Here is a 112,660-nt window from a genome sequence, read left to right as displayed (position 1 = left end):
GGCGGACGTGCAGTTCACCGCCATGGAGATGTGGAAGAAGATCCTGAACTACGGCACGGCCGTGCAGCTCTTCCTTGAGGCCGTCGAGACGCCGGACGCGCACACCGCCGTCTTCAAGTACTCCAGGCCCATGCCGCTCGGCCTGCTGCTGCGCGCCCTGCCGGACCTCGGCTACGTCTCGCCCCGGCACATCTACGAGGGCACCGACATCCGGCAGAACCCCGCCAATACCGCGCCGATCGGGACCGGGCCCTTCAAGTTCCTGCAATACGAGCGCGGGCAGTTCATCATCGCCGAGCGCAACCCGAACTACTGGCGCAACAACCTGCCCTATCTCGACCGCGTGGTGTGGCGCGTCGTCAGCGACCGATCGGCCGCCGCGGCGCAGATGGAGGCGGGGCAGATCCTCTACAGCCCCTTCTCCTCGCTGGCACTGTCCGACCTGGCGCGCCTCGGCCGCGATCCGCGCTTCGAGGTGACGACGCGCGGGAACGAGGGCAATCCGCGCACCAACACGCTGGAGTTCAACTTCCGCAATCCGCTCCTGGCCGACATCCGCGTCCGCCGCGCGCTGGCGCATGCCATCAACATCCCCTTCTTCATCGAGAACTTCCTCAATTCTGACTACGCGAAGCCGGGGACGGGGCCGATCCCGACGGTCTCGACCGATTTCTATCCGACCGGCGCGATGCCGCAGTATCCCTACGACCGCGCGGTCGCGAACCGGCTGCTGGACGAGGCGGGGCATCGCCGCGGCGCGGGCGGGGTGCGCTTCAATCTGCGGCTGACGCCGGCGCCCTGGGGCGAGGACATCGCGCTCTTCTCGACCTTCATCCAGCAGTCGCTGCAGGAGGTGGGCATCCGGGTCGAGATCGTGCGGCTCGATGCGGCGGGCTTCCTGCGCACCGTCTACAACGACTGGAACTTCGATCTGGCCACCGGCTGGCACCAGTATCGCAACGACCCGGCGGTCTCGACGACGGTCTGGTACCGCACCGGCTCGCCGCGCGGGGCCCCCTGGACGAACCAGTTCGGCTTCTCCGACACGTCGATCGACGGGATCATCGATGCGGCCGCGACGGAGCTCGATCCGGCGAAGCGCAAGGCGCTCTATGCCGACTTCGTGCGGCGCGGCAATGGCGAGCAGCTGATGTGGAACCCGATCGAGCAGCTGTTCCTCAGCTGCTACAGCAAGCGGCTGCGGAACCACGCGAACATGCCCCGCTGGGGCTCGTCCTCGTGGCATGACCTGTGGATCGCCCCGTGACCCCGCTTCCCGCCTGATGCTGGCGCTGGCCGGCCGCCGCCTGGCGGCGTCGATCCCCTCCCTGCTGATCATCCTGGTCGGCATGTTTCTCCTGTTGCAGCTCGCCCCCGGCGACACGGTGGATGCGCTGATGGCGCAGATGGGCGGCGGCGGCGACGCGGCGCTCATGGCCGAGCTGCGCGCCTTCTACGGGCTCGACCTCTCCGTGCCGGCGCGGCTGCTGAACTATCTCTGGCGGCTCGTGCAGCTCGACCTCGGCTTCTCCTCCATCTACGGCAAGCCCGTCGCGACCGTGATCCTGGAGCGCCTGCCGGCGACGCTGCTGCTCATGACGGCCTCGCTCTCCTTCGCCTTCTTCTTCGGCCTGCTCTTCGGGGTGATCGCGGCCCGGCGGGTGAACCGCTGGCCGGACACCGTCATCTCCACGCTGGGGCTGGTCTTCTACGCCACGCCCTCCTTCTGGTTCGGGCTGATGGCGATCGTGCTCTTCTCGGTGCATCTGCAATGGCTGCCCGCGGGCGGCATGGAGAGCATCGGCGAGGGCCTCACCGGAATCCGCCGCGCGCTCGACATCGCCTTGCATTTCGTGCTGCCGACGCTGACGCTCGGCCTCATCTTCCTGGCCATCTACCTCCGCATCATGCGCGCCTCGATGCTGGAGGTGCTGACGCTCGACTTCGTGCGCACCGCCCGGGCCAAGGGGCTGGACGAGACGCGCGTCATCACCCGCCACGTGCTGCGCAACGCCATGCTGCCCATGGTGACGCTGATCGGCCTGCAGGCGGGCACCATGCTGGGCGGCTCGGTGGTGGTGGAATCGGTCTTCTCGCTGCCCGGCCTAGGGCGGCTGGCCTATGAGGCGGTGGTGCAGCGTGACCTGAACACGCTGCTCGGCATCGTCTTCATCTCGGCGCTGCTGGTGATCCTGGTGAATTTCTGCGTGGACCTGCTCTACGCGAAGCTCGACCCGCGCATCGCCAAGGAGACCGGCGGGTGAGGTTCCTGCGCGCCTATGCCCGCAGCCCCGCCGCCGTGGTCGGGCTGCTGCTGCTGCTGCTCGTGATCGGCATGGCCATCTCGGCCGACTGGCTCTTCCCGCGCGACCCGCTGGCCCTGGCCGGCCGGCCGCTGCAATGGCCGGGCGCCAATCCGCGCTTCTGGCTCGGCACGGACAATTCCGGCCGCGACATCGCCGCGCAGATCTTCCACGGCGCGCGGGTCGCCCTGCTGATCGGGCTGGTGGCGACCTCCATCGCCGTCGTGATCGGGATCGTCATCGGCGCGGTCGCCGGCTTCTACGGCGGCTGGGTGGACGACGTGCTGATGCGCGTTACCGAGGCCTTCCAGACGCTGCCGAATTTCCTATTGCTGCTCGTCCTCGTCGCGGTCTTCGGCTCGGAGATCTCCACGGTCGTCGTCGCCATCGGCATCGTCTCCTGGCCGGCGCCGGCGCGGCTGACGCGGGCGGAGTTCCTGACGCTGCGCTCGCGCGAATTCGTCGAGGCCTGCCGGACCCTGGGCATGCGCGACGCCCAGATCATCTTCCGCGAGATCCTGCCCAATGCGCTGCCGCCGGTGATCGTCTATGCGAGCGTGGTGATGGCCGTTGCGATCCTGCTGGAATCCGCCCTGGCCTTCCTGCGCCTCTCCGACCCGAACGTCTCCTCCTGGGGCAACCTGATCGGTCTCGGCCGCGACGTGCTGCGGGTGCAGTGGTACGTCTCGGCCATCCCCGGCCTGGCCATCCTGGTCACGGTGCTGGCGGTCTCGCTGGTGGGGCAGGGGCTGAACGATGCCCTCAACCCGCGGCTGCGCGGACGTTGAGCGCGATCCTCTCCATCGAGGGCCTGACCGTGGCTCTCCCCCGGGGCGCGGACCGGCCGCATGCGCTGGACGATGTGACGCTGGAATTGCGGGCGGGCGAGATCCTCTGCGTGGTGGGCGAGTCCGGCTCCGGCAAGTCGATGACGGCCAGCGCGGTCATGCGGCTGCTGCCTGACAACGTGGCCCTGACCCGAGGCCGCATCCTCTTCGGAGGCCGGGACCTCGCCGCCGCCGAGGAGGAGGAGATGCGCGCCATCCGCGGCGCGGGCATCGCCATGATCTTCCAGGAGCCGATGACGGCGCTGAACCCGCTGCGCCCCGTCGGCGACCAGATCGGCGAGATGTTCCGCATCCATACCGACCTGTCTGCCGAGCAGATCCGCGCGCGCACCCTGGCACTGCTGGAGGATGTCCGCATTCCCGATCCCGCGCTCGCGATGCGCGCCTATCCGCATGAGCTCTCGGGCGGCCAGCGGCAACGCGCCATGATCGCCATGGCGCTCGCGCTCAGCCCGCGCGTGCTCATCGCCGACGAGCCGACCACGGCGCTCGATGTCACGACCCAGGCGCAGATTCTCTCCCTGATCCGCGACCTGCAGCGGCGGCTGGGCACAGCCGTGCTCTTCATCACCCACGACTTCGGCGTCGTCGCCGAGATCGCCGACCGCGTGGCCGTGATGCAGCATGGCGTCGTCGTGGAGCAGGGCGAAGCCGCCGCCGTGCTGAACAGCCCGCAGCACCCTTATACGAAGGCGCTGATCGCCGCCGTCCCGCCGCTCGCCGCCCCGCCGCCGCGGGCCTTCTCGGACGAGGCGATCCTCAAGCTCGAGGGCGTGTCCAAAACCTACCGCACCGGCGGCTTCCTCGGCCGCAACAGGCGCGTGACCCGCGCGGTGCGCGACGTCTCGCTGGAGCTGCCGCGCGGCGGCACGCTCGGCATCGTGGGCGAATCGGGCTCCGGAAAGTCGACGCTCGCCCGCTGCGTCATGCGGCTCATCAGGCCGGACACGGGCGCCATCCGGCTCGACGGGACCGACCTCGCCACCCAGTCGCCGGCGCAGCACCGCGCCAGCGCGAGGCGCATGCAGATGGTGTTCCAGGACCCCTATGCCTCGCTCAACCCGCGCCGCCGCGTGGGCGAGCTGGTGGCGCAGGGCCCGATCATCCACGGCACCCCGCGCGAGGCGGCGCTGGCGCGCGCCAAAAGCCTCTTCGCCCTGGTCGGCCTCGATCCCGCCTCGACCGACCGCTACCCGCATGAATTCTCCGGCGGCCAGCGCCAGCGCATCGGCATCGCCCGCGCGCTCGCTTTGGAGCCGGAGGTGCTGGTGGCGGACGAGCCGGTCTCGGCCCTCGACGTCTCCGTCCAGGCGCAGGTGCTGAAGCTGCTCGCGGAGCTGCGGCAGCGCCTCGGCCTCTCCATCCTCCTCATCACCCACGATCTGCGCGTGGCGGTGCAGGTCTGCGACCTCGTCGCGGTGATGAAGGATGGCGAGGTGGTGGAGAGCGGCCCGATCGGCCGGGTCTTCGAGGCGCCGGAGCATCCCTATACGCAGTCCCTGCTGGCCGCCGTGCCAGGCCGGGAGTTTCAGGCCGCGCGCCGATCGCGCCTATAAGGCGCGCCATGAAGCAGATCGCCGTCCTCGGCGCCGGGCCCGCCGGGCTCATGGCCGCCGAGATTCTCGCCCAGGCCGGGCAGCGCGTCACCGTCTTCGACCGGATGGCCTCGCCGGCGCGGAAGCTGCTCATCGCGGGGCGGGGCGGGCTGAACCTCACCCATTCCGAGCCGCTGGAGCGCTTTCTCGACCGCTACGGCGCCGCCCGCGCTGCGCTGGAGCCGGCGATCCGCGCCTTCCCGCCCTCCGCGCTCGTGGAATGGTGCCAGGGACTGGGGCAGGAGACCTTCACCGGCAGCAGCGGGCGCGTCTTCCCGCGCGCCATGAAGGCTTCGCCCTTGCTGCGCGCCTGGCTGGCGCGGCTGGACGGGCTCGGCGTCGCGCTTCGCCCCCGCCATCGCTGGACGGGCTGGGACGGCGATGCGCTCCGCTTCGAGACGCCGGAGGGCACGCTTCGCTGCGAGGCCGACGCCACGCTGCTGGCCCTCGGCGGCGCCTCCTGGCCGCGCCTCGGCTCCGATGGCGGCTGGGCCTCCTGGCTGGATGAGGTGGCGCCCCTGCGCCCGGCGAATATGGGCTTCCGGGTCGAGTGGTCGCCTCGTTTCCGCGAGCGCTTCGCAGGGCAGCCGCTCAAGCGCATCGCCCTGTCCTTCGCGGGAGCAACGGTCCGCGGCGAGGCCATGGTGACCGCCGGGGGCATCGAGGGCGGCGCCGTCTATGCGCTCGCCGCGCCCCTGCGGGAGGCCATCATGCGCGACGGCACGGCGACCCTGCGTCTCGATCTCCGCCCCGACCTCGACGCCCCCGCTTTGGCCGCGAAGCTGGCCGGCCGCGGCCTTTCCCTCTCCAACCAGCTGCGCAAGGCCGGGCTGGCCCCGGCCGCCATCGGCCTCGTCCAGGAGGCGCGGCATGGGGGCGACGCGACGCCGCCGGAACGCCTGGTCAAATCCCTGCCGCTCCGACTGACCGGGGCCCAGGGGTTGGAGCGCGCCATTTCCTCCGCGGGCGGCCTCCGCTTCGAGGCCCTCGATCCGCGCTTCATGCTGCGGGCCCGCCCCGGCACCTTCGCAGCCGGCGAGATGCTGGACTGGGAGGCGCCCACGGGCGGCTATCTCCTCCAGGCCTGCTTCGCCACGGGTGTCGCCGCCGCGCAAGGCGCGCTCGGCTGGCTCGGCGCCTGACCGGCCCGGAAGGCGGCGCTACCGGCGGATAAGGCCGCTCGGGACCAGGGCGAATTGGCGCCCGGTCACCGGGACCGGCGCCGCGCGATAGGCGTCGAGCCCGCGGCCCCGCCCGGCGCTGGCCGAGGGCAGCACCGCCGCCCGCTCGGCCCGGTTGGAGAGCGACAGCCCAGCGGGCGGCCGCGTTCCGGCCAGGGCGAGATCCTGGGCCGCGCGCGCCTGCTCGGCCGGCCAGGCCGCCTGGACGCGCGCGCGATAGGCCTGGGCCAGATCGGGCGTCTGGGAGTGGTAATGGCCGGCGGCCACCATCCAGTCCGCGCGGGTCGACTGCAGCTCGGCGAGGAAGCGCGCCGCGTAGCGGGCGTTGGCCGGCGGATCGAAGGCCTCCTCGAGGTTTGCGAAGGCGCGGGGGTGGTGGTGCAGGTTCACCTGCATGCAGCCCACGTCGATGATCCGGACGCCACGGCCCTGCAATTCCCGCACGGCGGCAATCGCTGCCTCCCTGGTGGGGAAGAACCGACCGCGTCCCTCGGCGTTCAGGGTCCAAGGCCAGGGGCCGGCGATGCCCGTCTCCGGGTTGCGGCGGCCCGATTCCACACGGCCGATCGCCTGCAGCAGCCCGGCCGGAATGCCGGCCCCGCGCTCGGCCTGGGCGATGGCGGCCCGGCATTGAAGGGCGGGATCGGCTCCGGGACCGGAATGCGGCCAGCCCTGTCCGGGGCGCAGCACGGCGAAGAGCACAAACAGGGGAAGGAGCATCCGCATGCGGCCCTAGGCGCAAGCCGCGTGCCAAGGGATTCACCGCCCGGGAGCCTTGCATCCTCGGAATGCTGCAATGCAAAATATCGCTTGCATGCGAGCGATCTCTCGCCTATATCTGTCTTCGGCGGCAGGGACTTCGGTCCTTGCCTGCTTTCTTGGACGTTTCCTCCCTAAACTTGGCGGCCCAGCAATGGGTCGCCATTTTTTTTGCCCGCAGCCGCCGAGCCGGGGCGAAACGTATGGGGACTGATGCCAGCCATGTCCAAGGCCCGTTGCCGTTGCGGCGAGGGCCGCGAAGCGGGACAAGGAGACATGCACGGCTCTCTCCTGGTCCTGGCGCTTTCGCTGGCCGCCCCGCTCTTCGCCAAGGGCTCGGAGGGCTGGTTCAGCCTGGCCCCCTGCGAGCTCTGCCTGTGGCAACGCTGGCCCTACTGGGCCGCTGCCGGCCTCGCGGCGCTCTCGCTGTTCGTGGCACGGCGAAGCCTGCTGTGCCTGGCCGGGCTCGCGGCCGCGGCCTCTGCCGCCGTGGCGGCCTTCCACCTGGGCGTGGAATGGGGCTGGTGGCCATCGCCGCTGGCCGGCTGCCAGGTGCCGACGGCCGGCGCCTCCCTGTCCGTGGAGGACATGCTGCGCTCGCTCGCGCCCGCGCCCTCGAAGCCCTGCGACCTGCCGGCCTTCCTGATCCCGGGCCTGCCCCTTTCCATGGCCGGGATGAACCTCTTCTATGGCCTCTTCGTCGCCATTCTCGCCTGGCGCATCGCCCGGAAGGAGCCCCGCGCATGACCACGCCCCGCCGCTACCTGGAAGAGGTCATCCGCGTGGACCATGCCGGCGAATACGGCGCCAAGCGCATCTACCAGGGCCAGCTCGCCGTGCTGCGCGGAACCCGGCACGGCCCCATCATCGAGCACATGCAGGCGCAGGAGCAGGTGCACCTCGACACCTTCTCCCGCCTGATCGCCGAGCGCCGGGTGCGGCCGACGGCGCTGCTGCCCTTCTGGCATGTCGCCGGATTCGCCCTCGGCGCGGCCACGGCGGCCCTGGGCTACCGCGCTGCCATGGCCTGCACCGTGGCGGTCGAGGAGGCGATCGACGAGCACTACCAGGAGCAGGAAGCCGCCCTCGGCGAGGACGAATCGGCCCTGAAGGCCGACATCGCCCGATTCCGGGCCGAGGAGCTGGAGCACCGCGACATCGGACTCGAGAACGAGGCCGAGCTGACGCCGGCCTATCGCCTGCTCTCGACAGCCATCAAGCTCGGCTGCAAGGCGGCGATCAAGGTGGCCGGGAAGGTCTGATTTTCCACGGAAAACCGCTGTTTTGTCGCGTCTGTCACGCTTTGGCACGATCCTTGCCTTGACCCCTCCTGGTCCGGCCCCCATAGAAGCCGGGTGGATCAATCTCTCTCGCCCTCCAGCCTCGACACCGCCCGCCGCGTCCTGAACCTCGAAGCGCAGGCCCTGGCCGCCATGGCGGCCGGCCTCGACGAGGGATTCGACCGCGCCGTGCTGGTGCTCGCGGGCGCGACGGGCCGCGTCGTGGTTTCCGGCATGGGCAAGTCAGGGCATGTGGGGCGCAAGATCGCCGCCACCCTGGCCTCCACCGGCACGCCGGCGCAGTTCGTCCATCCGGGCGAAGCGAGCCATGGCGATCTCGGCATGATCGTCCGCGGCGACGCCGTGCTGGCCCTGTCCAATTCCGGCGAGACGGCCGAGCTCGGCGACCTCGTGGCCCATGCGCGGCGCTTCGGCATCCCGCTGGTCGCGATCGTCGGGCGCCCCGGCAGCACCATCGGCCGCGACGCCGACATTGCGCTGGTCCTGCCGCCCGTCGAGGAGGGCTGCCCCAACGGCCTGGCGCCCACCACCTCCACCACCATGCAGATGGCCATGGGCGACGCCCTGGCCGTGGCCCTGCTGGAGCGGCGCGGCTTCGGGCCCGAGGATTTCCGCGTCTTCCACCCGGGCGGCAAGCTCGGGGCGCGCCTCCAGCGCGTCTCCGATGTCATGCACGGGCCCGAAGAGGTGCCGCTGGCGCCGCCCGGCCTGTCCATGGCCGAGGGGCTGGTGGCCATGACGGCGAAGCATTTCGGCTGCCTTGGCATCGCGGGTTCGGACGGGAAGCTGGTCGGCGTGATCACCGACGGCGACCTCCGGCGCGCGCTGCGCTCGGGGCTCGGCGATGGGCTGCTGGCACGGCCGGTGGCCGAGGTCATGACGACACAGCCGCGCTCCATCCGGCCCGAGGTGCTGGCCGTCGAGGCGCTGCGGATCATGAACGAGGGCGCAATCACCGCGCTCTTCGTGGTCGACGAGGCGCGCCGGCCGGTCGGCATGCTGCATGTCCACGACCTGCTGCGCCTGGGGGTCGCCTAGATGGCGCCGCGGCGATGAGCGAGAAGGTGCACCGCGCCGATTTCGGCGCGCCGCTGCCTGAGCGCCGGCGCGTGTTGGCGCCGTCCCGCGCGCGCGACGTGCCGAGCGCGGGCGCCATCCACCGCCGCCACCGCCTCGTGCAGGCCGTGAAGCTCCTGCTGCCGCTGGCGGCCGCCGGCCTGCTGGCGCTGCTGCTGCTCTGGCCGGAGTTCGAGGGGCGGGACGGGCGGCTCTCCTTCCGCCGCGGCCCGGCGCTGGTGCCGGAGGCGCTGCAACTCGTGGCGCCGCGCTTCCAGGGCGTCGACGAGCTGGGGCGCCCCTATACCATCACCGCGCGCGTCGGCCGCCAGGTCGGCCAGGAGGAGGTCATGCTCCTCGACCAGCCGCGCGCCGACATCCTGCTGAACGACGGGGCCTGGGTCTATGTCGAGGCCGACAACGGCCGCTACGACAAGCCGGCCCATCACCTCAACCTCGAGGGGAACGTGCGCATCTTCCACGACAACGGCATGCTGTTCCGCACCGAGCAGGCCGCGGTGCAGATCGACCAGGGCAGCGCGGACGGCGACCGGCCGACCCAGGCGCAGGGCTCCTTCGGCACCATCGAATCCGAGGGCTTCCGGCTGCGGGAGCGGGGGGCCGTCATGGTCTTCACAGGCAAGGCGCATGCCGTCCTGGAAGGGCGCCAGCGATGAGAAGATTAGCCGCCGCGCTGCTGCTGCTGCCCGGGCTCGCCGCGGCCCAGGGCATCGACATGTCCCAGGGCGGGCCCACGGACATCACCGCCGATGACGGCATCGAGTGGCGGCAGAACGATCAGGTGGTGATCGCCCGCGGCAATGCGAAGGCCGTGCGCGACGGCACGACCGTGGATGCGGCCCGGCTGCTCGCGCGCTACCGGCCCCAAGGGGGGACGGCGGGGGGCGCGGCGGCCGGGCAGCAGGCGCCGCCGCAAGCGCCGGCCCAGCCCGGCGAAAGCCCGCTCTCCGGCGGCAACGAGATCTGGCGCATGGAGGCGGAGCAGAATGTCCGAATCTCCACCGCGACCGACGTCGCCCTTGGCGACCGCGCCGTCTACGACATGGACCAGGCGGTGCTGGTGCTGACCGGGCGCAACATCAGCTACACCACGCCGCAGCACGTCATCACCGCCCGCGACAGCCTGGAATACTGGAGCCAGCGCCGCATGGCCGTGGGCCGCGGCAGCGCGCTCGTCGTGACGCAGGACGGGCGGCGCATCACCGCCGACACGCTGGTGGCCTATATGCTGGAGGATCCCCCGCCCGGTGCCCCGCCCACTGCGGCCGGCGCGCCCGCGGGGCAGCCCGTCGCCGTCCGCGTGCCCACGCAGGCGCGGCCGGGCACCGAAGGCACGCAGGGCCCGCCGCCCGGCCAGGGCCGCATCGACCGCGTCGAGCTCTTCGGCAATGTGGAGATCCGCACCGAGACCGAGGTGGTGCGCGGCGACCGCGGCGTCTATTCCGCCGCCACCGGCCTCGCCCGCGTGCTCGGCAATGTCCGCATCACCCGTGGCGAGAACCACGTGAACGGCCGCGAGGCGCTGGTGAACCTCAACACCGGCGTGTCGCGCATCATCTCGCAGCCCGGCCAGCGCGTGCAGGGGCTCATCGTGCCCGGATCGCAGGCGCAGCCGGGTGCCGATCCCGGCGCGAGCCTCGCCGCGCCGCCCCGCGGCCAGGCTCCGCGCGGCAACCGGCCCGCGGGGCAGGCGCCCAGTCAGACGCCCAGTCAGACGCCCGGCCAAACTCAGGGAACTCCGCGTTGAACAAGGCCGGCCCCACCGTCGTCGCCGTCAGGCCGGAACTCACGGCCCTGGAGGGGACGGGCGGGCTGGTCGCGACCGGCCTCGGCAAGCGCTACAAGAAGCGGCCCGTGGTGCGGAACGTCTCGCTCTCGCTGAAGCGGGGCGAGGCGGTCGGGCTGCTCGGGCCCAACGGCGCCGGCAAGACGACGACCTTCTACATGATCACCGGCCTCGTGCAGCCCGACGAGGGGCAGGTGATGATGGACGGCTCCGACGTCACGCGCCTGCCCATGTACCGGCGCGCGCGGCTCGGCCTCGGCTACCTGCCGCAGGAGGCCTCGATCTTCCGGGGCCTGACGGTGGAGGACAATATCCGCGCGGCGCTCGAGGTCGTGGAGCCCAAGCGCGACCGGCGCGAGCAGATGCTGGACAGCCTGCTGGCCGAGTTCGGCATCGCCCATCTGCGCCGCGCCCCTGCTCTGGCGCTCTCGGGCGGCGAGCGGCGGCGCTGCGAGATCGCGCGCGCCCTGGCGACGCACCCCTCCTACATCCTGCTCGACGAGCCGCTGGCCGGCATCGACCCCATCGCCGTCTCCGAGATCCGCGACCTGGTGAAGCACCTGAAGGACCGCGGCATCGGCGTGCTCATCACCGACCACAACGTCCGCGAGACGCTGGAGATCATCGACCGCGCCTACATCATGCATGACGGTCAGGTGCTGATGGAGGGGCTGCCGCACGAGATCGTGGCGCATGAGGGCGTGCGCCGCGTCTATCTCGGCGAGAAGTTCAGCCTTTGACGGCAGCGATGTGCGAAGCGGCGAAACCCTTCGTTCATCCCTTCCCATGAAGATGGCCGCCTAGCATGGCCATGGGTCCTCGCCTCGACCTGCGGCAGTCGCAATCGCTGGTGATGACGCCGCAGCTGCGGCAGGCGATCAAGCTGCTGCAGTCCTCCAACATGGAGGTGCTCGCCTTCGTGGAGGAGGAGCTGGAGCGCAACCCGCTGCTGGAGCGCGACGAGACCCGCACGGTCGCCGCCGAGCCCGTCGCGCCAGCCCAGGATGCCGCCACGGCGGCGACGGCGGAGACGCTGGCGATCGGCGAGGCCTCTGCGCTGGACGCCGACTATTCCAACGTCATGGACGAGGGCGAGGCCTATACGCCCAGCATGGGCGCCGGCGGCCGCGCCGATTTCAGCGACGACCTCGGCGGCATCGACGAGATGGCGGGGCAGGGGCCCACACTGCGCGAGCGGCTGGCCGAGCAGATCCGGCTGAACTTCGACGACGGGCGCGACCGGCTGATCGGCTCGGCGCTGCTGGCCATGCTGGAGCCCTCGGGGCGGCTCACGCTCGACGCCGCGGCGCTGGCGGGGCGGCTGGGCTGCGAGGTCGCCGTGGTGGAGCGGGTCCGCCGCGCCATGCAGCGCTTCGAGCCGACGGGCATGTTCTGCGCCGACCTGCGCGAATGCCTGGCCGTCCAGCTCCAGGAGGCCGGGCGATGCGACCCCTATATGGAGCGGCTGCTCGACAACCTGCCGATGCTGGCGCGGCGCGACCATCGAGGTCTGCTGGAGGTCTGCGGGGTCGACATGGACGACCTCATCGAGATGATCGCCGAGCTGAAGCGCCTCGATCCCAAGCCAGGCGCGGGCGGGGACGACCCGCCGCTCACCGCCGTGCAGCCCGACGTGCTCATGCGCGCCGCGCCGGACGGCAACTGGGTGCTGGAGCTGAACCCGGACACGCTGCCGCGCGTGCTGGTCAATCGCGGCTTCGCGGCGCGCGCCGTCGTCAGCCTGCGCGACCGCGAGCAGAAGAGCTTCCTCGCCGAGCAGCTGCAGAGCGCCAACTGGCTCGTGAAGAGCCTGGAGCAGCGGGCCAACACCATCCTGAAGGTCGCCTCCGAGATCGTGCGCCGGCAGGACGGCTTCTTCCGCCACGGCGTGGCGTTCCTCCGGCCCCTCATCCTGCGCGACGTGGCCGAGACCGTGGAGATGCACGAGAGCACGGTGAGCCGCGTGACCGCGAACAAGTACATGGCGACGCCGCGGGGCATGCTCGAGCTGAAATATTTCTTCACCACCGCCATCCAGGGCACTGCCGGCGGCGAGAGCGTCAGCGCCGAGGCCGTGCGCCACCGCATCCGCGGCATGGTCCATGCCGAGACGGCGGAGACCGTGCTCTCGGACGATGCGATCGTGTCGCGGCTGCGCGAAGAAGGAGTGGACATCGCCCGGCGGACGGTGGCCAAATACCGGGAAGCGATGCGCATCCCAAGCTCGGTGCAGCGCAAGCGCGACAAGGCCGTCACGGCCTGAAGGGCATCTCCCCTGCGGCCGGATGGCGGCTGGACAGAGGGAAGCCATTTCCGGATGTCGGGGCTTTCAGGTTTTTTCGGACAGGGCAGGAAGCCGATCGCGTTGGTTCAGGTTGAACCGACGGGTCGGCCGATTCCGCTCTCGCGGGACCTCCCTGCCGCCTCGGCCCTCCGTCAGGAAGGCGGCTTCTCGAAAGGGAAAGACCAGATGCAAATCACTGTCGCCGGCAAGCAACTCGCCACCAGCGATGCCCTGCGCTCCCATGTCGAAACCGGCCTCGGCACCATCACCGGGAAGTATTTCGACCATGCGCTCGAGGCGCGGGTCACCTTCCGGAAGGACGCCAAGGGCAGCAACGGGGGACATTTTGCCTGCGACATCAACCTCCACGCCGGGCGCGGCCTGATGATGCGCGGCGAGGGGCATGGGCCGGACGCGATGCGGGCCTTCGACATCGCGGCAGAGCATGTGGGCAAGCGGCTCAGGCGCTACCGCCGAAGGGTGAACGAGCACGCCCGCAGCCAGGCGGGCGTGCGCGACGGCGCCGAGGTTCTGCGCGAATACGTGCTGCCGATGGAGGACAGCGCGGAGGAGGAGGCGCCCGAGATGGACGGCGCCGAGCATCCGGCCGTGGTGGCGGAGCCGCTGGGCGAGCTGCACCAGCTGACCGTGAGCGAGGCGACCATGCGGCTGGACCTGGCGGGAAGCCCGGTGATCGTGTTCCGCAACAGCGCGAGCGGCGTGATCAACGTGGTGTATCGCCGGCAGGACGGCCATATCGGCTGGATCGATCCGGCCTCGGCGTGACCTGAGGGGGCGATACCTCCCCGGATTTCGGCCCTTGCAGGGCCCGCCGAAGGGGACGGACAGGGAGGGGCGGCGACCCCCCCCGCTAATGGGCGAAGATGTCCGGATCCTCGTAGCCGAGCAGGTCCAGCTCGCCCCGCGCGGGGAGGAAGCGGAAGCAGGCCTCCGCCAGCTCCAGCCGCCCTTCGCGCTTCAGCAGGGCCTCCAGCCGCGCCCAGAGCGCGTGCAGGTGCAGCACGTCGCTGGCGGCATAGGCGCATTGTTCCGGCGTGAGGTCCGGCGCGCCCCAGTCGCTGGTCTGCTGCTGCTTGCTGATCTCGACGCCGAGCAGGTCGCGGCAGAGATCCTTCAGCCCATGCCGGTCGGTGTAGGTCCGCACCAGCTTCGAGGCGATCTTCGTGCAGCGGACGGGTGCCACCGTCGCGCCGATTCCCTGGTGGAGCGCCGCCACGTCGAATCGGGCGAAGTGAAAGAGCTTCGCCACCCCCGGATCCTCCATCAGCGCCTTGAGGTTCGGCGAGGGTCCGCTGCCCGGCACGATCTGCACGAGATGCGCCACGCCGTCGCCCGAGGAGATCTGGACCAGGCAGAGCCGGTCGCGCCGCGGATCGAGGCCCATGGTCTCGGTGTCGACGGCGATGACGGGGCCGAAGCTCAGCTCCGGCGGCAGGTCCTGGACATGCAGATGGATCGCACCGGCGGGGGTGAAGAGCGTCTTCGCCATGTCGGGCGCCTCGGTGCGGGAAAGAGTGGTGCCCAGGAGAGGACTCGAACCTCCACGACCTTGCGGTCACTGGCACCTGAAGCCAGCGCGTCTACCATTCCACCACCTGGGCAATTCGTAGGGGCGAAGTGAGCGGCGGAATAGACGCGGCGGCGCGGGCCGTCAACAGGGGGGACGCCAGCTTTCGCACGGGCGCTTGGCGCGGCCGGGCCGCCCTCGTATGTCACTTCACGGACGGAGGGTCTTTTCGATGCGCAAGGTGGCGACGGTGTTCGGCGGCGACGGCTTCATCGGCCGCCAGGTGGTGCAGCGCCTGGCGCGCGAGGACTACGTCGTGCGCGTCGCGACGCGCGACCCGATGGGCGCGCAGGGCATGCACACCATGGGCCGGGTCGGGCAGATCGCGGGCCTCGTCGCCGACGTGACCGACGAGGCGGCCGTCGTCCGCGCGGTCGAGGGCGCCGCGGTGGTGGTGAACTGCGTGGGCATCCTGCACGGCAACTTCACCGTGGTGCAGGCCGAGGGGCCCGGACGAATCGGGCGGATCGCCGCCGCGGCGGGCGTGGAGCGGGTGGTGCATATCTCCGCGATCGGCGCCGATGCCTCGAGTCCCAGCGCCTATGCGCGCAGCAAGGCGGAGGGCGAGGCGGCGCTGCTGGCCGCCTTCCCGAAGGCCACGATCCTGCGCCCCTCCATCGTCTTCGGCGAGAACGACCGCTTCTTCAACCGCTTCGCCCAGATGGCGATGGTGCTGCCCTTTATGCCGGTCATCCATGGCGGGACGAAGTTCCAGCCGGTCCATGTCGGCGACGTGGCGCAGGCCGTGATGGCCGCGCTGGCGGAGCCTGCGACGGAGGGGCGGATCTACGAGCTCGGCGGCCCCAGGGTCTGGACCTTCCGGGAGCTCATGGCCTTCGTCGTGAAGGAGACGGGGCGCAACCGGCGGCTGGTCAATATTCCCGCGGGGCTGGCGGCCTTCCAGGCGCGCCTCGGCGAGCTGCTGCCCGACCCGCCGCTCACGCGCGACCAGCTTATGCTGCTGCAGAAGGACAATGTGGTGGCCTCCGGCGCGCTGACGCTGGGGGACCTCGGCGTCACGCCCTCCGCGGTCGAGGCGCTGGTGCCTCCCTACCTGTCGCGCTTCCAGGTCGGCGGGGCGCGCCGCGTGCGTCCCGCAATGTGAAAGTCCTAAATCGGACCTTTCTGCCTGAGACCTTTGGCCGCGAGCTAGGGATAGTCAGCCGACCGAAGGGTAATAGGACAGAAAAGCTGCCATTGTTTTCGTTTTCCCTCTGGCGCGCGGGGAAAACGTCCTGTAATTGCACCGCAGCGGCGCCTCGCGGAGGCGATCGACCTGTCGAGGTGCCCCCATGGCTGAGCGCATGTTGCAATTCGTCCGACTCCAGCAGCAGACGCCGGACAAGCGCGCCGCCTCGATGCGCCGCGAGGATTTCAACGAAATCTACGAGAAGTTCGATCCAGGCCGGGCCTCGGCGCAGGCCAGCCGCTGCAGCCAGTGCGGGGTTCCCTTCTGCCAGGTGCACTGCCCGCTCAACAACAACATCCCCGACTGGCTGAAGCTCACCGCCGAGGGCCGGCTGGAGGAGGCCTACGAGGTCGCGGCGGCCACCAACACCTTCCCCGAGATCTGCGGCCGCGTCTGCCCGCAGGACCGGCTCTGCGAGGGCAACTGCGTCATCGAGAAGGGCTTCGAGAGCGTCACCATCGGCTCCGTGGAGCGCTACATCGTCGACACCGCCTGGGAGCAGGGCTGGGTGAAGCCGCCGACCCCGACGCGCGAGCGCCCCGAGAGCGTCGGCATCATCGGCGCCGGCCCGGCCGGCCTTGCGGCGGCGGAGCGGCTGCGGCTCCGCGGATTCCAGGTCCATGTCTACGACCGTTACGACCGCGTCGGCGGGCTGATGATCTACGGCATCCCCAACTTTAAGCTGGAGAAGGAGATCGTCCTTCGCCGCTGGGAGCAATATGCGGCGGGCGGCATCCAGTTCCACCTGAACGTGGCCGTCGGCCGCGACGTGACGCTGGCCGAGCTGCGCGCGCGGCACGACGCCGTCTTCGTGGCCACGGGAGTCTACAAGGCCCGCGACATCGACCTGCCGGGCGCCGGCCTCGGCGGCGTGGTGCCCGCACTGGACTACCTGACGGCCTCCAACCGCACGAATCTGGGCGACGCCGTGCCGGAGTTCGAATCCGGCACGCTCAATGCCGCGGATCGCGACGTGGTGGTGATCGGCGGGGGCGACACGGCCATGGACTGCGTGCGCACCGCCGTCCGCCAGGGCGCCAGGTCCGTCACCTGCATGTACCGGCGCGACCGGGCGAATATGCCCGGCTCCATGCGCGAGGTGTACAATGCCGAGGAGGAGGGGGTGCGCTTCCTCTGGCTCTCCGCGCCCGAGGCCTTCCTGGGCGGCCAGGACGTCACCGGCGTGCGCGCGGTGAAGATGCATCTCGGCCTGCCGGACGCCACCGGCCGCCAGCAGGTCGCGCCCATCGAGGGCAGCCATTTCGTCGAGCCCGCGAGCCTCGTCATCAAGGCGCTGGGCTTCGACCCCGAGGACCTGCCGCTGGCCTTCGACGAGCCGGCGCTGCCGGTCTCGCGCTGGGGGACGCTGAAGGTGCACCACCGCACCTTCATGACGGACCTGCCCGGCGTCTTCGCCGGCGGCGACATCGTGCGCGGCGCCTCGCTCGTCGTCTGGGGCATCCGGGACGGGCGCGACGCGGCGGAGCAGATCGAGGCCTATATCAAGGCCAAGGCCGAAATTCCCCAGGCGGCGGAGTGACGAAGATGACCGAGACCGGAACCCAGTTCGTCGAAGCCTACGAAGCCAACAAGGCCCTGCTGGACGGCGCCGGCATCGACACGACCGAGCACGACGCCTGCGGCGTCGGCCTCGTCGCGGCGCTCGACGGCAAGCCCTCGCGCGCCGTGGTCGAAGCGGGCATCGACGCGCTCAAGGCGGTCTGGCACCGCGGCGCCGTGGATGCCGACGGCAAGACCGGCGACGGCGCGGGCATCAACCTCGAGATCCCGCAGGAGTTCTTCGCCCAGGCCGTGCGCGACGGCGGCGACAAGCTGCGGCCCGGCCGCATCGCGGTCGGCCAGGTCTTCCTGCCCAAGACGGATTTCGGCGCGCAGGAGCGTTGCCGCCAGATCGTCGAGACCGAGATCCTGGCCAGCGGCTACGGCATCTACGGCTGGCGCCAGGTGCCGATCGACGTGTCGGTCATCGGCGAGAAGGCCAATGCCACGCGCCCCGAGATCGAGCAGATCCTCATCTACGATCCCGAGCAGCGCGACGCCGCGACCATGGAGCGCGACCTCTACGTCATCCGCCGGCGGATCGAGAAGGAAGCCATCGCCGCGCAGATTCCCGAGCTGTACCTCTGCTCGCTGTCCTCGCGGAACATCGTCTACAAGGGCATGTTCCTCGCCGAGGCGCTGACCGAGTTCTATCCCGACCTGCTGGACGAGCGCTTCGTCTCGCGCTTCGCCATCTTCCACCAGCGCTACAGCACCAACACCTTCCCGACCTGGCGCCTGGCGCAGCCCTTCCGCATGATCGCGCATAACGGCGAGATCAACACGCTCTCGGGCAACATCAACTGGATGAAGGCGCACGAGACGCGCCTGTCGCATCCGCTGCTCGATGCGCAGCTGGACGACATCAAGCCCGTCATCCAGGCCGGCGGCAGCGACACGGCGAGCCTCGACAACGTCTTCGAGCTGCTGGTCCGCGGCGGGCGCGACGCGCCCATGGCCAAGGCCATGCTCATCCCCGAATCGCTGGGCAGCAACGCGACGATGCCCGCGGCCCATCACGACCTCTTCCTCTATTGCAACGCGGTGATGGAGCCCTGGGACGGTCCGGCGGGGCTTTGCGCCACCGACGGCCGCTGGGTGGTCGCGGGCCTGGACCGCAACGGCCTGCGCCCGCTGCGTTACACCGTGACGCGGGCAGGCCTGCTCTTCGTGGGTTCCGAGACCGGCATGGTGAAAATCGCGGAGGACGCGATCTCCGCTAAGGGCCGAGTGGGCCCCGGCCAGTGCATCGGCGTGGACCTCGACGAGGGCCGCCTCTACCTCGACGACGAGCTCAAGGACATGCTGTCCGCCCGCAAGCCTTTCGACGACTGGGTGCGCCGCACGACGCGCATCGACGACATCGTGAAGTCGCGCGCCGTCGCGCAGGAGCCGCTGACGGGCGAGAGGTTGCGCCGCGCGCAGCTCGCCATGGGCTACACGCTGGAGGAGCTGGAGACCATCCTTCACCCGATGGTGGAGGAGGCCCAGGAGGCGGTCGGCAGCATGGGGGACGACACGCCGCTCGCCGTGCTCTCCACCCAGTACCGCGCCCTTCACCACTATTTCCGCCAGAGCTTCAGCCAGGTGACGAACCCGCCGATCGACAGCCTGCGCGAGACGCGGGTGATGTCGCTCAAGACGCGGCTCGGCAACCTCGGGAACATCCTCGACGAGGATCCGACCCAGTGCGACATGCTGATGCTGGACAGCCCCGTGCTCTCCAGCGCGGAATTCGCGGCGATGCGCGACTACATGGGCGCTAGCGTCTGCGAGGTGGATTGCACCTTCGACGCGGCCGAGGGCGAGGCAGGCCTTCGCACGGCCCTGGCCCGCATCCGCCGCGAGGCCGAGGACGGCGTGCGCAGCGGCTGCCAGCACGTCATCCTGACGGATGAATCGCTGGATCGCGACCGCTGCGACATTCCCATGATCCTGGCCGTCGCCGCGGTGCACACGCATCTGGTGAAGACCTCGCTGCGCACCTTCACCAGCCTGAACGTGCGCTGCGCCGAATGCCTCGACGTGCACTACTTCGCCGTGCTGATCGGCGCGGGAGCGACCTCGATCAACGCCTATCTGGCGGAGGACTCCATCGCCGACCGCCATCGCCGTGGCCTGTTCGGCCAGATGACGCTCGCCGAGGCCATCGGCCGCTACAAGAAGGCCGTCGACAAGGGCCTTCTGAAGGTAATGTCCAAGATGGGCATCTCGGTGATCTCCTCCTATCGCGGCGGCATGAACTTCGAGGCGATCGGGCTTTCCCGCGCGCTCGTGGCCGAGTTCTTCCCCGGCGTGGCCTCGCGCATCTCGGGCATCGGCCTTGCGGGCCTCTCGCGGCGCGTGCTGGCGCTGCATTCGCGCGCCTTCAACACCGATGTCATGACGCTGCCCATCGGCGGCCTCTACAAGCTGCGCCAGCGGGGCGAGGCGCATGCCTTCGGCGGCACGCTGATCCACACGCTGCAGAAGGCGGTGGACACCGACAGCTACCAGACCTTCAAGCGCTACAGCGAGGCCGTGCGCAAGCAGCCGCCCGTCGCGCTGCGCGACCTGCTCGACTTTCGCATGGACCATGTGAAGCCGGTGGCGCTCGAGGAGGTCGAGAGCATCACCGAGATCCGCAAGCGCCTGCTGGCGCCCGGCATCTCGCTCGGCGCCCTCAGCCCGGAGGCGCATGAGACGCTCTCCATCGCGATGAACCGCATCGGCGCGCGCAGCGACAGCGGCGAGGGCGGCGAGGATCCCGCGCGCGCCAAGCCGCGGCTGAACGGCGACAACGCCAATTCGGCCATCAAGCAGATCGCCTCGGGCCGCTTCGGCGTTACCGCCGAGTATCTGAACAACTGCCGCGAGATCGAGATCAAGGTGGCCCAGGGCGCCAAGCCCGGCGAGGGCGGGCAGCTGCCCGGCTTCAAGGTCACGGGGCTGATCGCGAAGCTGCGGCACTCCACGCCCGGCGTGATGCTGATCTCGCCGCCGCCGCACCACGACATCTACTCGATCGAGGACCTGGCGCAGCTCATCTACGACCTGAAGCAGATCAACCCGGACGCCTCGGTCTGCGTGAAGCTGGTCGCGCGCTCGGGCATCGGCACGATCGCCGCCGGCGTCGCCAAGGCCAAGGCCGATGCGATCCTGGTCTCGGGCCATTCGGGCGGGACGGGCGCCTCGCCGGTGAGCTCGATCAAGTATGTCGGCCTGCCCTGGGAAATGGGGCTGACCGAGACGCACCAGGTCCTGCTGCTCAACCGCCTGCGGCACCGCGTGAAGCTGCGCACCGATGGCGGCCTCAAGACCGGGCGCGACATCGTGATCGCGGCCATGCTCGGCGCCGAGGAATTCGGCATCGGCACCACCTCGCTGGTGGCCATGGGCTGCATCATGGTCCGCCAATGCCACAGCAACACCTGCCCCGTGGGCGTCTGCACGCAGGACGAGGCACTCCGGGAAAAATTCACCGGCTCGCCGGAGAAGGTCATCACCCTCTTCAGCTTCGTGGCCGAGGAAGTGCGTGAGATCCTGGCCTCGCTGGGCTTCCGCAAGATCGAGGAGATCATCGGCCGGACCGACCTGCTGAAGCAGGTCAGCCGCGGCGCGGACGACCTCGACGACCTCGACCTCAACCCGCTGCTGGTGAAGGCCGATGCCGGCCCGCACAAGCCCTATTGCACCATCGAGGGCCGCAACGAGGTGCCGGAGACGCTGGATGCGGACATGATCCGCGATGCGGCGCCGCTTTTCGACCGGGGCGAGAAGATCCAGCTCGCCTACAACATCCGCAACACCCACCGCGCGATCGGCACCAAGGTCTCGTCGAAGATCGTGCGGCAGTACGGGATGAGCGGGCTGCAGGACGGGCACCTGACCGTCCGGCTGCGCGGCAGCGCGGGCCAGTCGCTCGGCGCCTTCGGGGTGAAGGGGCTGAAGCTCGAGGTCTATGGCGACAGCAACGACTATGTGGGGAAGGGGCTCTCGGGCGCCACCATCGTGGTGCGGCCGGCACCGTCCTCGGGGCTGGTCTGGAACGAGAACTCCATCATCGGCAACACCTGCCTCTACGGCGCGACGGCCGGCGCGCTCTTCGCGGCGGGCCGGGCAGGGGAGCGCTTCGCGGTGCGCAACTCGGGCGCCATCACGGTCGTCGAGGGTGTGGGCACCAATGCCTGCGAGTACATGACCGGCGGCACGGTGGTGATCCTGGGCGAGGTCGGCGACAATTTCGGTGCCGGCTTCACGGGCGGCGCGGCCTTCGTCCACGACCCGAACAAGACATTCGAATGCCGGATCAATCCCGAATCGCTGCAGTGGCAGCGGCTGGGCTCGGCCTTCTGGGAGGGCGAGTTGAAGCGGCTGCTGGAGCGGCATGTCGCGGAGACGGCGAGCCGCCATGCCGCGCGCATCCTGAACGACTGGGACACGGAGCGGGACGCCTTCTGGCACGTGGTGCCGAAGGAATACGCGAGATACCTGGAGCGGCCGATGACGGAGATCGCGGTGGCCGCGGAGTAGTCGGCGGGGGGCGGGCCTTCGCGCCGGCGCCGCGCCGGGGCACCATGACACCCTCATCGCGGAGCGGGTCATGGAGCACCTCCCTGGCGTCTACCTCTACACGCCTCCGGAGGGCCAGGCCGCGCCCTCCGTCTTCGACGTGCCGCGCAGCGGGCGCGAGTATCCCCCGGGCTTCCACAGCATTGCGCCCTTCGCCGACGTGCATTTCCTCGTCTCGCATTATGTCGAGGAGCTCTGGGCGCTGGCGCCGAGATCCGGCAGCGGGCTGCTCTACGCGACCTTCGTGAACAACTGGATCGACGCCAACCGCAGCGAGCACGACATCGATCCCGAGCTGCTGCGCGAGCCCTGGCCCGGCGCCGATCCCTCGGAGAAGACGCGGAGCATCGGCATGGGGCTGATCCATAGCCGGGCGCGCGGCCACCGCCTCTATCCCGAGGGCCTGACGGTGACTGAGGTGCGCCACCGCATCGAGCATTACTGGCGGCCCTATCACAACAGGCTCGCGGCCCTGATCGCCGAGCGGCGCGCCGCGGCGGGCGTCGCCTTCCATCTGAGCTGTCATTGCATGACCTCGATCGGGCCGGCCCATGCGCAGGACGAGGGCCGGCGGCGTAAGGACTTCTGCCTGAGCGACCGGCACGGGACCACGAGCTCGCGCGAGTTCATCGCGATGATCGCGGAATGCCTGAGGAAGCGCGGCTACAGCGTGACCTTCAACGATCCCTTCGTCGGCGCCGAATCGGTGCGGCTGCACGGCGATCCGGCGAAGGGTGTCCACAGCGTCCAGATCGAGACGATCAAGGACATCTTCATGGACGACCACACTTTCGTGAAGCGGCCGGATTTCGACCGTATCCAGCAGGATCTTGGCGGCGTCGCGGCGGAGATCGCCGCCTATGCGCGGAGCCAAGCGGCGGCCTGACGGCCCTTCGTCACGCGGCCGGCTTCGCCGTCAGGCAGACCAGGCCGAAGCCCACGAGCTGCGCCGCCATGACGCAGAAGGCCACCTCATATCCGCCGCCCCAGCTCACCAGCATCATGAAGACCAGGGGACCGCAGACCGAGGCCGCGAAGCCGAAGAGGCTGGAGGCCGATGTCACGCTGCTGACGAGCGGCGTGGGCGCGACCCGGGCCAGCTCGGCCATATGCACCCCGTTCCATCCGATGGCCGTGAAGCCCACCACGGCGGCGCAGCCGTAGAGCATCCAGGGGGCCTCGGCCGTCACCAGCAGGCAGACGGCGGCCGCCGAGACAATGGCCTGCACGCCCAGGTGGCGCAGGGCGCGGCCCATGCGGTCCGACACCCAGCCGATGACGACCCGGCCCAGCATGCTGGCGCCCTGCATCAGGGCGACGACCTGGCCGGCCTCCGCCAGGGAGGCGCCGTGGCGGGTATAGACATAGGTCGCGGTGAAGGCGTTCAGGCAGGCCTGCATCAGCGAGAACGACGCCCCCACCGCGGTGAGCATGGGCAGGGAGGGATGGGCGCGCAGCGAGCTGACGCAGCGGATCATGGCCGCGGGCTGGACCAGGGCGCGCGCCCAGCCCGGCTCGCCCGGCCCTCGGGCTCCGTCGAGCGTGCGGCGGAAGGGCTGGACGGCCAGGCAGCATGCCAGGAGAACCAAGACGATCACGCCCAGCGTCGCGGCGAGGCCGCAGGCGAGGATCAGGAACGGGACGGCCAGCCCGGCCAGGGCGCCGCCGAGCGGCACGCCGGCCTGCTTGATCGAGAAGATGAGCGTCCGATGCGCCGGCGGGGCCGAGCGGATGAGGATCTGGCTGCCGGCGGGGGTATTCGGCCCGTTCCCGAAGCCGATGGCCAGGGCGCCCAGAAGGCCGAGCAGGCCCAGCGGCTGGGATAGCACGAAGAGGCCGAGGGCCATGCAGGCCATCCCCAGCTGGAGCGTGCGGATCGGTCCATGATGGTTGAGCATCGGGCCGCCGCAGGCCAGGAACCAGCAGATGCCGGCCGAGGAGATGGCGGAGACCAGGCCGATCTTCTCCGGTGCGAGGCCCGCCTGGGCCATCAGGAGCGGGCCCATGAGCGGCACGGCGATGCTGGCGAAGGCGCAGACGGTCTGAACGAGCAGGGTTCCAGCGAGCGCGCTGGCCCAGAGAGGCACCTTCAATTCGCTTCCGCCCTATCTGCCCGGCATGATCGGATCGCGGGCGTCAGCGACCCATGCACCGGACAGGCCCTGGCGGCAAGCCGGGCCGCAGCGCCGCGCGGCGGTCAGGCCCCGTCCTGGCCCGAGAGCAGATCGGCCACCCAGCGGCTGCCCTCGAAGTGGCGGCAGACTGTCACCGCCGCGATCAGCACCGGCACCCCGATAAAGGCCCCGGGCACCCCCCAGAGGAAGGCGCCGAAGAACACCGAGAGCAGCACCATGAAGGGCGAGACCGCCAGCCGCCTCCCCGCCAGCAAGGGCTCGATATAGCTGCCCGAGACCGACTGGATGACGTTCAGGCAGAGGAAGACCACCACCGCCGCCTCCCAGGATTCGAATTGAAGGATGGCGAAGATCGTCGGGAAGAGCGTTGCGATCAGCGGCCCGATGAAGGGGATGTAGTTCAACACGAAGGCAATCGCGCCCCATTCCGCCGCGAGCTCGAGTCCCATCAGCCTCGCGAAGCCCCAAACGGCGAGGCCCGTCACCGCGCTCATCAACGTGCGCACCGCCATGTAGCTGCGGAATTTCCCCGCTGTCTCGATCGCGGCCTGCCGCAGCCGCGGCGCGACGTCCCCCGGCCTGCGCGCGAGCTGGCGGTCCACCGCCGTCACCTCCAGCAGCCCCAGCACCAGGAAGACGACGGTCACGATGGAGAAGGCCAGGATGCCGTGCAGCCGCCCCGTCACCTCCTGGGCGATCACCACGAGCCAGCGCGAGCTGAAGCCGTCCGACAACAGCGCCGCGACGGCGATGCCGCGCTCCTCGAACCAGAGGATCTTGCGGGCATAGAGGAGCTGGATCTGGGCGGAATTGCCGATCACCCAGCTTCCCACGCTGCCGAAGGCCCAGGCGATGAGCAGCGCCAGCGTCACGACGGTCACGAGCGCGGCCAGCATGGCGGCCAGCATGGCGAGGCCGGCCGGCACGAAGCGGGCCAGCCGCCGCTGCACCGGCCAGACCAGCGCCATGAGGAACACCGCGAAGGCGACGGGCGCGAAGATGGACTGCGCGAGGTGCAGGGCCGCCGCCAACAGGATGGCCGCGCAGAGACCGATCATCATGCGAAGGCGTGTCCTACCGTCCGGCAGGGCGGAAGCTCGCACGCCGGCTCCCGCCGGGGCAACGGCGGCCCGGCGAGTTTGGGACGCAAGGCGTACCCCTGGGACGCGATGCCGGTACGCCGGGCCGGCCGGGGCCTTAGGGTCGGTCGATGGCCCAGCCGCGCCGGCGGCACGGCCGCAGGCGGCGTCCATCGTCCCGGAGGGGCGAGACGGCGCGTGCCGGCCTGCGCGGCTTCCCGGCAAGCTCCGGCATGGTCATGGTGAGTGGCGGGGTGTCGCGGGCCGCGCGGCGGCCGGATGGAACATGAGCCGCGGAATGCCGGGTCGGAGAAGGTGATGGGACGCTGGACCTTGAAGTGGACGAAGCGGCTCGCGCTGCTCGCCGTCGGCGCCTTCTGCGCCTTCCTGGTAATCCGCGCGGTGGACAGCCAGCGCGGCCCGCCGCTGGAGCTCTGGCACAGCTTCGTGCCGCAGGACCTGCACGCCGAGCGCATCGACCAGTTGGACTGGTCCGGCTATCTTGCGGCCGAGGAGCGGCTCTTCGCGGAGCTTCGCCGCGAGGTCACCGACCAGCTGGAGCCCGACCGGCAGACGCCCGACAATCGCTACTTCGCCGGCAGTCCCATCTATCCCGGCGGCTTCGCGCAGGACTGGAACCGTTCCTACCTGCTCGAGCCCGAAGGGCCGGCGCGCGGCGCCGTCGTCCTGCTGCACGGGCTGACGGACGCGCCCTACAGCCTGCGCCACATCGCGCGCCGCTACCGGGACGACGGCTTCGTGGCCATCGGCATCCGCGTCCCCGCCCATGGCACGGTTCCCGCCGCCCTGACCGACACCGTCTGGGAAGACTGGGCGGCGGCCACGCGGCTGGCCATGCGCGAGGCCCGGCGCCGGGCGGGGCCGGACGGGCCCATCCACATGGTGGGCTTCTCCAATGGCGGCGCGCTGGCGATGAAGCAGGCGCTGGACGCCATCGAGGATCCGCGCGTGGTGCGGCCCGACCGGCTGGTGCTGATCTCGCCCATGATCGGCATCACCGCCTTCGCCCGCTTCGCTGGCCTGGCCGGGCTGCCGGCCATGCTGCCGTCCTTCGCCAAGGCCGCCTGGCTGAGCCGCATCCCGGAGTTCAACCCCTTCAAGTACAACTCCTTCCCGGTGAACGGCGCGCGCCAGTCGCACCGCCTGACCCAGGTGCTGCAGCAGCAGATACGCACGCTCTCCCGCGCCGGCCGGCTGGAGCAGCTGCCGCCCATCCTGACCTTCCAGTCGGTGATGGACTTCACCGTCAGCACGCGGGCGGTGATCTCCGCGCTCTACGAGTTCCTGCCGGCCAATGGCAGCGAACTCGTGCTCTTCGACCGCAACCGCAACACCAAGCTCGGCCCGCTGCTGCGCCCGGCCTTCGACGCGGTGCTGGCGCGCATGGTGCCGGCCGCCCCGCGCCGCTGGCGCCTGACCTTCATCACCAATGCCGGCGAGAACGAGGCGGAGATGGTGGAGCGGGCGGTCGAGGCGGGGACGACGGAGGAGCAGGAGCGGCGCATCGGCCTCCTCTATCCGCGCGACGTCTATTCGCTCTCCCATGTCGCGCTGCCCTTCCCGCCGGATGATTCGCTCTACGGCAACCAGCCCGGCCCCGAGCCGGAATTCGGCGTCAGCCTCGGCGCCATGGCGGCGCGGGGCGAGGTGGGGGTGCTGATCCTGGCGCTGGACTCGCTGATCCGCATCTCCTGGAACCCCTTCTACGACTATCTCCTCGCCCGGATCGGGGAGGCGATTCCCCCGCGCTGAGGAGTTTGGGACGCCAGGCGCAGGCCTGGGATGCCTTGCCGGTCCCAGGCCGGCGCCCAGGCGCTAACCAGGATGCGAGCGAAACCCCGGGGGGATGCCCATGCTGTCAGCCGCGCCTGTCCGGAGGGCCGCGCTGCTCCTGCTCGCAGGCCTCGCCGCCTGCGACGACGGCGCGCCCGCCGCCGCGCCGGACATCCGGCCGGTCCGCGTCATGACGGTCGAGGGGCGGGCAGGGGGCGAGGTCGTCTCGCTGACGGGCACCATCCAGGCCGGGACCGACGTAAACCTCGCCTTCCGGATCGACGGCCGCATGATCGAGCGCTCGGTCAATGTCGGCGACCGCGTGACGGCCGGCCAGGTGGTGGCCCGCCTCAACCGCGACAACGAGGAGAGCGGGCTGCGCGCGGCCCGCGCGACGCTGCTCGCGGCCCAGGCCCGCGTCGTGGAGACGCGCAACAACTATTCCCGGCAACGCCAGCTCCTGGCCAGCGGCTTCACCACTCGCGTGCGCTACGACGAGGCGACGCAGCAGCTCCAGGCCGCGACCTCGGCCGCCGATTCCGCCCAGGCCCAGATGCAGATCGCCGAGAACCGGCTCGGCTACACGGAGCTCGTCGCCGATTCCAACGGCACGGTGACCGCCCGCGGCGCCGAGCCCGGCGAGGTCGTGCAGCCGGGCCGCATGATCCTGGTGATCGCGCAGGAGGGGGGGCGCGACGCCGTCTTCGGCGTGCCCGCCTCGGTGAAGGACCGCGCGCCGGAAAATCCCACCATCGAGGTTGTCTTGACGACGGATCCCGCCATCCGCGCCGCCGGTCGCGTGCGCGAGGTCTCGCCGCGCGCCGACCCGGTGACGGGCACCTTCCAGGTGCGCGTGGGCCTCGCCGATCCGCCTGCCGGACTGCGGCTCGGCTCGACCGTGACGGGGCGCATGCGCATCGGCGGCGGCGACGGCTATGAGATTCCCGCCAGCGCGCTGACGCGCATCCAGGGCCATCCCGCGGTCTGGATCGTCGATCCGGCGGCGCAGACCGTCTCGCTGCGCCAGGTGGAGGTCGCGCGCTTCGACCCCGCCGGCGTCGTCGTGGCCTCCGGCCTTGCAACGGGCGACATCGTGGTCACGGCCGGCGTGCAGGCGCTGCGCCCGGGCCAAAAAGTCCGGCTGCTCGGCACCGCATCGTGATCGGTCCGAACCTCTCCGAATGGTCCATCGGCCGAAAGTCGCTGATGGTCTATTTCATGCTGGTCGCCGTCGTCGCGGGCTGCCTGGTCTTCCTGAAGCTGGGGCGCAACGAGGATCCGGCCTTCACCTTCCGCACCATGATCGTCCAGGCGGCATGGCCCGGCGCGACGCTGGAGGAGACGCTGCAGCAGGTGACCGAGCGCATCGAGCGCACCCTGCAGGAGACGCCGAACATCGACGATGTGCGCAGCTACACCAGCGCCGGCGTCACCACGATCTTCGTGAACCTCAAGGGCTCGACGCCGCCGGCCATCGTCTCGGACATGTGGTACGAGGTCCGCAAGCGCGTGGGCGACATGCGCGGCCAGCTGCCGCAGGGCGTGGTCGGGCCCGGCTTCAACGACGATTTCGGCGAGACCTTCGGCATCATCTACGGCTTCACCGCCGACGGCTTCACCCATCGCGAGTTGCGCGACCAGGTGGAGGCGGTGCGGTCCCGCCTGCTGCTGGTGCCCGACGTCTCGAAGGTGAAAATCCTCGGCGCGCAGGACGAGCAGGTCTTCATCGAGTTCTCCACCGAGCGGCTGGCCGGGCTCGGCCTCAATTTCCAGGCGCTGATCGGGGCGCTCCAGGCGCAGAACGTGGTGCGCCCGGCCGGCGTGGTGCAGACGGGCGACGAGCGGCTGACCATCCGCGTCTCCGGCGCCTTCGAGACCGAGGCCGACATCCTGGCCGTGAACTTCGTCGCCGGCGACCGCATCATCCGTCTCGGCGACATCGCCGAGGTGCATCGCGCCTATTCCGACCCGCCGCAGCCCATGTTCCGCGTGAACGGCCGCCCGGCGATCGGCCTGGCGGTGGCCATGCGCGAGTCCGGCGACATCCTGGCGCTCGGCCGCAACATCACCGCGGCCATGCGGCGCATCACGGCCGAGCTGCCCATCGGCATCGAGCCGCACCTCGTGGCCGACCAGGCGGTGACGGTGGACACCGCCATCAGCGAGTTCACCGACAGCCTCTGGCAGGCGATCCTGATCATCGTCGTCGCCAGCTTCGTGAGCCTCGGCGTGCGGCCGGGCTCGGTGGTGGCGCTCTCCATCCCGCTGACGCTGGCGATCGTCTTCCCGATGATGTCGCTGGCGGGGATCGACCTGCAGCGCATCTCGCTGGGGGCGCTGATCATCGCGCTGACGCTGCTGGTGGACGACGCCATGACCACGGTGGACGCCATGATCCGCCGCCTCGGCGTGGGCGACACCAAGGAGCAGGCGGCGACCTTCGCCTACCGCACCCTGGCCGCGCCCATGCTGACCGGCACGCTGGTGACCATCGCGGGCTTCGTGCCCATCGGCTTCGCGGCGAGCGCGGCCGGCGAGTATACATTTTCCATCTTCGCCGTGGTCGGCATCGCGCTGATCGTCTCCTGGTTCGTGGCCGTGCTCTTCGCGCCGCTGATCGGCCTCGTGATCCTGAAGGCGCCGAAGCCGAAGGTCTTCGACAGGCCGGAGAAGGTCGGGCTGATGATGCGGCTCTACACCGGCCTCCTGCTGGGGGCGATGCGGCGCAAGCTCGTCACCATCCCGCTGACCTTCGCGATCTTCATCCTGGCGATCTTCGCGATCCGCTTCGTGCCGCAGCAGTTCTTCCCCGCCTCGGACCGCACCGAGCTCGTGGTGGACCTCACCTTGCCGCAGAACGCCTCGATCTTCGCGAGCTCCGATCTCTCCGCGCGGCTGGACGCGGCGCTGATGGACGATCCGGATGTGGAGCGCTGGAGCACCTATGTCGGGCGCGGCGCGATCCGCTTCTATCTGCCGCTCAACGTGCAGCTGCCCAATCCCTTCTTCGCGCAGCTCGTCGTCGTGGCGAAGGACCTGCAGGGCCGTGACCGCCTGCGCGACCGGCTGGAGCACAAGCTCGCCGAGGAATTCCCCAATGTCGTCGCCCGCGTCTCGCCGCTGGAGCTCGGCCCGCCCGTCGGCTGGCCCATCCAGTACCGGGTGAACGGCGCCGACCTCGAACAGGCGCGCGAGATCGCGCTGCGCGTGGCGCAGGTCGTCTCCACCAGCGCCGGCGCCCGGCATGTGAACTTCGACTGGATGGAGCCCTCGCGCCAGCTGCGCGTGCGGGTGGACCAGGACCAGGCGCGGATCCTCGGCCTCAGCTCGGCCCAGGTCTCGGCGGCGCTGAACGCGGCGGTGACGGGCACGGTCGTGACCCAGCTGCGCGACGACATCTACCTCATCAACGTGGTGGCCCGCGCGACGGCGGAGGAACGGCTGTCGCTCTCCAACCTGCGCTCCATGCAGGTCGCGCTGCCGGGCGGCCGCTCGGTGCCGCTCAGCCAGTTCGTGAGCTTCGAGTACGAGCAGGAATATCCGCTGGTCTGGCGCCGCGACCGCGTGCCGACGCTCACCGTGCTGGCCGATGTGCGCCTGGGCGTGCTGCCGGAGACGGTGGTGAACGAGATCGCGCCGCGCATCGCCGAGCTCAACGCCACGCTGCCGGCCGGCTATCGCGTGGAGACGGGCGGCATCGCCGAGGAGAGCACGGAATCCAGCGCCTCGGTCGCCGCCGTCGTGCCGCTCATGATCGTGCTGATGCTGACGGCCCTGATGTTCCAGCTGCAAAGCTTCCAGCGCCTCGCCATGGTCGTGGCGGTTCTGCCGCTGGGCATGATCGGCGTGGTGGGCGCGCTGCTGATCTTCCGCCAGCCTTTGGGCTTCGTGGCGATCCTCGGCATCCTCGCGCTGCTGGGCATGATCGCGAAGAACGCCGTCATCCTGATCGTGCAGATCGAGTCGGACCGCGCGGAGGGCATGGGCGTCTGGGAGGCTGTGGTGGCCGCCAGTACCTCGCGCTTCCGGCCGATGATGCTGACGGCGATCTCGACCGTGCTGGGCATGATCCCCATCGCGCCCACGGTGTTCTGGGGGCCGATGGCCTTCGCCATCATGGGCGGGTTGCTAGTCGCGACGCTGCTGACGCTGGTCTTCCTGCCGACGCTCTATGTCGCCTGGTTCCGGGCACGTGAGCCGCAGCCGGCAGCCGGGAGCGACTGAAATGGCCGCCGCTCTGCTGCGATCTGCGGGGCTGCTGGCGGTCTGGATCGTGATCGGCGGGGCCGATCCCAAGGATCTTGCCGTGGGGATCCCCACGGCGGCGATCGCCACCTGGTTCAGCCTGCGCCTGCTGCCGGCTGGGATGTTCCGGCCGCGCCCGCTGGCCCTGGCGGGGCTGCTGCTGCGCTTTCCGGTGCAGGCCCTGCTGGCCGGGACCGAGGTGGCACGGCGCGCCTTCGACCTGCGGGTACAGCCGGGTCTCGTGCGTTATGTGCGGATTTCGCCATCGCCGCGGCGCGATGCCTTCCTCACGTGGGCGAGCCTGCAGCCCGGGACCTTGCCGGCGGGCGAGGACGAGGCGACGGGCGCGGTGCTCGTTCACGCGCTGGACACCTCGCAGCTCGTCCACGACTCCATGGTGATCGAGGAGGCGCGTTTCACGCGGGCCTTCGGTGGCTGAGTTCCTGCTCGTCGTCTCGGGCTGCGTGATGGTGACGGTCCTCGTCGGGCTCTGGCGCGTCCTGCGGGGCCCGACGGACGCCGACCGCATGATGGCGGCGCAGCTTCTGGGCAGCGGCGGGATCGCGGCGTTGCTGCTGCTGGCGGTAGGCGCCGGCAACAGCGCGATCGTCGATGCCGCGCTCTCGCTCTCCGTGCTCGCGGCCTTCGCTTCTGTCGCCTTCGCCCTCCATGCGCCGGAGGACCGGAAGTGAGCCTCCTGGCCGATGCCTTCACCGTGGTCGCCGTGCTGGCCGGGCTCTTCTTCCTGGCGGCCGGGACGCTTGGCCTGCTGCGCTTCCCCGACCCGCTGAGCCGCCTGCATGCGCTGACCAAGGCCGATGGCCTCGGCCTCGGCCTCATCGTGCTCGGCCTGATGCCCCAGGCCGGGAGCCTGCTGGGCGCGCTCAAGCTCCTGCTGATCTGGGCGCTGGCCATGTTCGCGGGCGGCACGGTCGGCCAGATGATCGCCCGCGTCGCGCGGCGGGACGCATCGTGACCGCGGCGCTGCTTCTCGACCTCGCTCTGGCGCTTTCGGCCGTGGCCGTGGCGCTCTGGACCGTCGCGGCGAAGCGCGCCTTCGAGGCGATCGTTGGCTTCATCGCCTTCGGGCTGCTGCTGTCGCTGGCCTGGGTCCGGCTCGGCACGGTGGATGTGGCGTTGACCGAGGCGGCGGTGGGCGCGGGGGCAGGGGGCGTGCTGCTGCTCGGCGCCTCGGCCCGGCTGGGCACGCGGGCGCTGGCCGAGGCCAAGGACGTGCCCATCCTGCCGCTGCGCGTCGCGACCGGCCTGCTCTGCGCGTTGCTTTCCGGGGCGCTGGGCTGGGCCATCCTGAGCCTGCCGACGCCCGCGCCGAGCCTCGCACCGCTCGCCGCCGCGAACCTCGCCGCGACGGAGCTGGGCAACCCCGTCTCCGGCGTGCTGCTGGCCTGGCGCGCGATGGACACGCTGCTGGAGGCCGTGGCGCTGGTGCTGGCGGTGATCGGCGTCTGGTCCGTCGCCGGCGACGACGCCTGGGGCGGTATTCCGGGGCCGGCGCAGCCGCCGCGGCGGGACCCGGCCCTGCGCCTCGCCGCCCGGATCCTCCCGCCCATCGGCGTGGTCATCGGCGTGCACATCGTCTGGACCGGGGCCGATGCGCCCGGGGGCGCCTTCCAGGGCGGGACGGTGCTCGCGGCCATGTGGGTGCTGGCCTGGATGGCGGGCCTCGTGCGTCCGCCGGCGGTGAGCTCGCGGAAGATGCGGACCTGGGTGGTGACGGGGCCGCTGGTCTTCATCGCCATCGGGCTGCTGGGCTGCTTCTTGGCCGACGGCTTCCTGGCCTATCCGGCGGCCTTCACCAAGCCGCTGATCCTGGTGGTCGAGGCCGCGCTGACCTTCTCGATCGCCGTCGCGCTGGTCCTGTTGCTGATCGGCCCGCCCGAGGCCGCCTCATGAACGAGGCCGCGACCTACGGCCCGACGGCAGCCGCGCTGATCGGGATCGGGCTTTACGGCGTGCTGACCCATGCCGAGCCGCTGCGGCGCATCCTGGCCTTCAACCTGCTGGGCGGCGGCGTCTTCCTGGTCTTCGGCGTGGTGGCGCGGCGTGGGGCGGGCGCGGGTTTCGACGGCGACCCCGTGCCGCAGGCCATCATCATCACCGGCATCGTGGTCGCCTTCGCGGCCACGACGCTGGCGGTCGCGCTGCTGCTGCGGCTGGCCAGGCTGCGCGGGGATTCCGGGAATGATTGAGGCCGGGCTGCTGCCGCTCGCCGCGATGCTGCCGGCGGTGGCGATGTCGCTGGGCTTCGCCGGCGGCGCACGCCTGGCCGAGCGGCTGGCGCTGCTGATGCCACCGCTGGGCTTCGTGGTCGCGCTGGCCGTCGCGGCCGCGCTGCTGGGGGGAGGCGAGCCGCTGGTCTACCATCTGGGCGCCTGGGTCCCGCCGCTTGGCCTCGCTCTGCGCGCCGACGGGCTTTCCACGGCGCTGCTGCTGACGACGACCCTCATCCTCGGCATCACGGCCGTCTTCGCGCGTGCCGAGTTCGGCACTTCCGCCGGCGAGGCCGAGACGCGCCGCAAGTTGATGTTCTGGTGCCTGCTGCTGGCGCTTTGGACCGCCATGGCCTGCGTGCTGCTGAGCAACGATCTGTTCAACCTCTTCGTCGGGCTAGAGCTACTGACCTTCGCGGCCGTGCCGCTCGCCGCCCTCGACGGCAAGGCGGAGACGCTCGCCGCCGCGCTGCGCTACCTGGTCTTCGCGCTGCTGGGCTCCGTGCTCTATCTGCTGGGCGTGGCGCTGCTCTATGGCAGCTACGGCACGCTCGACATCGGGCTGCTCCGCGGCGTCGTCCGGGTGGAGACGCCCACCATCCTCGCCGCCGCGCTGATGACGGCGGGGCTGATCGCGAAATCCGCGCTCTTCCCGCTGCATCTGTGGCTGCCGCCGGCCCATGCGGGCGCGCCGGCCGCCGCGAGTGCGATGCTGTCGGCGCTGGTGGTGAAGGGCTCCGTCTATCTGCTGATCCGGCTCTGGTTCTTCGTCATGCCCCCGGACGCGGCGGGGACGGCGATGCAGATCCTGGCCGGGCTGGGGGCCGCGGCGATCCTGCTCGGCAGCCTCGTCGCGCTGCGGCAGGCGCGGCTGAAGCTCCTGATCGCCTATTCGACCATCGCGCAGATCGGCTACCTCTTCTTCATGTTCCCGCTGGTGCTGGCGGGCGGCTCGGCCGCCTGGCTCGGCGGCGTGTTGCAGGCGGTCTCGCATGCCTTCGCTAAGGCCTCGATGTTCCTGGCAGCGGGGGTGGTTTCCAAGGCGCTGGGCCATGACTGCATCGCGGGGCTTGGTGGCGTCGCGCGGGCGATGCCGGTGCCGGTGATCGCCTTCGGCCTCGCCGGGCTCTCGCTGATGGGCATCCCGCCGAGCGGCGGCTTCACGGCCAAGTGGCTCCTGCTTCAATCGGCGCTCCAAACCGGGCAATGGTGGTGGGCCGTGGTGATGCTGGGCGGCGGGCTGCTGACCGGCGGCTATGTCTTCCGGGTGCTGGTGGCCAGCATGGGCAGCACGAACGCCCCCGTCGCCGCATCCGGCATCGGACTGCCGGAGAAGATGGTGCTGCTCCTCGCGCTCATCTCCGTCGTGCTGGGGATGCTGCCGCTCTATTCCTTCGGGCTGGTGGAGATCGGGCGGCCGTGAGCGCGGACCTGCTTCTCGCGACCATGCTCGTGCCGCTGATGATGCTGGCGGCCTGCCTCTCGGCAGAGGTGCGGCGGCGCATGCCGCGCCTGCTCTGGCTGGCGGCGCTGCCGGGCCTTGCCGCCGCGCTCTTCGCCGTCGGCGAGCCGCCGCTGGTGCTCGACGCCGACCGCCTGCGCTTCACGCTGGAGCTCGGCCGCCCGGCGGCGCTGCTGCTTGGCGTGGCGGCGCTGCTCTGGAGTGCGGCCGGCGCCTATGCCGCGGCCTATCTGCCCCGCGAACCGGCCACGCAGCGCTTCGCCTGCTGGTGGCTGCTGACCCTGGCCGGAAGCCTCGGAGTCTTCGTCGCGGGCGACCTCGTCACCTTCTACCTGGCCTTCGCCATGGTGAGCCTCGCCGCCTATGGCCTGGTGATCCACGACCGGACGGCGCGCGCTTGGCGCGCGGGATCGATCTATCTGCTGCTCGCGGTGCTCGGTGAGATCGTCCTGTTGTTCGGTTTCGCGGTGCTGGCGGTGGCCTCGCCCAGCGACAGCATTGCCATCGCGGATGTCATGGCGGCGCTGCCGGCCTCGCCCTGGTATGGCGCGACCATCGCGCTGCTCATCCTGGGCTTCGGGCTGAAGGCGGGCATGGTGCCGCTGCATGTGTGGCTGCCGCTGGCCCATCCGGCGGCGCCCATGCCGGCCTCGGCTGTGCTGAGCGGCGTGATCGTGAAGGCCGGCATCATCGGGCTGATCCGCTTCCTGCCCTGGGAGGCAGGCGGCCCCGTGCTGGGCGAGGCGCTGACGGTGCTGGGCTTCGTTACGGCCTTCTATGGTGTGGCGATCGGCGTCACCCAGGCTAATCCTAAGACCGTGCTGGCCTATTCGAGCGTGAGCCAGATGGGCGTGGTGATGGCCGCGCTCGGGGCGGGCCTCGCGGCCGAGCACGGGGGCACGCCGATGGATGCGGCCTTCTATGCCTCGCACCATGTGCTGGCCAAGGGCGCCTGCTTCCTGGCCGTTGGCGTCGCCTATGCGGCGGGACGGCGGCGGATGGCCGCGGTGATGATCCCGGTGCTGCTGCTGGTGCTGAGCCTCGGGGGCTTCCCGCTGACCGGCGGGGCGCTGGCCAAGGCGGCGGTGAAGGACCAGCTCGGCCATGGGCTGCTGGAGACGCTTTCCATGGTCTCGGCGGCCGGCACCACGCTGCTCATGCTGCATTTCGCGCGGCGCCTGGCCGCCGGCATGGAGGAGGGGGGCGAATGCCCCGGCCCCGGCATGCTCCTGCCCTGGCTGGGGATGACCGCCGCCGCCATGGCCGTCCCGTGGCTGCTCTTCGGCGAGGTCGGCAGCTTTGCCGATGTGTTCAAGGCCGACGCCCTCTGGAAGGCCGTCTGGCCGATGCTGATCGGCGCGGCGCTGGCCCCGCTGCTCGGCCGCCTGCCGGCGGTGCCGGAAGGCGACGTGCTGATCCCCGCCGAGCGCGGCTTTCATCGCGCCGCCGGCCCCCTGAGCCGCGCGGCGGACGGGCTGGAGCGGATGCTGAACTGCTGGCCGCAGGCCGGGCTCGCGCTGCTGCTGCTCCTGCTCGGCTTCGGGCTGGCCTTGGTCTGACCTTCCCTTTCGTAAGCGGGCGTTTCGCGTATCCTGCCCGGGAAGCTTGGGAGAGATACCATGGACGGCATGCAGCCCGAGGCGACCACGCCTCTGCTCACCATCGAGGGCGCGCGCGCCACCATCCGCCTGAACCGCCCGGCGGTGCACAACCGCATCGAGCCGGCGGATCTGCTGAAGCTCATCGAGCACTTTCGGACCATCGAGGCCGACCCGGACATCCGCGTTGTGGTGCTGACGGGCACCGGAAAGTCCTTCTCCTCCGGCTACCATCTGGGCGATCTCGCCAACCGGCCGGAAGCCGAGGTCACGGCGCGCGACGACGGCCCTTCCTTCGAGAGCGTGGGCGACATGCTCGAGAACCTGAAGGTGCCCGTGATCTGCCGGCTAAATGGCGGCGTCTATGGCGGCTCCACGGATCTCGCGCTGTGCTGCGACTTCCGCATCGGTACCGAGAGCTGCGAGATGTTCATGCCGGCCGCGCGGATCGGCATCCACTACTACCCCTCGGGCATGAAGCGCTATGCGAGCCGGCTCGGGCTCAATGCGGCGAAGAAGCTCTTCCTCACGGCGGAGAAGATCCACGCCCCGGAGATGTTGGCGATCGGCTACCTGACGGAGGTGGTCCCGGCCGATCGGCTCGATGCGCGGGTGGATGCGCTGGCCACGCGTCTTGCCTCGCTGGCACCCCTCGCGGTGCAGGGCGTGAAGCGGAGCCTGAACGAGATTGCCCGGCAGGATTTCGACGAGGCGGGGGCGCTGGAGCGTGCCAAGGCCAGCCAGAAGAGCGAGGACCTGAGGGAAGGGCTGGCCGCCTTCCGTGAGAAGCGGGCGCCGGTCTTCAAGGGCCGTTAGGCATGCCGGATGACCTGAATTCTTAACCAGACGTCACGGGATTTGCCCCAGGCTTAAGCCTGGGGCATCCTGCTCCGGACAAAAACCGGAGGATCGATCCAAAAAATGCAACGTCGTTCCCTGCTGGCCGGCACTTCGCTGGCCTTGGCCGCGCCTGCCCTCGTGGGCCGCGCCTTCGCCCAGCCGCGCAATGCGGGCTGGCCCCGCGCCCTGAACATGGGAACCGCCGCCCCCGGCGGCACCTATGCGCTCTATGGCCCCGCCTGGGGCCAGCTCGTGGCGGAGGCCACCGGCGTCAACGTCTCCTACCGCACGACCCAGGGCCCCAACCAGAACATCATCCTGGTCCAGCGTCGCGAGGTCGAGATCGGCATGGCCACGATGGGCGTGGCGCTCCAGGCCTGGAACGGCCAGGGGGATTGGACGCAGGGCAACCGCTTCCGCGACATTCGCGCGCTCTTCCCCATGTACGACACGCCCTTCCACGGCATCGCGCTGAAGCGCAGCGGCATTACGAGCATGGCGCAGCTGGCGGGCAAGAACATCGGCGTGGGGCCGCGCGGCGGCACGCCGGGCACCTACTTCCCGCTGATCATGAACACGCTCGGCTACCGGCCGGCCGCGATCCGCTTCGGCTCAGGCAGCGACATGACCGGCCAGATGAGCGACGGCCTGCTCGACGCCTTCCTCTTCGCGGCCGGCGTCCCGATCCCGACCTTCGCCGAGGCCGAGGCCCAGGGCGAGATCAACTTCCTCGACTTCACGCCCGAGGAGGTCACGAAGCTGACCCAGGCCTTCCCTGAGCTGTCGCCGTCGATGCTGCCGACCAATACCTATCGTACCGCGGGCCGCGAATTGCGCGTGGTGGGGATGTACAACTTCGCCATCGGCCATCGCACGCTGGACGAGGGGCTGGTCTATTCGCTGGTGAAGGCGGTGCTCGGCCAGAATGCGCGGTTGAAGCAGGCGATCTCGACCGCATCGGACACGGTCGCGGCGAATGCCAGCAAGAACACCTTCCTGCCCTTCCATCCGGGAGCGGCGCGCTACCTGCGGGAAGTCGGCGTCACCATCCCCGACAACCTCGTCCTCGCCTGACAGGGGAGGGGGGCTCCGGCCCCCTCCCTCGATCCGGCGCGGCTCAGGCTTCGCCGGTGGCCACCAGCCGCCGCGGCAGGGTCGCCTCGGTCGGGTAGAGCCGGCGCTGCCACAGCAGCAGCCCCACACCGATCACGAAGCCGGCGAGATCCGTGTAGCCCTCTGGAATCATCAGCATCAGCCCGCCCGCGCCCGAGAGCAGCCGTAGCGGGAGCGCGAGCGGCCCGTTCTGCATCCAGCCCTCGGTCGAACAGGCCAGCAGGTAGACGCCGCAGGAGGCCGTCACGAAGGAGATCAGGATGCCGCCCAGCGGCCCCTGCGCCAGTAGCGAGGGCGAGAGCCAGAACATGAAGGGCACGATGAAGGTCGCGAGGCCGAGCTTCAGCGCGATCACGCTCGTCTTCCACATGTCCGCCCGCGCCATGGAGGCAGCGGCGAAGGAGGCCAGCGCCACGGGCGGCGTGATGGCCGACAGGATGGCGAAGTAGAAGATGAACATGTGCGCCACCAGCGGCTCGACCCCGATGCGGATCAGCCCGGGCGCAACCACGGCCGCCGCGATGGCATAGGCCGCCGTGGTCGGCACGCCCATGCCCAGCACGATCGCCACGATCATGGCGAAGACCATCGCCAGCAGGCTGGAGGCACCCGCGATGTCGAGCAGCATCGTGGCGAAGCGACCGCCGACACCGGTCACGCCGATGACGCCCGCGACGACGCCGGCCGCGGCGCAGACGGCGATCAGCTGCATCACCTCGCGCATGCTGCCGTGCAGGGTGGCGTAGATGGAGGCGATGGTCTCCGCCACGCCGCCCAGGGCGCCGGCCACCAACCCCTCGCGCTGGAGGAAGACGCGGTGGATCAGCGTCGTCGCGAACATGATGGTCAGCGCGGCCGCGATGCCCCAGGCCGCCGCGCGGAACGGCGAATAGCCGAGCACCAGCATGTAGATGAGCAGCACCAGCGGGGTCGCCATGTAGAAGCGCCGTGCGAGATGAGTCCAGCGCGGCAGCTCGTTGCGCGGTAGGCCGCGGATGCCGAGCTTGCGGGCGTTCAGGTCGCAATGGATGTAGTTCGCGATGTAGAAGAGCAACGCCGGAATGAGCCCCGCCAGCGCGATCTCCATGTAGGGGATGCCCAGCACCTCGGCCATGATGAAGGCGCCCGCGCCCATCACGGGCGGGGTGATCTGCCCGCCGGTGGAGCTCGTGGCCTCGATGGCGGCGGCCGTCGGCCGGTCGTAGCCGACGCGGCGCATCATCGGGATGGTGAAGGCGCCCGAGGCCACGACATTGGCGACCGCCGAGCCCGAGATCGCGCCGAACATGAGCCCTGAAAGCACGGTCACCTTGGCAGGCCCGCCGCGCAGCCGGCCAACGGCGGCCAGGGCCACGTCGTTGAAGTAGTCGCCCGCCTTGGAGGTCTGCAGGAAGGTCGCGAAGACGACGAACATGATGATGAAGCTGGCGCTGACCTGCACGATCGTGCCCAGCACGCCGTTATTGCCGAAGAGCTCGACCAGCAGCTGGTCGAAGGTCACGCCGCGATGGAAAAGGATGCCGGGCAGCCACGGCCCCACGAAGCAATAGGCGATGAAGACGATGGCGATCATCGGCATCACGAGGCCCGCCGTGCGCCGCGCGAATTCCAGCACCAGGAGCATGCCCGCGCCGGCCACCAGGAGGTCCATGGTGTTGGGGCCCATGAAGCTGCGCATCTCGATGCCGTCCGCGTCGAGGATGTAGTGGAACGGGATGGCGATGCAGGCCGCGATCAGCGCCCAGTCCAGCAGCGGGATGCGCGTGATGGTGGTCGCGGTGGCACGGGGCGAGAAGAGCGCGAAGCCCAGCGCTGCGCCGAAGAAGACATGGATGGCGCGCGAGACCGTGGGATCCACGGGCTGCACCAGCAGGATCCAGAGATGGAACAGCACAAAGACGGCGGCGGAAAATCGCCAGACCATCCCCACAATCCCGCCCAGTTCCCGCCTGGCATTGGCGAACTCCATGTCGTCGATCGCGGTGTTCACTTCCGCGGTCAGGCGCGATTCCGCCATGCGTGTCAGACTCCCGATTCAATGCCGTGCCGGCCTTCGGGCCTGGCGCTCTGGACGTGCCTCGGTCATAGACCGGATGCACGCCGCGCGAAAACCTGGGAGTGAGCGGCGGGGGCGGATAACCTCTCCTGCGTGATCAGAAGAGCGCGCGGAGCTGCTCGAAGGCGCGTTCCATATCGAACTCGTCATTATAGCCATGGAAACTGATTCGGATGCGGCCGCGTCCATTCCAGGTCAGCACGCCCCCTTCCTCCAGCGTCTTCACCGCCTTCGCCGCCTCCGGATGCGGCAGGCAGACGCTGGCGCCGTGGCGCTCGGGCGTCATCATCGGCAGCTGCGCCTCCAGGCAGCGCCGGCGCAACTCGCCCGCGAGGCCGAGCACATGCGCCTCCACGCCCGGATGCCCGGCCAGGTAGTCCAGCGCGCCGTTGAGGGCATAGACGCCGGCATGGTTCGGATTGCCGCGGCAGAAGCGCATGGCATCGGGCACCAGCCCGACCGGGTTGCGCCAGTCCGGCCGGCCCTGGCTGGCCATGGAGTACCAGCCCGCGCTCCGCGGCGCCCAGCCCGGCTGCCGCGCCCGGTTCCAATAGGCGACGGCGAGGCCGGAGATGCCGAGCAGCCATTTATAGCCGGCGGCGAAGGCGAAATCGGCGACCCCCGCCTCGATCGGCATCCAGCCCGCCGATTGCGTGTGGTCGACCACCAGCAGCGCCCCCGCCCGGTCGGCGAGCGCGCGGAGCGCGGGGAGATCCGCGCGCCCGGCTTCGAGGAAGCTCGTGCTGCTGACGGCGATCGCCCGCGTGCGCGGCGTGACGGCGGCGGCGATGCCGCCGACCCCCTCGGCCACCCGCAGCGTCACGCCCGGCAGCAGCGCGAAAGGCGCGGCCAGCGAGGGATATTCGATGTCCGGCACGACGACCTCGTCCCCCTCGCGCCAGTCGAGGCTTCCGGCGAGCATCGACACGCCCTCGGCCACCGAGGAGACCAGGCCGATCTCGTCCACGCCGCAGCCCCAGGAGCCCGCGAGCCGCTGCCGCAGGCCCAAAATCTCCTCCTCCTGCCGCGCATCGCCGGCCGGCCCGTCCGACTTGTCGGCGAGGTAGCGCAGGATCGCGTCCGCGGTCCTTCGCAGCACGGGCGTCTTCCCGCCCGCGCAGAGATGCGCGACGCCGGGGGCGATGTGGAAGTCGTCGTGGGAGAAGAGCGCCGGCATGCGGCCAGCATGGGCGCCTCTGCGGATTTCGCGCAATCCTTGCGGTGCAGCATGGCGGAAACCCGCCTATAAGCCGATCATCCTCTTCCCTGGGATACCGGCCGCGCATGTCCATCCACGTCGCCCTGACGCACAAGACGACCTACAGCTACGACCGGGCGGTGACGCTGGGGCCCCAGACCATCCGGCTGCGGCCGGCGCCGCATGCGCGCACGCCCATCTTGGCCTATTCGCTGAAGGTCGAGCCCAGGCCGCATTTCATCAACTGGCAGCAGGATCCGCAGGGGAATTTCCAGGCGCGCGTCGTCTTCCCGGAACGGGTGACGCATTTCGACGTGACGGTCGACCTCGTCGCCGACATGGCGACCATCAATCCCTTCGACTTCTTCCTGGAGCCCGAGGCGGAGAACTTTCCTTTCGCCTACGACCCGGTCCTCGACCAGGAGCTGGCGCCCTTCCGCAAGCTGGAGACGCCAGGCCCGAAGCTGGCCGCCCTGCTGGCGCAGATCCCGCGCCACGAGCGCCGCATGGTGGACATGCTGGTCGAGGTGAACCAGCTCGTGCAGTCCAGGATCTCCTACATCGTCCGCCTGGAGCCCGGCGTCTGGGAGCCCGAGAAGGCCCTCACCGAAGGCCGCGGCTCCTGCCGGGATTCGGCCTGGCTCCTCGTCCAGGCGCTGCGCCATCTCGGCTTCGCCGCGCGCTTCTGCTCGGGCTACCTGATCCAGCTGGTGGCCGACCAGAAGCCGGTCGATGGCGGCCCCGAGGGTCCCGCCGCCGATTTCACCGACCTGCACGCCTGGGCCGAGGTCTATCTGCCCGGTGCCGGCTGGGTCGGGCTCGACGCCACCTCCGGCCTGATGGCGGGCGAGGGGCATATCCCGCTCGCCGCGACGCCGGACCCGCAATCGGCGGCGCCCATCTCGGGCCTCGTCGAGAAGGCCGAGACCGAGTTCGGCTTCGAGATGGCGGTGACCCGCCTGCGCGAGACGCCGCGCGTCACCAGGCCCTACACCCCCGCCACCTGGGCCGCGATCCAGGCGGCCGGCGCGAAGGTGGACGCAGCCATCGAGGCGCAGGGCCTGCGCCTCACCATGGGCGGCGAGCCCACCTTCGTCGCCGCCACCGACCGCGAAGCGGCCGAGTGGAACACCGACGCGCTCGGCCCCACCAAGCGCGCCTATGCGGGGCGGCTGCTGCGACGGCTGATCCCGCTCTGGTCCAAGGGCGCGGTGATCCATACGGGGCAGGGCAAGCAGTATCCGGGCGAGCCGCTGCCGCGCTTCGCGCTGTCGGCGCATTGGCGCGCGGATGGCGAGCCGGTGTGGCGCAACCCCGCGCTGCTCGCCTCGGACGACGACAAGGGCACGGCCACCGCCGCCGAGGCCGAGGCCTTTGGCAGGATCCTGGCGGAGCGGCTGCAGGTTCCGCCCGATCTGCTGCGCGCCGCCCATGAGGACGTCCACTACTACCTCTGGCGCGAGAGCCGGCTGCCGGCGAACGTCGTTGCCGAGGACGCGAAGCTCGCCGACAGGCTGGAGCGCGCCCGCTTCGCCCGCCTGTTCCGGGGCGGCCTTTCCGAGCCGACAGGCTCGGTGCTCCCGCTGCGCCGGGTGGTCCAGGGCGGCGAGCGCCGCTGGCAGTCCGGCCGCTGGTTCTTCCGCGACGACACGATCTTCCTCACGCCCGGCGACGCGCCGATGGGCCTGCGCTTGCCGCTGTCCTCGCTGCCCTGGATCGATCCCGCGCAGCTGGCGAAGGAGGCGGATTCAATCACCGATCCCTTCTCGCCCGATCGCGACAGGGAACTGCGGCCGCGCGACCAGCTGCGCGCGTCGCTGCCGCTGCCGGAGGGGCGGGACGGCGAGCTCTCCGCCGACCAGCAACCCACGCCGCAGGCCGCGCCCGAGGTGGGCATGGACGATCCGGCGCAGGTCCGCACGGCGCTTTGCGTGGAGCCGCGCAACGGGCTGCTCCACGTCTTCTTCCCGCCGCTCTTCGACGTGGAGGACTGGCTGGCGCTCGTCGCCGCGGTGGAAGCCACGGCCGAGGAAACGGGGCAGAAGGTTCTCCTTGAGGGCTACCTGCCGCCGCGCGACCCGCGCCTGCCGCACTTCTCCGTCACCCCCGATCCGGGCGTGATCGAGGTGAACATCCACCCCGCCACCTCCTGGCCGGACATGGTCGAGCGCACGGAGCAGCTCTACGAGCAGGCCCGCCAGGTCGGCCTCGCCGCGGAGAAGTTCATGCTGGACGGCAAGCATGTCGGCACCGGCGGCGGCAACCATGTGGTGATGGGCGCGGCCCGGCCGGAGGACAGCCCCTTCCTGCGCCGGCCGGACCTGCTGCGCAGCCTGGTTTCCTTTTGGCACAACCACCCCTCGCTGAGCTTCCTCTTCAGCGGGCTCTTCATCGGCCCGACCAGCCAGCATCCGCGCGTGGACGAGGCGCGGATGGACGCGCTGCGCGAGCTGGACATCGCCTTCGGCGAGCTGGACCGGATCGGCGGAAATCCCCCGCCCTGGATGACCGACCGGCTGTTCCGCAACATCCTCGCCGACATGACGGGCAACACGCACCGCACCGAGTTCTGCATCGACAAGATGTACGACCCGAACTCCTCGACCGGCCGCCTCGGTCTCGTGGAGTTCCGTGCCTTCGAGATGCCGCCGCATCCGGAGATGAGCCTCGCGCAGATGCTGCTGATGCGCTCGGCGCTCGCCGCCTTCTGGCGGACGCCCTATCGCCAGTCCCTGGTGCGCTGGGGCACGGGCCTGCACGACCGCTTCATGCTCCCCCACCATGCCGAGCGCGACTTCGCGGGCGCGCTGGAGGAGCTGGGGCAGATGGGCTTCCCGCTCGAAGGGAGTGGTTCGCCCCGCATCTGGAGTTCCGCTTCCCGCAGATCGGCCAAGTCGCGATCGAGGGCATGGAGCTGGAGCTGCGCGACGCGCTGGAGCCCTGGCACGTGCTGGGTGAGGAGCAGGCCGCCGGCGGCACCGTCCGCTACGTGGACAGCAGCGTCGAGCGCGTGCAGGCCAAGGTCAGCAACTGGGTGCCCGACCGTTTCGTCCTAGCGGCCAATGGCGTGGCCGTGCCGTTGCAGCCCACCGGCCGCGCGGGCGAGTTCGTCGCCGGCATCCGCTTCAAGGCCTGGGATCCGCCCTCCGCGCTGCATCCCTCCGTGCGCGGGCAGGGCCCGCTTGTCCTCGATGTGCACGACCGCTGGACCGGCCGCGCGATCGGCGGGCTCACGCATGAGGTCGTGCACCCCGGCGGCATGGCCTACGAGGCCTTCCCAGTGAACGCGAATTCCGCCGAGGCTCGCCGGCGCTCGCGGTTCAAGCCCTTCGGCCATCAGCCCGGCGCACGCATCGTAGCCGAGCCGCAGCGCAGCCTGGAGCATCCCTGCACGCTGGACCTGCGCGCCTTCGCCGGCCGGGCGTCCCATGGCTGACCTGCATGCCTGAGCTCCTGGGCAACGGCCCCGACGAGATGGTCTCCGGCGCCGGCCGCATCCGGGGTCATTGGCGCGCGCTCATGGGCATCATCGGCAGCCTCGGCCGTCCGGCCCTGGCCGAGCGCGGCGAGCGCCTCTCGCGCGCCATGGCCGAGGACGGCGTGGCCTCGCTCCTGCCCGGCGCCGCCGGCGAACTGTGGAAGCTCGACCCCGTGCCACTGCCCATCATGGGCGAGGAGTTCGAGGCGCTGGCCGCCGGCATGGCCCAGCGCGCGCGGCTGCTGGATGCGGTCCTCGGCGACCTCTACGGCCCGCAGGAGCTGATGGCCGGCGGGCATGTCCCCGCGCCGCTGATCTTCGGCAGCCCGAGCTTCCTGCGGACGGCGCGCCGCAGCTCGGGCCTGCCGCGCCGGCCTATGCTGCACCTCTACGCGGCCGACCTGCTGCGCCGGCCAGACGGCAGCTGGGCCGTGCTGCAGGACCGGACCAGTCTCTGCTCCGGCCTCGGCCAGCTGCTGGAGAACCGCCGGCTGCACAGCTCGGCCATGGCGGAAGCCTTCGGCGCCGCCCAGCCGCGCAGCATCTCGCCCTTCTTCGAGCTGTGGCAGGAGGCACTGATCCGCCTCGCGCCGCATGGCCGGCGCGACCCCGCCATCGCGCTGCTCTCGCCTGGCACGCGCGACCCGCACTGGTTCGAGCATGTGGTGCTCTCGCGCGAGCTGGGCTGTACTTTGGTGGAGACCGGCGACCTCACCATGCGCGGCGGCGCGCTCTTCCTGAAGACCCTGGCCGGGCTGCAGCCGCTGGACGTGGTGCTCTCCCGCGTGGACGCGGCCGCGCTCGACCCCCTGGACCAGCCCGAGGCCAATGCGGCGGGCGGCGTCCCGGGCCTGCTGGACGCGGTGCGCCACGGCGCGCTGTGCCTGCTGAACGCGCCCGGCGCCGGCCTCGGCGAGGCCCCGGCGCTGGCGGCCTTCCTGGAATCCCTCTGCCCGAAGGTGCTGGGCGAGACGCTCATGCTGCCCTCGCTGCCGACTCATTGGCTGATGCCCGGCGCGCCCCTGCCGCCGCTGCCCGAGGGCTATTCGGCCTGGGGCTTCCGGCCCGCCGGGCGGGGCGCCGCGGCGGAGGTCGCGGCGCGGCCCTTCGACCCGCCGCCCGCCGGCCTCGCGGCGACGGCGCTGCCGCCGCTGCCGGTCGCGCCCTCGCTGGTCGGCTCGGTGCTGACGCCCACGCCCTTCGTGCTGCGCCTCTTCGCCGTCTCGGACGGGACGCAGTGGCACGTGCTGCCCGGCGGCATCGCGCGCGTGGCCAAGGCGGGCACCGCGCTCACCGGCCGGCTGCCCGGCGGCGGCTGGTGCAAGGACGTCTGGGTGCCCGCGGATCCCTCCGAGGCCATCATCGGGCCCGCGGCGCAGAGCGGCCCGCCGATCGCGATCACCCGCACGGCCGGCGCCATCCCATCCCGCGTGGCGGACAACCTCTTCTGGCTCGGCCGCTACGTGGAGCGACTGGACCGCGCGGCCCGGCTGATGCGCGCGGCCGTCGCGCGCCTGCGCCGCGGCGCCGTGCTCCCGCGCGAGTTGGCGGAGCTCTCCACGCTCGCCACCTGCCTCTGCGAGGCGGGGTTGATCGACGAGGAGGCGCGCCCCAGCGCCGGCAGCCTGACATCGCTGGCCAATGCGCTGGAGCGCACCGCGAAGCCCGCCGTGCAGCGGCTGCAGGGCCGCATCGGTGGCCTTGTGGAATCCGTGCGCGACCGGCTGACCGCCGACATGCATGCGACGCTGAAGCAGACGCTCCGCGCAGCGGAGGAGGCGCTGGAGGAATCGCCGGACGGCCTGCCGGACCTCGCCCGCGCGCTGCTGCCCTCGCTGCGCTTCGCCAATGCGGTCGCCGGCATCGCCTCGGAGAACATGGTGCGCGGCGGCGCGCGGCTCTTTCTCGAACTCGGCCGGCGCATCGAGCGCGCCCAGGCCGTCGCCGCCGAGGTGGCCGTCGCGCTGGACACGCCGCCGGCGCGCATCGAGGCCGGGCTGCGGCTCGTGCTGGAGCTCTGCGACAGCGTCATCACCTATCGCAGCCGCTACCTGGCCATCCTGCAGCCGGCGCCGGCGCTGGACCTGGTGCTCGCCGACTCCTCGAACCCGCGCGGGCTGGCCTTCCAGCTCAAGGCCATCCGCGCCGCCCTGGCCGAGGTGGCGGGCTTCGCCGAGGAGGACGGCCCGGCCGGCCGGGCCGAGCGCCTGCTGGCCCGGGCGGAGGGCGTGACGACGGCGCTGCTGGCCGCTCCCGATCAGGCGGTGGAGGCGACCCGCCTGCTGCCTTCCCTGCTGCGGGAGATGGCGGCGGAGCTCGGCGAATTGTCGGATTCCCTGGGCCGCCGGTATTTCGCCCTGCTGCCTGCGGCCCGCGCCGTCGGCGTGGACATGGGCGAGGCGGCGATCATCGAGGCCTGATGCCTCTCGGTCATAGCCGGGCCGCCGCGCATCCGGCATTGTGGGGGGATGATTCGCCCGCCAACGGCCGCCGCATGGGCCGCCGCATGATCTACAGCCTCCGCCATCGGACGGCCTACGGCTATGCGCGCACGGTGGACCTGGCGTCCCACCTGCTGCACCTGAAGCCGCGCATCCTGCCCGGGCAGCGCGTGCTCTCGGCGCGGCTGACCTGCCTGCCGGCGCCCGACCATCACACCGAGACGCATGACCATTTCGGCAATGCGGCCACGCGGCTCTTCCTGGTGGCGCCGCATACGGCCTTCGAAGTGACGGCGGAATCCCTGGTCGAGGTGGATTTTCCCGAGGCGCCGCCCGCCGCGCGCAGCCTTCCCTGGGAGCGGATCGCCGCCGCCGGCCTGGGCGCGGAGACGGCGGATTTCCTGCTGCCCACCCTCTTTGTCCCGCTGATCCCCGAGGCCACGGCCTATGCCGCCGTCAGCTTCCCGCCCGGCCGGCCGGTGCTGGAGGGGCTGCTCGACCTCAATCGCCGCATCCGGCAGGAGTTCACCTTCCAGGCCGGCGTGACCAGCATCACCACGCCCATCGCCGAGGTGCTGCGGATGCGGCGCGGCGTCTGCCAGGACTTTTCCCAGCTCATGCTGGCGGGGCTGCGCGGGCTCGGCCTGCCGGCGCGCTATGTCTCGGGCTATGTGCGGACGCGCCCGCCGCCGGGCCAGGCGCGGCGGCGCGGGGCGGACCAGTCGCACGCCTGGGTCTCGGCCTGGATCGGCGACGAATGGGTGCAGCTCGATCCCACCAACGGCCTCGTGGTGCGCGACGAGCATGTGGTGCTCGCCTGGGGGCGCGATTTTTCCGACATCTCGCCGGTGCGGGGCGTGCTGCTCGGCGGCGGGGCGCATCGGCTCGAGGTGAACGTGGACCTGGAGCCGGCGACGGAGCGGGTGGCCTGAGGGCTCGCCGCCTCCGCCGGCCCCTCGCGATCAGCCCTGGCCGAGCAGCAGCGGCCGGAACGCCGCCGGATCCTTCAGCATCGCCGCCACGGCCGAGATTCCCTCGTCCACCGCCTGCGCCACCGCTTTCACGCCGCCGCAGCGCTCCAGCGCCGGCCCTGCGGGCTTGAGCCGCAGGGCCGGGTGCGAGCCGGGCTGGCCCGCGATGTTGGTCGTCAGGATGCCGTGGCCCTGCATCAGCAGCATGCCGAGCGCGGCCGTCGCCTCCACGGGGACGACCGGGGGGCCGCCGATCCCGGCCCGGGCGCAGGTCAGTGCCAGCACCTCATCCGCGCTGACCATGGGCCCGAGGTCGGTCCGCTCGACCGCATCGCCGCCCAGCCGGGCGATCAGCGCGCCGCTGAGCGCGGTGCCCTGGGCCGCCTCGTGCCGCAGGTCGTCCGGCGAATAGGCCTCGAGCCCGCGCAGCACGCCGGCCGCGACCGGCGCGCGCGCCTCCATGCCGAGGAGGCTGCCGGCGGCGATGATCCGCGCCATCAGGGCCGCGTCGCCGGCCATGACGCCCGCGCGCGGGCCGGGCAGCCCGGCCTTGTCGGCATTGGTGACCACGAGGTCCGCCCCATGCGCGAAGCCCGGCGCTCCGCCGTGCAGGACCGTGCGGATGCGGGCGCCATAGGCGTCGTCGAGCAGCACGGGCAGGCCCGCGCGGCGGCCGAGCGCCGCGGCCTCGGCGATCCCGGCTTCGGGCAGGCGCGCGAGGCTGCTCGTCACGGTGGTGACGACCAGGACCGAGGCCGGTGTCGCCAGCAGCGCCGGCAGGGCCGTGATCCCCTCGATCTCCTCGAAGCCGGCGCCGGCGATGACGGCGCCCCGGCGCAGCGAGGGATGGGAGCGGCCCGTCTCCGGCACGACGGAGACCACGCGCCCCTGCGGCGCCAGGGCCAGCATGCTGGCGGCCAGGGCGGCGCTGCCGCGATTGAAGACGAAGCAGGCGGCCTCGGGCGGTGCGGCGAGATGGGCGCGGATGGCCGCCGCCAGCGCCTCGCCGTAAAGGGAGGGACCGATCCACTCCTCGGCCAGGGTGGAGATGTCCGCCTCGCCCAGCAGGAAGTTCCGCCGGTTGCCGGTGAAGATGCCGACGCTCGCCATCCCGAGCCGCAGCACGCGCTCGCGGATCAGGGCGACGCCCTGGCGCTGGCGCCGCCCGTCTTCGGTGGCGGAGGCGAGGATGGCCCCGCGCGCGAAGCCGGCAGCGGGGTCGATGGGGTTGCCGAAGCGGTCGTGCGGGGTCATTCGATCCTGATCTGCGCGGCGCGGACGAGCTCGCCCCAGCGGGCGAGGTCGGAGCGAATCAGGCTGGCGAAGGCCGCGGGCCCGGTCGCCTGCGGGACCAGCCCCATGGTGGCCATGCGCGCCCGGATCGTGGGCTCCTGCACGGCGCCCGCCAGGGCGGCGGCGACGCGCTCGACGATCGGCGCCGGCGTGCCGGCGGGCGCCAGCAGCCCCCACCAATGCGCGGCCACGAGATCGATGCCCTGCTCTCGGAAGGTGGGCGTGTCGGGCAGCTCGGGCATCCGCTCGGCCGTCGCGACGCCCAGCGCGCGGATGGTGTTGTTCTGCAGGAAGGGCGCGGCGGTCAGCATCGTCGTGAAGGCGACCTGGACCTGCCCCGCCGCGAGATCCGTGATGGAGGGGCCGGAGCCGCGATAGGGAACCTGCACCAGCTTGGTCCCGGTGACGCGCTGGAACATCTCGGACATCAGATGCGTGTTGCCGCCGATGCCGGCGAGCGCGATGGAGAAGCCGTCCGGCCGGGCGCGGGCGAGCTCGGCAAAGGCCCGGGCGTCGCGCGCCGGCAGGCGGGGATTGGCGAAGAGGATCATCGGCGCCACGCCCACCAGCGAGACCGACGCGAAATCCGCCACCGGGTCGAAGGGCAGGTTCGGCATGAGATGCGGCACCGCGGTGTGCGGCAGGTCGGCCAGAAGCAGCGTGTAGCCGTCGGGCGCCGAGCGGGCCACCGCCTCGGTCCCGATCACGCCGGAGGCGCCGGCGCGGTTGTCGATCACGACGGACTGGCCCAGCGCGGCCTGGATCCCGGTCGCCACCAGCCGCGCCGTCACGTCCGAGCCGCCGCCGGGCGGGTAGGGGACAACGATGCGGATAGGCCTGCTGGGCCAGGGAGCCTCCTGGGCGAGCGCCGGCGCGGCGAGCGACGGGAGAAGGGCCGAGGCGGCGAGGAGCCTGCGGCGACGGAGCGGAAGATGGGACATGCGGCGGCCCTCCGGTTGTCTATGAGGCATCAGCGTGATCCCAGCAGGCTGTTCCAGCGAGCGAATTCGGCACGCACGACCGCCTCGCTCTCCTCGAGTGTGCCGCCCAGTACATTGTCCGCGCCGAGCTCGGCGAAGCGGCGCTGGGTGGCCTCGGTGCGCAGCGCCCGCACGATGGCCTGGCGGAGGGTTTCGCGGATGGCGGGCGGGGTGGCGGAGCTCACGAAGACGCCCTGCCAGACGGAGAAGGCGTCGTCCACGCCGATCTCCCGCCAGGTGGGGATATCGGGCGCGAAGCGGCTGCGCCGGGCGGAGGTGACGGCCAGCGCCCGCGCGCCGCCGCCACGGGCGGTCTGGAAGCCGGTGGTGCCGGTGTCGAAGAGCAGCGCGATGCGCCCGGCCAGGAGATCGAGCGTGGCGGGCGCGCCGCCGCGATAGGGAATCTCGTTCATCCGCGCGCCGGACGCCCGCAGGAAAAGCAGCGTCGCCATCTGCAGCGTGCCGCCGCCGCCCGTGTTGCCGTAGTCGTAGCGACCAGGATGGGCGCGGACCAGCGCCACGAATTCCTGTCCGGTCGTGGCAGGCACGTTGTTGGCGACGAGCATCGCCATGGGCGTGTCGATCAGCAGGGTGACCGGGGACAGCGCCTGGGCCGGATCGATGGGGGAATTGGGGGTGAAGTGGCGCAGCGCCGCGATGCTGTTGTTGTTCACCAGCATCGTGTGGCCGTCGGCCGGCGCGCGGGCGACGGCCTCGCTGCCCACCACGCCGCCGCCGCCCGGGCGGTTCTCGACGACGACGGGCTGCGACAGTTGCGCGCCCATGGCCTCGGCGAGGACGCGCGCCGTGACATCCGTGGCACCGCCGGCCGCGAAGGGCACGACGATGCGCAGCGGATGGTCGGGGAAGGACTGCGCCGCGGCGAAGCCCGGCACCGCCAGAAGAAGGAGGACAAGGCTGCGAAGGTTCATCATGCGAAGCTCCTTGTTGCGGCGAAGGCTGTCGTGGAGAGGCTCATGGTGCGCGGAGGGCGGCTGTGGCGACGAGGTCCGGCCTGCCGGCCTCGTCGGTGACGACACCATAGACGTCCCGCGCGGCCGCAGTGGAGACCTTGCCCTGCCGGAGGTCGCGCGCCACCGCTTCCGGATCGCGTGCCCGCGGGTCGCCGTATCCGCCGCCCCCCGGGGTCACGATGCGGAGCAGCGCGCCGTCTTCCAGCCCGTATTCCGAGGCGGTGGAAGGCAGGCGCGGTCCGGCCGGCGTGGCGTCGGGGTCGAGGAGGAAGGCGCCGAGGTTGCCGTCGCGCCCGCCGTCCAGGCCGAGCGCCGGGTAGACCTGCCGGGCGCTGCGCAGGGCCAGCACGGCCTCGGGTGCCGTGATGCGAAGGTCGCGCCGGACGCCAAGGCCGCCGCGATGCCTGCCGGCACCGCCGCTGTCCGGGATCAGCTCGTAGCGTTCCACGCGCATGGGGAATTCGAGCTCCGTCACCTCCACCGGCAGGTTGGAGGTGTTGGTCATGTGCAACTGCATGACGTCGAGCCCGTCGCCCTTCGCCGTGCCGCCCTGGCCGCCGGCGAAGTTCTCATAGTCCACGTAGAAGCGGTTCCGGATCGGGTCCGGGCCAGCCAGGATGATCCCCTGATAGGGCCCGCCCGCCGCCATGGCGAGGTCCGGCGCGGCCTGGCCGAAGCACTGCATGATGGCATCGGCGAGGATCATGGAGGTGAGGTTCCGCGACCCCACGCCGCCCGGGGCACGCGGGTTCACCACGCTGCCCTCGGGCGCCACGACATGGACGGCGCGATAGAGGCCCTCGTTGACCGGCATGGCGGGATCGATCACCGCCTTGGTGCAGAAATACACCGTGGCCATGAGATGCGTGTAGGGAACGTTCTTGCCCGAGGCGATCTGCGGCCCGCAGCGCGAGAAGTCGAAGGTCAGGCCGTCATGGCCCACCGTCAGCGTCACGCCCAGGCGGACCGGGCGGTCGCTGATGCCGTCCTCGTCCAGGAAGTCCTCGGCCTGGTAGACGCCGGGCGCCAGGACCTTCGCGATGCGGCTGCGCGCCCGGCGCTCGTTGGCGTCGAGCATCGCCGCGATGGCCGCCTCGGTCGCCGCCGTGCCGTAGCGGGCATGGAGCGCCAGCATGCGCTGCACGCCGCGGGTGTTGGAGGCGATCTGCGCCTTGAGGTCGCCGTCCGAGAAATGCGGCGTGCGCGTGTTCAGCAGGAAGAGCTCCCAGACGTCGCGGCGCGGCACGCCGGCATCGATGAGCTTCATGGGCGGATAGCGGATGCCCTCCTGGAAGATGGAGGTGCTGTCGCCTGCCTCGCTGCCAGGCACGCGGCCGCCCACGTCCGAATGATGGGTGACCGAGGCGGCGAAGGCCACGGGGCGGCCGTCCACGAAGATGGGCGTCGCCAGCGTGCAGTCGTTCAGGTGGGTGACGCCGACGATATAGGGATCGTTGGCGAGGAAGGCATCGCCGGGCCTCAGCTCTTCGAGCGGGAAGCGCTCGAGGATGGCGGGCACCAGCCGCAGCGTGGAGCCCAGATGCGCGGGGGCATGCGTGGCCAGCGCCAGGGTGCGGCCCTGCAGGTCGACAAGCGCGGTGGAGCAGTCCGCCCTCTCCTTCACGTTCGGCGAATAGGCGGTGCGGATGAGGCTTGCGCACATCTCCCAGGCCGCGGCCTCGAGTCCGCTCGCGATGATCTCGGTGCTGGCGGCGGTCATGCGTTGCCTCCGGGGGTCTCGATGTCGAGCAGAAGGTTGAACTGGGCGTCCACCGTGCAGCGGAAGCCAGGCGGGACGATGGTGGTGGTGTCCATCTGCTCGACGAGGAGCGGTCCCTGCAGCACGTCGCCCGGTTGGAGGTCGTCGCGCGCGAAGACCGGCGTCGCGGCGAAGCCGGTCTGCGGGAAATGCGCGCGGCGCTCGCCGATGGGCCGCGGTGGGCCGTCGCGTCGCGCCCGGGAGGGCGCGACCGCCTCCGCCTGTCCGGTCGGCAGCATGGCGCGCAGCCGGAAGGTCACGAGTTCGATGGGCTTGTCCGGCTGGTCGTAGCCGTAGAGGCGGCGGTGCTCGGCATCGAAGCCCTCGCGCACGGCGGGGATGATCGCATTGGGCGCAGGCATGCCGGGCAGGGGGATCTGCAGTTCGAAGTTCTGGCCCTGGTAGCGCGCATCCACCAGTTGCTCGAAGGCGAGCTGTCCTGTCTCCTGACCACTGCGCGCCAGGATCGCCCGCGCGCGCTCGGCGAGGCCGGCGAGTATGGCGGCCGCGGCCTCGCCGCCGCCGGCCTCGCCGTCACGGATCAGCCGGGTCTGGCTGAGATCCACCTGCACGTCCTTGGTCAGCACGCCCATGGCGCAGAGCAGGCCGGGGCTGGTCGGCACCAGCACGCGCATGCCGAGCTCCTGGGCGACCTCGGCCGCGTGCAGCGGCCCCGCGCCGCCGAAGGCGACGAGCACGAAGTCGCCGGGATCGAGCCCGCGCTCCACCGAGACGTATCGGATGGCCTGGGCGATGTTGGTGTTGGAGATGGCGATGATGGCGGCGGCCGCATCCTCGACGCCGAGGCCCTTCGGCCCGGCGACCACGCGCCCGATGGCCCCGGCCGAGGCCGCGGCGTCGATCGCCAGCCTTCCGGCGAGCAGGTGCGTGGGATTGAGCCGGCCGAGCACGACGTTGGCGTCCGTCACGGTCGGCTCCGTTCCGCCCTGGCGGTAGCAGGCCGGCCCCGGCTTCGCGCCGGCCGAGCGCGGCCCGACGCGCAGCAGCCCACCCGCATCCACCCAGGCCATGCTGCTGCCCCCGGCGCCCACCGTATGCACGTCCACCGCCGCGGAGCGGATGGGAAGCCCGTCGATCTGGCGGGTCTGCGTGACCTCCGGCCGCATGGCACGGATCAGGCAGACGTCGGTGGAGGTGCCGCCCATGTCGAAGGTGACGAGGTTGGCGAAGCCCGCCGCGCGGCCGAGATGCAGCGTGGCGCTGACCCCGCCCGAGGGGCCGGAGAGCAGCGTGTCGAGCGGCCGCTCCGCCGCAAGCTCGGTGGAGAAGACGCCGCCGCCCGAGGTCATCACCCAGGGAGGGACGGTGACGCCGAGCTCGGCCACTGCAGCGCGGAAGCGGGCGAGGTAGCGCCGCATCACCGGCATCAGCGCGGCGTTGACGACGGTCGAGCTGAGCCGTTCGTATTCGCGGAACTCGGGAAGCAGATCGGTGGCGACGGTGAGCGCGACCTCCGGCCATTCGGCGCGCAGGATCTCCGCCGCGCGGCGCTCATGGGCGGGATTGGCATAGGCGTGGAGGAAGCAGACGGCCACGCTCTCGCAGCCGGCCGCGCGCAGGCCCGCGACGGCGGCGCGCAGGCCCTCCTCGTCGAGCGGCAGCAGGACGGAGCCGTCGGCGGCCATGCGCTCGCGCACCTCGAAGCGCAGCTCGCGCGGCGCCAAAGGCAGGGGACGGCGGGCGAAGAGATCGTAGACATGCGGGCGGCGCTGCCGGCCGATCTCCAGCAGGTCACGGAAACCTTCCGTGGTGATCAGCCCGGTGCGGGCCAGCCGGCGCTCCAGGAGCGCGTTCGTGGCGACAGTGGTGCCGAGGCCGATGAAGCCGACCTCCTCCGCGCCGCGCCCGGCCAGGGCCAGGATCTCGCGGATGCCCTGCACGGGCGCGAGATCGGGATTCTCAGGCGTGGAGGAGAGCTTGTGGCGGACGGTCTCGCCAGTTGCGCCGTCCGCGAGGAAGACGTCGGTGAAGGTGCCGCCGACGTCGAGGCCGATCCTGAGGACTCCGGGAGTTCCGATGGGACTGTTCCTTCAAATGGCTTCACGACATTGCTATTCGCGATTGTCCGGTTGACACTACAAATCGGCGGCCGAAGCTTGTCAACGACGAAAGAAAAGGACCGCGAATGCAAAACATTCCTTGGAATAATTTCTTTGCGGACTCTCTCGCCCAGGCGGATCCCGAGCTGGAGCGCCTCCTCGCGGCGCAGAGAGCGCAGAATGCCGCCACCGTGAACCTCGTCGCCTCCGAGACCTATTCGCCGCGCGCCGCGCTGGAGGCGGAGGCTTCGGTGCTGGTGGACAAGAACGCGTCGGGATATCCTCCGCGACGGGGCTTCGGCGGCGGCGCTGTGATGGATGCCATCGAGGAGCTGGCCTGCGCGCGGGCCCGCGCGCTCTTCGGCGCCGAGCACGCCAATATCCAGGCGCTGTCCTCGACCATCGCGAATGTCGCGGTCCTGCGGGGCCTGCTGCGGCGGGGCGAGCGCATCCTGGCCTTCGACCCCTCGGCGGGCCGCCATGGCAGCCATGGCGCTGCGAAGCATATCTCCGGCCAGGAGCACGAGGTCGCCTTCTTCGGCGTGCGCGAGGACGGCGTCGTGGACTACGAGGCTGCCGCGGCCCGGGCCCAGGTTTTCCGGCCGCGCATGATTGTCGCCGGCTCCAGCGCCTATCCGCTGCCGCTGGACTTCTCCCGGCTGGCGGGGATCGCACGCGGCGTCGGGGCGCTGATCTTTGCGGATGTCGCGCATGTGTCCGGGCTGATCCTGGCGGGGCTGCATGAGAACCCGGTGCCCTTCTGCGACGTGGTGACGAGCTCGACGCACAAGACGATGTGCGGGCCGCGCACGGGTGGGCTGATCCTGTGCCGCGCGGAGCATGCGGCGGCGATCGACGCGGCGCTGGCGCCGGGGCTGCAGGCGGCGCCGGGCGGGCACATCATCGCGGCGCGGGCGGCACTGTTCGGGCTGGTGGCGCGGCCGGAGTTCCGTGTGCTGATGCGGCGCGTGGTGGAGGGCGCGCAGGCCCTGGCCGAGGGACTCTCCGCGGCGGGGGTGCCGCTCTATGCGGGCGGCACGGGGACGCACATGGTGGTCGCGGAGACGCCACGGGCAGAGGCCGGGACCCTGTTCCGGCATGGGGTCGCGGCGAATACGACGACGCTGCCGGGCCGCGCGGGCCTGCGGCTGGGCTCCACGCCGATGGCGATCCGCGGGCTCAACGCGCCGGGCTTCCGGGCGTTGGGCCTCGGGCTGGGCCGCTTCCTGCTCGGCGAGGCGGAGGATGCCGGCTTCGCCGCGGAGATGGCGGCGCTCGCACGGCGACATCCGGTTCCTCCGGGCCTGGAATAGCTCGGGTCGGCAGCGAGGAGGCCGCCCGGCGACTCCTGCTTGCTCCCGTTCCGGATGACGGGCAGCCTGCATCGCAGCATGCTTCCGGAAGCGATCATCGTCGGCGTCGGCGCCGAACATGGGCTGGGCGCGGCCGTCGCCCGCCGGTTCGCGCGCGAGGGCCATCGCGTGATCCTGGCCGGCCGGACCATGGACAAGCTCGCTACCGTCGTGGCCGGCATCGAGGCGGCGGGCGGCTCGGCCGAGGCGGTGGTCGCGGACGCCGCCGACTCCGTGCAGGTCGGCCGGCTGTTCGACCGCGCGCAGAACCCCGGGGCCGTCGTCTTCAACGCGGGCGTGAACATCCGCGCGGCCTTCCGCGAGATCTCGGTCGAGACCTTCGAGGAGGCCTGGCGCACCAACACGCTGGGCGGCTTCGTGGTGGGACGCGAGGCGGCGCGGCGGATGGTGCCCCAGGGCCGCGGCACGCTGATCTTCACGGGAGCCACGGCGAGCCTGCGGGGCGCGGCCCATTTCGCGGCCTTCGCCGCGGCGAAGGCGGGGCTGCGGGTGCTCGCGCAATCGGCCGCGCGGGAGCTCGGGCCGCTCGGCCTGCACGTCGCGCATGTCGTCATCGACGGCGGCATCGACGGCGAGCGGCTGCGCGCGCGCCACCCGGAGCGCGCGGCGGCGGCCGGCGAGGACGGGCTGCTGAATATCGATGCGATCGCCGAGGCCTATTGGCAGCTGCATTGCCAGCACCGCTCGGCCTGGACGCTCGAACTCGACCTGCGACCCTACAAGGAGCCCTTCTGATGACGACGCGCCGCACCCTCCTGACCGCCGCCGCCGCGATGCCGCTGGCCGCCCCCCTCGCGGCGCCGCCGGCCGTCGCGCAGACCGCCTGGCCGAACCGGCCCGTCCGCATCGTGGTGCCCTTCGCGGCCGGCGGCTCCGTGGACGTGATGGCCCGCGTCATCGCCGGGCGCCTGCAGGAGCGGACCGGGCAGACCTTCACCGTCGAGAACCGCACCGGCGCCAATGGCACGATCGGCGGCATCGCCGTCTCGCAGGCCACGCCGGACGGCTACACGCTGCTCGTCTCGGCCAGCGTGCAGACCATTGCGCGGCTGGTGATGCGCAACCCGGGCTACGACCCGCTGACCGACCTCAAGCCGATCGCGCGGACCGGCGAGGGGCCTTGCCTCATCGCCTGCAACCCGAACCGGCCGCAGAAGACCATGGCCGAGGTGAAGGCCGCGGCCATCGCCAATCCGCGCGACTGGTCCTTCGGCGTCTCGGCGCTGGGCTCGGCGGGGCATCTCTCGACCATCCAGTTCACGCGCGCGATCGGCGCCGACCTGACGCTGGTGCCCTATCGCGGCACGACGCCGGCGTTGGCCGACCTGATGGGTGGCAATATCGGCGTCCAGATCGACCCGATGCTGGCCATGCTGCCGCCGGTGCGCGCCGGCAACCTGCACGGCCTGGCCCTGACGGCGCCGCGCCGCAACGCCGCCGCGCCGGACCTCGCGACCACGGCGGAATCCGGCTTTCCCGAGGTGGACGCGCAGTCCTGGTGGGTGGTGTGGGCGCCGCCGCGCACGCCGGACACCGTCACCGCCCGCATCGCCGGCGAGGTCGAGGCCATCATGGCCGAGCCGGCGGTGAGGACCCGGCTGGAGGGGCTGGCCATCGTGCCGCTGTTCCAGAAGGGCGCCGAGCTGGACGCCTACATCCAGCGCGACTTCGAGCGCGCCCAGACGCTGCTGCGGCTGGCCGGCGTCCAACCCGAATAGGCCTGGTTTCGGCATGGCTGCCCGCCCGCGAAAACACTTCACGCGGGCGGGATAGATCCGATATCACGTCGAGTATGCGTGATATTCCCGGAGCCCTCGACGTGACGGCCATCGCCCTGACCGGCCTGCGCAAGCGCTTCGCGGCGGGCGGGACGCTCGCGCTCGACGACGTGTCGCTCGAGGTGCGCGCAGGGGAGATCTTCGGGATCGTCGGGCGCTCGGGCGCGGGCAAGTCCACGCTGATCCGGACGGTGAACCTGCTGGAGCGGCCGGATGCCGGCGGCATTTCCGTCCTCGGCCAGGACATGCTGGCGCTGGACGATGCGGGGCTGCGCGCGGCGCGGCGGGGCATCGGCATGGTGTTCCAGCACTTCAACCTGCACACGCGGCGGACGGTGGCCGAGAACGTCGCCTTCCCGCTGGAGATCGCGGGCCTGTCACGCGCCGGGCGGCGGGCGCGGGTGGACGAGATCCTGCCGCTGGTCGGGCTGGAGGGGAAGCGCGACGCCTATCCCGCGCAGCTCTCGGGCGGGCAGAAGCAGCGGGTTGGCATCGCCCGCGCCCTGGCCTCGCGGCCCGGCCTCCTGCTCTGCGACGAGGCGACCAGCGCGCTCGACCCCGAGACGACGCAGGAGATTCTCTCGCTCGTCCGCGGGCTGCGCGACCGGCTGGACCTGACCGTGCTGCTCATCACCCATGAGATGGGGGTGGTGAAGGCCATCTGCGACCGCGTGGCGGTGATGGAGGCCGGCCGCATCATCGAGCAGGGCCGCGTCTTCGACGTCTTCACCCGGCCGGAGCAGCCGACGACGCGGCACTTCGTCTCCGAGGTGGTGGGCCATTCCGTGCCGGCGACGACGATCGCGCGGCTGCCCGAGCCCGGGCCGGGCGAGGTGCGGCAGATCGCCCAGGTGATCTTCGCCGGGCCGAACAGCACGCGCGCCGTGGTGAGCGAGGCGAGCCGGGATTTCGGCATCGACATCAACATCGTCTCCGGCCGCATCGACGAGATCGCGGGCGAGCCCTTCGGCGTGATGGCGCTTGCGGCCTATGGGCCGCGGGAAAAGATCGCCGCGAGCTTCGACTGGATGCGCGGCCTGGGCCTCACGGTCACGGAGATCGAAACATGAGCGCCGCTGGGTCACGTCTCCGGGCCGAGGTCCTTCGCCGATCGGAGATCGAAGTATGAGCGCCGCCGTTTCACGTCGCCGGGCCGAAGCCTTCCGCCGATCGGAGGCGAGATGAGCTGGCTCACCGAGACCATGCAGGACCTGCTGCTGGAAGCCTTCTGGGAGACGCTGATCATGGTCGGAGCCGCGGCGGCCATCGCCGTCGCGCTCGGCCTGCCGATCGCGCTGCTGCTGCGCGTCACCGACCGGGACGGGCTCAGCCCCAATCCCTGGGTCAACCGCCCCCTCGGGCTGGTCGTGAACGCGGCGCGCTCGACGCCCTTCATCATCCTGATGGTGGCGATCATCCCCTTCACGCGCCTCGTCGCGGGAACCTCGATCGGCACCGGCGCGGCCATCGTGCCGCTGGCGCTCGCGGCGACGGCCTTCCTCGCGCGGCTGTTCGAGAATGCGCTGCACGAGGTGGACAAGGGCGTGATCGAGGCCGCGCGCGCCATGGGCGCCACGCGGCTACAGATCGTGACCCGGGTGCTGGTGCCCGAGGCGCTGCCCGGCATCATCGCCGCCACCACCGTCGCGCTGGTCTCGCTGGTCGGCTTCTCCGCCATGGCAGGCGCCATCGGCGGCGGCGGGCTCGGCGACCTCGGCATCCGCTTCGGCTACCAGCGCTTCATGCCCGAGGTGATGGCGACCGTCGTGATCCTCCTCATCGTCTTCGTGCAAGGGCTGCAGTCGCTCGGCGACTGGCTGGTCCGGCGCGTGTCCCACCGTTGATCCTGGAGTTGCCGTGATGATCTCCCGCCGCCCCCTCATTCTCGCCGGGCTCGCGCTCCCGGCCGCCGCGCAGGCCCAGGACATCGGCTCCGCGCAGCGTCCGCTCAGCATCGGCGTCACCGCCGGGCCGCATGCGCAGGTGATGGAGAAGGTGCGCGAGATCGCCGCCCGCGACGGGCTCGCGATCCGCGTCGTCGAGTTCCAGGACTACATCCAGCCCAATGCCGCGCTGGCGGCCGGCGACCTGGACGCCAACAGCTACCAGCACCAGCCCTTCCTGGACCAGCAGGTGCGCGACCGCCGCCTGGCGCTGGTCGCCCTGGGCAAGACGCTGATCTTCCCGATGGGCCTCTACTCGCGGAAGCACCGGAGACTGGCCGAGGTGCCGCAGGGCGGCCGCATCGCCATCCCGAACGATCCGACCAATGGCGGCCGCGCGCTGGTGCTGCTCGCCAACAACGGCGCGTTCACCCTGCGCGCGGGCGCGGACTTCCGCGCGACCGTCGCCGACATCGCCGCCAATCCGCGCCGCCTGCGCGTGGTCGAGCTGGAGGCGGCGCAGCTGCCGCGGGCGCTGGACGAGGTGGAGGCGGCCGCCATCAACAGCAACTTCGCCATCTCGGCCGGGCTCAACCCGGTGCGCGACGCCCTCGCGCTGGAGAGCGCCGACAGCCCCTATGCCAATCTCATCGTGGTGCGGCAGCAGGATGCCGGCGCTCCCTGGGCAAGGCGGCTTCTCGCCGCATATCAGAATCAGGAGGTGAAGGACTTCGTCGCGACGACCTTCCAGGGCTCCGTCGTTCCGGCGTTCTGAGACCAAGGGGCTCCGCCCCCTGGACCCTTCAAGTGATCGGAGATGCAAGAACCTGAGGTTCTTGCTGGGTTGTTTGAGGGGCAGAGGCCCCTCAAGGAGCAAGCGATGCGTCAGCTTCACCTGGGCGCCTTCATGCGCCCCGTCTCCATCCACACCGGCGCCTGGCGCTATCCCGGCGCCTGGCCCGACGCGAACTTCTTCTTCCCGAAGCTTGCGCGCCTCACCCAGACGCTGGAGCGCGGCAAGTTCGACGCCTTCTTCATGGCGGACCACCTCGCGCTGCTGAACATGCCGATCGAATCGCTCCGCCGCAGCCATACGGTGACGAGCTTCGACCCCATGACGCTGCTGCCCGCGCTGGCCGCCGTCACCGAGCGCATCGGCCTGATCGCCACGGCCTCCACGACCTACAACGACCCCTATCATGTGGCCCGCAAGTTCGCGTCGCTCGACCACATCTCGAACGGCCGCGCGGGCTGGAACCTCGTCACCACCGCGAACCCCGACGCCGCGCTCAACTTCGGCCAGGACGAGCACATGGCCCACGGCGAGCGCTACAGGCGCGCCCGCGAATTCTACGATGTGGTCACCGGGTTATGGGACAGCTTCGCCGACGACGCCTTCATCCGCGACGTGGAGAGCGGCATCTTCTGGGATCCGGCCCGCATGCACGTGCTCAACCACAAGGGCCCCGAGCTCTCCGTGCGCGGCCCGCTGAACGTGGCGCGGCCGGTGCAGGGCTGGCCGGTGATCGTGCAGGCGGGCGCCTCGGAGGCCGGCCGCCAGATCGGCGCCGAGACGGCCGAGATGATCTTCGCGGCCGGCGGGCCGATTGCCGATGCGCGCGCCTTCTATGCCGACGTGAAGGCAAGGGCGGCGGCGATCGGCCGCAATCCCGACCACCTCAAGATCCTGCCCGGCGCGCTCGTGGTGGTGGGGGACACCGACGAGGAGGCCAAGGCCAAGCGCGCGCATCTCGACAGCCTGGTGCATTACGAAAGCGCGATCGGCTCGCTCTCCAGCGTGCTCGGCCTGGATGCCCGCGCCTTCGATCCCGATGCGCCGCTGCCGGAGGTCCCGGAGACGGAGAACAGCAAGTCCGGCCGGGAGCGCGCCATCGACATGGGCAGGCGAGACAAACTCACCGTCCGGCAGCTCGCCCAGCGGCTCGGCGGCTATGGCGGTGCCGCGATCACTGGCACGCCGCGGACCATCGCCGACACCATGGAGGAATGGCTGGAGACCCGGGCCTGCGACGGCTTCAACGTCATGTTCCCTTACGTTCCTGGCGGCCTCGACGACTTCGTAGTGCAGGTGGTGCCCGAGCTGCAGGCGCGCGGTCTGTTCCGCAAGGAATATGAAGGCACGACCCTTCGCGAGCATCTCGGCCTGCCGCGCCCGGAGAACCGCTTTTTCGCGGCGCGCTCGCAGGCCGCCGAATAGCGCCGCCCTTGCGGGATGGGCCGCCTTCTCCCTAGGCTTCCCCCGCACAAGCGGGAGCCTCGGGACATGAACATCGGACGTCGCACTTTCGGAAAGGGGATCGCCGCGGCCGGCGGCTTCGGCCTTCCCGCCCTCATCTCCGGCGCGGCGGAGGCGCAGCGCAGCGCCGACACGCTGCGCGTGGTGTTCCGTGACTCCGTCCCGAACATCGACGCCTATTTCAACAACCAGCGCACCGGGCTGATCCTCTCGCACCAGGCCTGGGACGGGCTGGTCCATCGCGACCCCGAGACCTTCCGCATCGTCCCCGCCCTCGCCACCGAGTGGAAGCTGGTCGACACCACGACGCTCGACTTCACCCTGCGCCAGGGCGTGAAGTTCCACGACGGCAGCGATTTCTCCGCCGATGACGTGGTCTACACGCTCAACACGGTGAGCAAGCCAGAGGCGCGCGTCGCGACGCCGAGCAACTACTCCTGGATCGACACCGTCGAGAAGACGGGCGACTTCTCCGTCCGCCTGCGCATGAAGCGGCCGACCCCGGCCGCGCTCGAATACCTGGCGCTGGTCGGGCCCATCTGGCCCAAGGCCTATCGCGAGCGCGTCGGGCCCGAGGGCTATGCCCGCGCGCCGGTCGGCACCGGGCCGTACAAGATCACCCGGGTGGATATCGCCTCCATCGTCGAATACGAGCGCTTCGACGGCTACTACCAGGGCGGGCCCAAGGGGCGCCCGGCGATCCGCAAGATCACCGCGCGCTTCGTCACCGACGCCGCGACCGAGCTGACCGAGCTGCTGTCCCAGCGCGTGGACTGGATCTGGAACATGAACCCGGACCAGATCCCCAACGTGAACCGCCTCCCCACGCTGCAGACGCTGCGGCAGGAATCGATGCGCGTGGGCTACCTCATGCTCGACGCCTCGGGCCGCAGCGGCGCCGACAATCCGATGACCAAGCTCAAGGTGCGCCAGGCGGTGTGGCACGCGATCGACCGCCAGAGCATGGCCGACCGCCTCGTCACCGGCGGCTCGCGCGTGCCGCCGGCGCCCTGCTTCCCCTCGCAGTTCGGCTGCGACGGCGACGCCGCCGTGCGCTACGACTACAACCCCGCCAAGGCGCGCGAGCTGCTGGCCGAGGCCGGCTATCCCAACGGCTTCGACATCGAGCTCACCAGCTACGTGCAGCCGCGGCAATGGTCCGAGGCGGTGCAGAGCTACCTGCAGGCCGTCGGCATCCGCGCGCGGCTGAACATGCTGCAGGTGGCGGCGCTCATCCAGCGCTCCTGGCGCGGCGAGCTCGCCATGTCGATGGGCAGCTGGGGCAGCTACTCGATCAACGACGTCTCGGCCTTCATGCCCAACTGGTTCGGCGAAGGCAGCCTCGACGATTACGCGCGCGACCCCGAGCTGCACCGCCTCCTCGCCGAGGGCGGCGCCAGCGCGGATGAGGAGGTGCGCAAGCGCGCCTATTCGGCCGCGATCCGCCGCGCGACGGAGCAGGCCTATTTCCTGCCGCTGCACACCTACGTGAACACCTACGCCTTCTCGCGGCAGCTCGAGTTCAAGGCCTTCCCGGACGAGCTGCCGCGCTTCTACCTGGCGAAGTGGAAATAGCGCCGGGCTGAGGCGGCGCGGGCCAGCGTGCCCGCGCCGTGGAACTGCGATGTCCGAAGCAGAGCCCTGCCACGCGAAGGGCGCGGGCGGCTCAGGCCGTTTCCGCCAGGTGGCACTCCACGAAGCCAGCGCCGTTCGGCGTGGTCCGCGGGGCCTCGACCGGGCAGCGCTCGAAGGCGAGCGGGCAGCGCGGATGGAAGCGGCAGCCGCCGGGGATATTGGCGGGGTCCGGCATGGTGTCGCCGAGGCCCACATCCGGCACGCCCAGGCCGGGCTCGGGCGTGAGCACGCTGGCCAGCAGCGCGCGCGTATAGGGATGGCGCGGCTCGGCGAAGAGCGCCTCGCTTTCGTTCGTCTCGACGATGCGGCCGAGATACATGACCGCGACCTCGCTTGCGACATGCTCCACGACGGCGAGGTTGTGGCTGATGAAGAGGTAGGTTAGTCCCAGCTCGCGCCGCAGCTCGGCCAGCAGGTTCAGGATCTGCGCCTGGACCGAGACGTCCAGCGCGCTGGTCGGCTCGTCGCAGACGACGATGCGCGGCCGCAGGACGAGGGCGCGCGCGATGGCCACGCGCTGGCGCTGGCCGCCGGAAAGCTGCGAGGGGAAGCGCGTGCCCTGCTCGGTGGAGAGGCCGACGCGGGAGAGGGATTCCTCCACGCGGCGCGCGATCTCGGCGCGGGAGATGCTGCCCTGGGCGACGAGCGGCATGGCCACGATGTCGCGCACGCGGCGGCGCGGGTTGAGCGAGGAGAAGGGGTCCTGGAAGACCGGCTGGATGAGGCGTGCGCGGGCGCGGCGGTCCATCTCCGAGAGGCGGCGGCCATCGACCAGCACCTCCCCCGCGGAGGGCGGGAGCAGGCCGAGGATCATGCGGGCGAGGGTGGACTTCCCGCAGCCGCTTTCGCCCACGACGCCGAGCACGCTGCCGGCGGGCACGGCGAAGGACACGTCGTCCACCGCCACCACCTGGCGCGGCGGCGCGAAGAGGCCCTGCCGGACGTGGAAGACGCGGCGCAGGCCGCGAACCTCGATGGCCGGTGCGCCGCTCACGCCGCCTGCCGCCCCATTCTGCCCTCTGGCCAGCCGGCGGGGAGGGTGCAGAGGACCTCGTGACCGGGCCCGGCGGCGCGGCGCGGGATCTCGCCCGAGCATTCGGCATGCGCATGCGGGCAGCGGTCACGGAAGGCGCAGCCGACATAACCGGGCGGGATGCGCGGCACGATCCCGGGGATGCTGCCTAGCGGCTCGTCGCGCTTCACCTTGCCGGGAACGGGGATGCAGGTCAGCAACCCGCGCGTATAGGGGTGCTGCGGATCGCCGAAGAGCTCGGCCGTCGGGCCGCTCTCCACGACCTCGCCGGCATACATGACCGAGACGCGGTCGGCGATGCGCGCCACCACGCCGAGGTCGTGCGTGATGAGCAGGATGCCGAGGCCGAGCTCCTTCTGGATGCCGGCCAGCAGCCGCAGGATCTGCGCCTGGACCGTCACGTCCAGCGCCGTGGTGGGCTCGTCGGCGATGAGCAACTCGGGGTCGCACATCAGCGCCATGGCGATCATCACGCGCTGGCGCAGCCCGCCCGAGAGCTGGTGCGGATATTGTCCGAGCCGCAGGCCCGGCGCGGTGATGCCGACCCGGCCCAGCAGCTCGGCCGCGCGGTCCACGGCCTGGGCGCGCGGCGTGCCGCGATGGCGGCGCAGCACCTCGGTCATCTGCGAGCCGACCGTATAGGCCGGGTTGAGCGAGGTCATGGGCTCCTGGAAGATCATCGCCATGCGGTCACCGCGCAGGCGCGACATCTCGCGCTCGCCGTAGTTGCGGATGTCGGTGCCGGCGAAGGCGAGTCGCTCCGCCTCGCGTTTCCCGCCGCGGGCCAGCAGCCCCATGACGGCGAGGGAGGTGACGGATTTCCCGCAGCCGCTCTCGCCGACGAGGCAATGCGTCTCGCCCTTCTCGACCTTCAGCGAGATGCCGCGCACGGCGGCAGTGCCGCCGAAGGTGACGCGCAGGTTCTCGACCTCCAGCAGGCTGGCATTCTCGGCCGGCCGATTCAGACCTTCGCCACTTTCGGCGCTGCGGTCACCGGACGGCATCATCGGCTGAGATCCGTGCCGAGCATGTCGCGCAGCGCGTCGCCCAGCAGGTTCACGCCCAGCACCAACACGAAGAGCGCGATGCCCGGCACCAGGATCACCCAGGGCGTGAAGAACATGTATTCCTTCGCTTCCGCGATCATCAGGCCCCAGGAGGGCAGGGGCGCCGGCACGCCCAGGCCGAGGAAGGACAGCGCTGCCTCCAGCAGGATGGCCAGCGCCATCTCCAGCGTGGCGACGACGGCGAGGTGGGTGGCGATGTTCGGCAGGATCTCGCGCATCAGCACGCTCATCTGGGACGAGCCCGCGCACCAGGCCGCGCTCACATAGTCCAGTGTGCGCAGCTGCATGGTGGTGGAGCGCGCGACGACGGCGAAGCGGTCCCAGAGCAGCAGGCCCAGCACCAGGATGACGAGAAGGAAGCTGCTGCCGAGCAGCCCTGCCACGGCCAGCGCCACCAGCACCACGGGGATGGAGAGCCGTGCCGTGATGAGGAACATCACCACATCGTCCACCCGCCCGCCGTAGAAGCCGCCGAGGATGCCGATGGTCGTGCCGATCAGCCCCGAGGTGATCACCGTCGCGATGCCGATGATCATGGAGATCCGCGCGCCATAGATCAGCCGCGAGAGATAGTCGCGCCCGAGCTGGTCTGTGCCGAGGAAGTTCGCCGCCGTGCCGCCCTCCATGAAGGATGGCGGGACCAGCCGCGCCTCGAGGTTCACCGCGAAGGGATCGTAGGGCGTGATCCAGGGCGCCAGGATCGCCACCACCAGCACGATGCCCACGATGAGCGCGCCCAGCGCGAAGCCGGCATTGCGCAGCAGCCGGCGCCACGCGCCCTGGCCGGGAAGCACCGCACCGCTCATGCTGTGCGCAGCCGCGGGTCGAGGACGGCGTTCAACAGGTCCGCCAGCAGGGTCAGCGCGATGTAGATCAGCGCCAGCACGAGAACGACCGCCTGCACCACCGGATAATCATTCTTGCTGATGCTTTCCCAGGCGAGATAGCCCACGCCGTGCATGGCGAAGACCGTCTCGATGACGATGGAGCCGCCCAGCATGAAGCCCAGCTGCACCGCCGCGATCGAGACCACCGGGATCGCCGCGTTGCGGAAGCCGTGCTTCACCAGGATGGAGAGTCGGCTTAGCCCTTTCGCCCGCGCCGTGCGGATATAGTCGGAGGACAGGGCCTCGATCATGCCGCTGCGCGTGAGCCGCATCAGCGAGGGGATCGCCGAGAAGGCCAGCACGATCCCCGGCATCACGTAGTATTCCGGCCCGCCCGTGCCCGAGATGGGCAGCAGCCCGAGGTTCAGCCCCAGCCAGACCATCAGGATCAGCCCCAGCCAGAAGGAGGGCATGGCCTGGCCGACCAGCGCCACCATCATCACCGTCCGGTCCAGCCAGGTGTTCTCCCGGACGGCCGCGATGATGCCGAGCGGCAGGGCGACGATCAGCGCCAGGCCGAGGCCGACGAGGCCCAGCGTCATGGTGATCGGCAGCCGCGCGCCGATGAGGTTGGAGACGCGGTCGCGGAAGAAGTAGCTGTCGCCGAAATCGCCCTGCACGGCGCGGAACAGCCAGTCGAGATACTGCACGTAGACCGGCCGGTTCAGCCCATAGGCCTGGCGGATGATCTCGACATCCTGCGCGGTCGCGCTCGGGCCGGCGATGGAGATGGCAAGGTCGCCCGACAGCCGCGTGAGCAGGAAGCTCAGCGTCAGCACCGTCAGGGCCACGAGCACGGCGACGGTCAGGCGGCGCAGCAGGAATTTCACCATCGGACCGAAGCCTAGGCGGGCGCGGCATGGCGTTGCAAGCTCGCCCCCAGGATCGTTTCGCAGTTTGGAGTTCCGGGACTTGGCCGACGCAGACCTGAACAGCACCGCCTGGCGCGTGCCGCCCTCGCGCTACCTGGAGGGCCGGCCGGCCGAGCACGCGGTCCCGGCCAGGCCCATCTCCTGCTACGTCACCATGCCCGACGGCTGCCGGCTCGCGGTGGATGCCTGGGTGCCGGAAGGCGCCACCGGGCCCGTGCCCGCCGTGCTCATCCACACGCCCTATTACCGCCGCTTCGCCCTGCGGCCAGGCGGGCAGGGCGAGTGCTCCCCCAACGCGGGAAGATTCCGCGACATGCTGGTGCCGCGCGGCTACGCGCTGGTCGTGGTGGACATCCGCGGCACCGGCGCCAGCTTCGGCACGCGCGACAGCTTCCGGTCGCCCCGCGAGCGCGAGGATGCGCGCGAGATCGCCGACTGGATCGTGGCGCAGCCCTGGTCGGACGGGCGCATCGGCGCGACGGGCATCTCCTATCCCGGCGCCGCCTCGGATTTCCTTGCCAGCACGGGGCATCCGGCGGTGAAGGCGATCGTGCCGCTCTTCGCCGTCTGGGACACCTGGTCGGACCACTACTACCCGGGCGGCGTGTTCCTGAACCGGCTGGCGCAGGTCTATGACGAGCTCATGGTCGCCATGGACCATGACCGGCGCGACCTGCTCTCCAAGGTCTCCTACTTCTCCAACCCCGACCTCGCCGGCCCCATGCCGGTGGACGAGGATGCGGACGGCGCGCTCCTGCGCGAGGCGGTGAAGCAGCATCTCGGCAACTTCCGCATGCCCGACTTCATCACCGACCTGAATTTCCGCGAGCAGAAGCTGCCCTACGATTCAGGCTTCTCCTCGGCGAACATCAGCCCCTATTCGGTGTGCAAGTCGATCCGCCGGGACGTGGCGATCTATGCCGTCTCCGGCTGGATGGACGGCGTGGGCTACGCCAATTCCGCCATCGCGCGCTACCTGACCATGCAGGGCAATCCGACGCATCTGCTGCTCGGCCCCTGGGACCATGGCGCGCGTTGCAACGTCTCGCCCTGGCGCGGCCGCATCGATCCGGAATTCGCGCTCCTCGGGGAGCTGCTGCGCTTCTTCGACGAATACCTGATGGGCCGGACGACCGGCCTGCGCGAGGAATCGCCGATCCACTTCTTCTCCATGCACGGCGAGACCTGGCAGGAGGCGGCGAGCTGGCCGCCGGTGCCGCCGACCCGCCTGCATCTGGCCGCGGGTGCGCTGCAGCCAGCGGCCGTGAACGGCGGCGAGGCGGCGCATCCCACGGATTTCTCCTTCAGCTCCGGCTCCGGCACGCGCTACGAGCGCATCGCCGCCATCAACGCGCTCGACTACTACACGGACTGGCAGGAGCGGCAGGCCGCGCTGCCGGCCTATGACAGCGCGCCCTTCGAGCAGGCGATGGAGCTCACCGGCAACGCCATCGCCGATCTCACGCTGGCCTCCAGCGAGCCCGACGCTTCCATCCTCTGCTACATTTCCGAGGTCGAGGCGGACGGCACGGTCCGCTATGTCACCGAGGGGCTGCTGCGCGCGCTGCACCGCAAGGAATCGCCGCATCCGCCGGAATACCAGTCGCCCTGGCCCTTCCGCACCTATCACCGCGACGACGCGAAGCCGCTCGCCCCGGGCGTGGCCGAGCGCATGCGCGTGGTGATGCTGGCGACCTCCTGGATCTTCCAGAAGGGCAGCCGGCTGCGGTTCTCCCTGGCAGGCACCGATGCCGACCACATCAAGCAGATTCCCCACGGCCGCCCGCCCGTGCTGACCTTGCATCTGGGCGCCTCCGCGCTCGACCTTCCGCTGCGCCCCTTCGAGGAGTGACCCGCATGACAATGACCCGCCGCGGCCTCGCGGCACTTCCCTTCCTCGCCGCGGCGCCCGCCTTGGCGCAGGGCTTCCCGACACGGCCCATCCGCCTGGTGCTGCCGCAGCCGCCCGGCTCGGCCAACGACGCGGTCGCGCGCATCATCGCCGAGCCCATGGGCCGTGCCCTCGGCCAGCCGATCGTGGTGGACAACCGCCCGGGCGCGAACGGCATGGTCGCCATCAACTTCCTCAAGCAGCAGGCGCCGGACGGCTACACGCTGCTGCTGCCGGGCGTCTCGCAGCTCTCCTTCAATCCGCATCTCTATCCGAACCTCAGCTACGACGTGATGCGCGACTTCACCTATGTCGCGCCCGTCTCCGATGCGCCCTTCATCCTCCTGGCGAGCAGGAAATCCGGCATCGCCAGCGTGGCCGACCTGCTCGCCCGCGCCCGCGCCGAGCCCGGCAAGCTCACCTATGCGAGCGCCGGCATCGGCAATTCCACGCATCTGTCGATGGAGATGATCGCCGACCGCGCGGGCGTCACCTTCACCCATGTGCCCTATGCCGGGACCGGCCAGGCGCTGACCAGCATCGTCTCCGGCGAGACCGACGTGATGATCCTGGTGCTGGCCGTGGCGCTGGGCCAGGTGCGGGCGGGCGCGGTGACGCCGCTGGCGCTGGTCGCGGCCGAGCGGCTTTCCATCCTGCCCGACCTGCCCACGCAGAGGGAGGCGGGCATCGACGCGCCGGTCATGCCGGGATGGTTCGCCATCGTCGGGCCGGCCGGCATGCCGGAGGACGTGGTGAGCCGGATCAACACCGCCTCGCGCGCGGCGCTGCGCGACGACACGGTGCTGAAGCGGCTGGGCGACAACCTGCTGATCCCCTTCTCCGGTTCGGCCGCCGATCTTCGCGCGCGGATGGAAAGCGACAGCCAGGTCTGGGGCGAGTTCATCCGCCGGCGCGGCCTGCGACCGGAATAGCGCGCCGGGCACTCCGTCCCTGCCTTCGAGGGGAAGACGCTGGCCGAAATTCGCGTCGGCAGGATCTCTACAAGCTGGCCGGAACCATCGGGGCCGAGCAGCGATGCGGCCGCTTGGCGATGGCGGTTGTCCGATGGTTCGGACATAGTCTTGCTGCACCGCATGGCTGACGGGTTCTGTTGCATGCAACCAGAGGTTTAGTCTCTCCCGAAACACGGGAGAGACATCGTCATGGATTTCGGCTTCTTCACCATGCCCTCGCACCCGCCCGAGCGGTCGCTCAGGGACGGGCACGACTGGGATCTCCAGGTCATGCGATGGCTCGACGAGCTGGGCTACAAGGAAGCCTGGGTCGGCGAGCATCACACCGCCCCCTGGGAGCCGCATCCGGCGCCCGACCTGCTGATCGCCCAGGCCTTCCGCGAGACGCAAAACATCCGCCTCGGCCCCGGCGGCTTCCTGTTGCCCTATCACCACCCGGTGGAGCTCGCGAACAGGGTCGCTATGCTGGATCACATCTCGGGCGGGCGGCTGAACTTCGGCGTCGCCGCCTCGGGCCTGCCGAGCGACTGGGCCACCTTCCACGTCGACGGCATGTCGGGCCAGAACCGCGACGTGACGCGCGAGGCGCTGGAGATCATCCTGCGGACCTGGACCGAGGACGCGCCCTGGACGCATGCGGGCAAGTACTGGAACGTCAGCAAGATCGACCCGATGTTCGGCTTCCTCAAGCCGCACATCAAGCCGCTGCAGGCGCCGCATCCGCCGATCGGCGTGGCGGGGCTGAGCAAGAACTCGGACACGCTGAAGCTGGCCGGCGAGCGCGGCTTCCTGCCCATGAGCCTCAACCTCAACCCGGCCTATGTCGGGAGCCACTGGGATTCCGTGGAGGAGGGCGCCCGCCGCTCCGGCCGCACGCCGGACCGGCGCGACTGGCGCCTCGTGCGCGAGGTCTTCGTCGCCGACACGGACGAGGAGGCCTGGCGGCTTTCGGTGGGCGGCATGATGGGCCGGATGATGGGTGAGTACTTCCTGCCGCTGCTCGCGAATTTCGGGTTCCTGGAATATCTCAAGCACAGCCCCGAGGTGCCCGATAGCGACGTGACGGTGGAATACTGCGCGCGCCGCAACTGGCTGGTCGGCTCGCCGCGGACCGTCGCGCAGAAGCTGGAACGCGTCTACGAGGAGGTCGGCGGCTTCGGCTCGATCCTGGTCTTCGGCTTCGACTATTCGGAGAACCCAGGCGCCTGGCGGAACTCGCTGCGGCTCCTCATGGAGGAGGTCGCTCCGCGGGTGCGGCATCTGGTGCCGCAGGCGGCGGTGCGTCCGGCGGCGGAGTAGGCGGAGTAGAAGGCGGGGGCGCCTCCGAGCGCCTCCGAATCAGAGCGGGTCGTCCTCCTGCGGCGGCAGCCGTGCCGCCGCTTCCATCTGCTGCTCCGGCGTCTGTGGCGGCGCCCGGTAGACGCGCCGGAACGAGGCCCGCCGCGCGCCGGGCGCATCCAGCCCGTAGTTGTCCGCATAGGCCACCAGCTGCCGGCCGCGATCCGGCCAGATCGTCAGATAGGCCAGCGCCACCTGCACCTCCTGGAGCGGATGGACATCCTGGGTGCGGCCCGTGGCCAGCGTCGCGTCCACCGAGGCCGGGGTCGTGTCCAGCAGCCAGGCCGCGAGGTCGCGCACACGCTCCACGCGCACGCAGCCATGCGACAGCGCGCGGCCGGGGCGGGCGAACAGGCCCGGCCGGTTGGTGCCGTGCAGGAAGATGCCGTCGGAATCCTGGAGCCCGATCCGCAGCGGCCCGAGCGGGTTGGTCGGCCCCGGGGGCTGGATCAGGCGGCCGCCGACCTGCTGGAAGCCCACGGCGCCATTGGCGCGTATCTCGGGCGCGATGCTGGCCGGCACGTACCAGGGCGGATGGAACCGCACCGTGGTGAGGTAGGTCGTCAGCTGCGGCGTGCGCGTGCGCGGGGCGCCGACGACCACGCGCGAGCGCAGGATTTCCACACCGCCCTCATAAGCGATGAGCTCGGCCGCCGCGATGTTCACCAGGATGGCCCGGCCGACGGAGAGGTCGAGCCCCATGTCGTCCAGCCGCTCCAGCGTGCGCTGCACGGCCGTGCGGCTGCGGTGGTTGAAGGGCAGGGAGGCCTGCGCGACGCGAAGCTGGTCGCGCGTGTCGAGCACGGTCAGCGGCGGCAGGATCACGGGCGCCGGGATCTGCGCGGCGGCGACCCGGGTCTGCGCGGAGGCGGCGCCCGGGGCGAGAACCGCTGGGGCGAAGATGGCCGAGGCCGATCCGTAGAGGACGGAGCGGGCCAAGGAACGGCGAGTGTGGGTCATGAAGCGGCGGGGACCGGTATGGATGCGGAAGCATCGTAACAGGTAAAGTCAACGGAAGTCGTAAAGCGTCACGAAATTTATCACAGTGTGGCCGGAACAGCTCGCGCCAGGAAGGCCAGGACGTCGCGGGCGCAACGCTCGGGCAGGGCGTCGCCCAGATTGTGGGGCATGCCCTTGTAGGTCAGCAACTCGGCGGAAGGGTGCGGCGGCACATCACGTCACGCGCCCCCGGAACTCGGCCTGCAACTGGTCCAGCGTCAGGAACTCGGCGCCCATCTGGGTGAGGGCATCGATCAGCTTCTCGAGGATCGCCATGCGATGCCCGCGGCCGATGACATAGGGGTGGAAGGTGTAGACCAGCGCGCCCCATTCCTCGGTGCGCCGCATGTACTCGAAATCGGCGATCCAGTTCTCCAGCACGCCGCTGGCGTTCTGCAGCCCGGGCAGCAGCCCGTCCTTGCTGCGCAGGAACTCGAAATGCGGGAAGTCGTCGAGCGACCAGGAGATGGGGATCTCCACGAGGTTCGTCGTCTCGCCGAAGACCATCGGCGCATCGGCCTTCACCACGTCGCCGCGGCGGGCGAAATAGGGCTGGCAGTCGTGCCCCATCATGCTGCTGTCATAGGCCAGGCCATGGCTGAGGATCAGGTCGATGGTCCGGTCGCTGATGTCCCAGGAGGGCGAGCGGTAACCCTGCGGCTTCTGCCCCGTCAGCTCCACGATGGACTCCAGCGCGCGGGCGAATTCGTCCGCCTCGCGCGCGGCCTCGAGTTGCGCCGGCGGCACATGGCTCCAGCCGTGATGGCCGATCTCGTGGCCTTCCCGGACGATGCGGTGGCAGGCGTCCGGATAGGTCCTGATGACGACGCCCGGCACGTACCAGCTCGCCTTGATGCCGCGGCTCGCCAGCAGGTCGAGGATGCGGCTTGCGCCCACGACGCCGAACTCGCCGCGCGAGACCGGGGAGGGCGTGTCCAGCCCGCGCGCGACGAGGCCGGACCAGGTGTCGAAGTCGAAGGACAGGCAGGCGATGTGGCGTGGCACGCGGGAGCCCTCTCGCAGCAATGAATTGACGTGATATGTTCACCGAGCGTGTCGGACAAATCCCCTCTTCGCAAGGCCTTGGCGCGATTCATGTCCGTATGAGGATTCCCGCCTGGATCGGCGCTCTCTACGCCACGCTGCTGATGCAGACGGTCGCCGCCTTCCTCGCCCAGAGCCTGACCGTGGTGGCGCCGCTGGTCACGCGCGACGCCGGCCTTGCGCCCGAGGCCATCGGCCATCTGTCCGCCCTGGTCGCGGCGGGGACGGCGCTGTTCCTGCTGCTCGGCGGGCCCTTCCTGACGAGATGGGGCCCGGTCCGCTCGCTGCAGGTGGGCGCGCTGGTCTCGGCCGGCGCGATCCTGCTGGCGGGCCTGGGCACCCCGGTCGCGCTGCTCGTCGCCTCGCTCTTCCTCGGCATCGGCTACGGGCCCTCGCCGCCGGCGGGCAGTCGCATCCTGGCCGCGACCGCGCCGCCCCGCCACCGCGCGCTGATCTTCTCCATCAAGCAGGCCGGCGCGCCGCTGGGCGGGGCGGCCGCCGGCCTCGTGCTGACCCCCATCGCCGCCGATCACGGCTGGATGGCCGGCATCCTGGTCGCCGTCGTCATCGCCCTGGTCGCGGCGGCCTCCATCCAGCCCTTCAAGGCCGGGCTCGACGCCGAGCGCGATCCCACGCAGAGGCTCAACCTGCACGCGATCTTCCAGCGGCAGACCTGGCTCGCGCCCATCTTCGCGTTGACGCATCATCCGGCGCTGCCGCCGCTCACCATCCTCGCCGTCTCCTTCGCGGTGGTGCAGGGCTGCCTCTTCACCTTCACGGTGACCTGGCTGACCTTCACCCACGGCGTCTCGCTGGTGCAGGCCGGCGGCGTCTTCGCCACCATGCTCTTCGCGGGGGTGGTGGCGCGCATCGTGCTGGGCTGGATCGCCGACCGGATGGGCCGGCCCATGCGGCACCTGATGATCCAGTCGGTGGCGGCGGCGATCGCGACCGCCGCCTTCGGCGCCATGCCGGACGACCTGCCGCTCCCCGCCGTGCATCTCCTGGCGGGCCTGACGGGATTCCTCGCGGCGAGCTGGAACGGCATCTACCTCTCCGAGGTCGCGCGGCTGGCGCCGCCCGCGCAGATCTCGGCGGCGACGGCCGGCTCCACGCTTTTCACCTTCCTCGCCTATCTCCTCGCCCCCGCCGGCTTCGCGCTGTTCGTCTCGCTGAGCGGAAGCTGGACGCTGGCCTTCACCCTCTGCGCCGCCCAGCTCGCCCTCGTGGCGGCGGTCGTCGCCCTGGCGCTGTGTGGCGCCGAAACCAAGGAAACACCGTGATGCCCGACAAGCCCCGCCTGCTGCTGATCAACGCCTTCCGCCTGAGCCCCGGCTCCTATTCCCTGCGGCCGGCGAGCGGCACGCGCGAGCAGCTCGTGATGGATTACGAGAACGTCGCGCACCTGCTGGCCGACGTGGAATGGGACGTGAATGCCGGCGCGCTCGCCACCCATGGCGACTGGGCCGTGGAGGCGCTGGAGGAATTCTTGATCGTCGGCGCCAACCGTCTGCCGCTGGTGCGCGAGGGCTGCGAGAGCGGCAAGTACGATGCGATCGTGCTGCTGGGCGGCGGCGATCCGGGCTATCCGGAATCGCGCGAGATCGGCCGCCGCCACGGCATCCCCGTGACCTCCTGCGCGCATGCGCAGATGCATGTGGCGAGCATGCTCGCCCACCGCTTCGGCATCATCGACATCTCCGAGAAGCACAACGCGCAGATGGCGAAGCTGGTCGTGGAGTACCGCTTCACCGAGCGCTGCACCGGCATCCGCAACATCGACTTTCCGCTGCCGCGCCCGGCCAATGCCAACCGCCCCTCGATCGCCTCCGAGCGCGCCAAGGCGCTGGCCGGCGAGCACAGCGCCATGCTGGAGGCGGCCTTTGAGGCGTCCGAGGCCGCGATCCAGGAGGACGGCGCCGAGGTGCTGATCCTGGGCTGCTCGGCCGCCTACTGGATGCAGCCCCTCCTGCAGAAGCGGCTGGGCGAGGCCGGCTGGGACATTCCGGTCCTGGAAGGCTACAGCTGCGCCATCGAGCAGGCGAAGCTGCTGGCGCGGCTGGGGCTGGATGCGAGCGGGATGATGATCCCGAGGGATCCGCCGGCGCGCTCGCGCAGGCGCAAGCTGGTCTAGCGCCCGCGCCTCAGCGCAAGCGCCGCAGCGTCACCGGCGAGCACGCCTCGCCGGTGATCTGTCCGGCGAAGGTGTCGCCCGAGACCGTCCCGGTCATCGACACGGCGCGCCCGCCGGGAGGCAGCGCGGGCGCGCCGTCCGGCGTGAGCTCCACCGCGCCGTTGGCCAGCCGCGACCCCCGCATCCGGTAGGAGCCGCGCGGGATGGCCGGCGCGCCCTGAGAGGGGCCGAAGTCGAACTTCGCCATGAGGCGGCTCGGCCCCTCCTCGCGCACCGACATGCGCGCGGTGATGACCTCCTTGCCGCATTGGTACTGGCCGACCCAGACGCCGGCGAAGCCGCCTGGTGCGCCGGCGGTCGCGGGACCGTCGGCGGGCGGCGGGGGCAGGCGCGCCGCCGTCTGGCGCACGGTGACGCCGTTCTGCTCGAACTGGCGCGGCTTCACCACGACGATCTGGTTGGGTGGCGCCGCGGTGAACAGGCGGATCGCGCCGTCATTGTAGCCGAGCCGGCTCAGATAGGCCCCGATCACGGCATTGCCCGAGCTGCTGACCTGCCCCGGCCCGCCCTGCTGGGCGACATAAGCGGCGTGGAAGCCGATCCGCGCGCCCTGGCCGATATGCCGCTCCGTGCCGGCCAGCCAGATCAGCGAGCAGGCCGAGAAGCAGCCCGAGCCGTCGGGTACATAGGTCTGCAGGCGGGCCTCGCGGATGGCGCGGCCGATGCTCAGCGCCGGCGTGAGCGAGCCGCCGCCGCTGTTCAGCACCACGCGCGCGCCGCGATGGGCGGCGGCAGCGGCCATGAAGGCGCCTTCGGTCTCGGGCGAAATCCGGCCGTAGATCACGATGCTCGTGGTGCCGCCGTCGCGCGCGACATAGACGCGCCCTGGCGGAAGGCTGGTCTGGGCAAGAAGGGCCGTGGGCGCCAAGCTGACGAGCAGGCCGGCCAGGATGAGGCGGGGCTTTCGCATGCTCCGGAAGGTATGGCCTGGGCGGGCGGCGGAGCAAGGGCCCAGCGGCCGGACAGGGGAGGGGATGCGATGAAATGCGCGGTGATCGGCCTGGGAAGCATGGGCGGCGGCGTGGCCGCGAGCGCCCTGCGGGCCGGGCTCGACGTGACGGGGGTGGATCCGAGCGAGGTGGCCCGGAAGGCCTTCGGCAACCGCGCCGTGGCGCGCGGGGCGGATCTCGAGGAGGGCCAGGCAGCCGTCCTGGTGCTGACGGTGAATGCGGCGCAGGCGGAGGCCGCGCTGTTCGGCGAGGGCGGCGCCGCGCAGCGGCTGGCGCCCGGCGGCGTGCTGATCTGCTCGGCGACCATGGCGCCGGCCGATGCGAGGAAGCTCGCGGCCGAGGCGGCCTCGCGCGGGCTGCTCTACCTCGACGCGCCGGTCTCGGGCGGCGCGGTCGCCGCGCGCGAGGGCCGGATGACGGTGATGGCGAGCGGCTCCGAGGCCGCCTTCGCGGCCGCGAAGCCGATGCTCGACGCCGTGGCCGGGCCGGTGTGGAACCTCGGCGCCGAGCCGGGCCAGGGCGCCGCCATGAAGGTGGTGCACCAGCTCCTGGCCGGCGTGCACATCGCGGCCGCCGCCGAGGCCATGGCGCTGGCGCTGCGCGCGGGGCTTGACCCGCACACGGTCTATGACGTGGTGAACGGCGCGGCGGGCGCTTCCTGGATGTTCAGGAACCGGATGGCGCATGTGCTGGCGGGCGACGACACGCCGCTCTCGGCCGGCGACATCTTCGTGAAGGATCTCGGGCTGGTGGAGGCCATGGCGCGGGAGGCCGCGCTGCCGGTGCCGCTGGCGGCGCAGGCGCTGCAGCTCTTCGTGGCGCAGCGGGCGATCGGGCAGGGGGGCCGCGACGACGCCTTCGTGCTGCGCGTCTGGCAGGCCATCGCGGGATTTGCCCTGCCGGGCGAGGAAGGCGGCGCCGAGGCCAGGACGCCGGAATAACCAGGGGGCGGCCCCTGCCGCTTTGTCCCGCGGCCATGCCGCCGCGAGGCCTCCAGCAGGGTTAAGGGCGGGACAAGGAGGAGCCCGCCATGTGGAACCGCATTCCGATGATCGCCCTCGCCTGCGCCGTGGCGATGCCCGCAACCCTCGCCCAGGCGGCCGACAAGGCCAGCGCCGTGGCAGTGCGCTTCTCGCCCGGCGCGACGGCGGCCTCGTTCAACGGCCGCGTCCGGGGCAATGAATCCGTCAGCTATCGCCTGACGGCCCAGGCGGGGCAGGAGATGACCGTCCGCTTCCGGCCGGGCAACAACAGCGTCGAATACGTCGTCCTGCCGCCAGGCAGCGACACGCCCATCCACAACAGCCTGGCCGCGGGCAACGAGTTCACCGGCACGCTGCAGGCCAGCGGCACCTACGTGGTCCGGGTCTTCATCGCCCCCGGCGCCGCACGGCGGAACACCGGCGGGAGCTACACGATCGCCTTCGGCATCGACGGCCGCGGCACGCGGGCCACCGAGGCGGGCCCGCCCGGTCCGCCCGCCCGGCAGGACACGACCGATCGCGGCCCGCCGGGTCGGCCGGAGGCCTGGCAGGTGGCGGGGCTGACGCGCGGCGACGTGCTGACCGTCCGCACCGGGCCCTCCTATTCCGCGCGGACCGTGCTGCGGTTCCCGGAAGGCGCGATGGTGCGCAGCTTCGGCTGCCAGGAGGTGGCGGGCGCCCGCTGGTGCAACATCGGCCCGGCCGATGCGCAGCGCCCGGCTGGCTGGGCCTCGGCGCGCTACCTGCGCGAGGCGGCCGCCCCGGCGCGGGAGCCCCGCGTGCCCGGCACGCCCTATCAGGCGACGGGCCAGGTGGATTGCCGCTTCCAGGGCCAGCCGCCGGTGACCTGCCCCTTCGGCGTGCGCCGCCACGGGCCGGGGACGGCGACCGTGGAGATCACCCTGCCGAACGGCCAGCGCCGCTCGCTGGTCTTCCGCAGCGGCCAGGTCTCGACCGAGGGGCGCGAGCCGGTCGTCGCCAGCCGGGAGGGCGACAACATGGTCGTCACGGTGGACGGCAATGAGCGCTACGTGATCCCGGACCTGGTGATCCGGGGGGATTGATATCGGCGGGGGCGATTCACGGCCTCGGCATTCGCCTCGGCCGACCGCACCCGTTGCTCAGCCCGCCTTCGCCTCGCGGCGGTACTTCGTCAGCAGGAACTCGGTGTAGCCGTTCGGCTGCGCCCCGCCCTGCAGCACCAGCGCCGCCGCCGCCCGGAAGGCGACGCCCGAGAAGTCCGGCGCCATGGGCACGTAGCCCGCATCGTCCTTGTTCTGCTTGTCGACCACGGCCGCCATCCGGCGCAGCGTTTCCATCACCTGCTCCTGCGTGACGATGCCGTGGCGCAGCCAGTTGGCGATGTGCTGCGCCGAGATGCGCAGCGTCGCGCGGTCCTCCATGAGGCCGACATTGTTGATGTCCGGCACCTTGGAGCAGCCCACGCCCTGGTCCACCCAGCGCACGACATAGCCGAGGATGCCCTGGGCATTGTTGTCGAGCTCGGCCTGGATGTCCTCGGCCGGCCAGTTGGTCTGCGTCGCGACTGGGACGGTCAGCAGGTCGCCGAGCTGGGCGCGGCGGCCGCCCTCGGCGATCTCCGTCTGGCGCGCGGCCACGTCCACCTGGTGGTAGTGCAGCGCGTGCAGCGTCGCGGCGGTGGGCGAGGGGACCCAGGCGGTGTTGGCGCCGGCCTTCGGATGGCCGACCTTCTGCTCCAGCATCGCGGCCATGGCGTCCGGCATGGCCCACATGCCCTTGCCGATCTGCGCCTTGCCGCGCAGGCCGCAGATCAGGCCGATATCGACGTTCCAGTCCTCATAGGCCTTGATCCAGGCCGTGCCGCGCATGTCGTTCTTGCGGATCATGGCGCCGGCTTCCATCGAGGTGTGGATCTCGTCGCCGGTGCGGTCCAGGAAGCCCGTGTTGATGAAGGCCACGCGCGCGGAGGCCGCCTGGATGCAGGCCTTGAGGTTGACTGTGGTGCGCCGCTCCTCGTCCATGATGCCCATCTTGAGCGTGTTGGGCGCCAGGCCGAGCAGCGTCTCCACGCGGCCGAAGAGCTCCACCGCCCAGGCCACTTCCTCGGGCCCGTGCATCTTGGGCTTCACGATGTAGACGCTGCCGGCGCGGCTGTTCAGCCGCTGGCCCTTGATGTCGTGCATGGCGATCAGGCTGGTGACGGCGGCGTCCAGGATCGTCTCCGGGATCTCCGCCCCGTCCAGCGTCGCGGCGTCGGTCATCATGTGGTGGCCCACATTGCGCACCAGCATCACCGACCGGCCGGGCAGGGTGAGCGTGCCGCCATCCGGCACCGTGTAGCTGCGGTCCTCGTTGAGGCGGCGCGTGATGGTCTTGCCGCCCTTCTCCAGCTCGGCGCAGAGGTCGCCCTTCATGAGCCCGAGCCAGTTGCGATAGACCTCGACCTTGTCCGCGGCATCGACGGCCGCGACGCTGTCCTCGCAATCCTGGATGGTGGTGAGTGCCGCCTCCATCACGAGGTCCGAGACGCCCGCCGCGTCGCCCTTGCCGATCTCGCTGCCGCGGTCGATGTGCAGCTCCAGGTGCAGGCCGTTGTGGCGGAACAGCAGCACGGAGGGCGAGCCGGCCTCGCCGGCATAGCCCACGAACTGCTCCGGCCGCTTCAGCGGCACCGCGCCGCCGCCCTGCAGCGCCACGTCCAGCGCGCCGCCCTTCACCGTGTATTTCAGCGCCTCGGCATGGCCCGCGCCCATCAGCGGCACGGCCTGGTCGAGCACCTTGCGCGCGAAGGCGATGACCTTGTTGCCGCGCGTCGGGTTGTAGCCCCGGCCGCGCTCGGCGCCGTCGGCCTCGGGGATGGCGTCGGTGCCGTAGAGCGCGTCGTAGAGGCTGCCCCAGCGCGCATTGGCGGCGTTGATGGCGTAGCGTGCGTTGTTGACCGGCACCACGAGCTGCGGGCCGGCGATGCCGCCGAATTCAGGATCGGTGTTGGCGGTGGTGATGGCGAAGTCCGCGGGCTCGGGAACCAGATAGCCGATCTCGCGCAGGAAAGCCTCGTAGGTGGCGACGTCGATGGGCTTGGCCGGATTCTCGCGATGCCAGGCGTCGATCTTTGCCTGGAGGTCGTCGCGCTTCGCCAGCAGCGCGGCATTGCGGGGGGCGAGGTCGCGCAGGATGGCCTCGAGGCCGGCCCAGAAGGCAGCGGCGTCCACGCCCGTGCCAGGGAGCGCCTCGGTCTCGATGAAGCTCTTCAGCGGTTCGGCGACATTCAGGCTCATCGGGGGCTCCGTGCGGACGTTTTTCCGGGGGAGGCTTAACCGGCAATCCCGCGAGGGGAAAGGGCCGCCGGCTTGCCGAAGCCCGCGGTTAAGGCTCAGGATAGCTTAGCGAAACGAAGGATGCGCGCCATGGACCTGACCCCGCACACCACGCAGCACTGGAATGTGCGCAAGCCGGCAGGCCGGGGCGAGAAGGGCATCGTCGCCAGCCAGTCGCGCGACGCGGCCGAGGCGGGCGTCGCCATCCTGCGCGCCGGCGGGACGGCGGCCGACGCGGCGGTGGCCGCGGCCTTCGCGCTGGCAACCGTCGAGCCCTGGAATTCCGGCCTCGGCGGCATCGGCTTCACCCAGGTGATGAAGCCGGGCGGCCCGGCCGAGACCTTCGACTTCGGGCCGGTGGCGCCGCGCGGCCTCGACGCCTCGGCCTATCCGCTCACGGGCAAGATGAAGAACGACCTCTTCTCCTGGCCGGAGGTCGTGGGCGACATCAACATCCATGGGCCGAAATCGGCGCTGATCCCCTCGGCGGTGGCCGGCTACAAGCTGCTGCACGAGCGCCATGGCCGCATGCCCATCGGGGACGTGCTGGCGCCGGCGGTGGCGCTGGCGAAGCGCGGCCTGTCGCAGGACTGGTTCGCCACGCTGAAGATCGCCAACAGCGCCTCCGTGCTGCGGCTCTATGAGGAAAGCGCGCGGATCTACCTGCCGGGCGGCCTGCCCCCCGTGCCGCCCTATCAAGGCGCGTCCGGCTATTTCCCCCAGGGCCGGCTCGCCGACACGCTGGAGCGGCTGCAGAGCGCGGGCCTCGCCGACTTCTACACGGGCGACATCGCCGCCTCGATCGCCGCCGACATGAAGGCGATGGAGGGCTTCGTCACGGCCGAGGACCTCGCCGCCTGCGAGGCGCGCGTGCTGCCCGCCATGGAGGCCACCTTCCGCGGCCGCCGGCTGGTGCTCGCCAACGGCCTCACCGCCGCGCCGACGCTGAAGCGCCTGCTGGCCATGATGGAGAAGGCCCCCTACGGCGCCATGCCGGACGCGGCCTGGTACGCCTATCTCGCGCGCTCGCTGCGCGCCTCCTATGCCGAGCGCCTCGCCGGTCTCGGCGAGGGCGTGCCGACCGAGGCCGAGCCCGTCGGCGCCGACAGCTGCACGACGCACCTCACCGTCGCCGACCGCGACGGCATGATGATCTCGATGACCACCACGCTGCTCTCCTCCATGGGCAGCCGCATGGTGCTGCCCGGCACGGGCGTGCTGATGAACAACGGCGTCATGTGGTTCGACCCGCAGCCCGGCAGCCCGAACGCCATCGCGCCGGGCAAGCGGCCGCTGTGCAACATGTGCCCGGTGATCGCGCTCGACGCGAAGGGCAATCCCGAGATCGCGCTGGGCGCCTCGGGCGGCCGCAAGATCATGGCCTCGGTCTTCCAGCAGTACAGCTACGTCGCCGACTTCGCGATGGAGCCGGAAGCGGCGGCCCACCATCCGCGCCTGGACGTGTCCGGCCCCGAGGGCGTGATGGCCGACAAGCGCCTGGGCGAGGCGACTCTCTCGGCGCTGGCGGCGGATGCCGAGGTCGAGGTGGTCGAGCACACCGTCGCGCCGGGCAACTTCGCCTGCCCGAACCTCATCCTGCAGCGCGGCGGGATGCGGGTCGGCGTGTCGGACGTGATGTCGCCCTGGTCGGCGGCGATCGCGGAATAAAACAAAGATTGAGGGGCCCTGCCCCTCAAACTCCCCGCCAGGGCTTTTTGCCCTGGACCCCTAACCGTGCAGCCCCGGCGCCTCGTGCCCGGTCCGCGCCACATACTCCGTGTAGCCACCGCCATACTGGTGGATGCCGTTCGGTGTCAGCTCCAGCACGCGGTTCGACAGCGCGGCCAGGAAATGCCGGTCGTGCGAGACGAAGAGCATGGTGCCCTCGTATTGCGAGAGCGCCGTGATCAGCATCTCCTTCGTCGCCATGTCCAGATGGTTCGTCGGCTCGTCCAGCACCAGGAAGTTCGGCGGATCGTAGAGCATCCGCGCCATCACCAGCCGCGCCTTCTCGCCGCCTGACAGCACGCGGCACCGCTTCTCCACCTCGTCGCCCGAGAAGCCGAAGCACCCCGCCAGCGAGCGCAGCGAGCCCTGGGCCGCGCGGGGGAAGGCCTCCTCCAGCGCCTCGAAGACGGTCTGATTGCCGTCCAGCAGCTCCATCGCGTGCTGCGCGAAATAGGCCATCCTCACGCTGCCGCCGAGCGTGACGCTGCCCTCGTCGGGATCGGTGGAGCCCGTCACCAGCTTCAGCAGCGTCGACTTGCCCGCGCCGTTCACCCCCAGCACGCAGCAGCGCTCCCGCCGACGCACCAGCAGGTCCAGCCCGTCATAGATGACGCGGCTGCCGTAGCGCTTGTGCACGCCGCGCAGGTTCACGACATCCTCGCCCGAGCGCGGCGCCGGCTGGAACTCGAAGCTCACCACCTGGCGGCGCTTGGGCGGCTCGACGCGCTCGATCTTGTCCAGCTTCTTCACCCGGCTCTGCACCTGGGCGGCGTGCGAGGCGCGCGCCTTGAAGCGCTCGATGAACTTGATCTCCTTGGCCAGCATCGCCTGCTGCCGCTCGAACTGCGCCTGCTGCTGCTGCTCGTTCATCGCGCGCTGCTGCTCGTAGAACTCGTAGTCGCCGGAGAAGGAGGTGAGGCTGCCGCCGTCGATCTCGATCACCTTGTTGATGATGCGGTTCATGAACTCGCGGTCGTGCGAGGTCATCATCAGCGCGCCCTCGTAGCCGGCGAGGAACTGCTCCAGCCAGATGAGGCTTTCCAGGTCGAGGTGGTTGGACGGCTCGTCGAGCAGCATCACGTCGGGCCGCATCAGCAGGATGCGGGCCAGCGCCACGCGCATCTTCCAGCCGCCGGAAAGCGCGCCCACGTCGCCGTCCATCATCTCCTGGCTGAAGCTGAGGCCGGCGAGGACTTCCCGCGCGCGGCCCTCCAGCGCATAGCCGCCCAGGTCCTCGAAGCGCGCCTGCACCTCGCCGAAGCGCTCGATGAGGCTGTCCATCTCGTCCATGCGCTCGGGATCGGCCAGCGCCGCCTCCAGCTCCGCCAGCTCGGCCGCGACGGTGCTCACGTCGCCCGCGCCGTCCATCACCTCGGCCACGGCGCTGCGGCCGGCCATCTCGCCCACATCCTGGTTGAAGAAGCCGATGCTGATGCCGCGATCGGCCAGCACCTGGCCCTCGTCCGGCGGCTCCTGGCCCGTGATCATCCGGAACAGCGTCGATTTCCCCGCCCCATTGGGCCCGACGAGGCCGATCTTCTCGCCCTTCTGGAGGGCGGCCGAGGCCTCGATGAAGAGGAGCTGCTGGCCGTTCTGCTTGCTGATGCTGTCGAGGCGGATCATGGGGAGGCGCGGCCGGAACTGTTGCGGCGCGCTTATGCCCAGAGGCGCCGCCTGAGGATAGGCCCGGCACGCCGTTTGCGATGTCCCCGCCCGGGAGACCCCCCTCCGGCCGGGATTGCCGCGGATCTGCGCAATCCTTCGGCAGGACGGCTGAACGGGAGATTACAGAACATGCATCGTCGTGGACTTTTGGGTGCTTCTGCCGCCCTTCTAGGCACGCCCGCCTTGGTGCGTGGCCAGGGCGCCGCCTGGCCGACCCGCGGTTCGGTCCGCCTGGTCGCCCAGTTCCCCCCTGGCGGCCTCGTCGACACCATCGCCCGCCTGATGGCGCCGGCGATGAGCCAGGCGCTGGGCCAGACCGTCCTGGTCGAGAACCGCGCCGGCGCCGGCGGCGTCATCGGGACGGACTACGTCGCGAAGGCACCGGCCGACGGCTACACGCTGCTGGTCAGCCACGCCTCGGTGCATGTCTTCTCCACCGCGACGCTGCCCTCGCTGCCCTTCGACCCCATCACCGACTTCACCCATATGGGGCTGCTGGTTGAGGCCTCGAACGTGCTGCTGGTGAAGGCGAACTCGCCCTTCCAGACGCTGGAGCAATACGTCGCGGCGGCGCGCACGCAGCCGGTGCGCTTCGGCTCCTCGGGCATCGGCTCGGCGCCGCACCTGCTGGGCGCGATGCTCTCGGGCGAGGCCAATGCGCCCAACCTCGACCACGTGCCCTATCGCGGCAGCGCGCCCGCCCTGCAGGATCTGATGGGCGGGCAGATCGAGAGCATGATCGATCCGGTCACGACCAATGTGCAGATGCTGAAGGACGGCTCGCTGCGCTGCCTGGGTATCTCCACGCCGCAGCGGCTGCCGGCGCTGCCGAACATCCCGACCTTCGCCGAGCAGGGCTTTCCCCGGCTCACCTCGTCGCAGTGGCTGGGCCTCTCGGCGCCGAAGAACCTGCCGCAGCCGATCGTGGAGCGGCTTTCGGCGCTGATCCCGCAGGCCCTGGCGCGGCCGGAGCTCGCCGCCCGCTTCGAGGACCTGCAGACCATGCCGCCGGCGACGCCGGTCATGGGAACGGCCTTTACCGACCGGATCAAGGCCGAGATCACGGAATGGAGCGCCGTCGCGCGGCGGTACAACATCTCGGCGGCATAGGAAGCAGGCGCCACGCCGGTCGGCGTGGCGCCCCGACCGACCCGGGAAAGTTTTCGCGACGGCTTTCGAACATCCGGCCGCAACGCGGCCGGCGCCGCCCAACCTACCTTGCAACTCGCGCGACAGTCGCGCGGCGAAGCCAAGGCGGCGGAGCCGCCGCCCGGCGCTTGAGGGCGGGAAAAAGCTTCACGCCGCCAGCGGCATCCGATCCTTCCGGCACTGCATCAGCGGCTGGATCCGCGTGCCGAACATGTCCATGCCCAGGAGGAAGTCGTCGAAGGTGAGCATGATGCCGGCGACGCCCGGCATGGCCGCCACCTCGTCCAGCAGCCGCGCGCAGGTCGCGGGACTGCCGACGATCGTGCCCATGTTGAAGTTGATCGGCGAGGGGTTCCGCTGCACCACCGCGGCCATCGAGGTCGCCTCGGTGCCCACGTCATGCGCCGCATGGCCCAGCAGATGCGTGAGCGCCTCGCGGTCGGCACCTTTCTCGTAGCTGTCCCACTTGGCCAGGGCCGCCGCGTCGGTCTCGGCGCAGATCACCATGAAGAGCATGTAGGCGCCGACCTCGCGCCCGCTCTTCTTTCCTGCCTCCAGCACGCGGGCCGGCACCGAGGCCGACTTCTGCGGCTCGTTCACGCCCTCGCCGAGGCAGAAATTGTAGTCGCAATACGTCGCGCCGAATTCCATCCCGCGATCCGACTGCCCGGCGCTGACCAGCTTCGGCCGTTGCGCCGGCCGCGGGCTCAGCTTGCAGGCGTCCATCTGGAAGAACTCGCCCTTGAAGTCGGAATGGCCGGCCTCCCAGAGCTCGTGCAGGATCTGCACGTATTCGGTGCTGTAGTCGTAGCGCCTGCCGAAATGGTTATCGCCGGGCCAGAGGCCCATCTGACTGTACTCGACCTTGTGCCAGCCCGAGACGATGTTGACCCCGAATCGCCCGCCCGAGATGTCGTCGATCGTGCTGGCCATGCGCGCCACGATCGCGGGCGGGAGGGTCAGCACCGCGGTCGAGGCAAAAAGCCTGATCCGGCTCGTCACCGCCGCCAGCCCGGCCATCAGCGTGAAGCTTTCGAGGCCGTGGTCCCAGAACTCCGTCTTTCCTCCGAAGCCGTGCAGCTTGATCATCGACAGCGCGAAGTCGAGCCCGTAGCCCTCGGCCTTCTGCACCACCTGCTTGTTCAGCTCGAAGCTGGGCCTGTATTGCGGCGCATTCTCCGAGATCAGCCAGCCGTTGTTGTTGATGGGGATGAAGACGCCGATGTCCATGCGCTGATCGCCTTTCGTCTTGTCCCGGCCGCGCCGGTGCGGTGACCGGGGCAAGCAAGGCCTATGCCATGGGCGATCGGCGAGGGTGCCCGCGCGGCGCGACGCCGCGCTGGACAGCGGCCGCGGGCCCGAACAACATCGCGCGCGAATCAGCCCCGGGACTGCCCGGCGGCGGCCACCGCCTGGAGGACTGCCATGAAGCTCACCATGCCGGAGGAGATCATGCTCCTCCTCCTGGACGACAAGACGGGCCGCCCGATCGGCCTGCCCGCGCCCGCCGGCGACTATGCCGTGGCCAGCGCCATCCTCATGCAGCTCTCGCTCGACAACCGCATCGACACCGACCCCGAGCGGCTGATGGTGACCAGCCACAAGCCCTCCGGCGACCCGGTGCTGGACGAGGCGCTCACGCTGATCTCCACCAACCTCGGCATGCGCGACAGCCGCCACTGGATCGTCGAGCTCGGCCGCCAGGGCGACCACTACCGCTCCATGATCCTCGACCGCCTCGTGGCCAAGGGCGTGCTGAAGAAGGAGGAGGGCCGCTTCCTATGGGTCTTCCCGGACCGCCGGTATCCCAAGGCCGCCGAGGGCGAGGCCGAGGTGCTCGAGGTGCGCGCCCGCCTGCGGAAGGTGCTGCTGGAGGACGACATCCCCGAGCCGCATGATTCGCTGATGATCGGCCTCGCGCGCGCCAGCGGCATCATCCCGCTGATCCTGACGCCGGCCGAGCAGGACAAGGTCGGCAAGCGGGTGGATCAGGTGGCGGATCTGGAGGAGCTGGGCCGCACGCTTTCGGCCGTGACGCGCGAGGTCTATGCGATGATGCTGGCCTTCGCCGGGGCGCATTAGGCCCAGGACCCGAGCCAGGCGGCGAACCGCCGGCCGGCCTGCGGCGCGAAGCCACGGGCCGTAAGCTTCGCCGTCAGCCCTTGCGGGGAAGGACGCTAATTCGCCGCCGCCGTCGCCTGCCGCAGATAGGCCAGCAGGTTGGCCCGCTGCTCCGGATTGCGCAGCCCGACATAGGACATGGAGCCGCCCGGCACGACCGACTTGGGGTCGGTGATATAGGCGATCAGGTTCTCCTCGGTCCAGGCGAGGCCCGACGCCGCCCGCTCGCGCATCGGCGCCGAGTACCGGAAGCCCTCGACCGCCCCCGCCGCCCGGTCGAGGACGCCGTGAAGGTTCGGCCCCACGCCGTTGCGCCCGCCCTGATTGATCGTGTGGCAGGCCCGGCACTGGTTGAAGACGCGCTGGCCCGCCTCCGCATCCTGCGCCATCGCGCCCAGGGGCGTTAAAGCGAGCCACCCGGCGAGCATCATCGAGAACCGCATTCGTCCACTCCGAGAGTTGTCCTTCATCTTGGGCGAAGGCCCGGATCCTGCAAGCGCCGGCCGCCGCGGATGGACGCGCGCCTCGTCCTTCCGCATCCTTCCGGAAACGGAGGATGCGATGAGCGGCAACAGGCTGAGGGTCTTCCTCTCCCACGGAACGGACGTCTTCCCCGGCTATTTCGGCGACCATGCCCTGGCCGAGCTGCGGAAGCATGCCGATGTCGTCCGCAACGCCACCGACCGAGACCTGCGCGACGGCGAGCTGGCCGAGGCCGCCCGCGGCTGCCAGGTCATCATCGCCTTCCGCGGCTCGCCCGGCACCGAGGCGACCTTCGCGGCCTCGCCCGACCTCGTGGCCTTCCTGCGCTGCGCCGTGGACATCAGCACGATCGACGTACCGGCGGCCTCGGCGCAGGGCATCCTGGTGACGCGCGCGACGCCGGGCTTCGTGGATGCCGTCGCCGAGCTCGGCATCGGCATGATCCTGGACCTGGCCCGCGGCATCTCGCGCATGGGCCAGGCCTATCGCGCGGGCCGCGATCCGGAGCCGGGACGGAACCTGCAGCTCTCGGCCTCGACGCTGGGGCTCGTCGGCTATGGGCGCATCGCGAAGCGGATGGAGGAGATTGCGCTCGCGCTCGGCATGAAGGTGCTGGTGCATGACCCCTATCTCCGGCCCGGGACGGGCCTGGAGGAGGTGCAGGCGCAGGCGGATTTCCTGGTCTGCCTCGCCATCTCCAGCCCGGAGACTGCGAATCTTATGGACGCGGCGGGTTTCGCGCGGATGAAGCGCGGCGCCTTCTTCATCAATCTCTCGCGCGGCGAGCTGGTGGACGAGGACGCGCTGGAGGCGGCGCTCGATTCCGGCCATCTGGCCGGCGCCGCGATGGATGTGGGCCGCGCGCCCGACCAGAAGCCCAGCCCTCGCCTCGCCCGCCGCCCCGACGTAGTGGCCACGCCGCATATCGGCGGCGTCACGCCCGAGGCCGCCTACCACCAGGCCATGGACACGGTGCGCCAGATCGCCTCCCTCGCGGCCGGGAAGCTGCCGGAAGGCGCGGTGAATGCGGGGCAGGCGCATCGGCTGTCGCGGCTGGGGATCGCGGTAAGCTAGCGGGGCGGCTCCGTCCCTCGCCGCCCGCCGGCGCGGGCCGGGCGCCTCGCGGGCAACCAGGGCCGATTGACGCGCGGGCGCCGCGCGGCCCCAATGGCGGCCAAGACCAACAGGGAGTGGAGCACATGGCCGAAACGACCATCTTTCCCGGCACCGTCGAATGGACCGGCGAGAACCCCGGCATCTCGCTGAAGGAGGATCCGGACGGCCCCTTCACGACGCTGGCCTCCTTCTTCCGGGTGATGCTCTCGCCGCATGGGCGCGGGCATGCGCTCGTGCTGCTACAATCGCCGCAGGAGGCCTCGCCGGGCAATGTCTGCCTGACCGACAACGAGCCGCTCGCGCGCTGGCTGATCGCGGAATACGTCTCGCACTTCGGGGCGTGGCGCGGGCTGCCGGGACTGTCCTCCCTGAGCTTCCGCAGGCTCGACAGCGTGGAGGCGGAGGGCGACACCGTTACGCGCTACGGCGAGACCGTGAAGGCCGGCGACATGACGGTGAAACTGGAGTGGTCCGGCCTGGGCAAGCCCTTCTGCTTCGCGCTCTCGCCCGCGCAGTCGGCCACGGGCAGGCACCACATGCCGAGCCTCTTCGTCGGCTGCGACAAGGCGACGGTCACGGTGAACGGCCAGTCCCGGCCGGGCGCCCCGGTCCCGCGCGACATCGCGGGCCAGCGCATCTCCACGGCGATGCTGGCCTTCTCGGAGACCTGGATCCGGGCGTGAAGGCCGGCGGCGGGCGCCGAGGCTATGCGAATTCCCTCGCATAGGCGTCGGCGGAAAAGCCCACCAGCAGCGTCTTCCCGCCGGCCAGGACGGGCCGCCTGATCATCGAGGGCTGCGCGACCATCAGCGCAATGGCCTTGCCCTCGTCGATGTCCACGCGCTCCGCGTCGGGCAGCTTGCGGAAGGTCGTGCCGGCGCGGTTGAGCAGCTTCTCCCAGCCCACCTGGCCGGCCCAGGCCTTCAACGTCGCGGCCTCGATGCCGGACGCCTTGTAGTCGTGGAAGGCGTAGGGCACGCCCCTGGCCTCCAGCCAGGCGCGGGCCTTCTTCATCGTGTCGCAGTTCTTGATGCCGTAAATCGTCGTCGTCATCGTGGCCCTCTGGGCGCGTGTCCGCATGAGCCAGCACCCGGCTTCGGTAGGGACCCGCTCCGGTGCCGTTCGACGCGCCGGCGCGGATCACCTCCGGCCGTCGCCGCCCCCGAAGAATCTGTTCCTGCCCACCGTCCCAGCACCGGCGTGGTCAGGCGACCATCGGCCAGGACGGCGCGCTTGTCGATCTGGAGGCGCTGCCCTTCGCTCCCGTCCGGCGCGCCCGGGCTGGGCCCCGGCGGCGGGACGGCGGGCCGCGCGCGACGATCCCGCCCCGCGCACCCTGGCCTGGTCACGATTCGCTCCCATATCAGCGATCAGAGGACGACCTCCCCATCACGGGTTTCGCATGTCCGGGACGGCCCGGCCCTGTCTTGGAGGGCCCGTTCATGGCCTGGATCTACCTCGTCGCCGCCGGAATTCTCGAAATCATCTGGGCCTTCGCCATGAAGCAGTCGCACGGCTTCACCCGCCTCGGGCCCACGATCCTCATGCTGGTCTCGATGGTGGGCAGCGTCGGCCTGCTCACCCTGGCCATGCGCGTGCTGCCGCTCGGCACGGCCTATGCGGTCTGGACCGGGATCGGCGCGGTGGGGGCCTTCCTCGTCGGCGTCATGGTGCTGGGCGAGGCGGCGAGCCCCATGCGCGTCGCTGCGGCCGTCCTGATTCTCGCCGGCCTGGTGCTGATGAAGCTGTCCAGCAGCGCTTAGCCCGACCTCGGGGCATTTGTCGCGCGGGACGGCTGAGCGGAGGGCAGGGGCTGCTGCTACGCGGCCCCGGGCGAGGCCGGCCGGCGATCGGCCTGCGCCTGGGGATTGCGCCCCTCCCTCTGCAGCCGTCGCCAGACGCCGGCGTCGCGATTGTAGAAATCCGGACGAAATTGCAGGGCGCCCTCCGGGTCGGCGAAGGCCGTCTGGTAGAGCAGGAAGACCGGCACCGGCGTCGGAAGGTGGTGCCGGGTGGTGCCGCCCGTCGCGATCCCCCGATGGATCGCGTCAACGGGCTGCTGCATCAGCAGGGCGGCGAATTCCAGGGGATTCTCGACGCGGATGCAGCCATGGCTGATGCGCCGGTTGTCCCGGCCGAAGACGGTCCGGTTCGGCGTGTCGTGCAGGTAGACGTCGAACCGGTTCGGCATGTCGAACATGATCAGGCCGAGCCCCGCTTCGGGGCCCGCCGCCTGCTCGATCTCGCCGCTGTCGCGCAGGACCATGTTGTTCCGCATCAGGTAGTCCGGGTCGCGATCGATCCTCGGCAGGATATCCGCCGCGACGATGTCCCGCGGGATGACCCAGGGCGGGTTGAAGAAGCTGGCCTCGATCACGGCCCGGAACTCCGGGCTCTGGCTGCGCTCGGCGTCGTCCCCGACGACGACCCGTGTCGAGAAGACGGGCCGGTCGGCGCGGTAGAGCACCAGCCGCTGGTCGGCGACGTTGACCCAGGCGCGGTCGGCCGGCAGGGCGCGCGGCAGCCAGCGCTGGCGCTCGAGGTTGACCTCGATCTGTCGCAGGCGGAGCGCCGCGGCCCTGTCGCCGGCCGCAGGAGCGGGGCGGTACCGCTGCAAGGCCTGGCGCAGCGCCCGGTAGGTCGGCGTCGCCGGCGCCAGCGCCTCGATCGCCGCCACGGGATCGGGACCGTCGATGGCCCGGTCGAGCGCGGCGGCCACATCGACCGGCTCGGGTGTCAGGGCCTCGCCGTCGCGTCGGAGATCGAGCGGCACGGCGCCGTGGGCCAATGCATCGGCATAGGAGAGGACGGCATGCGAGAGCAGCAACTCGCGGCGAAGAGGCGGGAAGGCCGCCCTGCGCCAGAGCAGGCCGGCCAGGAACAGCTCGGGATCCAGGCCGTGATCGCGGGCGCGCAGGACGGCATTCACCAGGGAATCGGCCTGCGGCTGCCGGTCCGTCCAGACCGGCTCGAAGCCGCGGAGCGCGTAGAAGCGCCGCAGCAGCCCGGCATTCAGCGGCTCGCCGGCGACGACCGGCGCGCGAGCGCCGCCGATCAGGTCCCGAAGCCCGGTGTCGGCATGCCGCGCGGGCACGGCGCCCGTCTCCGGCTCCGGGGCTGCGCCGCACGCCGCCAGCCCCCATGCCGACGCGGCGAGAGCGAACGTGCTTGCCATGCCGCGCCTGGACATCTCGACCCAGGCGGAAGCCGAAGGCTCCTGGCCGCCGGGTCCGGCCTTGCACCGCGGCGCGCTCACTAGAGCCCCCTCCGTTCGCAAGTGCTCACTACAAGCCTCTAGCTCGTTGATTCGAGAGCATGAACCACGCTTCCGGTGATTCCACCTGCGGCGATCATGCCCCCGCGCCACTCCTCGACTTTTATCGACCCATGCAACTGCATTTTGATCCTTGCTAAGAGTTGTCTTTGAATCCTAACCTGTCCATGCCCAATTCAATCAAAGGAGTAGCAGATGAAAGCCAGACTGTTCCGTAGTGCGGCCGTGTTTGCCATCGTTGCGCCCGTGGCGTTGCTCGCCGCCTGTGCCGAGACGCCGCCGCCGGCCCCGGCCCCCGTCTACGTCGCCCCGCCGGCTCCTGCCCCGGCCCCGGTTCCCCCGGCGCGCGGCTGATCCGTATCGCGCGGTAAGCGCGGGCGGGACCGCTCGCCCCGGAGGCTTCGGCGGCGAGGCTTCGGCGGCGAGGACCGTTTGCGGCAGGCCCGCCCGCGACGAGCGCGATGCAGCCTGCGCCGGCTCTCCGGCGCATCCAGACCGACGCCTCTACCGGAGCGATCGGTGGATGAGGCCAGGGCCCAGCCCGGCCTCGCTCCACGTGCCCGCGCCACCCCTGCAGCCGCTTTGGCTTCAGGGGATCGGCGCGGTGGCTCCCCTCTCAGCTCAGCCGCAGGCCCAGCTCCTGGATGAGCTTGCGCTCCTCCTCCATGGTCTGGCGCACATAAGCCGTGTAGTCGGTGCTGTTCTTGTACATCGGCGCCATGTCGTAGCGGTCGAGCACGCCGGTGTGCACGGGGTCGGTCACCGCCTCCCGGAAGGCCGCGTCCAGCGCGCGGACGATCCCTGCGTCCATGCCCTTCGGCCCGCCGACGCCGTAGGGGCTGACCGAGACGATGTCGACGCCGCTCTCGCGCAGCGTCGGCACGTCGGGGAAGCTTCTGGCGCGCGTCTCGCTCCAGACAGCCAGGCAGCGCAAGGCGCCGTCCTTCACCTGGGGGCCCCAGCCCGAGCTGTCGGCCAGGATGTCGATCTGGCCGCCCAGCAGGCTCTGCATGTTCTCCGCCACGCCGCGGAAGGGCACATGCGTCCATTCAATGCCCCTCGCCTTGGCGATCTGCTCCATGGTCAGGTGCAGCGAGGTGCCGACGCCGGGGGTGCCGTAGTTGAGCTTCCCAGGCTCGCGCCGCGCCGCCTCGAAGAGCTCGCCGAGGGTCCGCCAGGGCGCGTTGGACCGCACCACGATGCCGAAGAGATAGCCGGTGATCAGCGAGACATAGGTGAAGTCCGCCAGCGGATCGAAGAGCGCCCGGCTGTTCAGCAGCGGCTGGCGCAGCACGCTGATGGGAAACTGGCTCAGCACATAGCCGTCGGCGGGCGTGGTCAGCAGGAATTGGGCACCGAGCACGCCGCCGGCCCCGGCCCGGTTCTCCACGACGACGGGCTGGCCGAGGCGCCTGGAGGCGGCCTCGCACAGGGCGCGCATCGCGATGTCGGAGGTGCCGCCCGGCGCCCAGGGGACCAGCATGCGGATGGGCCGGCTCGGGAAGTTCTGCTGGGCATAGGCGGGGGCGGCGAGGCCCGTGGCGAGCGGCAGCGCCAGGGCGGCGCGGCGGGTGATGATGGACATGAGGTTCCTCGACTTGGTCTTGCCGAGACCTATCGCCGCAACGCCTCGATTGGGCAAGCTCAATCCGGCACCTGGATGTGGCAGGCGCCGGCATGCGGGGCCGATCCGTCGGTCAGCTTGCGCCTCTTGCGGAGGACGAAGCCGCCCGCCGATGCCGGTCTCGAGCCGCGGGCCGAAGCGCTCGCCCAGCACGGGGCCGGAATTTCCGTTGCGCGCGACGGGCGTGCACGCCTGCGACAGGCGGGATGGGTCAGCCCGGGCGCAGGCTCCGGCGCAGGAAGACGGTGCCGGCGACGGGCGTGTCGTAATAGGGGGCCATCGTCTCGAAGCCGTGCTTCCGATAGAGCGCGATCGCCGGGCCCATGGAGGGCAGGCTGTCGAGCCGCATCTCGCGGTAGCCCATGGCCTCGGCCTCACGGATCGCGGCCCCGACCAGGCGCGCGCCGAGGCCGGTGCCGCGCCCCTCGGGCGCCACGTAGAGGCGCTTCATCTCGCAGCAGCCGGCCCCGCCGAGGGCGCGCAGGCCGACGCAGCCGAGCGGCACGCCCGCGGCCGAGCGGGCGAGCAGCAGCCGGCCGGCGGGCGGCGCGTACTTGCCCGGCATGGCCGCCATCTCCGCCTCGAAGCCCTGATAGGCGAGGTCCACGTCGAGCGAGGCGGCATAGGCGCGGAACAGCGCGACGACCGCGGCGAGATCCGCTTCGGTGCCGGCCTGTCCGATGTCCGCGTCCATCCCGCCTCAATCCATCCGGAGGCCGAGGCGCCGCACGGCGCGGCCCTCCTCCTCGTTCAGCCGCCGCGCGAAAGCGGCGTACTCCTCCGGACCCATATAACGCAGCGGCATGTCGAACCGGTCGAGCATCGCGACGTGGCGCGGGTCGAACAGCGCGGGCTTGATCGCGTCATGCAGCGCGCGGACCAGGCCGGCGTCGGTGTGCTTCGGCGCGGCCAGGCCGAAGGGCGAGTCCGAGACAAGGTCGATCCCCACCTCGCGCAGGGTCCGCACCTCCGGAAAGCGGCGCGCCCGCTCGGCGCCCCAGGTGACGAGGAGCCGGAAGGTGCCGTCCTGCACCAGCGGCGCCCAGCTCGTGCTGTCGGCGGTGCAGTCCACCGCGCCGCTCAGCAGCGCCTGCGCCGTGTCCGTGCCGCCCCGATAGGGCACGTGGAGGAAGGACGCGCCCGCCTCGGCGGTAATCCGCTCCATGGCGATGTGCGGGCTCGATCCGGCGCCGGGAGAGGCGTAGCTCACCCGGCCCGGCGCGGCCTTCGCGCGGGCGAGCAGATCCTCCCATCTGCGGTACGGGCTGTCGCCGCGCACCACCACGCCGAAGCCATAACCCGAGAGGTGGATCACCCAGGTGAAATCCGCCATCGGGTCGAAGGGCGGGCGCCGCAACATCGCCGGGATGCGGAAGGCGGTGATGGGGATCTGGCCGATCAGGTGCCCGTCGCCGCGCGCCTCCTGCGCGAGCAGCGCCGGGCCGAGCGTGCCGCTGACCCCCGGCCGGTTCTCGGTGATTACCGGCTGGCCGAGGTTGCGCCCGGCCAGCTCGGCCAGCAGCCGCAGATGGTCCGCCGAGCCGCCCGGCAGCCAGGGCACGACGAGCCGGATCGGCCGGTTGGGAAAGCCGGGCTGGGCGAGGGCCGGCGCGGCGAGCGGCGTCGCGAGCCAGGCGCGGCGGGGAAGGCGGGTCATGCGCGCATCTTCACGGGCGCGAGGGAGGGCGGCAATCTCGGCGCATGCATCGCCGCCTCCTCCCCAGCCTGCTCGCCTGGCCGCTCCCGGCGCTGGCCCGGGGATTTCTGGCCGACGACCGGGCCGTGGCCCTGCTCCGCGAGGGCGGGCTGAACCTCTATCTCCGCCACGGCATCACCGACCGGAGCCAGATCGACAGCGGCCGCCGCGGCGACCGGGCCGGCCAGCGCAACCTCAGCCCGGCCGGCCGCGCGCAGGCCGCGCGGCTGGGCGAGGCGTTCCGGACGCTCGGCATTCCCGTCGCGGAGGTGCTGACCAGCGAGGTGTTCCGCGCGCGCGACACGGCGGAGCTGGCCTTCGGCCAGGCGCGCGTGGAGCCCGACCTCATCGCCGACGACTACACGCCTGGCGACGCAAGCGAGGATGCGCGCCGCGTCTCGCGCCGGCTGGCCGAGCCCGTGGCCGGCGGCAACCGCGTGATGGTGGGGCATATCGTCCCGCTCGGCCTGATCCTCGGGCAGAGCCTTTCCCAGGCCGAGTTCCCGGAAGGGGCGGCCGCGGTCTTCCGGCCGCGCGGCACGGGCTGGGAATGGCTGGGGGTGATTCGCGCGGAGCAGCTCACGCGCACCGCCGGGCTGGGCGATTGAGGGCTCGACTTCCTCAAGCCGCCCAGGACCGCGAATTCAGGCCTGGGGATGAAACGCCGCGCTGAGGTCCGACAGCATCTCCCGCTCCGCGACCGAGATACGCGAGGTCAGGCCCAGGAATCCGCCGGCGGCATCGGCCACCTGGCGCGCCTTGTCCATCACCTGGACCTCCAGCTGGCGCCGGGCCTCGAGGTCGAGCGGCTGGGCCAGCGCACGCACGTAGTCCTTCCAGGCCGCGACCAGCTGCGGCCCCGGCTTCACCCGCAGCCAGCCCTCCAGCAGCGCGTGGCTGGGGTGATCCTGATGGATCCCCTCCGTCGCGGCGGCCTCCATCACGGCGTTGCGCTCGAGGTCCGAGAGATCGCCATCGGCCCAGGCGACCAGCACCAGCGGGACCAGCGTAAGGGCGGACAGCGTCCCGGCACTGAGGCCGAGCTGCAGCAGGCGGTCCAGCACGGCCGGATCCTGGATATGCGACGCCGCGGCGAGCGCGGCGCGGCGGTCGGACTGCGCCCCGGCGTCAGCGATCCGGCGGCGGAGCTCCTCGTTCTGCTGGGCGAAGAAGGCTTCTTCCAATCCGCTGCGGCGGTCGTCGAGGAAACGGTCGGACATGGCTCTCAGTGCTCCCTTGCAGCCGGCACGGCCTCAACGGCCCGCCGTCGCCAGGGTTGCCCTTACGTCATCCCGCAAGCTTCCGGTAGCTGGGGCGGGTCGGAACCGCCTCGGGCGGCACGTAGCCATCGAAAGGAATGGCGTCCCTTAGGGGATTCGAACCCCTGTTGCCGCCGTGAGAGGGCGGTGTCCTAGGCCTCTAGACGAAAGGGACGTGGCCGGAGCCGAGCTTCTAGACAGGCTTTCACCCGGGATCAAGCGGGGGGTGGGAAGAAAGAAAGGGAATCGCATCGGACTGATCGTGAGGCGTTGGATTCCATCTGTCTGCTCGTGTGGGGGAATGGACGGATGACCGGCTGGACAAGCGTCTTGCGGAGCTCCGGCCCCCGGTAGCGCGACTGGCGCGACCGGATCGAGGTGATGACGATCGCTTAAGCTTGAGAACGGTCAGGTGGGGCGAAACCGGGCGTCAAGCCGTTGGAAATAAAATGGTGCGGCTGAGCGGAGCGATGCCGAACCCGCGCGATGGGTTGGCGGGCGGCATCGCGCCAAGCAAAGTGGTGCCCATAGACGGTGATGTCTCGAACCAATTGATCGAGACTCTCGCCGAATGGAACACCTACCTTGAGCAGCGCCGGAGGGTCGAAGACTCTCCGGTGCCGCCATGTCCCTAGGCCGCACCTTCGAAGCAGCGGCCAGCCCGTATCCCGAAAATTCGGACCAAAAGCCTCGCAAGAAGCGCCCGGCTCCGTTCAGCGTCCGCTTGTCGGATTCGGAACGGGACCGGCTGATTGCCGAAGCCGGGGGAACCCCGCTCGGCACCTATATCAAGGCGAAGATCCTGGCGGCGTGCCGCCCGTACGGATACGGCGGAGCGGTCTTGTGATCGAAGATCGCAAGGCGCTGGCGCAGCTGGTCGCGGCCTTTGGCGCATCGCGCATGGCCAGCAACCTCAATCAGCTTGCCCACCTCGCCAACATTGGCGCGCTTATCGTCAATCCGGAAATCGAGGCCGAGCTTTCAGCGGCGTATGCCGACATTCGTGAAATGCGCCGCCTTCTTCTGCTCGCCCTCGGGCTGAAGCCGGGGGATGCGCCGTCATACTGAAAGCATCCCAACGCGGCGGCGGCCAGAACCTGGCCGACCACCTCATGCGCGTGGACGACAACGAACATGTTCGCGTCCATGAAATGCGCGGGTTCATCGCGGAGGATCTGAAAGGCGCATTCAAAGAGACCGAGGCGATCAGTCGCGGCACGAAGTGCAGCCAGTATCTTTTCTCCTTAAGCCTAAGCCCGCCGGAGAATGAGCGGGTTCCCCCTGAGGTCTTCGAGCAAACGATAGACCGGATCGAAGAGCGGCTTGGCCTTCAAGGCCAGCCGCGCGTGATCGTCTTCCATGAGAAGGAAGGCCGTCGCCACGCGCATTGCGCCTGGTCGCGCATCGACGCCGAGACCATGACGGCGCGCCCGCTGCCCTTCTTCAAAACCAAGCTCATGGGTGTGTCTCGCGATCTCTACCTCGAGCATGGGTGGAAGCCCCGCGGGATCGCGAATTCGGCGGAACGCAACCCCACGAATTTCACCCTGGCGGAATGGCAACAGGCCAAACGCCAGGGTGTCGATCCTCGCTGGATAAAACAGACGTTCCAGGAGTGCTGGAACACCTCGGACAACGGCAAAGCCTTTGCTGGCGCACTCGAAGAGCGCGGCTTCTTCCTGGCGAAGGGTGATCGGCGCGGTCATGTCGTCGTCGATCACATGGGCGAGGTTCACGCTCTCACGCGCGCCCTGAACCTGAAAACCAAGGACGTGCGCGACCGCCTGGGCCATGGGGACAAGCTCCCCACCGTCGAGGCAACGAAGAAGCGAATCGGCGAGCGAATGACGCCCGCTATTCGCCGCCATGTCGAAGAAGCGCGGACCAAGTTCCAGCAGCGGTCCGCGACGCTCGGCCACCACAAGATGGAGATGACGCATCTCCACCGGGAGTCGCGGACCAAGCTGGAACAACCTCTGAGCCTCGAATGGCAGACTGAGACGCGCGAACGCGCGGCACGGCTGCCTAAGGGCGTTCGCGGCCTGTGGCATCGCATCACCAGGCGATACCAAGAAATGCGCGCGGCCCATGAAAAAGAGGCGCAGCGCACCCAAGAACGCCATGGCGCGGAGCGCCAGGCGCTCATTGAAAAGCAGCTCGGCCAGCGCGCCGTTCTGCAAACCCAATTCAAAGATTTGCGGACCAGGCAGGCCGCGCAGCTCCGAGAGCTGCGCGAGGACGTGGGCCGCTACCTGAAGTTTTCCCAGGGTCGGGAGAACGCGCCCGCGCTTCAGCAAGGCGCAGGCATGACCCTCAAACTCGGAAGATAATCCCTCAACACAGGAGAAAATAGATGTCTCAGAAAAACAATGATGGAGGCGCTGGCATGGGCGCGCTTTTCATTTTAGTGATCATCGCAGCTACCAGGATATTTATCTACGCGATTGCTGTCTTCGTCTCACTCGGGCTGACGCTAATTTATCTTGTCGCCTTAAGCGGGCCGCTTCGACTCGGGAAATGGTACATTACACCTGCCGAGGCGAAGAGCTTCATCCTTCGCGGCGTGATCGGCGCAGCTACCGCGCCGCTGCTGGCCGTCTTCGTGGCGTCGATTTTCGGTGAGCGTATCCCAAGCGGCGCATGGATCTACATTATCCTTGGCGGCTACGCCCTGGCGTCGGTCGGGTTTGATATGCTTGTGCAGGAGGAAGGCGGAGGCCAGGCCGTCGAATATATCCCGCGCCAGGAAGACGCCGCGCTGCCGCCTCCGGCATCCAGGCCGCCCCAGCCGCCGCCGTTCCGTTTCGCAAGCTGGGACGATGAGGAGAACGGGCGATGAGCCTTCATCGCCTTACGGAACTCTATCAGTTCTTCTGGATGTTTGAATCCCACGCGCAGCAGCGCCTCTCGTGGGAGGATGCCGCGCAAGCGCGCATCGCCCGGATGCGGGCGGAACAACTTGCAGCGGCCCAACTGCGTGCCATGCTGGATGCCAACCCGTCCGGCTCGCTCGGCCATGCCAAGCTGAATGATGAGGAGGCGATCGGAGCGATCGGGGCTGCTATGATGCAGTTGGTTGCCGGCCGCCAACCTTTGCGACGCGGCATTGAGCTTGGATTCTTCAATGGCCGCGCCCTGGTCTATGACGGCACGGAGCCTGTCGCGATTGACGCGCAGGCGGGCAAAGGCAAGCTGACGCGGTTTCTCGGCGTCAATCTCGTCTCGCCGCGCACGGCGCACCTGACCAAGATCATCACAGATTCCAAGGATGGCGAGCTGGCCTGGCTGTCCTGGAAAACGTTGGAGCGGCAAGGCTACCGGCCCCGCTTCATCAATCCCAATCGTCTCTTTGGCTATCCAAGCGAGAGCTTCAACTTCAACACGCGGCTGCTCGAAGTCGCGGTGCGGCCTGAGCTGCGCTCCGTCGTCGGCGAGGTCGCCTATGATGCCGCGAGCTATATTGTGCCGGTGGAGGAAACAGGCACGAAATGGGTCGGCCAGGGCGTGCGGACATTCTTCTCAACATATTACAAGATCAGCGCCCTTTATCCGCATTGGCGTTGGGCCTGCACGCCGGGCGGCCTGTGGGATTTTTTCGGGCGCGGTCGCCAGGAAATCGCGGACGATCTCATGGTGTGGGCGAGCGATAGCCGGATGCGCGATGATGCCGGGATGCTGCGCCAGCTCGCGGGCCTGACGGAATCCCGCGACCAATGGAACGCCTACGCATCACTCATGATCGAGCGGTTGCAAGGCTATCAGCTGGGATCGGCGGCGCGCGCGGCGACGGACGGCAACAGCTTCGATCCCGCCGATATGAAGCAGGAGCGCACAGCGCTTTTCATCATCGGCAATGCCCGCAGCGAAACCAGCCGCGCCTTCGTCGGCGCGATGGCGGCGGCGGTGATCGAACGCTTTGCCGATGCCCATGGTCCCTTGCGCGCCCTGGTGGTCGGCGAAGAATGGGGACAGCTCTACGTTTCCAACTTCCATGAGATCCTGACCCTCTATCGTCAGGGCGGGATCAACTTCCTGGGCATGTTCCAGAATGCCGCCGCGCAGTTGGAAAGCCGGTATGGGAAGGAGATCGCCCGCATCTGGAAGAAAGCTGTCGCGCACACGCTCTATCGTGGGCTGCCGGACACGGACACGTTGCGCGATATCGAGCACCGCTCGGGCAAGACCAGCGTGATGGTTCGCGGCTTCAACGTCTCGAATAACCAGGTGAACGGCTCCGGCGATAACCTGTCCGAGCAAGCGCGCCCGCTGCTCCAGGTCGAGGACATTTGCGAGGCCACGGGCAGCGAGACGGCTTTGCTGGACTCGCGCGATTGGGGCTTCTTCACCGTCGATGTGCCGAATTTCTGGGAGCGCCCGGAGTTGAGCGGATACCTGCGCGACGTGAACCAGAAGCCCGACAAATACGCCTGGCTCGCAAAGGCTCCGGCCAGTCTGCCACCCGTTGCCGCGCGTAGCGCGTCCCAAGGCGAAGACGATATTGAGAGCATCCTGAGGGGCTTACGGGCGGAAGCGGAGGACTAGGCGCGGTCCTCCGCTTTTCTCTTTAAAAAACAGTCGTGTAATGGCATACTACAGGCATGACCATGAAGCTCGAAATCCCTGCCGAACTGCAATCGCGCGTTGATGCTATCGCCGCGCGGTCAAGCTTGTCGCCGTCCGAGATCATCGCGGATGCCCTTCAAAATGGGCATTCCCTGGAATGGCAGGAACGTTTCCTCGACAAGGTGGCCGAGGGTGTGGCGTCGGCGGCACGCGGGGAATTTGCATCGCCTGACGATCTTGCGGGCGTGGTGAACAAATACCGTCCGAGCTGATGCTGGTCGTCTGGACCAGAGCTGCCCTTTCCCACCTCGAAGAGCTTCAGGACTACATCGCGCAGGAAAGCCCGCAAGCGGCCTACAAGCTTGCCGTCGAGCTAACGGAACGCACCAACCTTTCACTTGCCGAACACCCGATGATGGGCCGTAGAGGACGCGCCAGAGGCACACGCGAACTCATCCTGGCCGACACCTCCTATATCGTCGTCTATCAAGCCATGAAGGATCGTGTGGAGATCCTGGCGGTCATCCACGCCGCGCGCGAATGGCCGGAAAGCTTCGACTAAGGCTGCTCTTCAATTTGAGGTGCAACGAAGGTTGAACCTCTGCCCTTCGGCGAGAATGGGGGTGCAAACGGAGGAGAGCCTTCGCAGGGACCCGGCTGGCAGGATCGCCCTTGCGATCCGAAGCTGGGTGGAAGGCTCTGCGAAGTGCGCTGGGGGCGAAGCTCCAAGCCTGCTTCTCTCTTCTGGCGCAGAACCCATGTGTTGCGGCAGCAACCAAAGGTCCAAAACGCCCCTCAAAATCAGGCTCAATAATATTATAAAAAATATTTAAAGATTTAACCAATGATTTCGTGGGTTTGTTGAATTTAATTTGCAAGCTATACAAGCCCGTCCCAAAAAAATGGGAAACGTCCAATTTATTTCCTGAAGAGTCAGAAGAAATCGTTGCTATTTTCATTCGCTCCAACATGGAAAGTGCATGAAAAACCTGATCATCATCCGTTAAAATATGCTCGGTTCCGTGATGAAAGCGAGCATTTCGTTCGTCGCGTAAGGCGCCCTGATCATCCAGCATTTTAGATAGAACCTTCACGACGCCGGGTGGAGCACCCTTTTTCCTGATATTATTAATGGTGCATTTTTGTATATTTAGGCCGAGTTCGTAAATGACATTTGTTAAAATTACAGCGCAGTCAAGTATCGATATATAGCGCATCAAAAATACATCCGCTGAGGTCACGATCCAATCATATCGAATTCGCGACCAATCGGCCCGAAATCGAGCTTTTCGCGTTTTTTCGCGCAGTTCGTGACTGTCAACTCTTGCGAGGCCGAGGATTTTCCTCGACCGAGCAGAGGAAGCCGAAATTGCCGTCAGAATTCGATCGCCTGGTGGCGGAACTCCAGCTGGATGACTTCTCGAAGGCCCTCACGCCGGCTCAGCGTGACGGCTTCATCCGGGCGGTAAGCGAGACGGCCTTCGGCTCGCGGCCGCACGAGCGCCGGGTCATCGAGGAGGCCTTCCAGAAGGCGAAGGCGCTGCCTCTGCTCGGCGACGAGGCCGACGACAAGGATATCCGCACCGCCGCCCGGGAGGGCCAACAGCGGTCCGCTGTGGAGGCGAGCACGCTGGACGGCAAGCCGCGGAAGAAGAAGGTCGCGCCGGAGCCGATGTCCAAGGCACGGCACGCCGCGCCGATCAGCGGCGCGCAGCTCGTGGCCGACGCGAAGCGGATCGCTGATCAGGTGCAGCAGAACCATGCCGCGATCCGGGATCAGCACCGCCAGGTGGTCCGCCAGCAGGCCCGCGAACGCACCCGCGAGACACTAGCGAAGGCGCTGGCCGCCTTCCACGCCGGCCGGCTGACTGGTCACCAAGTCGCGGTGATCGAGGCGCTCGCGCATCGCAACATGGCGGCGGCGGCGAAGTTGGAGGCCGGCCGATGATCCAGCGCATCTCCACCGACCAATTCGCGGCCGCCGGCGCCGAACTGGCGCGCCAGGCCGAATCAGCGAAGGCCGGGTGCGGGCAGCCTTGCTCGCCGGCGGCGACACCTCGGCGGAGAGGACGAAGTTGGCCAAAATCGCCGCGGACATCGAGGGCCACGTAGCGCGGTTCGCCCACCTCCGCGCCGAGGCCGAGGCAGCCCACGAGGACGGCATCCAGGCCGCCGCCGGGCAGATCGCGCGCGCAAGCCTTGAGAAGCTCCGCTTTTCCATGGCCCACGTGGCGGCTCCGCACCCCCCGATGGCGCTGCGAAGGGGCGCGCGATGACACCGGAGGAGCAAGACGCCGCATGGGCGGAAATGGAGGCGGACGCGGCAATGATCGGTCTGCGGTCTGCGGCTGAGCGCGCCCTGCGGGCCTTGGCGTGGGTCGCGCGCGCCGGCGGAGACATCGAACGCTCTCGCTACGACATGATCGCCTTCATTCGTGAAGCCGATGAACAAGCTCGCGCAATCCACGGCGATGCCTCCCTGCCCGGTGCGCAGACCAGGTTCGCCGGGCCCGCGCCCAGGGGGCTCGCATGACCGTCAAGGTCTATCGCCCCGCGATCGAGGTCGCGCTGTTCAGGATGGTCGCGCGCCGCGACGGTCGCGCCGAACGCTACTCGGGCGCTGCCCGGAAGATCGACCTCACGCCGTACCTGGGGGACAATTCCTCGATCAAGACGCTGAAGGGGCTCTACGAGGCCGCTGGCGGCTTCACGATCACCTTCCCCGACCAGCCCTACCCGGAAACGCTCGACACGATCGAAGCGATGATCGAGCCGATGGACCTGATCGAGATTCGCGCCGCACGCGAGCCCTGGCGCTACACCGGGCAGCCGCTGCCGCTCATCATGCGAGGCTGGGTCACGGATGTGGAACGGCCCAGGGGGATCGGCCAAGAGGGCACCCCGCAGCGGTCGGTCGTGGTGATGGGCCAGGACGCCGGCAAGCTCTTCCTCATCAACCAGGTCTTCTACGAGATCGCTTACCTCCAGGAGGTGCCCTTCCTCGACTTCTTCCGCATGCAGGCCGAGACCGGCATGGATGTGGCCATGCTGCCCGTGTCGGAGTTCATCACCCAGCTGACCGAGCGGGTGGTGAACCGGAAGGTCCGCGAGATGGCTGGCTTCTCCCAGCAGATCGTGCGCGAGTTCCGGGTGGACGCCACGGTCCACGAGGGAATTGCCGCGGCGAACGTCGCCGCCAATGTCCAGGGGACCATGTGGCAGATCGCGGAGCTCTTCGCAGACCGACCGTGGAATGAGCTGTTCATCGAGGACGAGGACGAGGAGGAGGGGCCGGTGGTGCGCTTCCGCCCGAACCCCTTCAAGGATGTCGAGGGCCGCCTGATCATGCGCGGCGCTGCCGATCCTAGTGCGGTGGAAGTGGACTCCGAGGCCATCGAACATATCCGCATGCGCCGCAGCGACCGGCAGGTGGCCAACTTCTTCTCGGTGCCCCCCGGCCCTTCCATGGAGTCCGGCGGCTTCGTGAACGTCCATAGCCTCCAGCAGGGCGAGCCACTGGACGACGAGCACGGGAATAACGATCCCGAGCTCTACGGCCGCCGGCGCATGCGGCAGGCGACCCGCCTGCTGCCCAGCGATCTCTCCACGCTGCCCGTGATGATGCCAGAGGAGGCCGACCGCCGCGCCGGGGCGCGCGACATAACCTTCTGGCACCTCGATAGGGCGAAGCGCCTGAAAGAGATGAACCGCGACAACGTGGTCTTCGAGGACGGCCATGCGCGGCTGCGCGGCTCGGAGGAACTGAAGATCGGCCGATATCTCCGCGTCACCGAGGGGGACGCGACGTGGGAGGCTTATATGACCCGCGTGTCGCACACCTTTGCGCCGCTCCAAACCTGGAAGACGGAGGTGACGCTCGACCGCGGCACCGGCTTCCTGGAGCGAACGAAGCGGACCACCAGCTCCTTCTTCGCCGAGACCGCCAACGGCCCCTACCGCTAGGCGCAGAGCGGACCTGTCTGCATCACCATCAACCCCAACTTGGAGATTTCCGTGACCACCATCGATGACATCCTGGTTCCTCCCGCCATCGCCGCCGCCGCGGATCACGTCGCGCGCGCCGAGACGGACCTCGCTGAGCACAGGCGCGTTGCAGCCCAGGCTCGCGCGGCAGATGACCAAATTCTGGGCCGTATCAGCGCGCTCGACGCACGCCGCGCCGCCATTGGCAGCCGCCGGTCCGAAGGCGAGGGCCGCGACAGCGACGCCGGCGAGTTGGAGCTGATTCGGCTGGACCGCGAGAGCCTGGAGGACATGCGCGGCGACGCATCCGCGATGGTGAATCGCACGCGAGCGGCCGAGCAGCAAGCCGAGCAGGTGCTGGCCGCTGCGCGCCAGGTACTGACGCGGGCGGAGACCGAGGTGGAGCAGGAGGAGTTGATCCGGCATGCCGAGAAGCTGGACGCGGCGCTGACCGAGACGATCGTGGAGCTCAACGCGCGCACGCGCACGCTCGGCGGGCTCCGCCCCGCGTGGAAACCCAGCGAGGCGCTCGCCGATCGCCTCCGCCGCCTCCAGATTGGCTCGCTGACGTGATGGCTGTGCGGCATGGAGGCGGCCCACCGGGGCACCAGCCCCTCAGCGCCGCCGCGCGCAAGCGCCTGCTCGCGCAACTCCAGGCGAAAGCGGATGGCGGTGACGTGGCGGCGAGCGAATCGTTGATCCGCCTGTCGTTCGAGAGGCAACAGGAGCGGGCTCGGGCCGCCGTTGCTGCTCGGCCGAGGAACGGGGGTAGGGTCTAGATGGCTCGGGTCCCCGATAGCCTGGAACGCGCCGCCTTCCGTGCTGAAGTGGTGGCGGCCGTCCTCACGGAAATCGAACTGGTCGGCGCCAAGGCGCTGTCCAAGAACGCCGTCGCGAAGCGCTTCGAGGGACGCGGCGCCAGTCCCTCCACGGTCTATCGGTGGGTCGATGCGGTTGTGAAGAGCGGCCGCGCCGGGCAGCACCTCGCCCGAAAGGTGAAGGACGCGGTGGCCGAGCGCGCCGCCCGCAGCCCCGACCCCGCCGCCGAAGCAGCCCGGGACGCCGCGACGAAGCTGCCGGTGGTGGTGACGCCCGATGACATCGCTGGCGGGGGCGGCACGGTCAACGTCATCGGCCGGCTCCAGGATTGCATCAAGGCGGCCGAAGATGTGATGCAGCACGCCAGGATCGACACCGGCGGCGTGCGGATGGCGAAGACCCTGCTGGCCGCCTCGGAGCACCTCCGCCACTGCCTGGAAACGTGCGGACGGCTGTACGAGGCCATGCGCGGCGTGGCCGAGGTGGACCGCTTCCACGCCGCCATCCTGGAGGAGGTAGCGCGCGAGAGCCCCGAGTGCGCAGAGCGGATCGCCCAGCGCCTCGCCCTCCTCTCCGGCGATTACGGCGCCTGATGACGCTCGGTCCGGACCTGCCCGAGCTCTTCCGCTGTGAGCGTCAGGGTGCGCGCCTGACGGTGCCGGCGTGCGCGAGGATGTGGCGATCGGCGCGTGAGACGCGGCCAGCTCCGTGGGAGTCGCGGCACCATTGCCTCGGCTGCCCGGTAGGGGCGGGCAACGCTGGCGAGAAGGTCGAAACCGTGGCCCTCGGGGCCGAGGAGTGGCGGCTGGTTTGCTGTCGATGTCTCCGCCGAGCTGAGCGGCTGATCCATCGGAAATTCTGCGTCTCCTGCTTCAACCGCGACCGCGAGGCCAGGATCGGGCGGAACGCAAAGGGACAGACGCCGCGCCTCGTCGCTCGCCTCCGCCCTATCTCCATCGTCGTCCCGCAGGCCGGCGCGGTCCGCACCGTCACGGAGGCGCGTGTATTGGGCGCATGGGAGATCATGGTGGCCATCGCCCGGCAGGCGACCGGGCCGGTGGCCTTCGGCGCTGCGCCCGGAAGCCTGGCGGCGCAGCCAGTGCAGGCGCAGTCCGCGCCGGACTAGTCCGCCTCACCGAGCACCTGGCGGGCCCGCGCGATCACAGCTTTGAGCTGACTGCGCTCCTCTGCCGCCCCCTGTAAAGGTCGCCGGCCTCGCGATCGGTCAGGATGGGCGGCCGCAGCTTGTCGAGCTCGGCGCACACAACCTCCAGGCGGTCCAGCGCCCCGGCCAGAATGCGCCGTTCCGCCGCCTCGGTTTCGGCCTCCAGTTCCGCTAGGCTCAGTAAGGTAGCGCGGACTTCGACACGGGCAGCGTCAGCGGCTTCGTCCAGCATGTCCGATCCTCGCGGCCAGCGCGGAATTGCGCCCGTTAGGTGGCAGGCCTGCCCAAGCCCTGTCGCCGAGGAGGCCTTCGGCAAGGCGGTGGAGGAAGACGTGCTGCGGGCCCTCGGGGCGCCCCAGGCTAATCCACCTCCGCCAGCTTGTGGCTGACATGGCGGTTCAGGCTGACCTTCGCCTCCTTCGCCTCGATCACGAGGCGCCGGTGGAGCTGCGGCGGCACCCGCACCATGAATTTGCCGGAGAACTGCTGCTCCGCGAGCGGCACGGGCGGCGCCTCGCCGTTGGCCACCATGTCCACCACTGTCTCTCGGATCAGCTTCCGCAGGCCCGCTAGAGCGGCGCCCGGATCGGCCGCCAGCCAGGACATGCTCGGAAATTCCGCGCAGGTCGCGACATGCTCCTGGTCCTCGGCGGACCAAGAGACGCGATAGGTGTAGTGATCCTGCCACTCCATCATCTCACTCCTTCTTGCCTTTGGCCCTGGCCTGGGCTTCGGCCAAATGGTCGATCGCCGCCAAGACCTGCCGCACCTGATAGACCTTCACGCCGCCGCCCTTGCCCGACTGGATATTCACCCTCGGATCGCCGGGCCACGGCGTCTTGAAGACGCAATGACTCGTTCCCTTCTGCCGCGGTGCGCCGAAATAGTGCTCGCAGACCGCCTTGAGCTCCGCGTAGCGGACGGTCTGAGGGGCGCTCCGCATCGCCGCCAGGGTGCGTTCGATCTTTGCCATCGCCGCCATCATATGACGACGGTGCGGGAGGTATCAATAGTGATACCTATTCTGGAGATTTCCGATCGGGTGTGGCTGCCCCGCATGGAGTCGATTCCGTCACCGCAGCGACCGTGCGCGCAGCGGCGGAGAGGGTGCGGAGGACGATGCGGCGGCTCGCGCAGGATCAGCAGTTCCGCGGCCCGGTTTGACCGGGATTCGGCGTGCCGAAGGCAAACCCTCGAACAAGAACCGTGCCAACTCGACCGGACAGAAAAGTGCGTAACGCCCTTAAAAGGCCGTTACAGCCTACGCGGCTTGGCTGTAACGGCGTCGCCGAAAACGACGTTACAGCGCCCGGACGTGGCCGCCGGCCTTGACGCCAGGACGCAGCGATTGGCAAGTTCTACGCGTGGGCTCCGTCCCGTGGAGCGCCAGTCGGCATGCTGCAACGACCGCCGCGCTCCCAACGCACCGCAGCGGCAGCTAATTGGGCGATTCGCCCAATAGCCGAGGTGCGACATGTCTTTCGAGATTTCTGATTGCGACGAGGACAGCGCCATCGCGCGCTGCCAGCATCGATACCGCATCAACGCGCGGGCCGATCTGAAAGCCAACGGTGTGAGCTGGCCGATAATCCCGGACCGCAGATGGGTCGCGGAGTCGGGCGAGGACGGCAGCTGGATTGTTTCCGCGTACGAAAGCCCAACCGCAATGTCAGCGGACAAGCCATCGCGAGATGGCGTATCGGCGGGCGGAGGCTTGTTCGCCTGGGCTGAGGCGGTGGGGAACCTCGTTACGGATGCGCTCCATCGACATGAAGCAGCGTTGCAAGGGGATGCTGAAACGCCACCCCCTTCTGACGCCGGGCGGGGGGCAGGAGATGCGCATCCTCGCCGAGCCGAATGCGAAGGGCGGTGGAGTCTAAGCAACCCCTTCGATTCTGGCACATCGCATGGTGAGGGCGCGGTCCGCATGCGCCAAACCGCGCCGGTGGGGTGCAATCCCGCACCCGTTCGGCGATGCTGCCGCCAGAGAAGCCGAGGGGAAGTGCATGGCCGGGCCAGGCCTACTGCGTCTGGCGCCGGTCGCGCTGGGCACACTGATCGTCCCGCTGGACAGCGCAGTGAATGTCGCCTTTCCCGCCATGGTCGCCGCCTTCGGCCTGACCGTGCCCGACATTCAATGGATCGTAATCTGCTACGTGCTGACTTATGGCAGCCTGATGCTGGTGGTCGGGCGCCTCGGTGACATCTTCGGCGACGCCCGCGTCTTCCGCTTCGGCCTGGCCTGGAGCGCGGTGTCCTACCTGCTCCTGACGGTGATACCGGGCTACGAGGCGCTGCTGGTCTGCCGAATTCTGCAAGGGATCGGGGCGGCGCTGGTGCTGGGCTGCGGCCCGGCGCTGGCGACCGTGCTGTTTCCCGAGACGATGCGTGCGCGCGCGCTAGCCGCCTATGCGGCGATGGTCGCCGCCGGGTCGACCCTCGGCCCGTTGGCCGGCGGCATGCTGGTCGAGGCCTTCGGCTGGCAGGCGGTCTATTGGTTCCGCGCGCCCTTCGCTCTGGCGGGGCTGCTGCTGTCCGTCCATCTGCCGGAAGCGTCGCGCTCTGGGCCGCGCGAGCCTTTCGACGCGCCGGGCGCGGTGCTGCTCGTTGCGGCGGTCGCCACCATCCTGCTGGTGGTGAACCGGGCGCCGGCGCCAGTTTCCCTGGTGCTTGCCGCTGCGGCGATCGCCTGCGCCGCCGGCTTCGTCTGGCGCAGCCAGCGCGCCCCGCGACCCATCATCGACCTTAGCCTGTTCCGCCGGCCGGGTTTCGTGGCGCTTAACGTGTCGAACGTGGTGCTGACCTTCGCGGGATTCGCCGTGATGCTTCTCGTGCCGTTCTACCTGGCGCGCATCACCGGGCTGGAGCCGGCGGCGCTTGGCCTCGTGCTCGCCACCAGCCCAGCCGGGGGCATGCTTGGCTCCTGGCTGGGCGGGAGGGCAGTGACGCGGCTCGGGTCGCGCACCGTGCTGGTTGTGGGCACGATGCTCAATGCAGCGGGGCTGCTGGGCATAGCAACCTGGAGCGCCGGCACCGCCGTGCCCCTGCTGATCGCGGCGCTTGCCGTGCAGGGCATTGGCCTCGGCCTGTTCACCCTCGCCTATACCGACCGGGTGACGGCAACGATGCGGCGGGAGGATCGCGGCGTCGCCGGCAGCCTCACCGTGCTGACCCGCACCTTCGGCGTGGTCGGCGCGGCGTCCCTCCTGACGCTGCTCCTCGGTGCGAGCGAGGCGGCGCTGCTGGCGCAGGGCCGGCCACCCACCGAGGCCTCCCTCACAGCCTTCGGCCGGGCCTTCATGTTGGCGGGGGTCTTGCCGTTGCTGGCGCTGCCCCTGCTGCTGCGCCAGCGCGGCTGACGCTGGAGAAGGTGCGGCACGATGCCGCACCTGGTGGCGGACAGCAGGAGCGCGACCAAGGCTTCCGCAAGACGGCGAATGAGTTCGGCGTATCCGAGAAGACCGTCAGGCTCTCTGAGACAATCGCTGGCCTGCCGCCGGATGTTTGCGACCAGGCGCGCGAGGAGGGGGTCGCAGATGCGCCTCCTTCAAGCCGCCGCGCCGGCACCCAGGCCCGTCCAGCCGGCCCACATACTCATTCTTCAGCCGCGAAATCGGCCCGCTCGGATTCCTCATAAGCTCACCAGTCCGGGTTCCGCGCCGTGCCGTACATCATGTGGATAAGTCGCGGAGCGCGGCCTTTCGTCTAGCAGTGGCCAATCTCCGGTAGTCAGAAGACATTGCAATCAATGACCGTTCATCTTTTTTCCTCATCATCAAGGCGCAGTGCGTGCAGGCAAGTGACGACAGTAATGGGAGCGCCGTTGAC

Annotated in this window: 99 protein-coding genes, 2 tRNA genes and 1 pseudogene (1 of these 102 cut by a window edge); 68 read left to right on the top strand and 34 right to left on the bottom strand. The window is 70.1% G+C overall.

Annotated features, from left to right (window positions below; all coding sequences use genetic code 11):
• The 5 genes in view from EJV46_RS06360 to EJV46_RS06340 are tightly spaced (at most 16 nt apart) and all read left to right on the top strand, a layout consistent with a single transcriptional unit that may run on beyond the window.
• A protein-coding gene (locus tag EJV46_RS06360) for an ABC transporter substrate-binding protein (RefSeq protein ID WP_131547713.1) crosses the window boundary here: on the top strand, positions 1-1,267 show its 3' portion. It extends 338 nt beyond the left edge of the window; 1,267 of the gene's 1,605 nt are visible here — the last part of the coding sequence; its start codon lies off the left edge, out of view; its stop codon occupies positions 1,265-1,267.
• Positions 1,268-1,283: 16 nt separating this feature from the next.
• Positions 1,284-2,264: an ABC transporter permease gene (locus EJV46_RS06355; protein WP_131547712.1), complete on the top strand. Its 981-nt coding sequence runs from the start codon at positions 1,284-1,286 to the stop codon at positions 2,262-2,264.
• Positions 2,261-3,091 carry an ABC transporter permease gene (locus tag EJV46_RS23015; RefSeq protein WP_206020718.1) on the top strand — a complete coding sequence of 277 codons (831 nt, stop codon included), beginning with the start codon at positions 2,261-2,263 and terminating at the stop codon, positions 3,089-3,091. Before EJV46_RS06355 ends, EJV46_RS23015 begins: the two co-directional genes overlap by 4 nt.
• Complete coding sequence (locus tag EJV46_RS06345; protein ID WP_206020717.1) at positions 3,088-4,707, top strand: ABC transporter ATP-binding protein; 1,620 nt, start codon at positions 3,088-3,090, stop codon at positions 4,705-4,707. The genes EJV46_RS23015 and EJV46_RS06345 overlap by 4 nt, the downstream gene beginning before the upstream one ends.
• An 8-nt stretch (positions 4,708-4,715) precedes the next feature.
• Complete coding sequence (locus EJV46_RS06340) at positions 4,716-5,888, top strand: TIGR03862 family flavoprotein (protein ID WP_131547710.1); 1,173 nt, start codon at positions 4,716-4,718, stop codon at positions 5,886-5,888.
• An 18-nt stretch (positions 5,889-5,906) separates the two neighbouring features.
• Here the strand turns inward: EJV46_RS06340 and EJV46_RS06335 are convergent, their stop codons facing one another.
• Entirely contained in the window at positions 5,907-6,647 is a 741-nt protein-coding gene (locus EJV46_RS06335; protein WP_131548059.1) for a lytic transglycosylase domain-containing protein, read from the bottom strand.
• A 315-nt stretch (positions 6,648-6,962) separates the two neighbouring features.
• On the opposite strand from EJV46_RS06335, the gene EJV46_RS06330 reads away from it, so the two are divergent.
• From EJV46_RS06330 to hpf, 8 genes are all read left to right on the top strand, one after another.
• Positions 6,963-7,433: a disulfide bond formation protein B gene (locus tag EJV46_RS06330; RefSeq protein WP_131547709.1), complete on the top strand. Its 471-nt coding sequence runs from the start codon at positions 6,963-6,965 to the stop codon at positions 7,431-7,433.
• Positions 7,430-7,948, top strand: a complete 519-nt coding sequence (locus EJV46_RS06325) for a demethoxyubiquinone hydroxylase family protein (protein WP_131547708.1) — start codon at positions 7,430-7,432, stop codon at positions 7,946-7,948. Before EJV46_RS06330 ends, EJV46_RS06325 begins: the two co-directional genes overlap by 4 nt.
• Positions 7,949-8,041: 93 nt before the next feature.
• A complete protein-coding gene (locus EJV46_RS06320; protein WP_240782422.1) occupies positions 8,042-9,025 on the top strand; it encodes a KpsF/GutQ family sugar-phosphate isomerase in 984 nt (327 codons plus the stop codon).
• Between the two features lie 14 nt (positions 9,026-9,039).
• Complete coding sequence (gene lptC / locus EJV46_RS06315; protein WP_131547707.1) at positions 9,040-9,720, top strand: LPS export ABC transporter periplasmic protein LptC; 681 nt, start codon at positions 9,040-9,042, stop codon at positions 9,718-9,720.
• Positions 9,717-10,811, top strand: a complete 1,095-nt coding sequence (locus EJV46_RS06310; RefSeq protein ID WP_131547706.1) for an LptA/OstA family protein — start codon at positions 9,717-9,719, stop codon at positions 10,809-10,811. Before lptC ends, EJV46_RS06310 begins: the two co-directional genes overlap by 4 nt.
• A gap of 47 nt (positions 10,812-10,858) precedes the next feature.
• Positions 10,859-11,590 carry an LPS export ABC transporter ATP-binding protein gene (gene lptB / locus EJV46_RS06305; protein WP_131548057.1) on the top strand — a complete coding sequence of 244 codons (732 nt, stop codon included), beginning with the start codon at positions 10,859-10,861 and terminating at the stop codon, positions 11,588-11,590.
• A 65-nt stretch (positions 11,591-11,655) separates the two neighbouring features.
• Positions 11,656-13,113 carry an RNA polymerase factor sigma-54 gene (rpoN, locus tag EJV46_RS06300; protein ID WP_131547705.1) on the top strand — a complete coding sequence of 486 codons (1,458 nt, stop codon included), beginning with the start codon at positions 11,656-11,658 and terminating at the stop codon, positions 13,111-13,113.
• 207 nt (positions 13,114-13,320) lie between these two features.
• The gene (hpf, locus tag EJV46_RS06295) at positions 13,321-13,920 is read left to right on the top strand and encodes a ribosome hibernation-promoting factor, HPF/YfiA family (RefSeq protein WP_131547704.1); all 600 of its coding nucleotides are present in this window, start codon (positions 13,321-13,323) and stop codon (positions 13,918-13,920) included.
• 85 nt (positions 13,921-14,005) lie between these two features.
• Here the strand turns inward: hpf and EJV46_RS06290 are convergent, their stop codons facing one another.
• A complete protein-coding gene (locus tag EJV46_RS06290) occupies positions 14,006-14,644 on the bottom strand; it encodes a ribonuclease D (protein WP_131547703.1) in 639 nt (212 codons plus the stop codon).
• 26 nt (positions 14,645-14,670) lie between these two features.
• Positions 14,671-14,756 (bottom strand) — tRNA-Leu (locus EJV46_RS06285).
• Positions 14,757-14,894: 138 nt separating this feature from the next.
• On the opposite strand from EJV46_RS06285, the gene EJV46_RS06280 reads away from it, so the two are divergent.
• From EJV46_RS06280 to EJV46_RS06265, 4 genes are all read left to right on the top strand, one after another.
• Positions 14,895-15,827: a complex I NDUFA9 subunit family protein gene (locus tag EJV46_RS06280; protein WP_240782421.1), complete on the top strand. Its 933-nt coding sequence runs from the start codon at positions 14,895-14,897 to the stop codon at positions 15,825-15,827.
• Between the two features lie 187 nt (positions 15,828-16,014).
• Entirely contained in the window at positions 16,015-17,451 is a 1,437-nt protein-coding gene (locus tag EJV46_RS06275) for an NAD(P)-dependent oxidoreductase (protein ID WP_131547701.1), read from the top strand.
• Between the two features lie 5 nt (positions 17,452-17,456).
• The gene (gltB, locus tag EJV46_RS06270) at positions 17,457-21,983 is read left to right on the top strand and encodes a glutamate synthase large subunit (RefSeq protein ID WP_131547700.1); all 4,527 of its coding nucleotides are present in this window, start codon (positions 17,457-17,459) and stop codon (positions 21,981-21,983) included.
• A 70-nt stretch (positions 21,984-22,053) separates the two neighbouring features.
• The gene (locus EJV46_RS06265) at positions 22,054-22,908 is read left to right on the top strand and encodes an N-formylglutamate amidohydrolase (RefSeq protein WP_131547699.1); all 855 of its coding nucleotides are present in this window, start codon (positions 22,054-22,056) and stop codon (positions 22,906-22,908) included.
• A gap of 10 nt (positions 22,909-22,918) precedes the next feature.
• Here EJV46_RS06265 and EJV46_RS06260 read toward each other — a convergent pair whose 3' ends face one another.
• Positions 22,919-24,109: an MFS transporter gene (locus EJV46_RS06260; RefSeq protein WP_131547698.1), complete on the bottom strand. Its 1,191-nt coding sequence runs from the start codon at positions 24,107-24,109 to the stop codon at positions 22,919-22,921.
• Positions 24,110-24,219: 110 nt separating this feature from the next.
• Entirely contained in the window at positions 24,220-25,218 is a 999-nt protein-coding gene (locus tag EJV46_RS06255; RefSeq protein WP_206020716.1) for an AI-2E family transporter, read from the bottom strand.
• 336 nt (positions 25,219-25,554) lie between these two features.
• Here EJV46_RS06255 and EJV46_RS06250 point away from each other — a divergent pair, with 336 nt between their 5' ends.
• The 12 genes from EJV46_RS06250 to EJV46_RS06195 all read left to right on the top strand — a co-directional run bounded on the left by EJV46_RS06250 (position 25,555) and on the right by EJV46_RS06195 (position 38,480).
• Positions 25,555-27,009 carry a carboxylesterase gene (locus EJV46_RS06250; RefSeq protein ID WP_131547697.1) on the top strand — a complete coding sequence of 485 codons (1,455 nt, stop codon included), beginning with the start codon at positions 25,555-25,557 and terminating at the stop codon, positions 27,007-27,009.
• Positions 27,010-27,109: 100 nt separating this feature from the next.
• On the top strand, positions 27,110-28,192 hold the full coding sequence (locus EJV46_RS06245; RefSeq protein ID WP_206020715.1) for an efflux RND transporter periplasmic adaptor subunit: 1,083 nt from the start codon (positions 27,110-27,112) through the stop codon (positions 28,190-28,192).
• A complete protein-coding gene (locus EJV46_RS06240) occupies positions 28,189-31,254 on the top strand; it encodes an efflux RND transporter permease subunit (protein ID WP_305000525.1) in 3,066 nt (1,021 codons plus the stop codon). Before EJV46_RS06245 ends, EJV46_RS06240 begins: the two co-directional genes overlap by 4 nt.
• A gap of 1 nt (position 31,255) precedes the next feature.
• Positions 31,256-31,714 carry a Na+/H+ antiporter subunit E gene (locus EJV46_RS06235; protein WP_206020714.1) on the top strand — a complete coding sequence of 153 codons (459 nt, stop codon included), beginning with the start codon at positions 31,256-31,258 and terminating at the stop codon, positions 31,712-31,714.
• A complete protein-coding gene (locus tag EJV46_RS06230) occupies positions 31,707-31,967 on the top strand; it encodes a monovalent cation/H+ antiporter complex subunit F (RefSeq protein ID WP_131547693.1) in 261 nt (86 codons plus the stop codon). Before EJV46_RS06235 ends, EJV46_RS06230 begins: the two co-directional genes overlap by 8 nt.
• Entirely contained in the window at positions 31,964-32,251 is a 288-nt protein-coding gene (locus tag EJV46_RS06225) for a monovalent cation/H(+) antiporter subunit G (protein ID WP_131547692.1), read from the top strand. The genes EJV46_RS06230 and EJV46_RS06225 overlap by 4 nt, the downstream gene beginning before the upstream one ends.
• Complete coding sequence (locus EJV46_RS06220; RefSeq protein WP_131547691.1) at positions 32,248-33,189, top strand: MnhB domain-containing protein; 942 nt, start codon at positions 32,248-32,250, stop codon at positions 33,187-33,189. The genes EJV46_RS06225 and EJV46_RS06220 overlap by 4 nt, the downstream gene beginning before the upstream one ends.
• Positions 33,186-33,485, top strand: a complete 300-nt coding sequence (locus EJV46_RS06215; RefSeq protein WP_131547690.1) for an NADH-quinone oxidoreductase subunit K — start codon at positions 33,186-33,188, stop codon at positions 33,483-33,485. Before EJV46_RS06220 ends, EJV46_RS06215 begins: the two co-directional genes overlap by 4 nt.
• Positions 33,478-34,929: a complex I subunit 5 family protein gene (locus tag EJV46_RS06210; RefSeq protein WP_131547689.1), complete on the top strand. Its 1,452-nt coding sequence runs from the start codon at positions 33,478-33,480 to the stop codon at positions 34,927-34,929. The genes EJV46_RS06215 and EJV46_RS06210 overlap by 8 nt, the downstream gene beginning before the upstream one ends.
• Positions 34,926-36,527 (top strand): complex I subunit 5 family protein, encoded by a 1,602-nt coding sequence (locus EJV46_RS06205; protein ID WP_131547688.1) that lies wholly within the window; start codon positions 34,926-34,928, stop codon positions 36,525-36,527. The genes EJV46_RS06210 and EJV46_RS06205 overlap by 4 nt, the downstream gene beginning before the upstream one ends.
• 60 nt (positions 36,528-36,587) lie before the next feature.
• Positions 36,588-37,382 carry an enoyl-CoA hydratase/isomerase family protein gene (locus EJV46_RS06200; protein WP_165585369.1) on the top strand — a complete coding sequence of 265 codons (795 nt, stop codon included), beginning with the start codon at positions 36,588-36,590 and terminating at the stop codon, positions 37,380-37,382.
• 105 nt (positions 37,383-37,487) lie between these two features.
• On the top strand, positions 37,488-38,480 hold the full coding sequence (locus tag EJV46_RS06195) for a TAXI family TRAP transporter solute-binding subunit (protein WP_131547687.1): 993 nt from the start codon (positions 37,488-37,490) through the stop codon (positions 38,478-38,480).
• Between the two features lie 43 nt (positions 38,481-38,523).
• Here the strand turns inward: EJV46_RS06195 and EJV46_RS06190 are convergent, their stop codons facing one another.
• Together EJV46_RS06190 and EJV46_RS06185 are read right to left on the bottom strand one after the other, a co-directional pair.
• Positions 38,524-40,536, bottom strand: coding sequence for a TRAP transporter fused permease subunit (locus EJV46_RS06190; RefSeq protein WP_131547686.1), 2,013 nt, complete (start codon positions 40,534-40,536; stop codon positions 38,524-38,526).
• A 136-nt stretch (positions 40,537-40,672) separates the two neighbouring features.
• Positions 40,673-41,752 (bottom strand): aminotransferase class V-fold PLP-dependent enzyme, encoded by a 1,080-nt coding sequence (locus tag EJV46_RS06185; RefSeq protein ID WP_131547685.1) that lies wholly within the window; start codon positions 41,750-41,752, stop codon positions 40,673-40,675.
• A gap of 107 nt (positions 41,753-41,859) precedes the next feature.
• On the opposite strand from EJV46_RS06185, the pseudogene EJV46_RS06180 reads away from it, so the two are divergent.
• The 3 genes and pseudogenes from EJV46_RS06180 to EJV46_RS06170 all read left to right on the top strand — a co-directional run bounded on the left by EJV46_RS06180 (position 41,860) and on the right by EJV46_RS06170 (position 48,624).
• A pseudogene (locus EJV46_RS06180) lies at positions 41,860-45,209 on the top strand (DUF2126 domain-containing protein).
• Between the two features lie 5 nt (positions 45,210-45,214).
• Positions 45,215-47,671: a circularly permuted type 2 ATP-grasp protein gene (locus tag EJV46_RS06175; protein WP_131547684.1), complete on the top strand. Its 2,457-nt coding sequence runs from the start codon at positions 45,215-45,217 to the stop codon at positions 47,669-47,671.
• 86 nt (positions 47,672-47,757) lie between these two features.
• Positions 47,758-48,624, top strand: a complete 867-nt coding sequence (locus EJV46_RS06170) for a transglutaminase family protein (RefSeq protein WP_131547683.1) — start codon at positions 47,758-47,760, stop codon at positions 48,622-48,624.
• Positions 48,625-48,654: 30 nt separating this feature from the next.
• On the opposite strand, the gene EJV46_RS06165 is transcribed toward EJV46_RS06170, so the two are convergent.
• From EJV46_RS06165 to EJV46_RS06145, 5 genes are read right to left on the bottom strand one after another with little or no spacing between them, the layout of a single operon-like run.
• A complete protein-coding gene (locus tag EJV46_RS06165; RefSeq protein ID WP_131547682.1) occupies positions 48,655-49,917 on the bottom strand; it encodes a selenocysteine synthase in 1,263 nt (420 codons plus the stop codon).
• On the bottom strand, positions 49,914-50,897 hold the full coding sequence (locus EJV46_RS06160; protein ID WP_165585368.1) for a tripartite tricarboxylate transporter substrate binding protein: 984 nt from the start codon (positions 50,895-50,897) through the stop codon (positions 49,914-49,916). Before EJV46_RS06160 ends, EJV46_RS06165 begins: the two co-directional genes overlap by 4 nt.
• A gap of 29 nt (positions 50,898-50,926) precedes the next feature.
• A complete protein-coding gene (locus tag EJV46_RS06155; RefSeq protein WP_165585367.1) occupies positions 50,927-51,871 on the bottom strand; it encodes a tripartite tricarboxylate transporter substrate binding protein in 945 nt (314 codons plus the stop codon).
• Between the two features lie 40 nt (positions 51,872-51,911).
• On the bottom strand, positions 51,912-53,630 hold the full coding sequence (locus EJV46_RS06150) for a hydantoinase B/oxoprolinase family protein (RefSeq protein WP_131547679.1): 1,719 nt from the start codon (positions 53,628-53,630) through the stop codon (positions 51,912-51,914).
• Entirely contained in the window at positions 53,627-55,684 is a 2,058-nt protein-coding gene (locus EJV46_RS06145; protein WP_240782453.1) for a hydantoinase/oxoprolinase family protein, read from the bottom strand. The genes EJV46_RS06150 and EJV46_RS06145 overlap by 4 nt, the downstream gene beginning before the upstream one ends.
• Before the next feature lie 131 nt (positions 55,685-55,815).
• Here EJV46_RS06145 and glyA point away from each other — a divergent pair, with 131 nt between their 5' ends.
• The 8 genes from glyA to EJV46_RS06105 all read left to right on the top strand — a co-directional run bounded on the left by glyA (position 55,816) and on the right by EJV46_RS06105 (position 64,595).
• Positions 55,816-57,042: a serine hydroxymethyltransferase gene (gene glyA / locus EJV46_RS06140; protein WP_131547677.1), complete on the top strand. Its 1,227-nt coding sequence runs from the start codon at positions 55,816-55,818 to the stop codon at positions 57,040-57,042.
• 39 nt (positions 57,043-57,081) lie between these two features.
• Positions 57,082-57,837 (top strand): SDR family NAD(P)-dependent oxidoreductase, encoded by a 756-nt coding sequence (locus EJV46_RS06135; RefSeq protein ID WP_240782420.1) that lies wholly within the window; start codon positions 57,082-57,084, stop codon positions 57,835-57,837.
• A complete protein-coding gene (locus tag EJV46_RS06130) occupies positions 57,837-58,820 on the top strand; it encodes a tripartite tricarboxylate transporter substrate binding protein (protein ID WP_131547676.1) in 984 nt (327 codons plus the stop codon). Before EJV46_RS06135 ends, EJV46_RS06130 begins: the two co-directional genes overlap by 1 nt.
• Positions 58,821-58,894: 74 nt before the next feature.
• Positions 58,895-59,950 (top strand): methionine ABC transporter ATP-binding protein, encoded by a 1,056-nt coding sequence (locus tag EJV46_RS06125; RefSeq protein ID WP_131547675.1) that lies wholly within the window; start codon positions 58,895-58,897, stop codon positions 59,948-59,950.
• A gap of 111 nt (positions 59,951-60,061) precedes the next feature.
• Positions 60,062-60,724: a methionine ABC transporter permease gene (locus tag EJV46_RS06120; RefSeq protein ID WP_206020713.1), complete on the top strand. Its 663-nt coding sequence runs from the start codon at positions 60,062-60,064 to the stop codon at positions 60,722-60,724.
• Between the two features lie 16 nt (positions 60,725-60,740).
• Positions 60,741-61,538, top strand: coding sequence for a MetQ/NlpA family ABC transporter substrate-binding protein (locus tag EJV46_RS06115; RefSeq protein WP_206020712.1), 798 nt, complete (start codon positions 60,741-60,743; stop codon positions 61,536-61,538).
• Between the two features lie 105 nt (positions 61,539-61,643).
• A complete protein-coding gene (locus EJV46_RS06110) occupies positions 61,644-62,981 on the top strand; it encodes an LLM class flavin-dependent oxidoreductase (RefSeq protein ID WP_206020711.1) in 1,338 nt (445 codons plus the stop codon).
• Positions 62,982-63,047: 66 nt separating this feature from the next.
• Positions 63,048-64,595, top strand: coding sequence for an ABC transporter substrate-binding protein (locus EJV46_RS06105; protein ID WP_165585366.1), 1,548 nt, complete (start codon positions 63,048-63,050; stop codon positions 64,593-64,595).
• 91 nt (positions 64,596-64,686) lie between these two features.
• Here EJV46_RS06105 and EJV46_RS06100 read toward each other — a convergent pair whose 3' ends face one another.
• Genes EJV46_RS06100 through EJV46_RS06085 form a run of 4 tightly spaced genes read right to left on the bottom strand, consistent with a single transcriptional unit; the run spans position 64,687 to position 68,475 of the window.
• Positions 64,687-65,649, bottom strand: coding sequence for an ABC transporter ATP-binding protein (locus EJV46_RS06100; protein ID WP_165585365.1), 963 nt, complete (start codon positions 65,647-65,649; stop codon positions 64,687-64,689).
• Complete coding sequence (locus tag EJV46_RS06095) at positions 65,646-66,695, bottom strand: ABC transporter ATP-binding protein (RefSeq protein ID WP_370323061.1); 1,050 nt, start codon at positions 66,693-66,695, stop codon at positions 65,646-65,648. Before EJV46_RS06095 ends, EJV46_RS06100 begins: the two co-directional genes overlap by 4 nt.
• The gene (locus tag EJV46_RS06090; protein WP_131547670.1) at positions 66,692-67,561 is read right to left on the bottom strand and encodes an ABC transporter permease; all 870 of its coding nucleotides are present in this window, start codon (positions 67,559-67,561) and stop codon (positions 66,692-66,694) included. The genes EJV46_RS06095 and EJV46_RS06090 overlap by 4 nt, the downstream gene beginning before the upstream one ends.
• On the bottom strand, positions 67,558-68,475 hold the full coding sequence (locus EJV46_RS06085; protein ID WP_131547669.1) for an ABC transporter permease: 918 nt from the start codon (positions 68,473-68,475) through the stop codon (positions 67,558-67,560). The genes EJV46_RS06090 and EJV46_RS06085 overlap by 4 nt, the downstream gene beginning before the upstream one ends.
• Before the next feature lie 79 nt (positions 68,476-68,554).
• On the opposite strand from EJV46_RS06085, the gene EJV46_RS06080 reads away from it, so the two are divergent.
• The 3 genes from EJV46_RS06080 to EJV46_RS06070 all read left to right on the top strand — a co-directional run bounded on the left by EJV46_RS06080 (position 68,555) and on the right by EJV46_RS06070 (position 72,678).
• Positions 68,555-70,366: a CocE/NonD family hydrolase gene (locus tag EJV46_RS06080; RefSeq protein ID WP_206020710.1), complete on the top strand. Its 1,812-nt coding sequence runs from the start codon at positions 68,555-68,557 to the stop codon at positions 70,364-70,366.
• A 5-nt stretch (positions 70,367-70,371) separates the two neighbouring features.
• The gene (locus EJV46_RS06075) at positions 70,372-71,337 is read left to right on the top strand and encodes a tripartite tricarboxylate transporter substrate binding protein (RefSeq protein WP_131547667.1); all 966 of its coding nucleotides are present in this window, start codon (positions 70,372-70,374) and stop codon (positions 71,335-71,337) included.
• 231 nt (positions 71,338-71,568) lie between these two features.
• Positions 71,569-72,678 (top strand): LLM class flavin-dependent oxidoreductase, encoded by a 1,110-nt coding sequence (locus EJV46_RS06070; RefSeq protein ID WP_131547666.1) that lies wholly within the window; start codon positions 71,569-71,571, stop codon positions 72,676-72,678.
• Between the two features lie 39 nt (positions 72,679-72,717).
• Here the strand turns inward: EJV46_RS06070 and EJV46_RS06065 are convergent, their stop codons facing one another.
• Both EJV46_RS06065 and EJV46_RS06060 read right to left on the bottom strand, forming a co-directional pair.
• Positions 72,718-73,656, bottom strand: coding sequence for a L,D-transpeptidase family protein (locus tag EJV46_RS06065; RefSeq protein ID WP_165585364.1), 939 nt, complete (start codon positions 73,654-73,656; stop codon positions 72,718-72,720).
• Positions 73,657-73,890: 234 nt separating this feature from the next.
• A complete protein-coding gene (locus EJV46_RS06060) occupies positions 73,891-74,721 on the bottom strand; it encodes a polysaccharide deacetylase (RefSeq protein WP_131547664.1) in 831 nt (276 codons plus the stop codon).
• 98 nt (positions 74,722-74,819) lie between these two features.
• Here EJV46_RS06060 and EJV46_RS06055 point away from each other — a divergent pair, with 98 nt between their 5' ends.
• Together EJV46_RS06055 and EJV46_RS06050 are read left to right on the top strand one after the other, a co-directional pair.
• On the top strand, positions 74,820-76,043 hold the full coding sequence (locus EJV46_RS06055) for an MFS transporter (protein WP_165585363.1): 1,224 nt from the start codon (positions 74,820-74,822) through the stop codon (positions 76,041-76,043).
• Positions 76,043-76,894, top strand: coding sequence for an aspartate/glutamate racemase family protein (locus EJV46_RS06050; RefSeq protein ID WP_131547662.1), 852 nt, complete (start codon positions 76,043-76,045; stop codon positions 76,892-76,894). Before EJV46_RS06055 ends, EJV46_RS06050 begins: the two co-directional genes overlap by 1 nt.
• A gap of 10 nt (positions 76,895-76,904) precedes the next feature.
• On the opposite strand, the gene EJV46_RS06045 is transcribed toward EJV46_RS06050, so the two are convergent.
• Positions 76,905-77,864, bottom strand: coding sequence for a hypothetical protein (locus tag EJV46_RS06045; RefSeq protein WP_131547661.1), 960 nt, complete (start codon positions 77,862-77,864; stop codon positions 76,905-76,907).
• Positions 77,865-77,933: 69 nt separating this feature from the next.
• Here EJV46_RS06045 and ltnD point away from each other — a divergent pair, with 69 nt between their 5' ends.
• Complete coding sequence (gene ltnD / locus EJV46_RS06040; RefSeq protein ID WP_131547660.1) at positions 77,934-78,845, top strand: L-threonate dehydrogenase; 912 nt, start codon at positions 77,934-77,936, stop codon at positions 78,843-78,845.
• Positions 78,846-78,934: 89 nt separating this feature from the next.
• The gene (locus EJV46_RS06035; protein WP_131547659.1) at positions 78,935-79,951 is read left to right on the top strand and encodes a hypothetical protein; all 1,017 of its coding nucleotides are present in this window, start codon (positions 78,935-78,937) and stop codon (positions 79,949-79,951) included.
• 57 nt (positions 79,952-80,008) lie between these two features.
• On the opposite strand, the gene EJV46_RS06030 is transcribed toward EJV46_RS06035, so the two are convergent.
• A complete protein-coding gene (locus EJV46_RS06030) occupies positions 80,009-82,147 on the bottom strand; it encodes a malate synthase G (RefSeq protein WP_131547658.1) in 2,139 nt (712 codons plus the stop codon).
• A gap of 129 nt (positions 82,148-82,276) precedes the next feature.
• Here EJV46_RS06030 and EJV46_RS06025 point away from each other — a divergent pair, with 129 nt between their 5' ends.
• Positions 82,277-83,854, top strand: a complete 1,578-nt coding sequence (locus EJV46_RS06025) for a gamma-glutamyltransferase (protein ID WP_240782417.1) — start codon at positions 82,277-82,279, stop codon at positions 83,852-83,854.
• Between the two features lie 60 nt (positions 83,855-83,914).
• Here EJV46_RS06025 and EJV46_RS06020 read toward each other — a convergent pair whose 3' ends face one another.
• The gene (locus EJV46_RS06020) at positions 83,915-85,537 is read right to left on the bottom strand and encodes an ABC-F family ATP-binding cassette domain-containing protein (RefSeq protein WP_131547656.1); all 1,623 of its coding nucleotides are present in this window, start codon (positions 85,535-85,537) and stop codon (positions 83,915-83,917) included.
• Between the two features lie 228 nt (positions 85,538-85,765).
• Between EJV46_RS06020 and EJV46_RS06015 the strand changes: the two genes are divergently transcribed.
• Complete coding sequence (locus EJV46_RS06015; RefSeq protein ID WP_240782452.1) at positions 85,766-86,689, top strand: tripartite tricarboxylate transporter substrate binding protein; 924 nt, start codon at positions 85,766-85,768, stop codon at positions 86,687-86,689.
• A 186-nt stretch (positions 86,690-86,875) separates the two neighbouring features.
• Here the strand turns inward: EJV46_RS06015 and rutA are convergent, their stop codons facing one another.
• Positions 86,876-87,958: a pyrimidine utilization protein A gene (gene rutA, locus EJV46_RS06010; RefSeq protein ID WP_131547654.1), complete on the bottom strand. Its 1,083-nt coding sequence runs from the start codon at positions 87,956-87,958 to the stop codon at positions 86,876-86,878.
• A gap of 195 nt (positions 87,959-88,153) precedes the next feature.
• On the opposite strand from rutA, the gene EJV46_RS06005 reads away from it, so the two are divergent.
• Positions 88,154-88,810 (top strand): GPP34 family phosphoprotein, encoded by a 657-nt coding sequence (locus EJV46_RS06005; RefSeq protein ID WP_165585361.1) that lies wholly within the window; start codon positions 88,154-88,156, stop codon positions 88,808-88,810.
• Between the two features lie 95 nt (positions 88,811-88,905).
• Here EJV46_RS06005 and EJV46_RS06000 read toward each other — a convergent pair whose 3' ends face one another.
• Entirely contained in the window at positions 88,906-89,292 is a 387-nt protein-coding gene (locus tag EJV46_RS06000) for a cytochrome c family protein (protein WP_240782416.1), read from the bottom strand.
• Positions 89,293-89,410: 118 nt separating this feature from the next.
• On the opposite strand from EJV46_RS06000, the gene EJV46_RS05995 reads away from it, so the two are divergent.
• Positions 89,411-90,406 (top strand): NAD(P)-dependent oxidoreductase, encoded by a 996-nt coding sequence (locus tag EJV46_RS05995; RefSeq protein ID WP_131547652.1) that lies wholly within the window; start codon positions 89,411-89,413, stop codon positions 90,404-90,406.
• Between the two features lie 125 nt (positions 90,407-90,531).
• A complete protein-coding gene (locus EJV46_RS05990) occupies positions 90,532-91,131 on the top strand; it encodes a hypothetical protein (protein WP_131547651.1) in 600 nt (199 codons plus the stop codon).
• Positions 91,132-91,153: 22 nt separating this feature from the next.
• Here the strand turns inward: EJV46_RS05990 and EJV46_RS05985 are convergent, their stop codons facing one another.
• Positions 91,154-91,501: an ArsC family reductase gene (locus tag EJV46_RS05985; protein ID WP_131547650.1), complete on the bottom strand. Its 348-nt coding sequence runs from the start codon at positions 91,499-91,501 to the stop codon at positions 91,154-91,156.
• A 389-nt stretch (positions 91,502-91,890) separates the two neighbouring features.
• On the opposite strand from EJV46_RS05985, the gene EJV46_RS05980 reads away from it, so the two are divergent.
• On the top strand, positions 91,891-92,211 hold the full coding sequence (locus EJV46_RS05980) for a multidrug efflux SMR transporter (RefSeq protein ID WP_131547649.1): 321 nt from the start codon (positions 91,891-91,893) through the stop codon (positions 92,209-92,211).
• Positions 92,212-92,267: 56 nt separating this feature from the next.
• On the opposite strand, the gene EJV46_RS05975 is transcribed toward EJV46_RS05980, so the two are convergent.
• The 4 genes from EJV46_RS05975 to EJV46_RS05960 form a co-directional block, all read right to left on the bottom strand.
• Positions 92,268-93,542: a L,D-transpeptidase family protein gene (locus EJV46_RS05975; protein WP_165585360.1), complete on the bottom strand. Its 1,275-nt coding sequence runs from the start codon at positions 93,540-93,542 to the stop codon at positions 92,268-92,270.
• 796 nt (positions 93,543-94,338) lie between these two features.
• Positions 94,339-95,307, bottom strand: a complete 969-nt coding sequence (locus EJV46_RS05970) for a tripartite tricarboxylate transporter substrate binding protein (protein ID WP_131547647.1) — start codon at positions 95,305-95,307, stop codon at positions 94,339-94,341.
• 250 nt (positions 95,308-95,557) lie between these two features.
• A complete protein-coding gene (locus EJV46_RS05965; RefSeq protein WP_131547646.1) occupies positions 95,558-96,040 on the bottom strand; it encodes a GNAT family N-acetyltransferase in 483 nt (160 codons plus the stop codon).
• Positions 96,041-96,046: 6 nt separating this feature from the next.
• Positions 96,047-97,003: a tripartite tricarboxylate transporter substrate binding protein gene (locus EJV46_RS05960; RefSeq protein WP_131547645.1), complete on the bottom strand. Its 957-nt coding sequence runs from the start codon at positions 97,001-97,003 to the stop codon at positions 96,047-96,049.
• 44 nt (positions 97,004-97,047) lie between these two features.
• Between EJV46_RS05960 and EJV46_RS05955 the strand changes: the two genes are divergently transcribed.
• Positions 97,048-97,650: a histidine phosphatase family protein gene (locus tag EJV46_RS05955; RefSeq protein WP_131547644.1), complete on the top strand. Its 603-nt coding sequence runs from the start codon at positions 97,048-97,050 to the stop codon at positions 97,648-97,650.
• 36 nt (positions 97,651-97,686) lie between these two features.
• Here the strand turns inward: EJV46_RS05955 and EJV46_RS05950 are convergent, their stop codons facing one another.
• Together EJV46_RS05950 and EJV46_RS05945 are read right to left on the bottom strand one after the other, a co-directional pair.
• Positions 97,687-98,262, bottom strand: a complete 576-nt coding sequence (locus EJV46_RS05950; protein ID WP_131547643.1) for a hypothetical protein — start codon at positions 98,260-98,262, stop codon at positions 97,687-97,689.
• 138 nt (positions 98,263-98,400) lie between these two features.
• Positions 98,401-98,476: transfer RNA gene (locus EJV46_RS05945), tRNA-Glu, on the bottom strand.
• Positions 98,477-99,144: 668 nt separating this feature from the next.
• Here EJV46_RS05945 and EJV46_RS23010 point away from each other — a divergent pair.
• Genes EJV46_RS23010 through EJV46_RS05910 form a run of 6 tightly spaced genes read left to right on the top strand, consistent with a single transcriptional unit; the run spans position 99,145 to position 103,426 of the window.
• Positions 99,145-99,369: a plasmid mobilization relaxosome protein MobC gene (locus EJV46_RS23010; RefSeq protein WP_206020709.1), complete on the top strand. Its 225-nt coding sequence runs from the start codon at positions 99,145-99,147 to the stop codon at positions 99,367-99,369.
• Between the two features lie 44 nt (positions 99,370-99,413).
• On the top strand, positions 99,414-100,631 hold the full coding sequence (locus tag EJV46_RS05935; RefSeq protein ID WP_131547642.1) for a relaxase/mobilization nuclease domain-containing protein: 1,218 nt from the start codon (positions 99,414-99,416) through the stop codon (positions 100,629-100,631).
• A gap of 23 nt (positions 100,632-100,654) precedes the next feature.
• Positions 100,655-101,140, top strand: a complete 486-nt coding sequence (locus EJV46_RS05930; RefSeq protein WP_131547641.1) for a hypothetical protein — start codon at positions 100,655-100,657, stop codon at positions 101,138-101,140.
• Positions 101,137-102,843 carry a TraM recognition domain-containing protein gene (locus EJV46_RS05920; protein WP_206020708.1) on the top strand — a complete coding sequence of 569 codons (1,707 nt, stop codon included), beginning with the start codon at positions 101,137-101,139 and terminating at the stop codon, positions 102,841-102,843. Before EJV46_RS05930 ends, EJV46_RS05920 begins: the two co-directional genes overlap by 4 nt.
• Positions 102,844-102,899: 56 nt before the next feature.
• Positions 102,900-103,136 carry a CopG family ribbon-helix-helix protein gene (locus tag EJV46_RS05915; RefSeq protein ID WP_206020707.1) on the top strand — a complete coding sequence of 79 codons (237 nt, stop codon included), beginning with the start codon at positions 102,900-102,902 and terminating at the stop codon, positions 103,134-103,136.
• Positions 103,136-103,426 (top strand): type II toxin-antitoxin system RelE/ParE family toxin, encoded by a 291-nt coding sequence (locus EJV46_RS05910; RefSeq protein WP_131547640.1) that lies wholly within the window; start codon positions 103,136-103,138, stop codon positions 103,424-103,426. The genes EJV46_RS05915 and EJV46_RS05910 overlap by 1 nt, the downstream gene beginning before the upstream one ends.
• Here EJV46_RS05910 and EJV46_RS05905 read toward each other — a convergent pair.
• Positions 103,386-104,123 carry a Cthe_2314 family HEPN domain-containing protein gene (locus tag EJV46_RS05905; RefSeq protein ID WP_255465994.1) on the bottom strand — a complete coding sequence of 246 codons (738 nt, stop codon included), beginning with the start codon at positions 104,121-104,123 and terminating at the stop codon, positions 103,386-103,388. The two genes, EJV46_RS05910 and EJV46_RS05905, sit on opposite strands and share 41 nt — an antisense overlap.
• A gap of 110 nt (positions 104,124-104,233) precedes the next feature.
• Between EJV46_RS05905 and EJV46_RS05900 the strand changes: the two genes are divergently transcribed.
• The 7 genes from EJV46_RS05900 to EJV46_RS05870 all read left to right on the top strand — a co-directional run bounded on the left by EJV46_RS05900 (position 104,234) and on the right by EJV46_RS05870 (position 108,793).
• Entirely contained in the window at positions 104,234-104,812 is a 579-nt protein-coding gene (locus EJV46_RS05900; RefSeq protein ID WP_131547638.1) for a hypothetical protein, read from the top strand.
• 127 nt (positions 104,813-104,939) lie between these two features.
• Positions 104,940-105,140: a hypothetical protein gene (locus EJV46_RS05895; RefSeq protein ID WP_131547637.1), complete on the top strand. Its 201-nt coding sequence runs from the start codon at positions 104,940-104,942 to the stop codon at positions 105,138-105,140.
• Positions 105,137-105,397, top strand: coding sequence for a hypothetical protein (locus EJV46_RS05890; RefSeq protein WP_131547636.1), 261 nt, complete (start codon positions 105,137-105,139; stop codon positions 105,395-105,397). The genes EJV46_RS05895 and EJV46_RS05890 overlap by 4 nt, the downstream gene beginning before the upstream one ends.
• On the top strand, positions 105,394-106,827 hold the full coding sequence (locus EJV46_RS05885; RefSeq protein WP_131547635.1) for a hypothetical protein: 1,434 nt from the start codon (positions 105,394-105,396) through the stop codon (positions 106,825-106,827). The genes EJV46_RS05890 and EJV46_RS05885 overlap by 4 nt, the downstream gene beginning before the upstream one ends.
• A 51-nt stretch (positions 106,828-106,878) precedes the next feature.
• Positions 106,879-107,421 carry a hypothetical protein gene (locus tag EJV46_RS05880; RefSeq protein ID WP_131547634.1) on the top strand — a complete coding sequence of 181 codons (543 nt, stop codon included), beginning with the start codon at positions 106,879-106,881 and terminating at the stop codon, positions 107,419-107,421.
• Positions 107,422-107,627: 206 nt separating this feature from the next.
• Positions 107,628-108,260 carry a hypothetical protein gene (locus EJV46_RS05875; RefSeq protein WP_131547633.1) on the top strand — a complete coding sequence of 211 codons (633 nt, stop codon included), beginning with the start codon at positions 107,628-107,630 and terminating at the stop codon, positions 108,258-108,260.
• Positions 108,260-108,793 carry a hypothetical protein gene (locus tag EJV46_RS05870; protein ID WP_131547632.1) on the top strand — a complete coding sequence of 178 codons (534 nt, stop codon included), beginning with the start codon at positions 108,260-108,262 and terminating at the stop codon, positions 108,791-108,793. The genes EJV46_RS05875 and EJV46_RS05870 overlap by 1 nt, the downstream gene beginning before the upstream one ends.
• Positions 108,794-108,827: 34 nt before the next feature.
• On the opposite strand, the gene EJV46_RS05865 is transcribed toward EJV46_RS05870, so the two are convergent.
• The 3 genes from EJV46_RS05865 to EJV46_RS05855 all read right to left on the bottom strand — a co-directional run bounded on the left by EJV46_RS05865 (position 108,828) and on the right by EJV46_RS05855 (position 109,805).
• Positions 108,828-109,064, bottom strand: coding sequence for a hypothetical protein (locus EJV46_RS05865; RefSeq protein WP_131547631.1), 237 nt, complete (start codon positions 109,062-109,064; stop codon positions 108,828-108,830).
• A 128-nt stretch (positions 109,065-109,192) separates the two neighbouring features.
• Positions 109,193-109,525: a type II toxin-antitoxin system HicB family antitoxin gene (locus EJV46_RS05860; RefSeq protein ID WP_131547630.1), complete on the bottom strand. Its 333-nt coding sequence runs from the start codon at positions 109,523-109,525 to the stop codon at positions 109,193-109,195.
• Positions 109,526-109,529: 4 nt separating this feature from the next.
• Positions 109,530-109,805, bottom strand: a complete 276-nt coding sequence (locus EJV46_RS05855; RefSeq protein ID WP_131548048.1) for a toxin HicA — start codon at positions 109,803-109,805, stop codon at positions 109,530-109,532.
• A gap of 1,033 nt (positions 109,806-110,838) precedes the next feature.
• On the opposite strand from EJV46_RS05855, the gene EJV46_RS05850 reads away from it, so the two are divergent.
• Positions 110,839-112,191 carry an MFS transporter gene (locus EJV46_RS05850; protein ID WP_165585359.1) on the top strand — a complete coding sequence of 451 codons (1,353 nt, stop codon included), beginning with the start codon at positions 110,839-110,841 and terminating at the stop codon, positions 112,189-112,191.
• Positions 112,192-112,660 lie beyond the last annotated feature (469 nt).

The sequence above is a fragment of the Roseococcus sp. SYP-B2431 genome (genome assembly GCF_004336745.1).
GTDB lineage: Bacteria > Pseudomonadota > Alphaproteobacteria > Acetobacterales > Acetobacteraceae > Roseococcus.
Note: the sequence above shows the minus strand (reverse complement) of the source record. Positions and strands in the feature narration are given on the sequence as shown.

What these genes read in the sequence shown, in the direction of transcription:
- EJV46_RS06355 (WP_131547712.1), top strand. Translation starts at nt 1,284, where the DNA reads ATGCTGGCGCTGGCCGGCCGCCGCCTGGCGGCGTCGATCCCCTCCCTG.
- EJV46_RS06340 (WP_131547710.1), top strand. Translation starts at nt 4,716, where the DNA reads ATGAAGCAGATCGCCGTCCTCGGCGCCGGGCCCGCCGGGCTCATGGCC.
- EJV46_RS06335 (WP_131548059.1), bottom strand. Translation starts at nt 6,647, where the DNA reads ATGCTCCTTCCCCTGTTTGTGCTCTTCGCCGTGCTGCGCCCCGGACAG.
- EJV46_RS06330 (WP_131547709.1), top strand. Translation starts at nt 6,963, where the DNA reads ATGCACGGCTCTCTCCTGGTCCTGGCGCTTTCGCTGGCCGCCCCGCTC.
- EJV46_RS06325 (WP_131547708.1), top strand. Translation starts at nt 7,430, where the DNA reads ATGACCACGCCCCGCCGCTACCTGGAAGAGGTCATCCGCGTGGACCAT.
- lptC (WP_131547707.1), top strand. Translation starts at nt 9,040, where the DNA reads ATGAGCGAGAAGGTGCACCGCGCCGATTTCGGCGCGCCGCTGCCTGAG.
- EJV46_RS06310 (WP_131547706.1), top strand. Translation starts at nt 9,717, where the DNA reads ATGAGAAGATTAGCCGCCGCGCTGCTGCTGCTGCCCGGGCTCGCCGCG.
- rpoN (WP_131547705.1), top strand. Translation starts at nt 11,656, where the DNA reads ATGGCCATGGGTCCTCGCCTCGACCTGCGGCAGTCGCAATCGCTGGTG.
- hpf (WP_131547704.1), top strand. Translation starts at nt 13,321, where the DNA reads ATGCAAATCACTGTCGCCGGCAAGCAACTCGCCACCAGCGATGCCCTG.
- EJV46_RS06290 (WP_131547703.1), bottom strand. Translation starts at nt 14,644, where the DNA reads ATGGCGAAGACGCTCTTCACCCCCGCCGGTGCGATCCATCTGCATGTC.
- EJV46_RS06280 (WP_240782421.1), top strand. Translation starts at nt 14,895, where the DNA reads ATGCGCAAGGTGGCGACGGTGTTCGGCGGCGACGGCTTCATCGGCCGC.
- EJV46_RS06275 (WP_131547701.1), top strand. Translation starts at nt 16,015, where the DNA reads ATGGCTGAGCGCATGTTGCAATTCGTCCGACTCCAGCAGCAGACGCCG.
- gltB (WP_131547700.1), top strand. Translation starts at nt 17,457, where the DNA reads ATGACCGAGACCGGAACCCAGTTCGTCGAAGCCTACGAAGCCAACAAG.
- EJV46_RS06265 (WP_131547699.1), top strand. Translation starts at nt 22,054, where the DNA reads ATGGAGCACCTCCCTGGCGTCTACCTCTACACGCCTCCGGAGGGCCAG.
- EJV46_RS06255 (WP_206020716.1), bottom strand. Translation starts at nt 25,218, where the DNA reads ATGATGATCGGTCTCTGCGCGGCCATCCTGTTGGCGGCGGCCCTGCAC.
- EJV46_RS06250 (WP_131547697.1), top strand. Translation starts at nt 25,555, where the DNA reads ATGGGACGCTGGACCTTGAAGTGGACGAAGCGGCTCGCGCTGCTCGCC.
- EJV46_RS06245 (WP_206020715.1), top strand. Translation starts at nt 27,110, where the DNA reads ATGCTGTCAGCCGCGCCTGTCCGGAGGGCCGCGCTGCTCCTGCTCGCA.
- EJV46_RS06235 (WP_206020714.1), top strand. Translation starts at nt 31,256, where the DNA reads ATGGCCGCCGCTCTGCTGCGATCTGCGGGGCTGCTGGCGGTCTGGATC.
- EJV46_RS06215 (WP_131547690.1), top strand. Translation starts at nt 33,186, where the DNA reads ATGAACGAGGCCGCGACCTACGGCCCGACGGCAGCCGCGCTGATCGGG.
- EJV46_RS06210 (WP_131547689.1), top strand. Translation starts at nt 33,478, where the DNA reads ATGATTGAGGCCGGGCTGCTGCCGCTCGCCGCGATGCTGCCGGCGGTG.
- EJV46_RS06200 (WP_165585369.1), top strand. Translation starts at nt 36,588, where the DNA reads ATGGACGGCATGCAGCCCGAGGCGACCACGCCTCTGCTCACCATCGAG.
- EJV46_RS06195 (WP_131547687.1), top strand. Translation starts at nt 37,488, where the DNA reads ATGCAACGTCGTTCCCTGCTGGCCGGCACTTCGCTGGCCTTGGCCGCG.
- EJV46_RS06190 (WP_131547686.1), bottom strand. Translation starts at nt 40,536, where the DNA reads ATGGCGGAATCGCGCCTGACCGCGGAAGTGAACACCGCGATCGACGAC.
- EJV46_RS06185 (WP_131547685.1), bottom strand. Translation starts at nt 41,752, where the DNA reads ATGCCGGCGCTCTTCTCCCACGACGACTTCCACATCGCCCCCGGCGTC.
- EJV46_RS06175 (WP_131547684.1), top strand. Translation starts at nt 45,215, where the DNA reads ATGCCTGAGCTCCTGGGCAACGGCCCCGACGAGATGGTCTCCGGCGCC.
- EJV46_RS06170 (WP_131547683.1), top strand. Translation starts at nt 47,758, where the DNA reads ATGATCTACAGCCTCCGCCATCGGACGGCCTACGGCTATGCGCGCACG.
- EJV46_RS06165 (WP_131547682.1), bottom strand. Translation starts at nt 49,917, where the DNA reads ATGACCCCGCACGACCGCTTCGGCAACCCCATCGACCCCGCTGCCGGC.
- EJV46_RS06160 (WP_165585368.1), bottom strand. Translation starts at nt 50,897, where the DNA reads ATGTCCCATCTTCCGCTCCGTCGCCGCAGGCTCCTCGCCGCCTCGGCC.
- EJV46_RS06155 (WP_165585367.1), bottom strand. Translation starts at nt 51,871, where the DNA reads ATGATGAACCTTCGCAGCCTTGTCCTCCTTCTTCTGGCGGTGCCGGGC.
- EJV46_RS06150 (WP_131547679.1), bottom strand. Translation starts at nt 53,630, where the DNA reads ATGACCGCCGCCAGCACCGAGATCATCGCGAGCGGACTCGAGGCCGCG.
- glyA (WP_131547677.1), top strand. Translation starts at nt 55,816, where the DNA reads ATGCAAAACATTCCTTGGAATAATTTCTTTGCGGACTCTCTCGCCCAG.
- EJV46_RS06130 (WP_131547676.1), top strand. Translation starts at nt 57,837, where the DNA reads ATGACGACGCGCCGCACCCTCCTGACCGCCGCCGCCGCGATGCCGCTG.
- EJV46_RS06125 (WP_131547675.1), top strand. Translation starts at nt 58,895, where the DNA reads ATGCGTGATATTCCCGGAGCCCTCGACGTGACGGCCATCGCCCTGACC.
- EJV46_RS06120 (WP_206020713.1), top strand. Translation starts at nt 60,062, where the DNA reads ATGAGCTGGCTCACCGAGACCATGCAGGACCTGCTGCTGGAAGCCTTC.
- EJV46_RS06115 (WP_206020712.1), top strand. Translation starts at nt 60,741, where the DNA reads ATGATCTCCCGCCGCCCCCTCATTCTCGCCGGGCTCGCGCTCCCGGCC.
- EJV46_RS06110 (WP_206020711.1), top strand. Translation starts at nt 61,644, where the DNA reads ATGCGTCAGCTTCACCTGGGCGCCTTCATGCGCCCCGTCTCCATCCAC.
- EJV46_RS06105 (WP_165585366.1), top strand. Translation starts at nt 63,048, where the DNA reads ATGAACATCGGACGTCGCACTTTCGGAAAGGGGATCGCCGCGGCCGGC.
- EJV46_RS06095 (WP_370323061.1), bottom strand. Translation starts at nt 66,695, where the DNA reads ATGATGCCGTCCGGTGACCGCAGCGCCGAAAGTGGCGAAGGTCTGAAT.
- EJV46_RS06090 (WP_131547670.1), bottom strand. Translation starts at nt 67,561, where the DNA reads ATGAGCGGTGCGGTGCTTCCCGGCCAGGGCGCGTGGCGCCGGCTGCTG.
- EJV46_RS06085 (WP_131547669.1), bottom strand. Translation starts at nt 68,475, where the DNA reads ATGGTGAAATTCCTGCTGCGCCGCCTGACCGTCGCCGTGCTCGTGGCC.
- EJV46_RS06075 (WP_131547667.1), top strand. Translation starts at nt 70,372, where the DNA reads ATGACAATGACCCGCCGCGGCCTCGCGGCACTTCCCTTCCTCGCCGCG.
- EJV46_RS06070 (WP_131547666.1), top strand. Translation starts at nt 71,569, where the DNA reads ATGGATTTCGGCTTCTTCACCATGCCCTCGCACCCGCCCGAGCGGTCG.
- EJV46_RS06055 (WP_165585363.1), top strand. Translation starts at nt 74,820, where the DNA reads ATGAGGATTCCCGCCTGGATCGGCGCTCTCTACGCCACGCTGCTGATG.
- EJV46_RS06050 (WP_131547662.1), top strand. Translation starts at nt 76,043, where the DNA reads ATGCCCGACAAGCCCCGCCTGCTGCTGATCAACGCCTTCCGCCTGAGC.
- EJV46_RS06045 (WP_131547661.1), bottom strand. Translation starts at nt 77,864, where the DNA reads ATGCGAAAGCCCCGCCTCATCCTGGCCGGCCTGCTCGTCAGCTTGGCG.
- ltnD (WP_131547660.1), top strand. Translation starts at nt 77,934, where the DNA reads ATGAAATGCGCGGTGATCGGCCTGGGAAGCATGGGCGGCGGCGTGGCC.
- EJV46_RS06035 (WP_131547659.1), top strand. Translation starts at nt 78,935, where the DNA reads ATGTGGAACCGCATTCCGATGATCGCCCTCGCCTGCGCCGTGGCGATG.
- EJV46_RS06030 (WP_131547658.1), bottom strand. Translation starts at nt 82,147, where the DNA reads ATGAGCCTGAATGTCGCCGAACCGCTGAAGAGCTTCATCGAGACCGAG.
- EJV46_RS06025 (WP_240782417.1), top strand. Translation starts at nt 82,277, where the DNA reads ATGGACCTGACCCCGCACACCACGCAGCACTGGAATGTGCGCAAGCCG.
- EJV46_RS06020 (WP_131547656.1), bottom strand. Translation starts at nt 85,537, where the DNA reads ATGATCCGCCTCGACAGCATCAGCAAGCAGAACGGCCAGCAGCTCCTC.
- rutA (WP_131547654.1), bottom strand. Translation starts at nt 87,958, where the DNA reads ATGGACATCGGCGTCTTCATCCCCATCAACAACAACGGCTGGCTGATC.
- EJV46_RS06005 (WP_165585361.1), top strand. Translation starts at nt 88,154, where the DNA reads ATGAAGCTCACCATGCCGGAGGAGATCATGCTCCTCCTCCTGGACGAC.
- EJV46_RS06000 (WP_240782416.1), bottom strand. Translation starts at nt 89,292, where the DNA reads ATGCGGTTCTCGATGATGCTCGCCGGGTGGCTCGCTTTAACGCCCCTG.
- EJV46_RS05995 (WP_131547652.1), top strand. Translation starts at nt 89,411, where the DNA reads ATGAGCGGCAACAGGCTGAGGGTCTTCCTCTCCCACGGAACGGACGTC.
- EJV46_RS05990 (WP_131547651.1), top strand. Translation starts at nt 90,532, where the DNA reads ATGGCCGAAACGACCATCTTTCCCGGCACCGTCGAATGGACCGGCGAG.
- EJV46_RS05985 (WP_131547650.1), bottom strand. Translation starts at nt 91,501, where the DNA reads ATGACGACGACGATTTACGGCATCAAGAACTGCGACACGATGAAGAAG.
- EJV46_RS05980 (WP_131547649.1), top strand. Translation starts at nt 91,891, where the DNA reads ATGGCCTGGATCTACCTCGTCGCCGCCGGAATTCTCGAAATCATCTGG.
- EJV46_RS05970 (WP_131547647.1), bottom strand. Translation starts at nt 95,307, where the DNA reads ATGTCCATCATCACCCGCCGCGCCGCCCTGGCGCTGCCGCTCGCCACG.
- EJV46_RS05965 (WP_131547646.1), bottom strand. Translation starts at nt 96,040, where the DNA reads ATGGACGCGGACATCGGACAGGCCGGCACCGAAGCGGATCTCGCCGCG.
- EJV46_RS05960 (WP_131547645.1), bottom strand. Translation starts at nt 97,003, where the DNA reads ATGACCCGCCTTCCCCGCCGCGCCTGGCTCGCGACGCCGCTCGCCGCG.
- EJV46_RS05955 (WP_131547644.1), top strand. Translation starts at nt 97,048, where the DNA reads ATGCATCGCCGCCTCCTCCCCAGCCTGCTCGCCTGGCCGCTCCCGGCG.
- EJV46_RS05950 (WP_131547643.1), bottom strand. Translation starts at nt 98,262, where the DNA reads ATGTCCGACCGTTTCCTCGACGACCGCCGCAGCGGATTGGAAGAAGCC.
- EJV46_RS05935 (WP_131547642.1), top strand. Translation starts at nt 99,414, where the DNA reads ATGCGCGTGGACGACAACGAACATGTTCGCGTCCATGAAATGCGCGGG.
- EJV46_RS05930 (WP_131547641.1), top strand. Translation starts at nt 100,655, where the DNA reads ATGTCTCAGAAAAACAATGATGGAGGCGCTGGCATGGGCGCGCTTTTC.
- EJV46_RS05920 (WP_206020708.1), top strand. Translation starts at nt 101,137, where the DNA reads ATGAGCCTTCATCGCCTTACGGAACTCTATCAGTTCTTCTGGATGTTT.
- EJV46_RS05915 (WP_206020707.1), top strand. Translation starts at nt 102,900, where the DNA reads ATGACCATGAAGCTCGAAATCCCTGCCGAACTGCAATCGCGCGTTGAT.
- EJV46_RS05910 (WP_131547640.1), top strand. Translation starts at nt 103,136, where the DNA reads ATGCTGGTCGTCTGGACCAGAGCTGCCCTTTCCCACCTCGAAGAGCTT.
- EJV46_RS05890 (WP_131547636.1), top strand. Translation starts at nt 105,137, where the DNA reads ATGACACCGGAGGAGCAAGACGCCGCATGGGCGGAAATGGAGGCGGAC.
- EJV46_RS05885 (WP_131547635.1), top strand. Translation starts at nt 105,394, where the DNA reads ATGACCGTCAAGGTCTATCGCCCCGCGATCGAGGTCGCGCTGTTCAGG.
- EJV46_RS05875 (WP_131547633.1), top strand. Translation starts at nt 107,628, where the DNA reads ATGGCTCGGGTCCCCGATAGCCTGGAACGCGCCGCCTTCCGTGCTGAA.
- EJV46_RS05870 (WP_131547632.1), top strand. Translation starts at nt 108,260, where the DNA reads ATGACGCTCGGTCCGGACCTGCCCGAGCTCTTCCGCTGTGAGCGTCAG.
- EJV46_RS05865 (WP_131547631.1), bottom strand. Translation starts at nt 109,064, where the DNA reads ATGCTGGACGAAGCCGCTGACGCTGCCCGTGTCGAAGTCCGCGCTACC.
- EJV46_RS05860 (WP_131547630.1), bottom strand. Translation starts at nt 109,525, where the DNA reads ATGGAGTGGCAGGATCACTACACCTATCGCGTCTCTTGGTCCGCCGAG.
- EJV46_RS05855 (WP_131548048.1), bottom strand. Translation starts at nt 109,805, where the DNA reads ATGGCAAAGATCGAACGCACCCTGGCGGCGATGCGGAGCGCCCCTCAG.
- EJV46_RS05850 (WP_165585359.1), top strand. Translation starts at nt 110,839, where the DNA reads ATGGCCGGGCCAGGCCTACTGCGTCTGGCGCCGGTCGCGCTGGGCACA.